This is a genomic window from Thalassospira mesophila, from assembly GCF_002115755.1.
Taxonomy (GTDB): domain Bacteria; phylum Pseudomonadota; class Alphaproteobacteria; order Rhodospirillales; family Thalassospiraceae; genus Thalassospira; species Thalassospira mesophila.
This window is the reverse complement of the sequence record NZ_JFKA01000007.1, coordinates 57,672-173,014: the sequence shown is the minus strand read 5'-3', so window position 1 is coordinate 173,014 and position 115,343 is coordinate 57,672. Positions and strand designations below refer to the sequence as shown.

Annotated in this window: 99 protein-coding genes and 2 tRNA genes (1 of these 101 only partly in view); 41 read left to right on the top strand and 60 right to left on the bottom strand. The window is 54.2% G+C overall.

The features are described from left to right. Positions 1-842, top strand: partial view of a putative metalloprotease CJM1_0395 family protein gene (locus tag TMES_RS15720; RefSeq protein ID WP_245835479.1) — the 3' portion only. Its footprint begins 43 nt before the window's first position; only the last 842 of its 885 coding nucleotides appear in the window; its start codon lies off the left edge, out of view; the stop codon is at positions 840-842. A gap of 199 nt (positions 843-1,041) precedes the next feature. On the opposite strand, the gene pyrC is transcribed toward TMES_RS15720, so the two are convergent. Then, complete coding sequence (pyrC, locus tag TMES_RS15715; RefSeq protein WP_085584225.1) at positions 1,042-2,088, bottom strand: dihydroorotase; 1,047 nt, start codon at positions 2,086-2,088, stop codon at positions 1,042-1,044. 183 nt (positions 2,089-2,271) lie between these two features. Continuing rightward, a tRNA-His gene (locus tag TMES_RS15710) sits at positions 2,272-2,348 on the bottom strand. Between the two features lie 289 nt (positions 2,349-2,637). Between TMES_RS15710 and TMES_RS15705 the strand changes: the two genes are divergently transcribed. Continuing rightward, positions 2,638-3,642, top strand: a complete 1,005-nt coding sequence (locus TMES_RS15705; RefSeq protein ID WP_085584223.1) for a Gfo/Idh/MocA family protein — start codon at positions 2,638-2,640, stop codon at positions 3,640-3,642. Between the two features lie 256 nt (positions 3,643-3,898). Here the strand turns inward: TMES_RS15705 and TMES_RS15700 are convergent, their stop codons facing one another. Continuing rightward, the gene (locus TMES_RS15700; RefSeq protein ID WP_085584298.1) at positions 3,899-5,065 is read right to left on the bottom strand and encodes an aminotransferase; all 1,167 of its coding nucleotides are present in this window, start codon (positions 5,063-5,065) and stop codon (positions 3,899-3,901) included. A 493-nt stretch (positions 5,066-5,558) separates the two neighbouring features. On the opposite strand from TMES_RS15700, the gene TMES_RS15690 reads away from it, so the two are divergent. Further along, on the top strand, positions 5,559-5,897 hold the full coding sequence (locus TMES_RS15690; RefSeq protein WP_007091888.1) for a P-II family nitrogen regulator: 339 nt from the start codon (positions 5,559-5,561) through the stop codon (positions 5,895-5,897). Between the two features lie 63 nt (positions 5,898-5,960). Continuing rightward, complete coding sequence (gene glnA, locus TMES_RS15685; protein WP_085584219.1) at positions 5,961-7,370, top strand: type I glutamate--ammonia ligase; 1,410 nt, start codon at positions 5,961-5,963, stop codon at positions 7,368-7,370. 206 nt (positions 7,371-7,576) lie between these two features. Here the strand turns inward: glnA and TMES_RS15680 are convergent, their stop codons facing one another. Both TMES_RS15680 and TMES_RS15675 read right to left on the bottom strand, forming a co-directional pair. After that, the gene (locus TMES_RS15680) at positions 7,577-9,310 is read right to left on the bottom strand and encodes a sensor domain-containing protein (RefSeq protein ID WP_085584217.1); all 1,734 of its coding nucleotides are present in this window, start codon (positions 9,308-9,310) and stop codon (positions 7,577-7,579) included. An 86-nt stretch (positions 9,311-9,396) separates the two neighbouring features. Beyond that, positions 9,397-9,750 carry a hypothetical protein gene (locus tag TMES_RS15675; RefSeq protein ID WP_085584215.1) on the bottom strand — a complete coding sequence of 118 codons (354 nt, stop codon included), beginning with the start codon at positions 9,748-9,750 and terminating at the stop codon, positions 9,397-9,399. Positions 9,751-10,006: 256 nt separating this feature from the next. Between TMES_RS15675 and TMES_RS15670 the strand changes: the two genes are divergently transcribed. The 3 genes from TMES_RS15670 to TMES_RS15660 all read left to right on the top strand — a co-directional run bounded on the left by TMES_RS15670 (position 10,007) and on the right by TMES_RS15660 (position 13,065). Beyond that, positions 10,007-10,411: an OsmC family protein gene (locus TMES_RS15670; protein ID WP_085584213.1), complete on the top strand. Its 405-nt coding sequence runs from the start codon at positions 10,007-10,009 to the stop codon at positions 10,409-10,411. Between the two features lie 221 nt (positions 10,412-10,632). Further along, positions 10,633-11,928, top strand: coding sequence for an alpha/beta hydrolase (locus TMES_RS15665; protein WP_085584211.1), 1,296 nt, complete (start codon positions 10,633-10,635; stop codon positions 11,926-11,928). Between the two features lie 129 nt (positions 11,929-12,057). Then, positions 12,058-13,065 (top strand): alpha/beta fold hydrolase, encoded by a 1,008-nt coding sequence (locus TMES_RS15660; protein WP_085584209.1) that lies wholly within the window; start codon positions 12,058-12,060, stop codon positions 13,063-13,065. A gap of 57 nt (positions 13,066-13,122) precedes the next feature. Here TMES_RS15660 and TMES_RS15655 read toward each other — a convergent pair whose 3' ends face one another. Next, entirely contained in the window at positions 13,123-14,100 is a 978-nt protein-coding gene (locus tag TMES_RS15655; RefSeq protein ID WP_085584207.1) for an AraC family transcriptional regulator, read from the bottom strand. A gap of 141 nt (positions 14,101-14,241) precedes the next feature. On the opposite strand from TMES_RS15655, the gene TMES_RS15650 reads away from it, so the two are divergent. Then, on the top strand, positions 14,242-15,261 hold the full coding sequence (locus tag TMES_RS15650) for a phytanoyl-CoA dioxygenase family protein (RefSeq protein ID WP_245835478.1): 1,020 nt from the start codon (positions 14,242-14,244) through the stop codon (positions 15,259-15,261). A 137-nt stretch (positions 15,262-15,398) separates the two neighbouring features. Here the strand turns inward: TMES_RS15650 and TMES_RS15645 are convergent, their stop codons facing one another. The 4 genes from TMES_RS15645 to TMES_RS15630 form a co-directional block, all read right to left on the bottom strand. Continuing rightward, a complete protein-coding gene (locus TMES_RS15645) occupies positions 15,399-16,373 on the bottom strand; it encodes an adenosine deaminase (RefSeq protein WP_085584294.1) in 975 nt (324 codons plus the stop codon). A gap of 157 nt (positions 16,374-16,530) precedes the next feature. After that, positions 16,531-18,312, bottom strand: a complete 1,782-nt coding sequence (locus TMES_RS15640; RefSeq protein WP_158091248.1) for a tetratricopeptide repeat-containing sulfotransferase family protein — start codon at positions 18,310-18,312, stop codon at positions 16,531-16,533. Positions 18,313-18,509: 197 nt separating this feature from the next. Next, positions 18,510-19,415, bottom strand: a complete 906-nt coding sequence (gene yddG / locus TMES_RS15635; RefSeq protein ID WP_085584203.1) for an aromatic amino acid exporter YddG — start codon at positions 19,413-19,415, stop codon at positions 18,510-18,512. 164 nt (positions 19,416-19,579) lie between these two features. Continuing rightward, a complete protein-coding gene (locus TMES_RS15630) occupies positions 19,580-20,467 on the bottom strand; it encodes an AraC family transcriptional regulator (RefSeq protein WP_085584200.1) in 888 nt (295 codons plus the stop codon). Positions 20,468-20,711: 244 nt separating this feature from the next. Here TMES_RS15630 and TMES_RS15625 point away from each other — a divergent pair, with 244 nt between their 5' ends. Then, a complete protein-coding gene (locus TMES_RS15625) occupies positions 20,712-22,271 on the top strand; it encodes an adenylate/guanylate cyclase domain-containing protein (protein ID WP_085584198.1) in 1,560 nt (519 codons plus the stop codon). Between the two features lie 40 nt (positions 22,272-22,311). On the opposite strand, the gene TMES_RS15620 is transcribed toward TMES_RS15625, so the two are convergent. Then, positions 22,312-23,265, bottom strand: coding sequence for an AraC family transcriptional regulator (locus TMES_RS15620; RefSeq protein ID WP_085584196.1), 954 nt, complete (start codon positions 23,263-23,265; stop codon positions 22,312-22,314). Between the two features lie 213 nt (positions 23,266-23,478). On the opposite strand from TMES_RS15620, the gene TMES_RS15610 reads away from it, so the two are divergent. The 5 genes from TMES_RS15610 (at position 23,479) to TMES_RS15590 (ending at position 27,713) form a co-directional block, all read left to right on the top strand. After that, positions 23,479-24,387, top strand: a complete 909-nt coding sequence (locus tag TMES_RS15610; protein ID WP_085584192.1) for a DMT family transporter — start codon at positions 23,479-23,481, stop codon at positions 24,385-24,387. A gap of 127 nt (positions 24,388-24,514) precedes the next feature. Continuing rightward, the gene (locus tag TMES_RS15605) at positions 24,515-24,802 is read left to right on the top strand and encodes a DUF1127 domain-containing protein (RefSeq protein ID WP_085584190.1); all 288 of its coding nucleotides are present in this window, start codon (positions 24,515-24,517) and stop codon (positions 24,800-24,802) included. A gap of 162 nt (positions 24,803-24,964) precedes the next feature. Further along, positions 24,965-26,008: an EamA family transporter gene (locus tag TMES_RS15600; RefSeq protein ID WP_085584188.1), complete on the top strand. Its 1,044-nt coding sequence runs from the start codon at positions 24,965-24,967 to the stop codon at positions 26,006-26,008. Positions 26,009-26,187: 179 nt separating this feature from the next. Next, positions 26,188-27,252, top strand: coding sequence for an EAL domain-containing protein (locus TMES_RS15595; protein WP_085584186.1), 1,065 nt, complete (start codon positions 26,188-26,190; stop codon positions 27,250-27,252). Between the two features lie 248 nt (positions 27,253-27,500). Beyond that, complete coding sequence (locus TMES_RS15590; protein WP_085584184.1) at positions 27,501-27,713, top strand: alkylphosphonate utilization protein; 213 nt, start codon at positions 27,501-27,503, stop codon at positions 27,711-27,713. Between the two features lie 105 nt (positions 27,714-27,818). Here the strand turns inward: TMES_RS15590 and TMES_RS15585 are convergent, their stop codons facing one another. Then, positions 27,819-28,091, bottom strand: coding sequence for a hypothetical protein (locus tag TMES_RS15585; protein WP_085584182.1), 273 nt, complete (start codon positions 28,089-28,091; stop codon positions 27,819-27,821). A gap of 100 nt (positions 28,092-28,191) precedes the next feature. On the opposite strand from TMES_RS15585, the gene TMES_RS15580 reads away from it, so the two are divergent. Beyond that, complete coding sequence (locus TMES_RS15580; RefSeq protein ID WP_085584180.1) at positions 28,192-29,145, top strand: LysR substrate-binding domain-containing protein; 954 nt, start codon at positions 28,192-28,194, stop codon at positions 29,143-29,145. 131 nt (positions 29,146-29,276) lie between these two features. On the opposite strand, the gene TMES_RS15575 is transcribed toward TMES_RS15580, so the two are convergent. Continuing rightward, complete coding sequence (locus tag TMES_RS15575) at positions 29,277-30,161, bottom strand: SDR family oxidoreductase (RefSeq protein ID WP_085584178.1); 885 nt, start codon at positions 30,159-30,161, stop codon at positions 29,277-29,279. A 141-nt stretch (positions 30,162-30,302) separates the two neighbouring features. Here TMES_RS15575 and TMES_RS15570 point away from each other — a divergent pair, with 141 nt between their 5' ends. Then, on the top strand, positions 30,303-31,226 hold the full coding sequence (locus tag TMES_RS15570; protein ID WP_085584177.1) for an AraC family transcriptional regulator: 924 nt from the start codon (positions 30,303-30,305) through the stop codon (positions 31,224-31,226). A 53-nt stretch (positions 31,227-31,279) separates the two neighbouring features. Here TMES_RS15570 and TMES_RS15565 read toward each other — a convergent pair whose 3' ends face one another. Next, positions 31,280-31,567, bottom strand: coding sequence for a hypothetical protein (locus tag TMES_RS15565; RefSeq protein ID WP_085584175.1), 288 nt, complete (start codon positions 31,565-31,567; stop codon positions 31,280-31,282). Between the two features lie 222 nt (positions 31,568-31,789). Between TMES_RS15565 and TMES_RS15560 the strand changes: the two genes are divergently transcribed. Next, a complete protein-coding gene (locus TMES_RS15560; protein WP_245835477.1) occupies positions 31,790-31,999 on the top strand; it encodes a hypothetical protein in 210 nt (69 codons plus the stop codon). A gap of 73 nt (positions 32,000-32,072) precedes the next feature. Next, the gene (locus TMES_RS15555) at positions 32,073-32,396 is read left to right on the top strand and encodes a HigA family addiction module antitoxin (protein WP_085584173.1); all 324 of its coding nucleotides are present in this window, start codon (positions 32,073-32,075) and stop codon (positions 32,394-32,396) included. 135 nt (positions 32,397-32,531) lie between these two features. Here the strand turns inward: TMES_RS15555 and TMES_RS15550 are convergent, their stop codons facing one another. Continuing rightward, complete coding sequence (locus TMES_RS15550) at positions 32,532-33,773, bottom strand: TRAFs-binding domain-containing protein (protein ID WP_245835476.1); 1,242 nt, start codon at positions 33,771-33,773, stop codon at positions 32,532-32,534. 90 nt (positions 33,774-33,863) lie between these two features. Between TMES_RS15550 and TMES_RS15545 the strand changes: the two genes are divergently transcribed. After that, positions 33,864-34,274, top strand: a complete 411-nt coding sequence (locus TMES_RS15545; protein ID WP_085584171.1) for a TIR domain-containing protein — start codon at positions 33,864-33,866, stop codon at positions 34,272-34,274. Between the two features lie 75 nt (positions 34,275-34,349). Here TMES_RS15545 and TMES_RS15540 read toward each other — a convergent pair. From TMES_RS15540 to cysE, 13 genes are all read right to left on the bottom strand, one after another. Beyond that, positions 34,350-34,426 (bottom strand) — tRNA-Met (locus tag TMES_RS15540). A gap of 243 nt (positions 34,427-34,669) precedes the next feature. Next, entirely contained in the window at positions 34,670-35,854 is a 1,185-nt protein-coding gene (mnmA, locus tag TMES_RS15535) for a tRNA 2-thiouridine(34) synthase MnmA (protein ID WP_085584169.1), read from the bottom strand. A gap of 132 nt (positions 35,855-35,986) precedes the next feature. Beyond that, the gene (gene tenA, locus TMES_RS15530; protein ID WP_085584168.1) at positions 35,987-36,691 is read right to left on the bottom strand and encodes a thiaminase II; all 705 of its coding nucleotides are present in this window, start codon (positions 36,689-36,691) and stop codon (positions 35,987-35,989) included. A 141-nt stretch (positions 36,692-36,832) separates the two neighbouring features. After that, positions 36,833-37,030 (bottom strand): Fe-S cluster assembly protein IscX, encoded by a 198-nt coding sequence (gene iscX / locus TMES_RS15525; RefSeq protein WP_085584167.1) that lies wholly within the window; start codon positions 37,028-37,030, stop codon positions 36,833-36,835. 47 nt (positions 37,031-37,077) lie between these two features. After that, positions 37,078-37,413, bottom strand: coding sequence for a ferredoxin family 2Fe-2S iron-sulfur cluster binding protein (locus TMES_RS15520; RefSeq protein WP_085584290.1), 336 nt, complete (start codon positions 37,411-37,413; stop codon positions 37,078-37,080). A 115-nt stretch (positions 37,414-37,528) separates the two neighbouring features. Further along, positions 37,529-39,442 carry a Fe-S protein assembly chaperone HscA gene (gene hscA, locus TMES_RS15515; protein WP_085584165.1) on the bottom strand — a complete coding sequence of 638 codons (1,914 nt, stop codon included), beginning with the start codon at positions 39,440-39,442 and terminating at the stop codon, positions 37,529-37,531. 23 nt (positions 39,443-39,465) lie between these two features. Beyond that, positions 39,466-40,107: a Fe-S protein assembly co-chaperone HscB gene (hscB, locus tag TMES_RS15510; RefSeq protein WP_085584163.1), complete on the bottom strand. Its 642-nt coding sequence runs from the start codon at positions 40,105-40,107 to the stop codon at positions 39,466-39,468. 202 nt (positions 40,108-40,309) lie between these two features. Next, positions 40,310-40,651 carry a HesB/IscA family protein gene (locus tag TMES_RS15505; protein WP_085584161.1) on the bottom strand — a complete coding sequence of 114 codons (342 nt, stop codon included), beginning with the start codon at positions 40,649-40,651 and terminating at the stop codon, positions 40,310-40,312. A 50-nt stretch (positions 40,652-40,701) separates the two neighbouring features. Beyond that, complete coding sequence (iscU, locus tag TMES_RS15500; protein ID WP_085584159.1) at positions 40,702-41,106, bottom strand: Fe-S cluster assembly scaffold IscU; 405 nt, start codon at positions 41,104-41,106, stop codon at positions 40,702-40,704. Between the two features lie 60 nt (positions 41,107-41,166). After that, positions 41,167-42,390: an IscS subfamily cysteine desulfurase gene (locus TMES_RS15495; RefSeq protein WP_085584157.1), complete on the bottom strand. Its 1,224-nt coding sequence runs from the start codon at positions 42,388-42,390 to the stop codon at positions 41,167-41,169. Positions 42,391-42,414: 24 nt separating this feature from the next. Next, positions 42,415-43,632: a cysteine desulfurase family protein gene (locus TMES_RS15490; protein WP_342746317.1), complete on the bottom strand. Its 1,218-nt coding sequence runs from the start codon at positions 43,630-43,632 to the stop codon at positions 42,415-42,417. Further along, positions 43,619-44,098: an Rrf2 family transcriptional regulator gene (locus TMES_RS15485; protein ID WP_085584153.1), complete on the bottom strand. Its 480-nt coding sequence runs from the start codon at positions 44,096-44,098 to the stop codon at positions 43,619-43,621. The genes TMES_RS15490 and TMES_RS15485 overlap by 14 nt, the downstream gene beginning before the upstream one ends. A gap of 103 nt (positions 44,099-44,201) precedes the next feature. Beyond that, positions 44,202-44,936, bottom strand: coding sequence for a serine O-acetyltransferase (cysE, locus tag TMES_RS15480; protein WP_085584151.1), 735 nt, complete (start codon positions 44,934-44,936; stop codon positions 44,202-44,204). Between the two features lie 243 nt (positions 44,937-45,179). On the opposite strand from cysE, the gene TMES_RS15475 reads away from it, so the two are divergent. Further along, a complete protein-coding gene (locus TMES_RS15475) occupies positions 45,180-45,818 on the top strand; it encodes an alpha/beta hydrolase (RefSeq protein WP_085584149.1) in 639 nt (212 codons plus the stop codon). 65 nt (positions 45,819-45,883) lie between these two features. On the opposite strand, the gene TMES_RS15470 is transcribed toward TMES_RS15475, so the two are convergent. Continuing rightward, a complete protein-coding gene (locus TMES_RS15470) occupies positions 45,884-46,999 on the bottom strand; it encodes an anhydro-N-acetylmuramic acid kinase (protein ID WP_085584147.1) in 1,116 nt (371 codons plus the stop codon). A 311-nt stretch (positions 47,000-47,310) separates the two neighbouring features. On the opposite strand from TMES_RS15470, the gene tyrS reads away from it, so the two are divergent. Next, positions 47,311-48,564 carry a tyrosine--tRNA ligase gene (gene tyrS / locus TMES_RS15465; protein ID WP_085584145.1) on the top strand — a complete coding sequence of 418 codons (1,254 nt, stop codon included), beginning with the start codon at positions 47,311-47,313 and terminating at the stop codon, positions 48,562-48,564. A 110-nt stretch (positions 48,565-48,674) separates the two neighbouring features. Here tyrS and TMES_RS15460 read toward each other — a convergent pair whose 3' ends face one another. Then, positions 48,675-52,442 carry a YhdP family protein gene (locus TMES_RS15460; protein WP_085584143.1) on the bottom strand — a complete coding sequence of 1,256 codons (3,768 nt, stop codon included), beginning with the start codon at positions 52,440-52,442 and terminating at the stop codon, positions 48,675-48,677. A 286-nt stretch (positions 52,443-52,728) separates the two neighbouring features. Between TMES_RS15460 and TMES_RS15455 the strand changes: the two genes are divergently transcribed. The 4 genes from TMES_RS15455 to TMES_RS15440 all read left to right on the top strand — a co-directional run bounded on the left by TMES_RS15455 (position 52,729) and on the right by TMES_RS15440 (position 58,250). Beyond that, positions 52,729-55,710: a bifunctional [glutamine synthetase] adenylyltransferase/[glutamine synthetase]-adenylyl-L-tyrosine phosphorylase gene (locus TMES_RS15455; RefSeq protein ID WP_085584141.1), complete on the top strand. Its 2,982-nt coding sequence runs from the start codon at positions 52,729-52,731 to the stop codon at positions 55,708-55,710. 67 nt (positions 55,711-55,777) lie between these two features. Beyond that, positions 55,778-56,242: a thioredoxin-dependent thiol peroxidase gene (gene bcp / locus TMES_RS15450; protein ID WP_085584139.1), complete on the top strand. Its 465-nt coding sequence runs from the start codon at positions 55,778-55,780 to the stop codon at positions 56,240-56,242. A 299-nt stretch (positions 56,243-56,541) separates the two neighbouring features. Next, on the top strand, positions 56,542-57,315 hold the full coding sequence (locus tag TMES_RS15445) for a response regulator (RefSeq protein ID WP_085584137.1): 774 nt from the start codon (positions 56,542-56,544) through the stop codon (positions 57,313-57,315). Positions 57,316-57,428: 113 nt separating this feature from the next. Further along, positions 57,429-58,250, top strand: a complete 822-nt coding sequence (locus TMES_RS15440) for a DUF455 family protein (protein WP_085584288.1) — start codon at positions 57,429-57,431, stop codon at positions 58,248-58,250. 73 nt (positions 58,251-58,323) lie between these two features. On the opposite strand, the gene TMES_RS15435 is transcribed toward TMES_RS15440, so the two are convergent. Continuing rightward, a complete protein-coding gene (locus TMES_RS15435) occupies positions 58,324-59,277 on the bottom strand; it encodes a DMT family transporter (RefSeq protein ID WP_085584135.1) in 954 nt (317 codons plus the stop codon). A gap of 300 nt (positions 59,278-59,577) precedes the next feature. On the opposite strand from TMES_RS15435, the gene TMES_RS15430 reads away from it, so the two are divergent. Both TMES_RS15430 and adhP read left to right on the top strand, forming a co-directional pair. Beyond that, positions 59,578-60,549 carry a LysR family transcriptional regulator gene (locus TMES_RS15430; RefSeq protein ID WP_085584133.1) on the top strand — a complete coding sequence of 324 codons (972 nt, stop codon included), beginning with the start codon at positions 59,578-59,580 and terminating at the stop codon, positions 60,547-60,549. A gap of 166 nt (positions 60,550-60,715) precedes the next feature. Next, positions 60,716-61,738, top strand: coding sequence for an alcohol dehydrogenase AdhP (gene adhP, locus TMES_RS15425; protein WP_085584131.1), 1,023 nt, complete (start codon positions 60,716-60,718; stop codon positions 61,736-61,738). 97 nt (positions 61,739-61,835) lie between these two features. On the opposite strand, the gene TMES_RS15420 is transcribed toward adhP, so the two are convergent. From TMES_RS15420 to TMES_RS15370, 10 genes are all read right to left on the bottom strand, one after another. Continuing rightward, the gene (locus TMES_RS15420; RefSeq protein ID WP_245835475.1) at positions 61,836-62,363 is read right to left on the bottom strand and encodes a methylated-DNA--[protein]-cysteine S-methyltransferase; all 528 of its coding nucleotides are present in this window, start codon (positions 62,361-62,363) and stop codon (positions 61,836-61,838) included. Beyond that, complete coding sequence (locus TMES_RS15415) at positions 62,338-63,876, bottom strand: DNA-3-methyladenine glycosylase 2 family protein (protein ID WP_085584128.1); 1,539 nt, start codon at positions 63,874-63,876, stop codon at positions 62,338-62,340. The genes TMES_RS15420 and TMES_RS15415 overlap by 26 nt, the downstream gene beginning before the upstream one ends. A gap of 166 nt (positions 63,877-64,042) precedes the next feature. Continuing rightward, complete coding sequence (locus tag TMES_RS15410) at positions 64,043-64,270, bottom strand: hypothetical protein (RefSeq protein WP_085584126.1); 228 nt, start codon at positions 64,268-64,270, stop codon at positions 64,043-64,045. Positions 64,271-64,867: 597 nt separating this feature from the next. Beyond that, entirely contained in the window at positions 64,868-66,424 is a 1,557-nt protein-coding gene (locus TMES_RS15405) for a DHA2 family efflux MFS transporter permease subunit (RefSeq protein ID WP_085584124.1), read from the bottom strand. Continuing rightward, positions 66,421-67,572, bottom strand: coding sequence for an HlyD family secretion protein (locus TMES_RS15400; RefSeq protein WP_085584122.1), 1,152 nt, complete (start codon positions 67,570-67,572; stop codon positions 66,421-66,423). Before TMES_RS15400 ends, TMES_RS15405 begins: the two co-directional genes overlap by 4 nt. Further along, positions 67,569-68,006 (bottom strand): MarR family winged helix-turn-helix transcriptional regulator, encoded by a 438-nt coding sequence (locus tag TMES_RS15395; protein WP_085584286.1) that lies wholly within the window; start codon positions 68,004-68,006, stop codon positions 67,569-67,571. The genes TMES_RS15400 and TMES_RS15395 overlap by 4 nt, the downstream gene beginning before the upstream one ends. A gap of 336 nt (positions 68,007-68,342) precedes the next feature. Then, complete coding sequence (locus TMES_RS15390) at positions 68,343-69,656, bottom strand: YjiH family protein (protein WP_085584120.1); 1,314 nt, start codon at positions 69,654-69,656, stop codon at positions 68,343-68,345. Positions 69,657-69,849: 193 nt separating this feature from the next. Next, a protein-coding gene (gene prfB / locus TMES_RS15385) for a peptide chain release factor 2 (protein ID WP_143589684.1) occupies positions 69,850-70,978 on the bottom strand; the annotation gives its coding sequence in 2 pieces (ribosomal slippage) (positions 69,850-70,908 and positions 70,910-70,978; 1,128 coding nt in all). Positions 70,979-71,169: 191 nt separating this feature from the next. Further along, on the bottom strand, positions 71,170-73,605 hold the full coding sequence (locus TMES_RS15380) for a penicillin-binding protein 1A (protein WP_085584284.1): 2,436 nt from the start codon (positions 73,603-73,605) through the stop codon (positions 71,170-71,172). Positions 73,606-73,955: 350 nt separating this feature from the next. Further along, on the bottom strand, positions 73,956-75,185 hold the full coding sequence (locus tag TMES_RS15370) for an N-acetylmuramoyl-L-alanine amidase (RefSeq protein ID WP_245835474.1): 1,230 nt from the start codon (positions 75,183-75,185) through the stop codon (positions 73,956-73,958). 922 nt (positions 75,186-76,107) lie between these two features. On the opposite strand from TMES_RS15370, the gene TMES_RS15365 reads away from it, so the two are divergent. Continuing rightward, on the top strand, positions 76,108-79,278 hold the full coding sequence (locus TMES_RS15365) for an Rne/Rng family ribonuclease (RefSeq protein WP_085584114.1): 3,171 nt from the start codon (positions 76,108-76,110) through the stop codon (positions 79,276-79,278). Between the two features lie 189 nt (positions 79,279-79,467). Here TMES_RS15365 and TMES_RS15360 read toward each other — a convergent pair whose 3' ends face one another. Both TMES_RS15360 and TMES_RS15355 read right to left on the bottom strand, forming a co-directional pair. Next, the gene (locus TMES_RS15360) at positions 79,468-80,619 is read right to left on the bottom strand and encodes a pyridoxal phosphate-dependent aminotransferase (protein ID WP_085584112.1); all 1,152 of its coding nucleotides are present in this window, start codon (positions 80,617-80,619) and stop codon (positions 79,468-79,470) included. Between the two features lie 179 nt (positions 80,620-80,798). Then, the gene (locus tag TMES_RS15355; RefSeq protein WP_245835473.1) at positions 80,799-82,073 is read right to left on the bottom strand and encodes a gamma-glutamyltransferase; all 1,275 of its coding nucleotides are present in this window, start codon (positions 82,071-82,073) and stop codon (positions 80,799-80,801) included. Between the two features lie 85 nt (positions 82,074-82,158). Between TMES_RS15355 and TMES_RS15350 the strand changes: the two genes are divergently transcribed. The 3 genes from TMES_RS15350 (at position 82,159) to TMES_RS15340 (ending at position 85,248) form a co-directional block, all read left to right on the top strand. Beyond that, on the top strand, positions 82,159-83,499 hold the full coding sequence (locus TMES_RS15350) for a M48 family metalloprotease (RefSeq protein WP_085584108.1): 1,341 nt from the start codon (positions 82,159-82,161) through the stop codon (positions 83,497-83,499). A gap of 197 nt (positions 83,500-83,696) precedes the next feature. Continuing rightward, complete coding sequence (locus TMES_RS15345; protein WP_085584106.1) at positions 83,697-84,401, top strand: hypothetical protein; 705 nt, start codon at positions 83,697-83,699, stop codon at positions 84,399-84,401. 76 nt (positions 84,402-84,477) lie between these two features. Then, entirely contained in the window at positions 84,478-85,248 is a 771-nt protein-coding gene (locus TMES_RS15340; RefSeq protein ID WP_085584105.1) for a DsbA family protein, read from the top strand. A 262-nt stretch (positions 85,249-85,510) separates the two neighbouring features. Here TMES_RS15340 and thiS read toward each other — a convergent pair whose 3' ends face one another. After that, on the bottom strand, positions 85,511-86,506 hold the full coding sequence (gene thiS, locus TMES_RS15335) for a sulfur carrier protein ThiS (RefSeq protein ID WP_085584103.1): 996 nt from the start codon (positions 86,504-86,506) through the stop codon (positions 85,511-85,513). Positions 86,507-86,741: 235 nt separating this feature from the next. On the opposite strand from thiS, the gene aroQ reads away from it, so the two are divergent. From aroQ to accC, 3 genes are read left to right on the top strand one after another with little or no spacing between them, the layout of a single operon-like run. After that, positions 86,742-87,188, top strand: coding sequence for a type II 3-dehydroquinate dehydratase (gene aroQ, locus TMES_RS15330; RefSeq protein WP_085584101.1), 447 nt, complete (start codon positions 86,742-86,744; stop codon positions 87,186-87,188). 12 nt (positions 87,189-87,200) lie between these two features. Next, a complete protein-coding gene (locus TMES_RS15325; protein ID WP_085584099.1) occupies positions 87,201-87,647 on the top strand; it encodes an acetyl-CoA carboxylase biotin carboxyl carrier protein in 447 nt (148 codons plus the stop codon). 18 nt (positions 87,648-87,665) lie between these two features. After that, the gene (accC, locus tag TMES_RS15320; protein ID WP_085584097.1) at positions 87,666-89,009 is read left to right on the top strand and encodes an acetyl-CoA carboxylase biotin carboxylase subunit; all 1,344 of its coding nucleotides are present in this window, start codon (positions 87,666-87,668) and stop codon (positions 89,007-89,009) included. Positions 89,010-89,091: 82 nt separating this feature from the next. Here the strand turns inward: accC and TMES_RS15315 are convergent, their stop codons facing one another. After that, positions 89,092-89,862 carry a hypothetical protein gene (locus tag TMES_RS15315; RefSeq protein ID WP_085584095.1) on the bottom strand — a complete coding sequence of 257 codons (771 nt, stop codon included), beginning with the start codon at positions 89,860-89,862 and terminating at the stop codon, positions 89,092-89,094. Between the two features lie 324 nt (positions 89,863-90,186). Here TMES_RS15315 and aat point away from each other — a divergent pair, with 324 nt between their 5' ends. Further along, positions 90,187-90,846 (top strand): leucyl/phenylalanyl-tRNA--protein transferase, encoded by a 660-nt coding sequence (gene aat, locus TMES_RS15310; protein ID WP_085584093.1) that lies wholly within the window; start codon positions 90,187-90,189, stop codon positions 90,844-90,846. Positions 90,847-91,031: 185 nt separating this feature from the next. Here the strand turns inward: aat and serA are convergent, their stop codons facing one another. Next, positions 91,032-92,273, bottom strand: coding sequence for a phosphoglycerate dehydrogenase (gene serA, locus TMES_RS15305; RefSeq protein WP_085584091.1), 1,242 nt, complete (start codon positions 92,271-92,273; stop codon positions 91,032-91,034). A gap of 194 nt (positions 92,274-92,467) precedes the next feature. On the opposite strand from serA, the gene TMES_RS15300 reads away from it, so the two are divergent. Further along, positions 92,468-93,619 (top strand): GNAT family N-acetyltransferase, encoded by a 1,152-nt coding sequence (locus TMES_RS15300; RefSeq protein ID WP_085584282.1) that lies wholly within the window; start codon positions 92,468-92,470, stop codon positions 93,617-93,619. Between the two features lie 83 nt (positions 93,620-93,702). On the opposite strand, the gene TMES_RS15295 is transcribed toward TMES_RS15300, so the two are convergent. From TMES_RS15295 to TMES_RS15265, 7 genes are all read right to left on the bottom strand, one after another. Beyond that, the gene (locus tag TMES_RS15295; protein WP_085584089.1) at positions 93,703-95,385 is read right to left on the bottom strand and encodes a methyl-accepting chemotaxis protein; all 1,683 of its coding nucleotides are present in this window, start codon (positions 95,383-95,385) and stop codon (positions 93,703-93,705) included. A 13-nt stretch (positions 95,386-95,398) separates the two neighbouring features. Continuing rightward, positions 95,399-96,019: a hypothetical protein gene (locus tag TMES_RS15290; RefSeq protein WP_085584087.1), complete on the bottom strand. Its 621-nt coding sequence runs from the start codon at positions 96,017-96,019 to the stop codon at positions 95,399-95,401. A gap of 655 nt (positions 96,020-96,674) precedes the next feature. Next, positions 96,675-97,226, bottom strand: a complete 552-nt coding sequence (locus tag TMES_RS15285; protein ID WP_085584084.1) for a hypothetical protein — start codon at positions 97,224-97,226, stop codon at positions 96,675-96,677. A gap of 134 nt (positions 97,227-97,360) precedes the next feature. Beyond that, positions 97,361-99,679: an ATP-dependent Clp protease ATP-binding subunit ClpA gene (gene clpA / locus TMES_RS15280; RefSeq protein WP_085584082.1), complete on the bottom strand. Its 2,319-nt coding sequence runs from the start codon at positions 99,677-99,679 to the stop codon at positions 97,361-97,363. A 6-nt stretch (positions 99,680-99,685) separates the two neighbouring features. Beyond that, positions 99,686-100,012: an ATP-dependent Clp protease adapter ClpS gene (gene clpS / locus TMES_RS15275; RefSeq protein ID WP_085584080.1), complete on the bottom strand. Its 327-nt coding sequence runs from the start codon at positions 100,010-100,012 to the stop codon at positions 99,686-99,688. 335 nt (positions 100,013-100,347) lie between these two features. Continuing rightward, positions 100,348-101,286 carry a phasin family protein gene (locus TMES_RS15270; protein ID WP_158091247.1) on the bottom strand — a complete coding sequence of 313 codons (939 nt, stop codon included), beginning with the start codon at positions 101,284-101,286 and terminating at the stop codon, positions 100,348-100,350. A gap of 385 nt (positions 101,287-101,671) precedes the next feature. Then, a complete protein-coding gene (locus TMES_RS15265) occupies positions 101,672-102,352 on the bottom strand; it encodes a hypothetical protein (RefSeq protein WP_245835472.1) in 681 nt (226 codons plus the stop codon). Between the two features lie 239 nt (positions 102,353-102,591). On the opposite strand from TMES_RS15265, the gene TMES_RS15260 reads away from it, so the two are divergent. Continuing rightward, the gene (locus tag TMES_RS15260; RefSeq protein ID WP_245835471.1) at positions 102,592-103,905 is read left to right on the top strand and encodes a D-alanyl-D-alanine carboxypeptidase; all 1,314 of its coding nucleotides are present in this window, start codon (positions 102,592-102,594) and stop codon (positions 103,903-103,905) included. A gap of 428 nt (positions 103,906-104,333) precedes the next feature. Here the strand turns inward: TMES_RS15260 and pgmG are convergent, their stop codons facing one another. From pgmG to TMES_RS15230, 6 genes are all read right to left on the bottom strand, one after another. Further along, positions 104,334-105,749, bottom strand: a complete 1,416-nt coding sequence (gene pgmG, locus TMES_RS15255) for a phosphoglucomutase/phosphomannomutase PgmG (RefSeq protein WP_085584076.1) — start codon at positions 105,747-105,749, stop codon at positions 104,334-104,336. Between the two features lie 3 nt (positions 105,750-105,752). After that, positions 105,753-107,072 (bottom strand): UDP-glucose dehydrogenase family protein, encoded by a 1,320-nt coding sequence (locus tag TMES_RS15250; protein ID WP_085584074.1) that lies wholly within the window; start codon positions 107,070-107,072, stop codon positions 105,753-105,755. A gap of 64 nt (positions 107,073-107,136) precedes the next feature. Continuing rightward, on the bottom strand, positions 107,137-108,024 hold the full coding sequence (gene galU, locus TMES_RS15245; RefSeq protein WP_085584072.1) for a UTP--glucose-1-phosphate uridylyltransferase GalU: 888 nt from the start codon (positions 108,022-108,024) through the stop codon (positions 107,137-107,139). A 121-nt stretch (positions 108,025-108,145) separates the two neighbouring features. Beyond that, entirely contained in the window at positions 108,146-108,790 is a 645-nt protein-coding gene (locus TMES_RS15240) for a J domain-containing protein (RefSeq protein WP_245835470.1), read from the bottom strand. 167 nt (positions 108,791-108,957) lie between these two features. Then, the gene (locus TMES_RS15235; protein WP_085584070.1) at positions 108,958-109,692 is read right to left on the bottom strand and encodes a hypothetical protein; all 735 of its coding nucleotides are present in this window, start codon (positions 109,690-109,692) and stop codon (positions 108,958-108,960) included. A 105-nt stretch (positions 109,693-109,797) separates the two neighbouring features. Continuing rightward, the gene (locus tag TMES_RS15230; protein WP_211275934.1) at positions 109,798-110,673 is read right to left on the bottom strand and encodes a division plane positioning ATPase MipZ; all 876 of its coding nucleotides are present in this window, start codon (positions 110,671-110,673) and stop codon (positions 109,798-109,800) included. A gap of 223 nt (positions 110,674-110,896) precedes the next feature. On the opposite strand from TMES_RS15230, the gene TMES_RS15225 reads away from it, so the two are divergent. From TMES_RS15225 to TMES_RS15210, 4 genes are all read left to right on the top strand, one after another. Beyond that, on the top strand, positions 110,897-112,030 hold the full coding sequence (locus tag TMES_RS15225; RefSeq protein ID WP_085584066.1) for a hypothetical protein: 1,134 nt from the start codon (positions 110,897-110,899) through the stop codon (positions 112,028-112,030). A gap of 6 nt (positions 112,031-112,036) precedes the next feature. Beyond that, entirely contained in the window at positions 112,037-113,173 is a 1,137-nt protein-coding gene (locus TMES_RS15220; RefSeq protein WP_085584064.1) for an NAD(P)/FAD-dependent oxidoreductase, read from the top strand. 62 nt (positions 113,174-113,235) lie between these two features. After that, positions 113,236-114,345, top strand: coding sequence for an endo alpha-1,4 polygalactosaminidase (locus TMES_RS15215; RefSeq protein ID WP_245835468.1), 1,110 nt, complete (start codon positions 113,236-113,238; stop codon positions 114,343-114,345). 66 nt (positions 114,346-114,411) lie between these two features. Continuing rightward, positions 114,412-115,011 carry a 2-hydroxychromene-2-carboxylate isomerase gene (locus tag TMES_RS15210; protein WP_085584060.1) on the top strand — a complete coding sequence of 200 codons (600 nt, stop codon included), beginning with the start codon at positions 114,412-114,414 and terminating at the stop codon, positions 115,009-115,011. Positions 115,012-115,163: 152 nt separating this feature from the next. Here TMES_RS15210 and TMES_RS23340 read toward each other — a convergent pair whose 3' ends face one another. Further along, entirely contained in the window at positions 115,164-115,301 is a 138-nt protein-coding gene (locus TMES_RS23340; RefSeq protein ID WP_245835466.1) for a hypothetical protein, read from the bottom strand. Positions 115,302-115,343 lie beyond the last annotated feature (42 nt).

Sequence of the window (115,343 nt, the reverse complement as noted above, 5' to 3'; positions counted from 1 at the left end):
GAAAGATTGGCGAAGTCATCGCCATGAACGGTCTTGCCCGCGCCGATAGCCAGGGGGCCTCCAGCGGAGGGGCCTCCCAGGGTGGTTTGTTGCCGCGCCGCATGGCGGCTGTTTCGCTTGTGCCCATCACCAGCCCCGCCAGCAAGCAATTGCCTGCGGCCAGTTCCGGCCCGTCGCAAAATGCCGGATCACGCGTTGGCGCAACCAACACGACCGATCAAACTGCTTCAGCGCCCGCACCATCGGCTTCACCCGCACCGGCGCGCCCTGCCCCGGCCATTTCAGCCGCGACGGTGACGGTGGTACAACAGGTTGACCCGCGCAGCCTGCCCGGGGGAGGCACCACCACAATCGATTTACCCGACAGCACCGTGGACACAGATACCAGCACGTCTGCCAGCACATCGCAAACAAATGCCCCGGATGGCGCGCCCGAAACATTGAGCGCGGGCGCACAAGACCAGGTGCGCCGCCTGCAAGACAGGGACGCCACCGTTCGCGCCGAAGAAAACAGCCACAAAGCCCTTGCCGGCGCCAATGCCGGCATGATCAGCTATCAATATGCGGTCGGCCCGGATGGAAGGCTGTATGCCGAGGGCGGACATGTGGCCATTCAGCCGCTTGGCGGTCTGACCGGCCTTCAGGCCATCGCCAATCAGGCCGCTATCGGCAGTGCCGCGTCCATCGGCACATCCGCCGCCGATTTTTCCGCCGCACAGGGGGCCTCTGGTGCGATTAGCCACATGATGGCGCTAGACTCCGCTATTGCCAGCAAGTCCTATCAAAAAACTGCCATCACCACCACCGCCCAGCGCGAAGCCAGCCTTAACATCACCTCGTAATATCCAGTCTTTTTCCACCGCAATAACGACTTGCTGTTTACCGGTATCGGATGCCGGGTTTGCCCTCATGCGCCCGTCGTCGCAACCCGCCCGGCAAACAAAACCCCGCCATCATGTTGATAGCGGGGTTTGATCATTATTCTATCGGCCTTAATGCGAAAACTGCGCTGTCGCCGTCACGGTAAATATCGCGACAAGATCAATCGGCGTAATGCCAATATACCCGATATCCGGGATCAAATACCGTTACCAGGCCTTCTGCCGTGTCAATCTTGTCGGCAAAACTGGCCGGATCTTCGCGCTTTTCAAGGGTGATGGTCGCTTCATTCACCGGCAAGCCATAAAAAGCCGGACCATTAAGCGAGGCAAAAGCTTCGAGCTTGTCGAGCGCGTTTTCTTCTTCAAACACATGGGCCAGCAACTGGACCGTATTGTTGGCGGTAAAAATACCGGCACAGCCACACGGGCTTTCCTTGCGCGCATCGGTATGCGGGGCCGAATCGGTGCCCAGGAAGAAACGCGCATCGCCCGATGTTGCCGCTGCCCGCAGGGCTAGGCGGTGTTTTTCGCGCTTGGCCACCGGCAGGCAGTAATAATGCGGGTGAATACCGCCCACCAAAATCGCATTGCGGTTAATGATCAAATGATGGGTTGTGATGGTCGCGGCAAAATTTGTGTCGTTCGACTTCACAAAATCAACACCGTCCTGGGTGGTGATATGCTCCATGATGATGCGCAATTCGGGCAGGCGCTTGCGCAGTGGAGCCAGAATACGATCAATAAACACAGCTTCGCGGTCGAAAATATCTATATCGGCGTCGGTGACTTCACCGTGCACACACAGCGGAATGCCCAGCTTTGCCATGCGTTCAAGTACTGGCATGGCTTTTTCAAAATCACGCACACCACTGGCCGAATTGGTGGTGGCCCCGGCGGGATACAGCTTTAGCGCGCTGATGGTACCATCGCGGTAAGCCGCCTCGACATCGTCGGGATCGGTTCCTTCGGTCAGATACAGCGTCATAAGCGGGGTAAAATTGTGGCTGGCGGGTACCGCCTCGACAATACGGTTGCGATACGCAATGGCATCGGCACGGGTCAAAACCGGCGGCACCAGATTTGGCATGATAATGGCGCGCCCGAAATGCGCACTGGTTTCAGGCAGAACGGCGCGCAGCATGTCGCCATCGCGCAAATGCAGGTGCCAGTCATCAGGACGTTGGATGGTAATGCGGCTAGGTGACATGGGGGACCTCCAAAAACAAGCAAACAAGCGCGCAAAGCGGCAACCAAGCCTGATGCGTGCAGGTGCTGAGTACCAGATCAGCCAATTATTGGGAATTGCAAACATCGGTTTGCATCGCATTTTAACGCCCGAAAGGGCCGCAAAACGAAAAAGGCCAGGCTGTTAAGCCTGACCTTTTCACAATGGGGCGAATGATGGGGATTGAACCCACGACCTCCAGAGCCACAATCTGGCGCTCTAACCGACTGAGCTACACCCGCCATCGTGTGGCGCGGTTTTTATCGCCGGGGACAGGGTACGTCAAGCGGAGATTTCGACTTTTTTTCATCTAGGCCCCGATAAAGCCTCACAAACCGCCATTCACCGCGATTTTCCGGGTGTGAAATGACATCCCGAGACCGTTGCTTTTCGGGGCCATGCGTTTTTCCCTCACATATTTCACTTGCGTCGGGGCACAATGAGAACAATTAAGTCAACGCAATATCATGAATCCGGTGTGTTTGGCATCAGACACATAATGCCGGACAAGATAAGGAAACGGAGAATCCGATGAAGTGGGGCGTGATCAGCACAGCCAATATTGGCACGGCAAAAGTTATTCCGGCCATGCAGCAAAGCGACAAGCTGGAAATTCTGGCCATTGCCGGCCGTGATTTGGAAAAAACCCGTGAAGTAGCCGAAAATCTGCGGATTCCGCGCGCCTATGGGTCCTATGAGGAATTGCTGGCCGATCCCTCGATCGAGGCCGTGTACAACCCCCTGCCCAACCATTTGCATGTTGAATGGACAATCAAGGCGCTGGAAGCGGGAAAACACGTATTGTGTGAAAAACCGATTGGCCTGGACACCGAAGATGCCCAGCGCCTGATCGAAGCACGCGACAAAAGCGGCAAGCAGGTGCTGGAAGCCTTTATGGTGCGCCACCACCCGCAATGGAAACACGCCCAAGAACTGGTCACCAGTGGCCAGATCGGCGAGTTAACCGCCGTTCAAAGCATATTCACCTATCACAACACCGACCCTGGCAATGTGCGCAACAAAAAGGATATTGGCGGCGGCGGGCTGCTTGATATCGGGTGCTATTGCATTATCGGCCCGCGCTATATTACCGGGCGCGAACCGGTGCGTGTGGTATCGCTTATGGACAAAGACCCCAAATTTGGCACCGACCGGCTGGTTTCCGGCATGCTCGATTTTGGCAGCGGCGTTCAGGCCAGCTTTGTCTGCGGTACGCAATCTGCTGCGGTCCAGCGCGTTCACATTCTGGGTACCGAAGGGCGCATTGAAATTGTCATGCCCTATAATCCGGTGCCCGAAAACCCGGCCGTTATCCGTGTTGGCACCCAAAAGCAGCCCGGCTTTGACGACGCCCGCGAAATCAGCTTTCCGGTGTGCAATCACTATACCTTGCAAGGCGAAACGGCGACCGCCATTTTCAATGGCGATATGGCGGTCGATTATCCGATCGAAGATGCCATCGCCAATATGAAAATTCTGGATGGTCTGGCGCGCTCCGCCCGTACCGGCAGCTGGGAAATGGTCGATCAGAAATAACCGCCGGACCATGCGTTGCCGCACATAATATAAAGAGGACATCGCCCGAAACGATGTCCTCTTTTTTACTGTCCTGATCACGACCTGAAACCAAACTGCACTGATCGAAACCGATCAATGCAGCCCTCAGTCGGCGGGCGGGCTTCGACGAAGCCCTTGCCTTTCGCGGCACAGGCCGCGCGGCGCAGTCGCGCCTAACCAGACCTCCATGAGTCACCCTCAGTGAGATCTGGTATGATATGTCAGCTCTGCCGTCTCAAGCGGCAAAAACCTTTTTCATTCGTTCAATCGCTTCTTCCATCATTTCTTCGCGCTTGCAAAAACAAAAACGGACAAAATGGCGGACATCGCCTTGTTGATAAAAGGCCGAAACCGGAATGGCCACCACCCCGACTTTTTCAATCAGGTACTGGCAAAATGCCTCGTCATCGCCTTCAAACCCTAGCGGGCGAAAATCGCAGGTAATGAAATATGTGCCTTGCGAGTCCAGCACATCAAACCCCACCTCGCGCAATCCCTTCATCAGGTAATCCCGCTTGGTTTCCATAACGGCGGTGAAACCGTTAAAATAGCTGTCATCCTGATTAAGGCCATAGGCCACACCATGTTGCAAATTGGGTGCTGTGGTAAAAACCAGATATTGATGCGCCTTTGAAATCGGCTCCAGCAATTTGGGGCACGCGGTAATGTAGCCCACTTTCCAGCCCGTCAGCGAGAACGTCTTGCCCGCCGAGCCTATACGCACACAACGGTCGCGCATGCCGGGAAAGGTCATCAGGGGGCGGTGCGTGCGCCCGTCAAACACCAGATGCTCGTAAACCTCGTCACACAGGGCATAGGCATCGTGCTTGATCACCAGTTCCGACAAAAACTGCAATTCATCGTCGCTAAATACCTTTGAACACGGGTTCATCGGCGAATTGATCAAGACCAGTTTGGTTTTATCAGAAAACGCAGCCGCCAATTCATCGCGGGGCAATTCCCAATGCGGCGGTGTCACGCGCACCAGCTTGGGAATACCGCCTGCCAGCTTCACAATCGGCAAATAACTGTCGTAAAGCGGTTCAATCAACACCACTTCGTCACCCGGTGCCACCAGCCCCAATATGGCATTTGCCAGCGCCTCAGTCGCCCCTGCTGTCACCATCACCTCGGTTTGGGCATCAACATCCAGGTCGTAAAAACGCTGGTTATGGCGGGCAACCGCTTCGCGCAGTTCGGGAATACCCATCATGGAGGGATACTGGTTTGACAAATTCATCGTGGCATCCGCCGCTGCCTGGCGAATATCGGCCGGGCCGTCGGTGTCGGGGGCACCCTGCCCCAGATTGATGGCGTTATGTTTGCGTGCAAGGCCGCTCATGACCTCAAAAATCGTAATACCGCCCGATGCAAACAGGGGATTGCCAATAAAATCCGACATCATGAACCGTCCTTTTGCTTGTCTTTATCCGTATGTTTCGTCGTGCCGCGGCACCCCGCGCAGGCGGGTGCGTGCCGACACGGCCATTGATTATGATATGTTTCTGCCATGCGGGCCGGGCAATGACCAGCACCGCGCACCATGTCGGGCAATAAAATGATGTTGCCGCGCGAAAACAGAATCGAAAAAGCCAAAACGGCCCCGAAAAATCGTCGTTGTTTGCGCTGCGGTGTAATTTCCCACTGCCATTTTTCACAATTTTTCCAAAACCATAACGCCACATCCGTCATTTGCATAAAATTTATACAAATTGCCTAAATTACGATCAGCAGCTTGGAAAATTTCCACAATAACGGGTGGGTTTTTCTAGGTTTTCATCATAAGACTCCCTAGAATATGGGCACTGGGCGGCGGGTGTTTAAAACTGGCACGCGCCGTGCTAACCACATTGACCGAGTTCATCGCAACTCTCGCACAAAGCAGAGGGCGCTTAATGAAGAAGATTGAAGCCATCATCAAGCCATTCAAGCTTGACGAGGTTAAAGAGGCCCTTCAAGAGATCGGCCTCAAAGGGATTACCGTCACCGAAGCCAAGGGCTTTGGCCGCCAGAAAGGTCACACGGAACTTTACCGTGGCGCTGAATATGTGGTCGACTTCCTGCCAAAGGTGAAGTTGGAAATTGTTGTCGAAGACACGCTGGTAGAGCGTGCAATCGAGGCAATCCAACAGGCTGCGCATACCGGCCGGATCGGCGATGGTAAAATTTTCGTTTCCTCGCTTGAGGACGCGATCCGTATCCGTACCGGCGAACGGGGCAATGACGCGATCTGATCGGTCATTTCATCCCTGCTTGCTGTACGGTCGCTATATTATTGAGTTTTAAAGGGTTGCATCATGTCTGACGCTGCTTCAGTACTTAATTTGATCAAAGAAAAAGGCATCCAGTTTGTGGATCTGCGTTTTACCGATTCCAAAGGTAAATGGCAGCACACTGCACAGGACATCTGCACGATCGACGAAGACGTTTTCGTTGACGGCATTATGTTTGATGGTTCGTCCATTGGTGGCTGGAAAGAAATCAACGAATCCGACATGGTTCTGATGCCCGACCCGTCGACCGCCGTTGTTGACCCGTTTACCGCACAGCCGACCCTGATCATCGTTTGCGACGTTATCGAACCGGCCACCGGCCAGGGTTACGAACGTTGCCCGCGTTCGACTGCGAAACGCGCACTGGCATACATGAAGTCTGCCGGCATTGGTGACACCGCCTATTTCGGTGCAGAACCTGAATTCTTCATGTTCGACGACGTTCGCTGGACCACCGCTGGCGAAGGCATGAGCTATCATCTTGACTCCGAAGAAGGTCCGTACAACACCGGTACCGAATTCGAAGGCGGCAACCGTGGCCATCGCCCGGGACCCAAGGGCGGTTATTTCCCGGTACAGCCGGTTGACTCAGCCAACGATATCCGCGCTGAAATGGTCAACTACATCAACGAAATGGGCGTGCGTTGCGAAAAGCACCACCATGAAGTTGCCCCGTCGCAGCACGAACTGGGTATCGGCTTTGGCACCCTGATCGAACATGCCGACGCAATCCAGATTTACAAATATTGCATCCACATGGTTGCACACCAGTATGGCAAAACCGCCACCTTCATGCCGAAACCGGTTTGGGGCGATAACGGTTCTGGCATGCACACCCACCAGTCGATCTGGAACGAAGGCAAGCCTTTGTTTGCAGGTAACGGCTACGCCGACCTGTCCGACATGGCGCTTTACTATATCGGCGGCATCATTAAGCATGCCAAAGCGCTGAACGCTTTCACCAACCCGACCACCAACAGCTACAAGCGTCTGGTTCCGGGTTTTGAAGCACCGGTTCTGCTGGCATATTCGGCCCGTAACCGTTCGGCTTCCTGCCGTATTCCCTACACCGCGTCGCCCAAGGGCAAACGCGTTGAAATTCGCTTCCCCGATGCGCTTGCCAACCCGTATCTGGCATTCTCTGCCATGCTGATGGCTGGCCTTGACGGCATCGAAAACAAGATCCATCCGGGCGAAGCCATGGACAAGAACCTCTATGATCTTCCGCCGGAAGAACTCAAAGAAGTTCCGACCGTTTGCGCATCCCTGCGTGAAGCCCTTGAAAGCCTTGATAAGGACCGCGAGTTCCTGAAAAAAGGCGACGTGATGACCGACGATTTGATCGAAGCGTACATTAAGTTGAAAATGGACGAAGTGATCCGTTTTGAACAGTCACCGCACCCGGTCGAATTTGATATGTATTACAGCGGCTGATTGATCTTTCAATCACCCTATAAATTGGAAACGCCCGGCATATTGCCGGGCGTTTCTTTTTATCTGCTGCGCCTAAAGCTGGATCGCAGCTCACCTGCTCCCCTTTTAAAACCGTAAGGGCATAAAAATACCCCGTCCGCCTGATGGCAAACGGGGTATCGTCAATTGTGCGGGACAATCAAATATCACGATGCCAAACGCGACCGTCAGTCGTCGTTAAGATCCACATCCATGGCGCCATCATAAACGATATATTGCCCCTTACCGGCCAGCTTCGCCTGATACATGGCCTTGTCGGCCCGGCGCAATTGCTCGCTCATATCGCAAAAGCCGCCATCAAAAACCGAAATCCCGATTGAGGCCCCAATCGGGCAGGTCTTCCCTTCCCAGACATAGGGTTCGGCCATGGCTTTTAAAATATCGCCCGCAATTTTGGTCATTTCGGCAGCACGGCCTTTATTGACAAAAACCATGGTAAATTCATCGCCGCCCAAACGGGCCACTTCATCGGCCCGGCGCCCCACCCGCACCAGACGACGCGCTGTTTCGACCAGCACCCAATCGCCCGCCGCATGGCCCAGCGTGTCGTTCACCTGCTTGAACCCATCCAGATCAAGCAAAAACACCGCCGCCGGGGTTTCGGTGCCGCGCAAAACAGACTCACAATGGTTCAGCTTTTGCATAAACCGCGCCCGGTTGGCCAGCCCGGTCAATTCGTCGTTATTGGCTTTGTTTTGCAATTCGCGCGAGGCCATTTTCTGTTTGGTAATATCAGCCACCCACCACAAAACTGCTTCGCGGCCCTCGAACGGCAACGGCTCTAACGATGTGCGTAACCAGCGGGCTTCCTTGGCCCCGGTCGGGCGAATACGCAGTTCCACATCGTGCAATTCACCCATCGCATCCATTTCAAACAAGCTTTTTTCCCGGTAGCGTTCGGATAACAAAATGCTGTCTGTCGCATCGGTCAGGGGCAGGCTGGCGTCGGTCGGGCTCGCAATGTCATCTGGCAGGTCAAGGGTGCTGCTGTTGACTTCTATGCCCAGCAATTCCACAAAAGTCTGATTGAAAAACAGAAAATTTCCTGTGGCACGATCCGAAATCCCCACGCCAATCGGGGCTTTTTGCAAAATATCGGTCAGGCGTGCCGCCGCCCCCGCCACTTCGGCCTCGGCCTTTTTAAGCGAGGTAATATCAATCAGCGAGCCGATCGTGCCGCCAATGGCCCCGCTGGGGGCTTTAAGGGTAGAGGCCGCGAAAATTGCCGCTCTTGGCGTACCGTCTTCCTGCTCAAAGGTGATTTCATCGCGAATATTGCTTTCGCTTAGCAGCAACGGCTTTTCCTTGCTGTTCATGATGGCATCCAGCATTGCCGGGGCCACATCAGCAGACTTGCGGCCCAAAACCGCCTCAAGCTTGCGGCCAAACAGGTCGGCAAAGGCCGTGTTGCAACGATTGATCACGCCTTCGATATTTTTGACATAAATCGGAATCGGCAGCACATCGATCAGGTGCTGAATAAAAAATTTGTGGTCCGATAAATTGCGCGCCAGGCCTTCGCTGCGTGTAACATCGTGCAACAATAACGCCGTCAGGCCAGAAGGCCCATCAGCCTTGTGCCAGTTAATCCGCACATCACCGACATTAAAAGACGGCAAATCATGCACACCGGGTTTGCCAATTTGCTGCAATGCCTTGCGAACAGCTTCAACACCATCGCTGTCGCTAAAACTGGCCTCGCGCGATAACAATGCCAGGAATTGTTTTAACGCGGTGCCTGCTTTAAGGCCGACCGCAACCTTTGACAGCAATTTTGTCGCCACGGCATTTGCATGCTGAACCGACAAATCGTCTGGTGACAGGAAAATAACACCATCGCGCCCCAGGGCCGCCGTCGCAACAATTTCGGAACTAATCGCCAATGCACATATACGCGCCATCAAGGCGCACTCCCTGTTCAAACGCTGCTGTCATTCACAATCATTTGGGGCGGCATGCATGCCGTGATCGCGTTGTGGGCCCCATATTACTCGCCGGGCTTTTTGCTCACCGGGTTATCTGCCAGATCGATATAACCACGATCAACACAATGTTCGAGTTCCGCACTGGCAACTTTCATTTCTTCATAGGCCTCGCGCAATTGCCGCAATTTCAGCACTTCAGCCTCGGTCGGGTGGTTTGTTTTGCCATCCCCGGCCAGTTTAAAGGCGTAGCGCAAATAGGCCGCGCGCGAATGCGCGACCGACACCATTAGTGGCAAAATCTTTTCAACGGTCAGGTCCGGTATGGCCGGGCTGATCACCTCGTGATTAATTTCCCGGATCACATGTTCCATCGCCATGCGGAAACGGCTTTTTGTACGGCCTGTATCTTCGGTCATGTGCTGTTCCCCCAATGGTTGACAATGCGACAAACCATATATGATTAGTGTTTATTTTACCTGATTCCCGCCGATGACAAAATGCCTAAAGCGGCAATTTTATATGATATTTTACCCCGTCCCGTCCTTTGCAAGGACCAGCGACCTTGCAAAGCGCAATTGCAGGCTTGATAGAGCCCGATTGTCCGGCTAGAGGTTAGGCAACATAAATTTATCCCCCGTAAACATACCGGGGATGCCAAAAGGAACAAAGACAATGGAAGCACGGGTCAAATGGCTTGAAAATCTGACCTTCACCGGCACCAGCGGGTCGGGTCATGGTGTGGTCATGGATGGCAACCGCGAAAGCGGCTTTGGCCCCAGCCCGATGGAGATGCTGTTGCTGGGGGTCGCTGGTTGTTCATCGATTGACGTGGTTCATATTTTGCAAAAAGGCCGCGAAAATATTCTTGATGTTGAAACCGATATCAAAGCCGAACGCGCGGAAACCGACCCCAAGGTTTTCACTAAAATTCACCTGCATTTCAAGGTGCGCGGCGAAAATCTGAACGAAGCAAAAATTGAACGTGCGGTTCATTTATCGGCTGAAAAATACTGCTCGGCATCGATCATGCTGGCAAAGGCCGCCGAACTGACCCACAGTTGGGAATTGCTTGATTAATATCGGCGTGTCGACCGGCACCACGCCAGCCCGTCGATAACACAACATTGATCGCCGATAATGCACGGCAACACGCTATAGTACACGGCATCCCTGTTTCGGATGCCGTTTCTTTTTTGTCCCGGCCACGTGTGATATGACATTATAATACCGTGCTAACATCGTCCTAACATCGCCCCACTGAGCATACGGTTTGCCCGGCCATCACAGGATCCCCTCCGATGCATGTTTTCCGTTCTTTTGTCCGCCCGCAATTTTGCCTTGCCGTCATCGGTTTATGCCTGATTGCCGCCTGCGACAAAGGGCCTGCACGCTTCGAGGCATCGGGCCATGCCATTACCACACCGCAACCCGGCACGCCTTTTTCACAATACATCACCGATAGCGAAACCAAAATTCGCACGGCCCTGCAAGACCTGCGCTATTCCCCCGAACCGCATCCGTTTGATGATTATAGCATCGACGATGCTGTTTCCATGCGTGCGCCCTTTGCAATCGAACCCGATATGCAGGCCTGCCGCCAAAGCGGCAAAACAATTGAAAACGGTGACGGGGTCGGCTTTTTACTGGTCCATGGCCTGTCAGACAGCCCCTATTTAATGAGCGACATTGCAATGTCGCTTCATACCGCCCTGCCCTGTGCAACGCTACATGCCTTATTGCTACCGGGGCACGGAACGGTGCCGGGCGATTTGCGCGATGTTGATGCCTCTGCGTGGCAAGCCACGGTCAAATACGGGCTGGAAAGTTTTGACGACAATATTCGCCATATCATCCCGGTTGGATATTCCATGGGCGCGGCCCTTGTGGTGCGGGCCGCCGAAAACCATCGTAACGATGCCGAATTATCGGCAATGGTTTTGCTATCACCCGGTTTTGGTGCCTATAGCGATCTGGCGTGGCTTACACCCTATATGCGCTATGTAAAACCGTGGGTCGACAAACGCCGCGATCACGATGTTGCGAAATATGAATCCCTGGCGATGAATGCCGCCGCCGAATTTCAGTTGTTAACCGTGCCCTTTGGCGAAAACACCCTGCCGCCCATAACACAGCCGGTTTTCATGGCTGTTAGCTCGGACGACCGCACGATACGCGCCGATCTTGCGGCCCATTTCTTTTGCGGCAAGGTGCAATCTGATGACCGCTATATGATCTGGTATCAGGGCGAAGAAAAAGCCTCGCAAGACCGCCCGCAACCGATTTGCGATGATATTGATGTTGTCACCTCGGCAAACCCCGATTTGCGCACCGTCAACCATGCCCACACCGCCCTGACCATGCGCCCGCAAAACCCGCATTATGGCCTGACGGGCGATTACCGCCGGTGCGACCATTACCGCGAACCTGCCGATTACAAAACCTGCGAAGAAGACAACAAGGACACCATTTACGGCGAAACCAACCTGCTGGAATCGGCAACGCCGGGCACCCTGCGCCGTGGCACCTTTAACCCCGATTTTGATGGCATGATGGGGAAAATGGTTGTTTTCATTCACAAAGCGCTGGAACCCTGAGCCGCCATTTTCGTTTATATATCGTACAGCGCGACCCACGAAATGACAGGTGGGCGTTTATCGCCTTCCCGTGCGCCAGAACCCCGCTCATCCGCCCGTTTTCGGGGCAAACCCGACGAGAAATATTGAATGCCGTTTGAAATTCAGCACTGCCTGTCCCCTGACGGAACAAAATTGCGCTATGGCATTTCCACACCGGAAAATGCCCGCGGGCATATCTTTATATTACAAGGACGCGCCGAGTTTATCGAGCGCTATAGCGAAACCGCACGTGACCTTGCCGCGCGGGGTCTGGGCTGTGTAACATTTGATTTTCGCGGTCAGGGCGGGTCAGCCCGTGAAACGCCGTTTCCTGAAATGGGCTATGTCGGGGACGTTGCCCATTATATTGAAGACGCCACAACCGTTGTTCGCCATGTTCGGCACAAGCACGATATTTCCTGCCCCATGTTAATGACCCATTCCACCGGTGGGCTGGTGGGTATCAATCTGTTATTGGCCAACCCGCAACAATTTTCCTCGGCCCTTATGATCGCGCCGTTTTTTGGCCTGGGTGGCCCCGACTGGATGATAACACTGGCCCGGCTTTTATCGGCCAGCCTGTGTAAATCGGGACTGGATAAAAAATTCCTGCCCGGTCAAAAACTGCTATCGCCCTTGCAACCGTTTAACAGCGATAATCTGCTGACGTCGGATCAAACCCGCTATGAACAAAGCTTCGCCCTGCTTCATAAACAACCCGAACTGATCGTGGGCGGGGTATCGGCAGGGTGGCTTCATGCCTGCTTTCGCGCGCAGGCAATGCTCGATGTGCAAATGGCCGACGCCAATGGCAAAGCCGAAAAAAACCACCAGCCATCATTGCCGCCAACAACCATGATCCTGTCAAGCAATGATCGTGTGGTAAATAATGCCACCACCCGGCGCCTTTTTTCCCGTCATCCACACGTTAACCTGCATGAGATCGCAGGGGCCAGGCACGAAATTTTACAAGAACGCGATGAATTGCGGTTGCAGTTCTGGGACATTTTTGAAAACCACGTCGCCACCCGCCATCCGGGCTGGCACATTGAAAAGCCCGCTGGCAACATTGCGTCCGCCGCCCCCGTTCCCGCAACAGAAACTGCCGATATTTAACTAACAGGCCGGGCTTAACCGCAACGCCAGAAAAATGCCAGAGAGGGAAGGCACTCTTTATTTCCCGGCGAAGCGCGATTTGCGAAAGGCTGTTGGCGTCATTGATTTATGGCGGACAAACTGACGGTTAAAATGCGACAGGTTTTCAAAGCCTGTTTCTTCGGCAACCCGGTAAACCGGCATATCGGACGACAATAACAACGCCGCCGCCCGGCCCAGCCGCAGCCCCATAACATAATCCTGAATGGTGCTTCCCATGTGGGATTTAAAAAAACGGCGCAACGTGCGTTCGCTCATGCCCATTTCCCCGGCCAATTGTGTTGCGGCCAGCGGGCGGGCGTAACTGGCATGCAAAAGATCCAGAACCCGGCCCAGCCTTGTGGCTTCCTTGCGCGGCGGTGCCCCGGCATCAAACCGCGCCGATGCCAGCGGCATCACGGTTTGCGCCCGCGTTAATATCCCCAGAACTTCGAGCAATAACACTAGCTGGCCCGTAGGGGGGCCGCTGTCAAACCGGGGCGTCAAAGTGGCGATCTGACGCGCTGTTTCGCTATCAAAAACAGCCCCGCGCCGCGCCATGTGCAAAACCGGCACCAGGGGCGCCAGTTCCGGCATCGTTGCGCATATTGTGTCGATCCAGTCCGATGAAAACCAGAACACAAAAGCCTGATGCGGGACCGTCCCAATGGCTTTGTTGTCGTTGTTGCTTTCGTTATCACTATCAAATGCCGGGGGTGCGACCTCAACGCCGCTGGCGGGATGACTGCCGTTCGGGAAGACCGCCATTTGAACCGGTGCATCGGCATTGGCGGAATGCCAGGTATGGGGCAAATTTGGCCCCAGCAAAACCAGATCCTCATGACGGTAATCGCCAATGTGATCCCCGACATAACGACGCCCGGCGCTGTTAATTGTCAGGGTCAGTTCATATTCGGGGTGATAATGCCATTCAAACGGAATGGCAGGCAGTTGCCGGTGCAGGCCCCGCCATGACCGATCCGGTGCGATTTGCACATGTTCAAACAGTAATTTCACTTTTCGGCACCTTTTAACCCCCGATTGTCCGAATAGTATCAGAAATCGTCCGCTATGTCAGTGGGCAGCCGCATCGGCTCCACTTTAGAATGGCTCTATGACAACAAGCCATAACTGGCATATCCAAGACCGGAGGACCCCATGACCATAACCGCCCCCCCTGCGCAACCCGACATATCTAGCCAAACATCGCGTCCTGTCGTTGCCCCTGCCGTTACCATGTCGCCCCACGCGGACCGGCCCGGCAATGCCTCTGTCGGGTCGATTAACGGGCCGCAATTGCGCGATATGGAAAAATCATTGCCATTGCGGGTCCTCACCCCCGGTGATTTTGCCCATTGGCAACGGTTTGGCTATGTGGTGGTGCGCAATGCAGTTTCGCGCACCCAAGCGACCGCAACGGCCGATTTCCTGTGGGAATTTCAGGAGATGGACCCGAAAAACCGCGAAACATGGGCGCGGCCGCAGCTGCGTGACCATGCAATGAAGGAATTGAATAATTCCGGCATGGTCGAGGCTTATCATCATCAGACAATGTGGGATAACCGCCAGTCCCCGCGTATTTATGATGCCTTTGTCGATATCTGGGATCGCACAGACTTATGGGTATCGATTGACCGCGCCAACCTTAACACCCCCAATATCGGCAGTCGGTCCTTTGACGGTTTTATTCACTGGGATGAAGATACCAGTGCCCGGCCATTACCGATCAATGTGCAAGGTGTGCTGTCGCTGGCCGATACCACCGACGAAACTGGCGGCTTTCAATGCATTCCCGAACTGTTCCAGCATTTTGCACGCTGGCTTGAAACCGCCCCGGCAGACCGCAACCCGTTTCGCCCGGATATGGATAACATGCGCTATCCGTGTCATCGCATCCCGATGCAGGCAGGCGATTTGTTAATTTTCAACAGCTTGCTGGCCCATGGCATTCGCGCAAACCGTTCCTCAACGGCGCGTATTGCTCAATATATATCAATGGCACCGGCATCTCCGGCCGATAGCGAACTGGCAGACTGGCGGGTTCAAAGCTGGGACCAGCGCCTGCCCGCCCGGGGCCACGCATTTCCCGGCGACCCGCGCAACTGGGAACAAACCCGCTATGAACGGGCCAAGCTAACCCCGCTCGGCGAAAAGATTTTGGGCAAAACGAGCTGGTAACAATGCGCAGAAATATATTCTGATGGCGCTATTATTCAACTTGTTCTAGCTCTTTAAATCGGGAATTATCACAATAAAGATGAGGTCGCCAGCAACAATCTGGCGACCTCGTTTTTTCTTACATCCGGTTTAACAGCTTATACCGCGCACCAAAGGGCAGCTTTGGTTTCGCCATCAACATAGGCGGCCTCGATAGCGGTTTTGGTGATGCCGCGCAATTCTTCGGCACTAAAGCCAAACACGTCCTGCGCGCGCTGATATTCCTCGGCCAGTGTGGTATGGAAAAAGGGCGGGTCATCTGACCCCAGGGTTAGCTTGACACCGGCATCATAAAGCTTGCGCAACGGATGGCTGGCGTAATCGGGGTAAACCGACAGGGCAATATTTGACCCCGGGCAGACTTCAAGAACGATGCCACGTTTGGCCAGTTCATCCACCAGTTTACTGTCTTCGATCGAGCGCACCCCATGGCCGATACGGTCCACCGGCAAATGATCAATCGCATCCCAAACGCTTTGCGGGCCCTGTACTTCACCAGCATGGGTGGTGCAGCCCAGCCCGGCATCGGCCGCAATTTTAAAGGCAGGGTAAAAATCCTTTTGGTGAAACATGCTTTCATTGCCGCCCATGCCAAATCCGACCACATGGGGGTGTCGGCATGCCACCGTTTCGCGCGCAACATCAACGGCCATTTCCGGGCCGAGATGACGCACACAGGTCATGACAATCCGGCCAATAATCCCGGTTTGGGTATAGGCTTGGTCGATACCCTCGGCCACGGACAGCAAATGGTCATCAAACGATAAACCCTGCAAGGCTGCGTGAGATGGCGAACAAAACAGCTCGACATATAAAGCACCAATTTTGGCTTGTTCCACCAGATAGTGGCAGGTCAGATCGGTATAGTCCTGCCGGGTTCGCAAAACATTGCTTGCGGCATCAAAACTGGCCAGAAATTGCGGAAAATCAGCCCAGATATAGCCGTCATCGGCATCAAAAAGCCCATCGGGCAGCGCAATCTGGTTCCGCGTGGCAAACCGCCGCACCAGTTCCGGGGTTAACGCCCCTTCCAGATGCAAATGCAGTTCGGCCTTGGGCAGGGTCAATGTCATAAAGGCTCCCGTTATCACGCTGTGAATGGCAATATATGTTGCATAACAGGTAATCATTTGCGCCCGTAATTTGAAGCAAATTCGCAAAGGCATGCAAAACAACCGGTTCGATGTCTCGAACCGGTTGTAAAGATGTCTGGATTTGCGTTATGTAAGATCAGGCTGCCTGAATGCGACGTTTTGACGATTTTCCACCATCATCATCACCACCGGCAAGGGCGGCTAGCGGGCCAATAAAGGGCTCAAACCGTTGCCATTTATCTATCGATTCAGCATTGATCGGTCGACGCACCTGCATCAAGCTGGCGGTTTTTGCAGCCTGACGGCTGCGATAAAACTCAAGACATTCCGCCTGCCAGTCCAGCCCGCAATGGGCCAACAAACGCGGCGCAATCGTGTCGGGGTCGGCCACCAGTTCTTCATAGGATAAATGAAAAATCTGGCCGGTGTCATCGGTCCGGGCGAAAGCTGCCATGATTTTTTCATAGCGCTGATAATAATCCGCCAGATCCTGCAAATCGTCGGCAAAACGGATCGGATTGGCAAACGGCGTGGTATAAATCGACAGGCAGGTTGCCAGCGGATGGCGCATGCAATGAATGATCGGCACATCGGGGAAGACCTTGCGAAGCTGACCGATCCGCAGGAAATTCGCCGGAGTTTTATTGGCCACCATCCGGGCTGCTGGCGCATAACCAGCCATCGCTGCCAGATATTTCTGGCGAATAGCACGGGCGGCTTTTGGGGTAATGCGTTCCATTTGCTCCGCAATTGTGCCAACGCCAACCACTTCGGCCACCGCACGGGCAAAATCGCCGACTTCACCAGCCGGATAAACGTCGCTATGCGCACCAACAATACGCTCGGTCAAGGTCGTGCCTGATCGCGGCAAACCGACAATAAACACCGGCTTTGGCGATAATGGATCATCTGCACCGGCAAGGTCGGCCAGGATCTCTTCGGGCGATCCGGCCTGGCGGCTGGCAAAATCGGCTTCGCTTAGCGCGATGATATGGTCAATTTCAGATGCTTCCTGTATGCCGTCATAGGCCTGCATTGCCCGATGGGCAGCGTGGCCTTTTTGATACCAGCCAAATGCCGTTTGAAAATCCTGTTGGACTTCCGCAGTCCGGGCCAGTGCAAAGGCGGCATTATAGCGATGCAGGCCATGTTGCGCCGTGTCGTCATGGATTTTTTCCAAAAACGGCAAGGCCGTTTCCGGCATCGCTTGCGGGCGCAAAAAGGCCACCACCAGATAAGGCTGGGTGTTGGTTTCGTTATGATTTTCGATCAGGTCAAGGCTGTTGCAAACAGCCGGGTCAACTTTGCCGGTCAGGGCCTGGGCCGCAATTTGATTATGGCGCAGCGTCATATCGTCAGGTGTCTTTGCCACCATCTTTTCATACAGGGCAAGGGCCTTGTCGACCATTTCGACGCGCACATAAAGCTGCGCCAAGACGTGCTGGCTTTGGGCATAGCGGCCAAAATTTGGCGGAATGGATTCCAGCAAATCAACCGCCCGCAACAAATCTGGCGAATAGGTCGGTGCTATCGACATCCACTTGTCATGCTCGATCATCACGTTGGCCAGATATTCGGCAAACAACGGCTGATTACGATTTTGACGATGCAGTTTTTCAGCCAGCGTCGTTAATGAATGGTAGTCACCTGTTGCACGTGCAAAAGCGATAAGATTTTGCAGAACCATACCGATATGATGATCACTTGCCGGCACGCTTTGCACCAGCTTTGACAACCGGGGAAAGGCCCGGCGCGGATGCGTGCCACGAAGTTCGGCAACGCTTGTCATTAATTGCAATTCAACGTTCTTTGGGTGGGTTCGGACAAGTTTGGCACCAATGGCCGCTGCCTTGTCAAATTCCCTTGCTGCCATCGCCTGCTTCATTGGCGACAGCGGATCTTTTTGCATTTGCTTCATATCAATATCCCGAAGCATTTCGGACCGTGGTGACATTCCCCCCAGAATTCCCCGGTACAATCATGACCATAAGTCATTTATATTGCAATGCACAGCCCAAAAAGCAGTCAGGTCGCTCATAAAGCCTATAAAAAAGACACGCCCGGCTGCAAATCAGCCGAGCATGTCATAAAAAAGACTTGCTATTTCAGGTTTATTTACAAAGGCGTCTGAAAACGGGCCCGTTTACGCGACATGATATTTTTTGATGCCAAAAGCGCCCCGCCAACAATTAACAGACATCCCCATATTACAACCGGGCTGGCAGGTGCACGCCCAAACAGGATCAAAATTACGGTTGAAAGCAAGGGTGCCGCATAGGCCGACACCCCCAATACCTGAATATCGCCATGCTTGGTACCGTAATCCCACACAAAAAACGCCGCCCCGACCGGCCCCAAACCCAAACCGGCAATCGCCAGCCATTGCACTGCATCGGGCATGACCCAGCTTTCAAGCAACAAATGGGTTATACCCCCCAAAATTGCAGCCCCACCGCAAAACCCGCACACAGCTTCAACCGGCACGGCCCGATACCGGCGGTTTAAAACTGAATAGCCAGACCACAAAATTGAACAGGCCAATGCCGCAGCATATCCTGCGCCATAGGCGGGATTAAACGTAAAGCCCTGCCCTTTGCTAACCAGCAGGGCAGCGCCGCCTAAGCCACACAGCGCCCCGCCAACATGGTACCAGCGCAGTTTTTCACCGGGCAAAAATGCCGAAAAAAGCACAATGAATAACGGCCATAAATACGCGATCAGGCTGGCATCGACAGCAGGCGCATTGGCAAGGGCCACAAAATAGAAAAAATGATAGCCAAATAACCCGCCGACAGACAAAACCCACGCCCCGACCGGTTGGCGCAACGCCCCAAAGGCACTGGGACCTTTGCGAGCAATCCACATCGCACTAAAAACCGTCGCCACGCCAAAACACAGACTGACCAGCTCAAAGGGCGGGATCGATTTTACCAATGTGGTGAACAATGCCAGCAATGCCCACAGTAAAACGGCGATGGTGCCAATCAGGGTTGCTTTGGTTTTAGAGTCTTGCGCAGTCATTATGAGATTCCAATATCGCCATATGTTGCGCAACATTAACCCGCAATCAAAACGCCGTCTTTGCCCAAACTCCTGTTCTGGAACCATCAAGAACGTAACGGCACATCGTCGCGGGGAAAACCGACGAAAAACCGGGCAGATCACGAAGGACAATCACATATCGCTCAGTGCTGGCGACATTGTTTACGAAACTGACCGGGGGCACAGGCAAAACGCCGCGAAAACGCCCGGGAAAAGGCGGCCTGGTCTTGAAACCCGACCTGGCGGGCAATATCGGCAATGCTTTCGCTGTTGTTTGCAGTCGCTAATAAATCCCGCCCGCAATCCAGCCGTGTTAATCCCAGCCACCGCATCGGCGCACACCCGACATAGCGCTCAAACGCCGCAAATAACGCACTTTCCGACAAGGCGGCAATTTGCGCCATTTGCGCCACGCTGACAGGTTCATTCAAACGGGCCGCCGCCCACTCCATCACGCGCAGCAACCGGGGAGGGATCGCCCCAACAGCATTTGCACCATATCGCCTTCCCCCATCACGCCCGGCATGGCGCAATAAATCGGCCAGAAAGGCCAGAACCGGCGGATGGGGCGGGCGATGGTTCAATGAAACAGCATTATATGACTTTGATGGCGACGGTCCCGGCGACAAGAACAAGGGCAATGTCGGCGTTGTTGGCACGTCCCGATCCGGCGGCAACACTGGCCTTGATCGTGGTCTTGCCCCCAACAGGGTTTCAAGTTCGCCAAGGCGCACATCATGGGTAATGGATAAATAGGCCCCGCCCCCCGCGCGCTGCCATAGTTGCTCGATCCCGGCCTGTGCTGCCAGATTGGCATCCAGATCAATTACCAAAAACCGGTTCATCCCCTGCGCACGATAAGCATGGCGCGCCCCGGCGGGCACAAAGGCAATCTGCCGTCCGCGCACTTCGCCCCCGGCCCCCTCAACATCGAGATCAAGCACGCCATGATGCGAAACAATGATCTGGTGAAAATCATCGTGGCTGTGTGACAGGGTTTCAGAGCGATAATTGCGAAAACTGAGCGACATTTATGTCCTGTTTGCAGGCAGGGTGTATGACAGCTTATTATGGCGCACCAAATGGCGCTGGCAACAGCCATTCCCCCATAAAACCGATAATCTGCGCCCCCATGCCCCCACACACTATTTTGTGATTAATCAACCCGCCTGTTTGAAACGTATCTGAAACAGGAACATATACAAACAGGTGCAAAACCGGTTGGGGCCCTTACCCTGCCCGGCTTATAACTCCAATGAAAAGAATTCGTACGTCATGCAGGCAACATCACGGAATCAAAACCATTGGCAACGCTATGTCATTGCCATGGCGGGCATGGCGACCATCGATTTTTGCTTTACCGGCGCCTATGTCGCAATTTCGGGCAATGCCGATGTGCTGGGACGCGCGATTGGCCTTAATATCGCGATCCTGATTATTTTAAACGGCGTGGGGGCGGCCTGCCTGTTTCGTCCCATTGCGGGCGCCATTACGTGCCTTGCCGCCGGCACCCCGGCACGCCTTGCCATTGCCACCCGAAGGCTGCGTCGCCTGCATTTATATTCAGCGATCTGGGCCTTTTGTGTCGGGCTGATTTATTGTGCCGCGGCCTTTGGCAGTGGCGTTTTTCTAATTACACCACAGCCGGAAATTCCCGGTGCGCCATTGGAAATACGCCTGTTCGCCGGTTTCTGGTTCAGTTTTGCCTATGCCACCCATTTTGCGGTTTATGCCTATTTCGCGGCACTGGACCGCAGCGAAACCGTTAAACGGCATATGTTTGAAAACTGGCAGGTGCGGTTTTACCCCGGCCGGGCCACCATTGGCCCGCGTCTGGCAATCGTATTTCTGGTGCTAACCCTGGTATCATCAGTCGCGATTTTGTTTGATTTAACGTTGTTTGTCGATATCCGGGCATCGCAGGGCCTTTCAACCCAGCAAGCCGTCATGCTTGATGTGATAGCAACCGAAACCGCCGCCATCCTGTGCCTGTTTTTCATCAGCCGCACGCTGACGCGCCCGATACGGTTTTTGCGCGACGCCATGCGCAAAATCAGCCAAGGCGATTTTACGGCGCGCAGCCCGATTGCCAGCGACGATGAAATCGGCCAGCTGGCTTATGAATTTAACCATATGGCCGCAGGCCTTGCCGAACGCGAACAAATGCGCCGCGCATTTGAGCGTTATGTCAGCCGCGATGTGGTTGAACTGGCAATGGACCGCGAAAACAGGGGCGACCCGCGTGCCGCTGGCGAATTGCGTTTTGCCACCGTGATGTTTTGCGACATCAGCGATTTTACCTCGCTGTCGGAAAATCTGGCCCCGCAACAGGTCATCAGCCTGCTTAATGATTATTTTGACAAGGTAAATGCCCCGATCCGCGATCAGGGTGGCATTGTTTTAAATTATGTTGGTGATGCCTTACACGCGGCGTTTAACATTCTGCATGATGACCCAAACCATGCCCTGCATGCCGTGCGCGCCGCCCTTGCCATTCGCCATGTTACCCGCCACACCCGGTTTGGCGGCAGCCACCTTATGAAAACCCGGATCGGCATTCATTCCGGGCCGGTGGTGGCGGGGCCGGTCGGGTCAGGGGATCGTATTGATTTCACCATTCAGGGCGATACCGCCAATCTGGCATCAAGGCTGGAAAACCTGAACAAGGAAACCAATACCGAAATCCTGATCAGCAAAACCACCCGCGATTTAATTACAAGCGCAGATAGCCAATCCCACACCATATCGTTCATTGATCTGGGCACCCATGCCATTCGCGGGCGAAAGTCGGAAATTGATCTGTTCACACTGGGGGATGCCGCCGACCCGGCATAGGCGCGAAACCGGCCCGCCCCCTAGTTGGGCATTTTACCGATCAGGTGCCGGTTTTTGCAAAATGGCGCATCCGGCTTTCTATCGCGTCCGGCCCGCAAAACGTGTCGTCGGTTATAATCTGGCGATAGCGCGCCGGGGACACGCCCACAATATTGCCAAAGCGCGTGGTTAAATGCGCCTGACTGGAAAAACCGCACGCATGGGCAATATCGGCAAGGGCGCGGCCCCCGTCGCCCAGCATGGCACGCGCCTGCAAAATCCGCTGGCGCAATACAAACTGATGCGGGGCCTCGCCCAGAGTGGCCCGAAACATGCGCGAAAAATGAAAAACCGATAACCCGGCAATGCTTGCCAGCTCATCAAGCGTAATCGCCTGTTCCAGATTGGCGGCAATATAGTCAACAACCCGGCGGCGCACCACACCCGAAAGCCCACCGCGCACCCCTGTCACATTCGGGCGCTGCACGGTATATTGTGCTAACAAATGCCCCAACAGCCAATGCCCGGCCGACGACATTACCAACCGGTCCGCCGGGGCATTCCAGTCCAGCGGCAAAATCACATCTCGCACCATTTGCTCGACCGCCGGGTCCAGACAAAAGATTTTTTCGGCCAGTTCTATCCCGGCGGGGTCAACATCCAGGGTTTCAATAACCGCGCGGTTCCATGCGGCGACCGGAATGTATAAATGAAACAGCTCCACCTGGCCGCGCACCATCCAGTCTGACGATATATGGGCAGGCATGATACAAACCCGCCCCGGCCCGCCACCAGATAACGGTACGCGGCCCTGCTGGCGCGAAATACCGGTGCCGCCGGCTAAATACAGGCTTAGCGTATGGTGATCGGGGTTTTCATAGCGGCTGTGCACATGCACATTGCGCCGCCAGTGTGCGGCCGAAATGGCATCGCCAAAATCGCCCACCGACACCAGATCGGCATCACGTTTCAATTCGTTATAAACGGTATAATGCTGGTAACGCTGTATCGTCATTTAATGCAAAATGCCTTGGCAAAAGCGGGGATATCTATCCAGATTATCATATTTGCATTGCCATGCCCTGTTTGACCAGCCTTCCCTCTGCCCCGGTGCGTTGCCAATGCGTTTTTGCGCAAGATTGTGAAAAACACCGCAATATCGTGAAAGCCGCGCCCGCCAATCACGGCTATAACACCGGCCCCCAATGATTTTGCGAAAGTTGCCGCCATGACCGCCGCCCTGTTTGCCATTGTGACCCTGTGCTGGGGATTTACCTGGTATGCGATCAAATTACAGATCGGTTCCATACCGATTGAAATTTCAATTTTCTACCGTTTTGGTCTGGCTGCCCTGGTGCTGGCGGCGGGCATGGCGATTACCGGGCGGATCAGGCCGGTGCCGTGGCGCGCCCATCCGTGGATATTTCTGCTGGGTTGTGGCTTGTTTGGCATCAATTTTATCTTGATGTACACGGCGTCCTCCTACATCGCCAGTGGCATCATCGCGGTTTTATTCACCACATCCACCATCTTTAACGCATTGGGTAACTGGGTATTTTACGGCCAGCGTCCCGGCTGGCGCTTTGTTGGCGGGGCGGTTTTGGGGCTGGGCGGTATTGTCTGTTTGTTTGCCAACCAACTGGCCACATTATCGCACAATGCCGCCGCCATCACCGGCATGGCCTGCGCCCTTGGTGGAACCGCAGTTTTTGCATCAGGCAATATGGTATCGGTCAAACTGCATAAAATGGGCGTTCCCACCCGCGATGCCGTGGTGCGCGGCATGGCCTATGGCGCGGCATTGTTGCTGGTGTTTTCCTTTATTCGCGGCGAAACGCTCGTGCTGCCGACCGACCCTTATTATATCGGCGGGCTGCTTTATCTGGCCATTCCCGGCTCTATCGTTGCGTTTCTGGCCTATCTGGCACTGGTTAACCGGGTGGGGGCGGGCAAGGCCGCCTATGTCACGGTGTTGTTTCCCGTTGTCGCCTTAACGGTTTCAACCTTTCTCGAAGGGTATGTCTGGACGGCCACCGGGGCGGCGGGCCTGGCCCTGATTTTGCTGGGAAACATCACCATTTTCGCCCGCTTTCCGACCCGCAACCGCAAAGAAGCTGCCCCGCGCATTGCCCAATAACGGCTCCCACAGCGACCTAACCGTGACGTCCGAAGATGGCGAGCAGTGCGAATTTTAAAACCATATCCTTCCGGCATAACCGCAAGCCCGCCGATCTGGCGCTTGCATATGCCGGAAGGAACCCAAAATGGCCCCCGTCGCTGTTGCTGAAAAATCCAGTATTTGCCAAACATCCCTGCCGCCAGAACCGGCTTTCCAAACCCGAGCAAATGCCGACAGCCGGCAAAAGCACATGGGCGGATTCCTGCACGCTCTAAACCGCTTTTTCGACCGCTTGACACGCCGCCTTAGCGTGAAAAAACGCCCCCTCGCCATCAAAGACATGACCGATCATCAGCTTGCCGATATCGGTTTGCGCCCACGGGGAGATTATTATGCCCGCGCGCGCCATTCGCATCCGCACTGGATGATCTAACCCGTTTTGCCAAGCGATGTTTTATCGTTGCTATGGCGCGAACGCGGCGCGGCACGGACCGCAATGACAATAAAATGACAGAGTCCGAATATGGCGAGCCAGTAAGGGACAAACCACCTATGCTCCGCGCCAACAAATGCTTCCCAACATGCCGGAGCCCCCATGACCAAACCGATAATACCTGCCCCCACACATAACGCCACCGCACCCGGCCCGGCACCATTACCGGCACAACATGCAACAGCCGCCGCCGGGCCAAAGATGGATGGCGTCAGCTGGGCTATTTTGCTGGTGTTATCGCTGTTATGGGGCGGATCATTTTTCTTTACCGAAATTGCCCTGCGCGATTTGCCACCTTTTACGCTGGTGCTGGCCCGGGTGGCGCTGGCATCGGTTATTTTATGGCTGGTGATTGCCGCGCGCCGCATTCAATTGCCGCGATCACGCGCAATCTGGATCAGTTTTTTGATCATGGGGCTGTTAAACAACCTGGTGCCCTTTTCCCTGATCGTCTGGAGCCAAACCTATATCGCCAGCGGCCTTGCCGCCATTTTAAACGCGACAACACCGCTTTTTACCCTGCTGATTGCCCATATCGCCACCGATAACGAAAAACTGTCGGCCCGCAAGATCACCGGTGTGGTTACCGGTTTTATCGGTGTTTTAATTGTTACCGGCATTCCGGCATTGGGCGCGATAAACCCGGCAGCAAATATTCCCGGCGATGAAGGATTATCGCTTGCCGCGATTGCGCCATTTGCGGTGTTAATTGCGGCACTTTCCTATGGCTGTGCCGGTGTTTTTGGCCGCCGGTTTAAAAACACCCCGCCGATTGTAACCGCCGCGGGCCAAACCACCGCAAGCAGCCTGATGCTGGTTCCCCTTGTGTGTCTGGTTGATGCGCCGTGGACATTGCCCTTTCCCACCCTGCCAACATGGCTGGCCGTCGTGGGAATTGCCAGCGTTAGCACCGCGCTGGCCTATATCCTGTATTTCAAGTTGCTGCGCCGTGCAGGGGCCAGCAACCTGGCACTGGTGACGTTCCTTATTCCGGTCAGCGCAATTTTGCTGGGGTTTTTCTTTCTTGGCGAGGCGCTTGCGGCCAACGACATTGCCGGGATGCTGATCATTGGCGTGGGCCTTGCCATCATTGATGGTCGGCCCTTGGCCGGGCTGCGCCACCTTGGCAAATCGCTAACGCGATAGCCCGCTGCACAATGCCTCGCGGCACTTTTGCAACCACGCCCTGTTGCATTCGCACGGCCCCAATGGTTGACAGGCCCTGCCACGCGCATGATATTTCTCCATCATATCCTCATGACCGATTCAGCCACCTCGCATAACCGGCCTGGTCTGGATCCGTACAATCCGGCACGGAGAATTTTGTGACTGAATGCGAAAAATGCGACGTCTTGCCCCTGCCTTTGCCCCGCGAAGGACGGCTTTATTTATGGCCGCCGGTAAAACATTCGGCGGGCAAGGTCATTGCGCAAATTCGCAAGATCGGGCATCAGGTCACCGCCAGCGACAGCCTGTCGACCCTCCATACCGATTTTCCGCAAGACGGGCTGGCCGATCTGGTGCAATCCGTGCTTGATGTTTTACAACCCGAAGAAGCCGCCAATACCAAAGCCCTGATCATGGACAGCCCGACCGCACCGGGAATTGACGATTTCAGCCGGGCCACCTCGCTTGATGCCCTTCATGCCCGCATCGGTGCCAGCTGGTTAACCGGCGTTTTACGCAAAAACCGCTTACGCTCGGTTTTTCAGCCTATTTTTGCCATCGACAACCTTTCGGTTCCCCATGCCCATGAATGCCTGATCCGCGCGGTGGATGATGAAGGCGGCATGATATCGCCCGACCGATTGTTTGGCGCGGCGAAATCGGCCGATTTGCTGTTTCAGCTGGATCGTGCAGCGCGTGCGGCCAATGTGCGCAATGCCTTTGCCGCCGGAATTGACAATGTCTTTATCAATTTCACACCGTCCTCGATTTACGACCCAAATTCCTGCTTGCGATCCACCATTCAGGTGGTGAATGAATGCGGGTTTGATCGTAGCAAGGTGGTGTTCGAGGTCATCGAAACCGACAAGGTCAGCAGTGTCAGTCATTTGCGCGGGATTTTAGAATCCTACCGCGCGTCAGGTTTTCGCGTCGCCCTTGATGATGTCGGATCGGGCTATTCGACATTGAATATGCTGTCACAATTACGCCCCGACATTATCAAAATCGACCGCGAGCTTATTGATGGCGTTGATCAGGACATTTACAAACAGGCCATCGTCAGCAAGCTGATCGACCTTGCCAAACAGATTGGCATCGAAGTGGTTGCCGAAGGCATTGAACGCCAGCAGGAACTTGATTTCCTGATCGACCGAGGCGTCGACTTTGTTCAGGGATTTTTGTTAGGTCGTCCGGCAGCAAAGCGGTTTGAGGCAGCAGCATAAATATCGGGCAATCTGCCATTGTGCACGCCATCAAAACGTAAGGGGCTTTTCCAATTGAAAGGCCCTTTTGTTTTAGAACAAATCAATTGCCTGTGCTTTTCGCTATAGACGCATCATCGGGTAATTTGCGCACAAGGGGCAGTTTTATTCCCCAAAACAACCCGCACCCGTTATAAACCGCGCAACCCGAAGCATTATTTGCCTTTCAACCGGCCCGCAAAACACCGGCCGCACCGCACGAGGACCCGATGAGCGACGTACAAGACAGCAATGGCACGGAATTAAACGACGGCGATTCCGTTACCCTGATCAAAGATCTGAAAGTTAAGGGCACCTCGACCACCCTGAAACGTGGCACCGTGATGAAAAACGTCCGGCTGACCAACAAGGACAGCGAAGTGGAATGCCGCAACGGCAAAACCACTATCGTCTTGAAGACCGAATTTCTGAAAAAAGCCTGACCTGCCTTCAGGTTTTCAGCCAGAACAGGACGACCCGCGCAGCCGTTAAACCTGCGCACGGTCGTCCTTTTTGTTTCCGGCACTTTTTTGCTGTTGAAATAACACTCATCCGCCCCGCATTTTGCGGGCAATTTCGCGGCGCGCCATCGCAGCGGGCAGGCGCAAGGCGATGTCGAGTTGTTCTCGCGTCAGGCCGGTCACATCCCCCCGGACCATGTCATCAAGCCGTTCAATCTGGCGGATCTTTATCCGGTCCAGACGGTTGGCTTGACAGGCATTATAAAACCGCCCCAGCCACACGAAGATGCGGCCAAAACGGGTGTTGTTATCGCGGGTGCTACGGGCCGTATTTTGCGCACTTAACGTCGAACTGGTCATTAAAACCTCCTGTGTTTCAACCACCATGCCGCACCGCTATTGATTAAACAAACGAGAAGATCTAACCTTATCTATGAGGAAAACTCAAAAGGATAAGGTGATGTCTGCTCTGCCCCAACCCCGGACCCCGTCTCAGACCCCGTCCCCGTCTCACTCCCCGGCGCAGCTTCCAACCCTGCCCAGTCTGGATCTTGATCTGGCGCGCACCTTTGTTGCCATTTGTGAAACCGGCAATTTCTCGCGCGCAGCCCAACAGGTCCATCGCAGTGCATCGGCGATCAGCCTTCAGGTTAAAAAACTTGAAGAAATGGTCGGACGCGAGCTTTTTTACCGCGAAACCCGCAAAGTCCGCATGACCAGCGATGGCGAAATGCTGCTGGGGTATGCGCGCCGGTTGCTGCGGCTCAATGACGAAGCCTTTTCAAAATTTCTGAACCCGCAATTTCAAGGGCGGGTTCGGCTGGGCGCGCCCAACGATAACGGCATCGTCGCCATGCCCGAAATTTTGCATCGCTTTGCCGCCACTCATCCCCATGTCGAGGTCGATGTTCACCTTGGCCCCACGCTTAGCCTGCGCAAGCGCATTGCCGCGGGCGAGCTTGATATTGCGATTTTCAGTTTCAATGCCGAGCTTGACAGCCAAAGCCCCATTCATGTTGAACCGCTGGTCTGGCTGGGCGCGCGCAATGGTACTGCGCGCGACAAACGCCCGCTGCCCGTGGCACTGGCCGAACCGGGCTGTTACTGGCGGGCGATGGCGCTTAAATCGCTTGACGATGCAGGGCTGAATTACCGCATTGCCTATACCAGCGAATTTTGCCAGGCCCAGATCGCCGCCGTGCGGGCCGACCTTGCGATTGCACCGCTGCCGATCAGCGTTATTTCCGATGATCTGGTTCATTTAAGCCATGCCCATGGCCTGCCCGATCTCGGCGAATACCGCATGACCCTTGCCAAACGCGAAGGGTCCGGCCCGGTGGAAGATGCCCTTGCCGAACATGTGGTGGCCGGGTTTAAAACCATTGCCGAACGCGGCATGCGCCTGTTTGCCTGATTTTTGCGCCAAAACCCAAGGCCCGGCAGGCTGGTCTGGCACATCACGGCGGAGCCGCGACGTGCCATCACCCACCCACCGGCTTCTCAGGCACCTCCGGCCCACCGACCCTTGATTGTCATTTACGATTATCAGGCAAAATAATCGCTGTTCCGCATATCATCTCGCAAACCGGGGCCTGTTGGCTGCCAACCCAGATTTTGGCAGGTCTTTGCATTTGATGCGCGAAGGTTGATCGCGGCAAAATGGCTGAACCATGTGAAATATTCGCCAATTTCGTCACCCGAAACACTTTTCACCGGCAGGTTCAGGCCTGCGCCAATTGCCGTTGCAATGTCCTTGAACGGAATGTTGCTTTCGCCCACGGGATGATAGACCGGCAAACCATCGCCGGTTTCAATCGCCAGGCGATAGGCCTTTGCTGCATCAAAACGATGCACCGCAGACCAGGAATTTTGCCCGTCGCCGATATAGGCCGCCATGCCCTTTTCGCGCGCCATACCAATCAGGATCGGCACAAAACCATGATCCCCCTTGCCATGAACCGACGGCGGCAACCGCATCAGTGATGCCTTAACTCCTTTATCCATCAAGGCCCGCGTCGCATGTTCCGAGCCCGCACGCGGCGATGCATCGTTAACCTTGGTATCCTCGTCTACCACCCCGTTAGATGCCAGCAAGCCAATGCCCGATGTCACAATCATTGGCCGGGTGGAGCCCGCCAGCACCTCGCCCATTGCCGTAATGGCATGGCGGTCATTTTCGCAGTTTTCAGCAAATTTGGAAAAATCATGATTAAAGGCAGTGTGAATAACGGCGTCACACCCCTCAACCCCGGCCCGCAAACTATCAAGGTCCGTCACATCGCCACGATGCACCACCGCATCGGTTTTTGCCAATAGCTGCGCCGATGCATCGGACCGCACCATGCCCAGCACATCATGCCCGGCGCTCAGCAATTCCTGCACCACGGCAGACCCCACAAAGCCCGTCGCTCCTGTTACAAATACCCGCATTATATTCTCCTGCCTCGCACTCAACATTGTTCATTGTCCGGGCAATTGCTTGCCCTGCTTTATGCATAATAGGCGATGGCGCGCGGACGAACTATGCGCTAAACTCTGCATTATATTCGCCGTCGTCCAAAAGAGGATATTATGGACCCGTTATCCGACGTTCTCGCGCTGTTAAAACCCAAAAGCTACATGTCCGCCGGGATCGATATAGCCGGGCCATGGGCCATTCAGTTCCCCGGTATGGGCAAGGGTATAAAAACCGGCGCTGTGGTTTCGGGTGATTGCTGGCTGGCGATTGACGGGGTAGCAGACCCCGTGCATTTGCAAACCGGCGACTGTTTTTTGCTGCCGCATGGCCGTGCATTTTTGATGGGCAGTGATCTGAATGTCGAACCAGTCAACGCCTTCGATTTTTTTGCCGCCAACCGCAGCTTTGGCCATATTCGCACGCAAAATGGCGGCGGCGACTGCCTGGTTCTCAGCAGCCGATTCACCCTTGATGGTCATCAGGCCGACCTGTTATTGGCGATGCTGCCGCCCATTGTCCATATTCGCGACCACGGCGAAACTTTTGCCCTGCGCCATTCGGTTGAACGGATGATGGAAGAAATGCGCAAAAACGAACCGGGCAGCACGCTGGTTTTGCAAAATCTGGCGCATATGATGCTGGTTCAGGCCCTGCGCCAGCACCTTGATACATCATCAGGTGGCACCGGTTGGTTTTTCGCCCTTGCCGACAAACAAATCGGCACGGCCATTGGTGCCATTCATAACGCCCCGGCCCATCCCTGGACGGTGGAGGCACTGGCAAGCCATGCTGGCATGTCGCGCTCTGCCTTTGCCGCCAAATTCAAGGACCGCGTTGGTAAAAGCCCGATGGCCTATTTAACCCAATGGCGCATGCTTCTGGCGGGCGAGCGGCTGGGTACGTCGCGCGATCCGGTTTCGGTTATTGCCTTGGCTTTGGGATACGAGTCAGAAAGTGCGTTTAGCACCGCGTTCAAACGCGAAATGGGCTGTTCCCCGCGCCAATATAGCCAGTTGCGCGTGAATGCCGCGGCCTAAAGCGCAAAGCGCATGCGTTGATCTGGCAAAACAGCCACGCATGCTGTGCCCAATCAGACCGACTTTTCCTTCGAATATGGCCCGTAAACACTTTCAATCACGGCATCGGTCCAGCCAATCCGCCGCATGCAATCCAGCACATCCTGCGAGATCGCAACCTTTTTCTCTTTGCCTTTTGCCGCTTCATATTGCGCCATGAATTTGGCTGGTATCTGCACACTGCTGCCCTTGGCAACAATATCTTCCAGCTCCTTGCGTTCGGCAGTGTTCAGGCTTTCCCACAACACACAGCGCGCAGGTGTCCATGCCATCGGGCCAAAGGTCGGATTGTCATCGCTCATGCCAGAACCTCATGTCATATCGTGGTGACGTAGTGATAGGCAGCACCCGGCGTAAAGTCCAGATGAATAACCGCAACTTTTGCAAACTGCCAACGACGCACCCTCCCCTACAGACACCGCCTCCAAACAACTATAAATTAACGACATACCAAACTGTTAGCTATAAAGTTGCGCCCGAATGGACATATGTTTACCGTTTTGGTAATGCCCAAAGGATTCGGCATGGCGTTGATTGCGATAAAAGACAAAGGACTGCGCGCGCTTTTCGAAAATGGCGCGACGAAACACATTGGCAGGCAGCTCCACGAAAATGCGATCCTGATCCTCGATCATCTTGATAGCATTACCGATATCAAAGATTGCATGGGCGTAAAGGATTTTCATGCCCTTAAATTAAAGGCACCCGCAAAGATCAATATGCCATGCATGTGACCGGAAACTGGTGCATCACTTTCAAATGGGACGGAACAGACGTTACTGTCCTTGCTTTCGAGGATTATCATTGATGCAAAACGACACACCGCTGCGCCGTAATCGTCGCCCCACCCATCCGGGTAAGATATTGCGCGAACATTATCTGGTGCCACGCGGCATCACCCAGACGGTCCTTGCATCCGACCTTGGCATCAGCACCAAACATCTCAGCCAGATCGTAAATGGTCATGCCCGGATCGACAGCACCCTTGCGGCAAAAATCGCCAAGGTGCTGGAAACGACGACACAATTCTGGGTGAACTTACAGGCCAAAATTGATGCGTGGGACGCCGAGCAGGAAACAGCAAACTGGCAACCTGCCAATGTGTATCCGGCGACGCTGGCTATGGTGTAGTTGCCAAAAACAAAAATCTGGGAAAACAAAATTCAGCTTTAAGTATCTTAAGGATAGCAAACTCGGCTTTTCCTTGGCTCCCCCTGTTGATCGCAAAAGACTTTTACCCACACAACTTTTTTAGTGGGCAAGCATCTAAACCATCGCACGAATCCTTTTTACCGTCTTGCAGAAAGTTTTCTTTTCCCAATCAAATGGATTGCACTCAAAAAAGCGACTCGCAAATTCTTTAAATTTCTCCTGATCACCAAGAGCCAAATGAGAATTAGAGAGTGTAGCATATATCCACCTCTTGTCTGATCTGTCCTCAAAATCCTTACTTATGACGATTTCATTCAGTCTACTCACTATTTCTTTCCTGATTTTCATTGCAGACATTCGGTCAAACATTCTTTCGTCATCAACTTCCTGAATACAACTCCGAAATTGATAGCAATTTGCAGCATTTTCGCCATTATAATAGTCTCGTCGAACATCAAAACCCCGCTCATAGAATTTTATTGCTCGATCAAGGTATCCACGCTCATTGTGTGCAAGCCATAAATTCTTATATATTGCCCCTGTAATACCCAAAGTTTCCGGATCGTTAGAATTATCTGGATTCAAAACCATGATAAGGCTCAAAGCGTCAGTAAGCGCCAAAACCTTGTTCGGTTTTTCTGATTTATATGTATGCAAAGCAAGTTGTTGGATCAAATAGTGGTCATCTGGCTTCATTTCCAACAAATTTTTAAGAGTTGTTACTGCACTGTCATGATTCGACAAACGAGAAAAATCCTCGAAAGAGTTTAATAGCGTTGAAAATTTATCCCCTACGTTCTCTACTGCATCTACTAGATCCTCGAACTCTTCTTTAGTAAGAGTAGGCTGTGTTAAATGAGGAAAACATGTATAAACAGGACTATCTGTTTCAGATTCTTGCATTACACCTGCAATCAACGCCCGCAAGTCAGATGATGCACGCTTCTGCTCTCTAGAACCTATGTCGTCTCCCATATGATCATATGGGAAAATGTTTATATGGTTCAGATCAAAATGAATCTGCCCTACCCTCTCTTTCATTACTATCGTAGAATAAGGGCGAAGTGCGTGTCTGACGCCGAGTTCGTAAACGGCATTTACATTTCCCGTTGAAATATCGGCGATAACAAGATCAGCACGCAAGAGCATTTCATACATTCTTTGATCTATTATGCCAGAATGCAAAATTTCGTTTGCACGAACACAACGCATATTATTATCTTCTACTGCAGGCTGGATAATTGCTTCATACGTCGCGTCAAGATCCAAAGTACGGCCAAGTTCATAGTCCGTTTTTCTTCCAAAACCCATTATCACAAAGCATATTTTTTGTTCGCTCGACAAATTATCCCCCATTGGACATAAAACCTCTTCAATAAAACACTTTAATACGATAGCATGATATAGAAGAAAGACACCAATCAAAAACTTTTCAGAGGAAAAAACATGCCCGCGCTAACGAAATATCAGCTATTTATCAGCCATTCTTGGAAATACAGCGAACGCTATACGAGCATGATAAGCCTGCTGGATACAGCCTCTAATTTTAATTATACTAATTACTCTGTGCCGGAAGATAAAGCTTTTGACAAAATGGCTAAGGCTGAACTAAAAAAAGAATTGACTCAACAAATATCACCAGCTCAAGCAATTATTATAATTGGTGGAATGTACATCAATCACAGTGAGTGGTTACAATATGAGATAAATGAGGCAATACGGATGGGTAAACCAATATTAGGAGTTCGCCCGCGAGGCGCAAAAACAATGCCACTTGCTGTTCAGTCGGCCGCTACTGAGGTTGTAAATTGGTCAACAGCATCAATAGTAGCTGGAATTCGAAAAATAGCGTTATGAGTCATAAATGAACACAAAGGCTCTGTCATATCTGCCAAAACAAAAGCCCGATCCAATCGGACCGGGCTTTTAAATTGGTAGCGGAGGAGGGACTCGAACCCCCGACACGCGGATTATGATTCCGCTGCTCTAACCGACTGAGCTACTCCGCCATATGGCTTGGTTTTTCGATGTTCCGTAGCGTGCGGAACGGGGCGGTTTTTACGTCAGGGAACCGCCCCCGTCAAGCGCCTTTTTGACGTTTTTGTCAAAAAAGCGTCCGCCAAAATCACAAGTGGCACAAAGCCTTGAGAATACGGCCTGTGGTGACGATGTTCCCGCCTTGCCTGGCACTGCCCCAAAGGCAGAAAGACCAGGCAAAGACGGAAACGGTCACAGATCGTTTTAAACGGGGGTCAGGCCGCACTAATGGCTTCACGGGCCGTTGTCGCCTGCGCATCGCCAGAAACGACCTGATGCTCCTGCGAGCTGATCCAGCCGCCCCCCAAAACACGATCGCCCTGATAGATCACGCCGGCCTGCCCCGGTGCGATGCCAAATTGCGGCGCATGCAGGTCAATCCGTGCGTGCCCCGGTGCATCGGCCACCGGATAAAGCGTTGCCGTGGCCGGTGCCATGGCGGAGCGCAGTTTGACTTCAACCTCCATCCCGGCCGGGTCAATCCCGGCCGCTCCCAGCCAGTTAAGGTCTTTGACATAGACGCTGTGTTTTGCCAGCGCTGATTTGGGGCCAACAATGACCTGACGGGTTTCAGGCACCAGTTTCACCACATAAAGCGGTTCTGCCGTGCCACCAATGTTAAGCCCCCGGCGCTGGCCGACGGTGTAATGGATCAGCCCGCGATGATCGCCCATCACATTGCCGTCCATATCCACGATCTGGCCGGGTTCGCCGGCTTCGGGGCGCAGTTTTTCCACCAAACGAGCATATTTGCCATCGGGCACAAAACAAATGTCCTGGCTGTCGGGTTTATCGGCAACCTCAAGGCCAAACCGGGCAGCAAGGGCGCGGGTTTCGGCCTTTGATGTCAGATGGCCCAGCGGGAAACGCAGAAAATCAAGCTGTTCCTGTTTGGTGGTAAACAGAAAGTAGCTTTGATCGCGGTTGGCATCGGCCGCGCGGTGCAGTTCGGCCTGACCATTGGCGGCCAGTTTACGCTGCACATAATGGCCGGTTGCCATGCAATCCGCGCCCAGATCATGGGCGGTTTCCAGCAAATCGCGGAATTTGACGGTCTGATTGCACTTTACACAGGGAATCGGCGTTTCACCGCGCAAATAGCTATCGGCAAAATCGTCGATCACTTCTTCCCGAAAACGGCTTTCATAATCCAGCACATAATAGGGAATGTCGATATCCTCGGCCACTTTGCGGGCGTCATAAATATCGCGTCCCGCACAGCACGATTTCGCGCGTGACGGCGCATTGGCCCCCATATCATAAAGCTGCAACGTGATCCCGACCACATCGTAACCTTCTGATTTCAAAAGGGCGGCCGCAGCCGAGCTATCCACCCCGCCCGACATGGCAACAACCACGCGGGTATCTTCGGGGGCCTTGTCTATTCCTAGACTGTTCATCGTCAAATTCCCTTGGCCCACCATCGGTCAAGGCGATGGCGACCAGATTGTGTCGATCTCTGATCAGGTATTTTAATGGCGCGTTGACCACGCCATCGCTGTATATCTGCGCCCTATATGGGGCATGGTCGCCTATTTTGCCAGATCAAGGCCCATTTGCCAAAAATCGGCTTCAAGGCGGCTGGCCATGGTAAAGGTCCGGGTTAAATCATCCATGCGGCCATCGGCCCCGCGTTGGCTCGCCAACATATCAAGCAAGGTGATTTCGGCCTTGGCTACATTCTGGAAATCGTCCGAGGCATACATTTCAATCCACGCCCGATACGGATTACCCTCCAGCCTTGTATCAGAACGTGCCATCAACCGGTTTGCGATTTCGGCATATCCCACCATACAAGGCATCACAGCCACATGCAGGTCGATAATATCGCCCTGATGGCCCTTTTCCAGCACATAGCGGGTATAGCCCACCGTGGCGCGCGATTCCGGCTGGCTGACGATATCGTTTTCAGTCAAATCCCAGCTGTTGCAGAAATCCAGATGCAGGCTCATTTCCATGTCCAAAATCGCCGAAACGGTTTTGGAATATTGGCGCATCGCAGTCAGATCACCGGCTTTATACACCGCCAGCGCATAAGCCCGGGCAAACTGGATGAGAAACAGGTAATCCTGAACGAGATAATGACGAAAACATTCTTCGGGCAGGGTGCCATCGCCCAGCTTGCGGACAAATTCATGATCGACATAACTGTTCCAGACATCGGGCGCATTGGCGCGCAACCGCCCAAACAGGCTGTCGGCAGGAATAATGTCGGTAAAATCAGGGCTGCGGGTCATGCCAATGGCTCCACTGCTTACGGCAAGGCTAAAAACAGATCAGACCAGCCCGCGTTGGCGGGGCTGGTCCTTGATCTGGCGATAGATGGCGTTGTCCATCCCCTGCCCCGCCACAGGGCGCGGCAAAGGATAGCCCCGCAATCAGTCTTCGCGTTCGTCGATCCAGGCCATTTGAATGGCCTCAAGGATCTTTTCATTCGATGCTTCGGGATCATCGTCGAAACCCGGCAGCGCGCAAACCCATTTATGCAAATCGGTAAAGCGCAGATGCACGTTATCGGCATCCGGATGGGTTTCTTCAAGTTCGATCGCGATATCGATTGTATCTGTCCAGCGCATCGTCGTCCCCTTTTTCGGGTGAAAAGGCCCGGCGGTTACAGGCCAGATTATTTATCAACCATCATGTTGCGCGTTGCTGACGGCAGCTTGACACGCAAACCATCAAGCTCTTCGCTCATGATAATCTGGCAACCCAGACGCGAGGTCTCGGTCAGGCCGAAGGCCAGATCAAGCATGTCTTCTTCGTCTTCGCTGGGTTCTTCGAGCTTGTCGAACCAGTCGCCTTCAACAACAACATGGCAGGTCGAGCATGCCAGCGAGCCTTCGCATGCACCTTCCAGATCGATGCCGTTTTTATGCGCCGCTTCAAGAACGGACAACCCGTCGGCGACCTCGAATTCTTTTTCCGTACCGTCAGGTTCTACAAAAACGATCTTGGGCATCTGCGCCATTCTCCTCGCATTAAATTCTGTTTCGATCTCTGTTAATTAACCCGCTTAAGCGATGTGTCGGGACAATCGCCGCAGCGGACTGATTTGTCAATTCATCAGCACCCTGTCAGGTGCGAACACTGTTCACATTTTGGCCCGCAAGGGCGCGACGAATGCCACGGTCCATGCGTTTTTCGGCAAACGGGCGCGATGCTGTCTCAAGGGCCTCGGCCAGATCATTGATAATCTGGCGGTCATCGCCCTGCATGGCGGCTTCCAGCTCGGCAATCGCGGCGGCAATGGTGTTTTTATCACCCTCGTCGAGCAATTCGGCATCAGCCTTCATCGCGGCCTGTACCGCCAGAATATTACGCCGTGCTTCCACGCGCGCCTCGGTCAACAGGCGCAATTCCATGTCGCCACGGGCGTTGACCATGCTGTCGCGCAGCATGTTGGCCATATCGATTTCGTTAATGCCATAGGTGGGCTTAACTGCTACTTCCTGCTCAATCCCGGTGGTTTCTTCGCGGGCTGAAACGGTTAACAAACCATCCGCATCCACCTGAAATTCCACACGAATGCGCGCTGCCCCCGCCGCCATTGGCGGAATACCCGAAAGCACAAACCGCGCAAGCGAGCGGCATTGATCAACCATTTCGCGCTCGCCCTGCACCACATGGATCATCATGGCATTCTGGCCATCCTGATAGGTGGTAAATTCCTGGCCCTTGGCAACCGGAATGGGCGTGTTGCGATCAACAACTTTTTCAACAATCCCGCCCATGGTCTCAAGACCCAGCGACAGCGGAATAACGTCCAGCAACAGGTTATCCGATCCACCGGTCAGGGCTTCGGCCTGAAGGGCAGCACCCACGGCAACCACTTCGTCGGGGTCGATATTGGAAAGCGGTTCTTGCCCGAACAAGGACGCAACAGCCGCGCGCACCGCAGGCACACGGGTGGACCCGCCCACCAGCACAACACCCTTTATGTCTTCGGGCAGCACATCGGCATCATCAAGCACCTGTTCGGTGATCGACACCGTGCGCTCAACCATCTTCACGATCATAGCATCAAACCCGGCGCGGGTGATGCTGTGCGTGGTTTCGCTGTCGTTGATATCAACCGCAACATCGACCTGATCGCGCGCGGTCAGCGCTTCCTTGATCGCCCGGGCGACCTTTAACAGGCGCTTGGCCGCCGAGGCATCAATGGTGTCGTCAATGCCATCCGCTTTACGTGCCGCCAGAATATTCTCGACAATGGCGTGGTCAAAATCATCGCCGCCAAGGGCCGCATCGCCGCCGGTTGATTTAACCTGGAAAACACCCTTTTGCATTTTCAAAAGCGAGATATCAAACGTACCCCCGCCCAGATCATAAACCGCATATAGCCCTTCGGCCCCGTTATCAAGGCCATAGGCCAAAGCCGCTGCAGTTGGTTCATTGACCAGACGCAAAACCTCGATCCCGGCCAGTTTGGCGGCATCCTTGGTTGCCGTGCGCGCCGCATCATCGAAATAGGCCGGAACCGTAATAACAGCGTGGTCCACATCCTGTTCAAGGGCGGCTTCGGCACGGGCCTTAAGGGCGCGCAAAATATCGGCAGAGACTTCAACCGGGGTTAATACCCGGTTGCCAACGTTAAGGCGCACCATTTGCGGCCCGGCGCTGGCGGCGTCATCGCCCGTTGGGGCATCGGGAATTTCAACATGGTAAGGCAACGTGCCCGCAACCGATTTCACATCCTCAAGGCCACGGCCCATCAGCCGTTTGACCGAGGACACCACCTGGCTTGCCTGGCTGTCGATCAAATCGCGGGCGGCTTCGCCCACGGTAACGGTGCCATCGCTGGCATAATGCACAACAGAAGGCACAATCGCCGACCCGCCATCGGGGTTGCGCAAAACTTCGGATTTTTCGTCGCGCGACATCGCCACGACCGAATTGGTTGTGCCCAGATCGATCCCGACCGCCAGTTTACGTTCTTCCTCGTGGGGAAGCGGGGTTTGTCCGGGTTCGTGGATGGTCAGCAAAGCCATAAAATTCAATCCGTTTTAATATATCAGGCCGCAGCCAAGCGTGCCTTTTTGGCCCGCGCTTCCTGCGCCATTTTTAACAGATAACGCAACCGCGTGGTTAACTTGCGGGCCGCATCATAGGCCCCGCCATTAATCGCGGTCGCAACTTCATTTTCACAATCGCGCGCTGTTTTGCGCACATCGCGAATAATCGCGTCAATTTGCGCACGGTCCCCGGCATCGTCCAGCGCCTCGCGCATTTCCATTGCTTCCATCAGCAATGCCGGGTCATTTACCGTTTGTCCTTCGCCGCCTTCGGGTTCCACCCCGGCCATGCGCAACATATATACGGCGCGCGATACCGGGTTTTTCAGGGTTTCAAAGGCGTCGTTCAGGCTGGCTGCCTGTTGTTGCGACAGGGCTTTTTCACGGGCCGATTTCGTTGCGAAACGGTCCGGGTGCAAAGCCTGCTGCTGCTTTAAATATTGCGTTTCAATGGCATCGATATCGACATTAAAATCACGCGCAATACCAAACCGGGCAAAATGATCAAGCTGGCCCGGCGCCTGAATGGCCCCGCAAGTATCGCAAAACAGCGCAACAGCATCGACCGGCCCCTTGCAGGACCAGCAGGTTTTGTTGCCGTTGCCAGTGGCATCGGTGTTTTTTGACGCAGCATTCATCATCTTTTCAGGCCTGTATTATTCAACACATTCATCAGACGGGGCAAAATCGCCCGGGTTATTTCCGCCCTGTCCCACCTGCCATCCTGGGGCAATTGCCCCCAGTCGACATTTCAGATGGCCGGTTAAACATGTGCCATCAAGGGATGGCCCCGGTGACAAGCACCGGGGCCATCGACAAGATCAGGGCCGGAAACCGGCGGCATCAAACGTGGAAGGATTCCCCGCACCCGCAACGACCCTTTTCATTGGGATTGCGAAACACGAAACCTTCTTCCATTGTGTCGACCGAATAATCCATCTCGGTACCCAGCACAAACATGATTGCCTTGGGGTCGATCATCAGCTTCACGCCGTCATCAAGCTGGACGATTTCGTCAAACCCGCTTTCATCATCGGCGTATTCCAGCGTGTATGACAAACCCGAACAACCCTTGCTGCGCACGCCAAGACGAATCCCGGCAGACGGTTTGCCGCGGCTATCAAGCAATGCCTTGATATGATCAAGGGCACTGGGTGTTACATTAATTGGCGACGGTAATGCCATCCTGGTCTCCTTGTCTTCGGATAATCATGCGATTATCAGGGCAAAGCAGCTTATTCAGCCGCTTCAGCCGCGGCTTTGCCGTTTTTGGTGTTGTAATCGCTGATCGCTGCCTTGATGGCATCTTCTGCCAAAATAGAGCAATGGATCTTGACCGGCGGCAACGCCAGTTCCTCGGCGATCTGCGAGTTTTTAATCGCGCCCGCTTCGGCAATGGTCTTGCCTTTGACCCATTCCGTAATCAACGAGCTTGACGCAATTGCCGAACCGCAACCAAAGGTTTTGAATTTTGCATCTTCAATTATTCCTTCGGCGGAAACACGAATTTGCAGTTTCATAACATCGCCACATGCCGGTGCGCCAACAAGGCCGGTCCCGACAGTGCTTTCGTTTTTATCAAACGAACCGACATTGCGCGGGTTTTCGTAATGATCAAGAAGCTTTTCGCTATAGGCCATGGTTTGAACCCTCCTAAGAAGTCCTGTGTCTCTCTGATTATTATATAGTATGGCGGGCGATTAATGCTCGGCCCACTCGATGGATTTAATGTCGATGCCTTCCTGCGCCATTTCCCAAAGCGGGCTCATTTCGCGCAGACGTTCAACTTCATTGCAGATCGCATCGATAGCCTGGTCCAGTTCCTCGCGGGTGGTGAAACGGCCAATACCGATACGCAACGACGTATGGGCCAGTTCTTCGTCCACGCCCAGGGCGCGCAGCACATAAGATGGCTCCAGCGACGCCGAGGTACAGGCCGAACCAGACGAAACCGCAATGTTCTTGATGCCCATCAAAAGGCTTTCACCCTCGACATAGGCAAACGAGATATTGAGGTTACCCGCAACACGGTTTTCTTCGTCACCGTTCAGGTAAATGTCTTCCAGACGATCACGGAAACGCTTCAGCGTATAGTTACGCAGTTCCATGATGCGGGCGTTTTCTTCGGCCATTTCGTTAAGCGCAATGTCACACGCCTTGCCAAAACCAACGATCAGCGGGGTCGGCAAGGTGCCGGAGCGCATGCCGCGTTCCTGACCACCACCGGTGATCTGTGCCACAACACGTACCCGCGGACGACGACGCACAAACAATGCACCAACGCCTTTCGGGCCATACAGCTTGTGCCCGGAAATCGACATCAGGTCGATTTTCATGTCATTGACATCAAGCGGAATTTTGCCAACAGCCTGGGCCGCATCGCAATGGAAGAAAACACCGCGTTCGCGGCAAATCTCGCCAATTTCCTTAAGCGGCTGAATAACACCGATTTCGTTGTGAACCGCCATGATCGAAACCAGTGCGGTTTCATCGGTGATGGCGGCTTTCAACGTTTCAAGGTCAACCATACCGTTCTTCTGAACCGGCAGGTACGTAACCTTGTAGCCTTCCTGTTCCAGGTGGCGCGCACTGTCGAGAACACATTTATGTTCGGTCACAGTGGTGATCATGTGCGGTTTTTTCTTGCCGTAAAACTTCATCACGCCTTTAAGCGCAAGGTTGTTTGACTCGGTCGCACCCGAGGTAAAGATAACCTCCTTGGGTGATGCACCAATAATGGTGGCAACCTGTCCACGGGCAAGTTCAATGGCGTCTTCTGCTTCCCAGCCGAACGAATGGTTCCGCGAGTGGGCATTACCGAATTTCTCATAAAAATAAGGCAGCATTGCATCAACGACACGCGGGTCGGTCGGCGTTGTCGCCTGATAGTCCAGATAGATCGGCTTTGCTTTAAGCTCGTTCATTTTTAGGTATCCTCACTCATTTTCTCAGGCAGCATTGCGCGCGAGTTTTTTGCGCTCCGCATTGCCCCGCATCCGGCTCCAAACACGGATAAACATATCGATCTCGTCGTTGGTTGTTTCAGGCCCCAGACTGACCCGAATGGCCGATCCCGGTTCTGCAACACCCATTTCCTTCAAGACGTGGCTTTCGCGAACCTTGCCCGATGAACAGGCCGATCCCGAACTGATTGCCACCCCGGCCAGGTCCATTGTCATCACCTGCGTTTCGCCGGGCATGCCGGGCAGGATCAGGCAACTGGTATTGCCAAGGCGCGCGGTATCGCGGCTTGCGATCACCACTTCTGGCGCGAACGCCAGAATTTCGTTTTCCAAACGGTCCCGTTTGGCGGTTATCTCGTCTGCATTGGTCAATTTTGCATCAACCAGCGCGGCAGCGGCCCCGAAACCGGCAATCCCGGCAACATTTTCGGTCCCGCCACGGCGATATTTTTCCTGCCCACCGCCGCGAATTTGCGGCACCAGCATCACACCAGGTGCAATGATCAGGGCACCAATTCCCTTGGGTCCGCCAATTTTGTGGGCGGAGACCGAAACCATATCGACCAAAAGGCGGCCCATATCGACCGGCACACGCCCCACAGCCTGCACCGCATCACAATGGATTTTGGCACCATATTCGCGGGCCAGCAAAGCGGCCTGCGCCACAGGCTGGATCACACCGGTTTCGTTATTTGCCAGCATGACCGATACCAGTACTTTTTCACCGGCATCGCGGCATACCCTTAACATGTCTTCAAGTGCGCCAAGGTCAATGACCCCGTTTGCATCCACCGAAATGCGCCGCGCATCACTGCGCGCTTCAATCACCGATGGATGTTCAATCGCACTGGTCAGCACCACCACATTTTCCAACCCGTTCAGGGCCAGATTATTGGCTTCGGTGCCGCCGCTGGTGAAAATAACCCGCTCGGCATCCCCGGCCACCATGTCGGCCACCTGGCGGCGGGCACGGTCAACAATCTTGCGCGCCTCGCGCCCGGCCCCATGCACCGACGACGGATTTCCGGCAACGTCAAGTGCCGCCACCACCGCATCACGGGCGGCGGCGTTTATCGGCGCACTGGCATTATAATCTAGGTAAACCGGCTGTTTCATCACGTCTTTAACTGGTTTCTCGGGGCTTTGGGTTAATCGGTTCCGGTTAAACCGGCACGGCTTTGATGTGGCGTTATTGCGCGGCAACTTGCGGCTCGTGAACCTGGGTTGTCCGGCGGTCAAACATCCGGCCCACGCCCGATATGCGACGGTCAACCACATCGGCCAAGCTGACCGACGACAGGTAAAGATAAATCTGGTTGCCCAGTTCTTCCCACAATTCATGGGTCAGGCAACGGCCCTTGTCGGCCTTGCAGCCCTTGGGCGAGCCTGACTTGCAGCGCGTTGCGCGAATGGGTTCGTCCACCGCCAGAATAACATCGGCAATGCGGGTTTCCTGCGCGGTCCGCGCCAGCATATACCCCCCGCCCGGGCCGCGCACCGAGCGAACAAGTCCGCCCTTGCGCAGTTTGCCAAACAGTTGTTCCAGATAGGACAGCGAAATTTCCTGACGCTCGGCAATGTCGGCAAGGGCAACCGGGCGATCCCGGCCGCTATCAGCCAGGTCCACCATCGCCATCACCGCATAGCGGCCTTTCGTACTTAACTTCACAGTGTGTCCTCCTGTCTGCGTATCGCCTTGTCAGGCAATATTCAGACTTTCGATTTCAGTGTGCCGTAAAACGGCGTTCGAACAGACCCGACTATTGCAATGTTTATTCGGACGTTGCCACAATGCGCGGCTTTTCCGGCACGCTCGCGGGTACCTGCCCGCTGCCGTGCTGTTGTTCACCTTCAAGCTCAACCACCCGCTGGCGCAATCCCTGTACTTCGCGCGACAGATCTTCAAGCGCGCGGGCAATCGGGTCGGGCAAATCGCCAACCGGGGTGCCATAGGCACAAAAGCGGTCGTCTTTTTCACGACGCACGATTTTTGCGGGAATGCCCACAACCGTTGCCCCTTCCGGGACTTCGGCCAGCACAACGGCATTGCCGCCAATGCGCGCATTACGGCGCACCGTGAACGGGCCTAGAATTTGTGCGCCCGAACCAACAATCACACCGTCTTCCAGTGTCGGGTGGCGTTTCAGTCCGCGCTGGCCGTCGCTATCGACACTTGGCGCAGTCCCGCCCAGCGTGACACCTTGGTACAAGGTAACGTCATCGCCGATTTCGGCGGTTTCACCAATAACAACGCCCATGCCGTGATCAATAAAAAAACGTTTGCCAATCGTGGCGCCGGGGTGAATTTCGATCCCGGTCAGCCAGCGGAAAATTTGCGAAATGAACCGCGCCGTAACCCGAAAACCACGCTTCCACAGCCAATTGGTCACACGGTAACCCATGATCGCATGAAACGACGGATAGGTCAGAACGACCTCCAAACGGGACCGTGCGGCGGGATCGCGGGCGATCATCGCGTCTATTTCATGGCGAATTATCTTGAACATGGGGCAGTCCCCTGTGTAATAAGTAGCTTCGATTTCCGGCAACCGCCCGTATCGGCACATCGTCGCGCTAGGCGCAACAAGCGTCGCTATGGCTGTCCGGTTGACCGAAATATAGGATAACCGAGTAACGTGGTCAAGTATTTGCCCCAAGCAATTTATGCCAGCAGAACGAAAAACACACAAAAACACTCGGGTATATTCTTCCTACTGCACACACATTCGCGGACAGGAGCTGTCTGATCCATGCCTGAGGTCATTTTTAACGGCCCCGAAGGGCGCCTTGAAGGGCGCTATCATCATAACGGCGCCGACAATTCGCCTATCGCGCTGATTCTACATCCGCACCCGCAACAAGGCGGGACCATGAATAACAAGTTGTGCTTTAACCTGTTTAACATGTTCAAAGACCGCGGTTATTCTGTCATGCGGTTCAATTTCCGCGGCGTTGGTCGTTCGCAAGGCGTGTACGATCACGGCATCGGCGAACTGTCCGATGCGGCGTCCGCCCTTGACTGGATGCAAACCTATAATACCAATTCGCGCTCAACCTGGGTGGCGGGGTATTCGTTTGGCGCCTGGATCGGGATGCAGCTTTTGATGCGCCGTCCGGAAATTGACGGTTTTATCTCAATTGCCGCCCCCGCCAGCGATTATGACTTTACCTTTTTGGCACCCTGCCCGTCTTCCGGCATTATTATTCACGGGACTCGTGATGAAAATGTACCGCTAAGTTCGGTGACCAAGCTTGGCGACAAGCTGAATTCGCAAAAAGGCATCGAAGTCAGCATGTGCCTGGTTGAAGGTGCCGACCACTATTTTGCCAAACAGCAAGAAGAAGTGGTTCGCCAGACATCATCCTATCTCGACAAGCGCGGCGCTTAAACCGCGCTAAAACGATTTTCTGTGTTCCAGGAAAATTGCTCGAACAAAATGGCTGCCTGAATTTTTCAGGCGGCTTTTTTTGTGTGATACAAACGCCCGCCAAAACAGGGGGCCTTAACACCGGTGGTTCCTGGAAAGCTTAGCGGCAACTGGCACAAATGACGCACGGCCAAAAAGGCAAAACATTCCGCCTCCACCGCGTCGCCGTCCCATGACAACATATCGACCGATGTCACCGGAACATTCAGCCGCGCTTGTAACTGCGCCATAACGTGGCCGTTATGCCGCCCGCCGCCGCAAACGAACCACTGTTTTGGGGCTATCGGCAAATGGTTCACCGCCGCCACAATACTGGCAACAGTGCAGCCCGCCAGCGTTGCCGCACCATTGGCGACATTAAGCCCGGCATCCATGATCAAATCGTCAATCGAGCGAGCCATGTCTTCACGATCCAGCGATTTTGGCGGCACCCGGTCAAAATAAGGATTTTTCAGAAATTCCACCTCGACCATCGCGTCGCTTTGGCCGGAGGCCGCAAGCGCGCCATTATGGTCAAAATCACGCCCGGTATGGCGCAAAACCCAGTCATCCAGCCGCGCATTGCCCGGCCCGCAATCAAATGCCAGCAATTCCCGGTCGTCGCCCACCCATGTCACATTCGACACGCCGCCAATGTTAAGAATGGCAACCGGAAATTCAACCTGTGCGCCGCGCAGTAACGCCCCATGATAAACCGGGGCCAAAGGCGCACCTTCGCCGCCGCGTGCAACATCCTCAAGGCGAAAATCGGCCACCACCGGAACCGATAAAGCCTGTGCTAACCGGGCAGGATTACCGATTTGGCGGGTAATCTGGCGCGCGGGGTCATGAAAAACGGTTTGCCCGTGAAAACCGATCACCTCGATATCGCGCGCCTGATACCCGCTTTGGGCCAGCAGCAGGTTAACAGCATCCACATGCACATCGGTGATATCGTCGGCAACGTCATTTTCGGCGTCATCGGCCACAAGGTTGCCAAAACAGCCCCGAATACGCTGGCGCAAGGCCGGATCATAGGGAACGGTCACAAAATGGCCGGTCCGGCGCACATTTTCACCATCGGTTTCCAGAATGGCGGCATCGACCCCGTCCAGCGAGGTGCCACTCATCAATCCAATTGCCTTAACCTGGTTACCCTGCATGATCAGCCTCCGACACGCTCGACAGAACTTGTTTTAATTGCACCCGCTCTGGCACCAAAATTTTAACCCGGTTTTTTTCGTACCGGGCAGCATTGTTCGCGCAAACTGTTTAACATCCCATAACCGGTCCGCCAACGCCGGGTATCAGGGCGTAAAATCATCCGGGGCGGCACATTGGCGAATTTAACCGGCATGTCGGCGCGCGATGATTGCTGTTTTCAACGCTTTTGTGTTAAATCATCGCCCGCGGCCCGGCCTTACCGCCAGACTGCTTCGTATTTGACAATCACACCATAACATAGCGAAAAACAATGACTGACCTGAAGTCTGATTTTCTCCGCGTCATGAACGAACGCGGTTACATCCACCAATGCACTGATAACGAAGGCCTTGATGCCTATGCGTCAGAAAAAAAGGTGGTGTGCTATGTGGGTTATGATTGCACCGCAGACAGCCTGCATGTTGGATCGCTCGTCTCGATTATGATGCTGCGCTGGCTGCAAAAATGCGGGCATAAGCCGATTGTCCTGATGGGCGGCGGCACCACCCGCGTTGGCGACCCCACCGGCCGCGACGATGCCCGCCCGGTTCTGACCGACGACATCATCGCCGGAAATATGGCTGGCATTCGCAAGATTTTTGAAAAATTCCTGACCTTTGGCGACGGCCCGACCGACGCCATCATGGTCAACAATGCCGACTGGCTTGATACCATCAATTACATCAGCTTCCTGCGCGATTTTGGCCGTCACTTTTCGGTCAACCGCATGCTGAGCTTTGAGTCCGTCAAAATCCGTCTGGAACGTGAACAGTCGCTCAGTTTTCTTGAATTCAACTACATGATTTTGCAGGCCTACGACTTTGTCGAACTGGCGCGCAAATATGGCTGCGTTTTGCAAATGGGCGGGTCGGACCAGTGGGGCAATATCGTGAACGGTGTTGAACTGGGCCGCCGGGTTGATAACGCCGCCCTGTATGGCCTGACCACACCGCTGATCACCACCGCATCGGGTGGCAAAATGGGCAAAACCGCATCAGGTGCGATCTGGCTGAATGAAGAACGCCTGTCGGCCTATGATTATTACCAGTTCTGGCGCAACACCGAAGATGCCGACGTGATCAAATTCATGAAGCTGTTCACCGAACTGCCGATGGAACAGATTGCGGACTACGCCAAATTTGAGGGTGCCGCGATTAATGACGCCAAAAAAATTCTGGCATTTGAAGCGGTGAAACTGTGCCGGGGCGAAGACGCCGCCCATGCCGCAGCAGAAACCGCGCGCAAAACGTTTGAAGAAGGCGTTTTGGCCGACAGCCTGCCAACCATCGAAATTGCCAAGGCTGATCTTGATGAAGGCATCCCGGCGTTTGATCTGTTTCGCCGGGCCGAACTGGCCAAAACCGGTGGCGAAGCCCGTCGCCTGGTTAAAGGCGGCGGTGCCAAAATCAACGACGAAAAGGTCGATGACGAAAATCTGGTCATTACCGCGTCGGCAATTGATGACACCGGCGTGATCAAACTATCGGCCGGTAAAAAACGCCATGTTCTGATCCGCGCGATCTGATCGGGCCACGGCGACCAAATCAAAACAAAAAAACGCTCCGGTATGTCATGCCGGAGCGTTTTTGTTTGCAGTAACCAGGTATAAATGACGGCTGGCAATTACGGCCTTCGTTACCCCGGTTTGGCCCCGGTAATCAGGTTACGGAACACGCCGGGCACAATGGTGGACAGCGGATTAACCGAAATATCGGGATTTTCAAGCGCCCCTTCGACCGTGTAAGTCGGGGCGAACACCCCGCCGCCTTCCTCGCCCACCAGCAAATCACCGATTAGCGGAATTTTACCCAATACCGAATTAAGCGCGTAAAACGGCACGATCGACCCGGCCAGCCGGATTTCATCGGTGGCCATATCAATGCTGCCATTTGCCGTCACCCCGATCGCAGCCCCGTTTGCCGCGACCTTGGAAACCGTTAGCACATCGTTGGCATAGGTAAATTCACCATCCATGGCATCAAAAATAATCCCCTTGCCCTGAAGCGAGTCGACCAGTCCCAGCAAGGATGCAGCATTTAATACCCGCGCACCTAACGGGGCATTCACAATGCGGAAATTTTCGATATGTGCAGTTCCGGTAAAGGGCTGTGAATATTTTTGGTCATCGACCATGCCCTGCACAGTCATTTTGCCGTCACGCAAATCGCCATACAGGTCAATCGCAGCCAAAAACCGCCCGGCATCGTCGGTTGTTAGCTGCACCTTGCGCTTGCCCCCGGCAACCGGCTCAACCTGGGCAAAAACATCGGCCGTGCCGTTTAACTTGCCATTTAAAACAATAGACCGCCATTCGTCGCCTTCAACATGGATTGAACCCTTTAGCCCCTTAACGATCTGGTCACGCGCCGCCTGTAATTCGCCAAAATCCAGAAAGATTTCCTTCTTGCCGCCCCGGCGTGATGTTTCTTCGCCAATGCCCCCGCTTTCGGGGCCGTTGGCGGCTGTTTCTGCCGAGCTGGGGGGATTTTGCGTGCCATTATCGCCCGACGACGAACTGATCCACGGCCGGGCATCAAACCGGTCGGCGACCACGTCAATTTCGGAATCGTCCTTACGGCGACTATAGGTGATCTTGCCGTTTTCAATGACCGGTTTATCCCCCTTGGCATAAAACCGGTTGGCTTGCAGATTGATATCAATCGTCGAAAATTCGGTTTTACCCTTGGTCGTCGTGGCCGTCGCCGCATTGCCCGAGGGTACTTGCGGTGCGGCGGACGCGCCGGGGTCTTTTGCCGTTCCGTTTTCGCTTAGAAACGGGCGCAGGTCGATCTGTTCGCCGCTCAGATCCACCTGCAAGGCATCATTGTCCTTAACAATCAATGTACCGGACAGGCCACTGTTTTCGCGAAAATGGCCGTTGGCCAGCTCAAAATGGGCCTTGTCGTCCAGTTTGTTATCGCCGCGCCAGCGCCCACTGGCCAAAATCGCCACGTCGGGGGCCGTCACATCGAGTTTACGCACCACCCCGCCGCCATCGGCCTTAAACACAACATCAAAACCCAGTTTGCCCGGTTTTTGCGCATCCTTGTGGTAATCGGCCTCGGCAATATCAATGACACTGTTGGTAATGTCGGTTTTTCCCACCACTTCAACATCGCCAGCGCGGATAACCTTTATTTCAACATTGCCATAGGCACTGCCGTGCAAAAACGATGAAACATCAACGCCAATGTCATTTAACGCCGCCAGGTCAAATGTGCCGCCCAGTTGATAATGGCTGGTCAGGGGTGTTTTGGAATCAAAGCTTTCGACCCAGTTGATGGTGTTTTGACCATTCCCCAACTGCGCATCGCCGTTCAATTCCAGCCCTTCGGTATTGACCTGCAATTCAAAATTGCCCTTTGCCAAATCCAGATTGCGGAAAACCTTTGTTACCTTGGCATTTTCAATGCGCGATGCTGCCGAAACTTTTACATCGTCAAACGTCAAATTATTCAGTAACGGAAACGACAATTTCACCCGCGTCGCCTGGCTGCCCGAAAGCTGTTTGGGATCAATCCCCAGTCTGGATGCAAAACCAAGCGGCTTGTGATCGATCAGGTTCATGGCATCGCGCACGCCGCCATGAACCACAAATTCGATATCGGCCCATTCGCCGTCGGTATCAAGTTTGGAAAACACCAGTTTGGCATTGTCCACTTCAATGCCGTCAGCGGCACCGCTATTTACAAAAATGCTGAAACTGCTGGCGTCAAATTCCGCCCGGCCCGAGGCCGAGATAACTTTTGGCATGCCGGGCAAATATTGCACATCAACACCGGCGATGGTCATATCGCCCTTGATATGGTCAATGGCGGCATCGCCGTTTGGTCCGCGATGCATCGCAAGGTCAATTTCAGCCCGGTCAACCCCGCCACCCGACAGATTTTCCAACACCCATCCACGCGGGTTATCGCCAAGTGTTTCCGGCCACAAATTGCGGAGATCGTCGGTGGCAACATTTGTTGCCGCGGCCTTCAACGCGACCGCCCAGTCGCCCAGCGGATGTTCAATATCGGCATTCATATCAAGCCCGGTTTTACCGGTTTGCACACTCACATCGCGAAAGGCCAGCTTTCCCGGCACATAGCTCAGGGTCGCCTTGCCGCCATCAATATCGTAAATGGAATTTAGCGGTGTGGGCAATTGCACCCGTCCCGCGCCAACATCAAGCTTGGCAACAACATTTAAAACGCTGCCATCGGCCCCCAGATTAACGTCAAAATCCCCCGACACCGGCAAATCGAACCGGTCCAGACCAATAAATTCCGATGATATGGTCGAAAGCGACGCCGGAATGACCTTGCTGACATGTGCTTTTAAGGCAATGCGTTCGTCTTGGGTGGAATAGCTCGCCGTTGCGGTAACATCCGTGGTCAGGTCCCCGGCGGCAACCGACATTTTCATATCGGCATCAATGCCCGTCGGGCTGCGCGCGAGGCGAATATCGGCATCCGGCGCCGACCACACCACACCGAGCACCCGGTCTTCGACCTTTAAATCGGCATTATAAATGCCAAAACTTTCAAAATAGGCCGCAGCAGGAGAATCAACAGCCTCGCCCGATAAAATCGCCACCACGCGGCGCATAATGGTGCTGCCCGAAATAAGGTCGCGTTCGGCCAAATCACCGGGTTTGGCCCCGGTATCGGCTGTCCCGGCGTTTTGATCAACGACGGTACCTGCAGGGGTATTTGCCCCGGCATTGGCATCGGCTGGCACATCGGTTACTGCCGGATCAGTGGCATTCGCGCCAGTTCCCGGTGCAACCTCCGTTACGGCATTCGCCGGGTTTGTGTCTCTTGCCGGGCCGGTATTGCTCTGTGCGGGTGGCGCGGAAGAACCATTGGGTGTCACGGCATCGGGTAGCGGTGTTGACATTACCGCCGTGTCTTTCGGGGTAGTCGGGGCTTGCATATCAGCATCGGGAACGCGGGCGGTTGTGCCATCGGCACCTTGGTTATCGCCCGTGTCAGCCGCATCGTCTCCGGGCAAAACGTCGGCCAGATCGCCCGACAAACCAATATCAAAACTGCCGTCGCTATGGCGCACCAGCCGCATGCGCGGTGCAATCAGATCAACCTCGCGCAGGGCCAGAATACCGCTAAAAAGGGCGCGGCTGGAAAACACAACGTCGGCGGCTGGCATGCGCAACATTTCACGCCCGTTGGTCTGTCGCACCGAAACCTGACGCATGCGGACGTCAAACTTTTCTTCCCATCCACGCCAGACCAGCACCATGTCTTCGACATCGAATTTCAGATCGCCGGAGCTTTTATTAAGTTCTTCAAGAATATAGGGCGCAATCACATTTAGCGAGATCGGACCTTGTGATATCCGCCATATCAGCACACCAGAGAATACACCCACAAACAGTACGCAAAATGCGAACAGTGATGCCATAAACCCCGAAACTTTTTTAACGTGCTTCAATGGCCTGTTTACCCCAAACCCGCTTGCATCCAGTTTTACTGATCAAAGCATTAACGCGCTACAAGGCAAAGGGTTTCCGTGATTTTGCCTTAAATTAAAGCTGTTGTGATCTTGCTTGTGTTTACAGGGCCTTTTTGTCATCTCCAAGAGAGGTTATGACTAAAGTGTGATTTAACATCAAAAAGATGCTGCCAGAATGTCGTTCGCCCGGTCATAAGCAGGGCGCACCGGCACCAAAACCAAAGGAAGGCCCAACGTGACCCTTGCCTGGACCCAACAAACACTGCCTGCCCCCTTTGATGCCGAACGCTGCAAAACCGGCTTTGAACGCTGGTTTGATCTTGCACGTAAACCGGTCTGGGAAAACATGGCCGAGCGCTTTGCCCAAATGGCACAAGACCCGGCACAACATGCGGTTCTGGCATCCCTGTTTGGCAACAGCCCGTATTTGACCAGCCTGGCCCTGCGCGACCCCGATATGATTGCTGTTGCCTTTGATCACGGCCTGGATCACGCGTTTGACCTGGCACTGGATGATGTTAAAACTGCCGCCAGCGCCGCAGGCACCGACCAGCCCACCGCCATGATGCGCGTGCGCCGGGCCAAACGGCGCGCCGCCCTGGTGATTGCCCTGGCCGATATCAGCAAAAGCTGGGATCTGGTGCAAATCACCGCTGCGATCAGCAAAACGGCCGAAATTACGTTGAATTACACACTGGCCCATTGCCTGTCGGCCACCGCCCGGCAACGCAACCTTGGCATTCCCCACCCCGATGATCCGCTGCGCGACTGCGGCATTTATGCCATTGGCATGGGCAAACTGGGTGCAAACGAACTTAACTATTCCTCCGACATCGACCTGATTTTTCTCTATGACGGCGAAAAAATCGGCTGGGTCGACCCGGACCGAATGCAGCAAATTCTGGTGCGCATGGTGCGCGATGTGACCCGCATTATGGAAGAACGTACCGGCGACGGGTATGTTTTTCGCACCGATTTGCGCCTGCGCCCCGACCCGGCATCGACCCCGCCCATTCTTTCGGCATTGGCAGCGGAAACCTATTATGAAACCGTAGGGCAAAACTGGGAACGGGCCGCGATGATCAAGGCCCGCATTGTGGCGGGCGATTATGCTGCCGGACAGGAATTTTTAAAAATCCTGCGGCCCTTTGTCTGGCGCAAACATCTTGATTTTCTGGCCATTCAGGACATTCATTCGATCAAGCGGCAAATCAATGCGTTGCGTGGCGGCAGCAAAGTCAATGTGCCCGGCCATAACATTAAACTGGGCCGCGGCGGCATTCGCGAGATTGAATTTTTCGCCCAGACCCAGCAATTGATCTGGGGCGGACGCGAGGTTTCGTTGCGCTGCAAAAGCACCTGCGATGCCCTGCGTGAATTATGCGCGTTTAAACAGATATCCGAAGTGGTCCGCGACGAGTTGCTCGAAGCGTATGAATTTTTGCGCAATGTTGAACATCGCCTGCAAATGACCCATGACCAGCAAACCCAAACCCTGCCCGAAACCGAAGAAGGGCTGGCAGCCCTTGCATGTTTTTTGGGGTATGACGCCAGCGAGCCCTTTAAATCCGACTTGATGGGATATTTACGCCGGGTTGAATCGCATTATGCCGAATTGTTTGAAGAAGATTCCCCGCTGGGCGGTACAGATGGCAGTCTGGTTTTTACCGGCACCGAAGATGACCCCGAAACCATCAAACAATTGCACCAGATGGGCTTTGAAAATGCCAGCATGATTTCCAGCACCGTGCGCGGCTGGCACCATGGGCGGTATCGTGCCACACGGTCGCGCCGCGCGCGCGAGATTTTAACCGAACTGATGCCCACCCTGTTAAAATCGCTATCGGAAACCACCAATCCCGACATGGCCTTTCGCGCCTTTGATGAATTTTTAAAAGGACTGCCCGCCGGGGTGCAATTGTTTTCCCTGCTCACCGCCAACCCGGAACTGTTGCGCCTGCTGGCCCAAATTGCCGGCACCGCCCCGCGCATGGCCAAATATCTGGGCCGCAATGCCAGCGTGCTGGATTATGTTTTAATGTCGGGCTTTAACGATGACTTGCCCGACGCCCAAACCATGCTGGTGCAGTTAAACGAACAATTGTCCCAACCCGGTGCCGAAATGGTGGAACAGTGGCTTGATATTGCGCGGCAATGGGCCAACGACCAGAAATTCCGCATTGATGTGCAAACCATCCATAACCGTCACACCCCGCATCAGGCCGGGCGCGCACTGGCCGATGTTGCCGATGTATCCATTCGCGGCTTGTTTCCGCGTATTGCCAATGATTTCGCCCAGAAACATGGCGGGTTTGACGAAGGCGGGCTGGCGGTATTTGCCCTTGGCAAACATGGTGGGCAGGAGCTTTCCCCGGGCTCCGACCTTGACATGGTTTTTGTCTATGACGTGCCCGAGGGATGCGATGAATCTGATGGTGAAAAGCCGTTATCACCGGGGCATTATTTCATTCGGCTCAGCCAGCGATATATCAACGCGCTATCGGCCCCAACAGCCGAAGGCGTGCTGTTTGAAACCGATTTGCGCCTGCGCCCCAGCGGCAGCAAAGGGCCCCTGGCCTGCCATTTTAACAGTTTTGATGCCTATCAGAACAACGAAGCCTGGACATGGGAGCATATGGCGCTAACCCGCCTGCGCCCGGTTTATGGCCCGGAAAAACTGCAACAAAAGGTCATGGCCTGCACCCGCACGGTTTTATGCAAACAGCGCGACCCGCACAAATTGCTGCGCGATGTTTATGACATGCGTAACCGCATGGCCGCCAGCAAAGGCACCAATCAGGCGTGGGATGTTAAATTGCGGCGGGGCGGGCTGGTGGATCTGGAATTTATTGCGCAATATTTGCAGTTAAATCATGCCCATGACCACCCGGAAATTTTATCGTCAACCACACGCAAGGTTTTTAAACGTTTGGGTAAAGCCGGCATTTTGCCTGACGACGATGCCACATGGCTGGCCAATGCCGCGTCCTTCTGGCTGGCCTTGCAGGCCATGCTTCGCCTGACCACCGAAGGCCGGTTTAACCCCGAAAATGCCAGCACCGATTTGCGGCGTATGCTGGCCGGTGCGGGGCAGTGCGAGGATTTTGGCGAACTTGAACAAAAACTGAGCGACACCGCAGACCGGGTAAAACAGATTTACGACCGCCTGATCACGGAACCGGCCGAAAAACTGGGCCCGGTACCCCAGCCAGACTGAACCGATCACCGTTTGCCCCCTTATCATCAGCATTGATTAAACTGCCCAAAACAAAGGACCACCAGATATGAGCATTGCGATTGGAGATAGCGCCCCGGATTTTGACCTGCCGACCGATGGCGGCGGCCACGTAAAATTGTCCGATTTGCGCGGAAAGCCGGTGGTGATCTATTTTTACCCCAAGGATATGACGCCGGGCTGCACCACCGAATCGTGTGATTTTCGCGACCAACACCCCAATTTTGCCGCCGTGAATGCCGAAATTATTGGCATTTCCAAAGACAGTGCCGCCCGCCACGACAAGTTTAAAGCCAAGTATGATTTGAACTTTACGCTGGCAGCAGACGAAGACGGCGACGCCTGCGAAAAATATGGCGTGTGGAAAGAAAAAAGCATGTATGGCAAAAAATACATGGGCATCGAACGCACCACTGTTGTGATTGATGCCGAGGGTGTCATTCGCAACATCTGGGAGAAAGTGAAGGTCAAAGGCCATGTTGACGAGGTTCTCGCCGCCGTCAAAGCCCTTTAACCTCGCATATCCCGGTCATGGTTTCAGGCTGGCCGCAAGCATATGCTTTGCGGCCAGTTGCATTTTGCCGCACATGATCGCATCCTTCCTTTTGCAACTGTTTTTCCCCTAATCGCGCATCTCAACTATTATTGTTTGATTTCAACTCATTGAACAAATTCATAAATTTTGTTCTCAGGCCCCTATGCATCTTGCAAGTGCCCGTCAATAATATGATATTCATCAATCGGGAGTTTGTGCGTCCGCCGAGGGGGCGGCCGGGACAGAAAATTTGACCGTATGAATGGCGGGGCCAGTTAATGAACAAGAATGTCGTTGATCTTGACGATCAAATGTTAGCCGATTTCAAGGATGAAGCCCGCGATATCATCAGCAGCCTTGATGTGCATTTGCAAAATGCCCATTCTCAAACCAACCGCGATGTTCTGCTAACCGCGATCCAGCGCGAAGTTTTCAACTTGCGATACAAGGGCAAATCGGTAAATGCCCCGCTGATCAACCTGACCAGCCACCGTCTGGCCGATTATGTCACCAGTTGCCGCGATTTGAACGACGATTCAATCGCCGACATTCAGTCTTTTGTCGATAAGATCGAAGGCATTCTTGATGGTGACATTTCCGGCACCAGCACCGATTCCGCCGAATTTGTTCGTGAGCTGCCCTCCAAGCGCGCGCCCGACATCGACCCGGCATGGTTTAGCAAAACCAACGTCGAAGCCTTGCTGGTGATTCCGCAACGTTCGATGGCGGCCATTGTTGAACGCGAACTCGCCGCCTGTGGCTATCGCAGTTCAGCCACCCAGTCCTCGTTCGAGGCCCTTGAGCTTGCCGTGCGCACCCGGCCCGATTTTATCATCGTTGCCAAAACAATCGATGACCTTGACGGGGTTGATCTGGTCAGTGCGTTGCAGGCCATGCCCAAAACCCGCGATATTCCAACGGCCGTTTTAACATCCGACGCGCCCAATCACCCGTCCTTGCGCGATTTGCCGTTTCGCACTGCCATCATCCGCAAAGGCGGCTCGTTTGGCGACGATCTGGCCGAGGCACTGGCGCGTTTTAACATCACCTGAGATCGGCCAAACCACGTTTGGCCTGAAACACCCTTTAATTGACGCAAAAACGGACCACGTCCCCCGGAACCGGTCCGTTTTTCATTCCGCCACCGCCAACCGTTATGGAAATTATGCCCCAAACCCTTGCTGATGCTGCCAAACAGGCCCTTTTAACCGTTGATCCCACGCAAAAGGCCCACTTTAGCATTGATCTGGCGCGGCAATGGCGGGAAGGGATCATTACCGATGTTGGCCGCGCCGACCTGCCCGACTGGCCCGCCCGCCCCGCCAAACCCGAAACCCTGCCGCCCAACAAAATGCCCAAACGCGGCAAAGGCGGGCTTAAGGGGCGCATTGGTTTGTTGCACGCCCTGGCCCATATCGAACTTAATGCCATTGATCTGGCGTGGGACATCGCCGTGCGATTCCCCGACGAAAACATGCCGCGCGATTTTCACGATGCCTGGGTGCAAGTTGCCGCCGACGAAGCCAAACATTTTTTAATGCTGACCAAACGGCTCGGCGAACTTGGCGCCACCTATGGCGATTTACCCGCCCATGACGGCCTGTGGCAAAGCAGCATGGAAACCGCCTATGACCTGCTGGCCCGCCTTGCCGTTGTGCCAATGGTGTTTGAAGCGCGCGGGCTTGATGCGACCCCGCCGACGGTTGAGCGCCTGATTGCCAATGGCGACCCGGAAAGTGCCGAAATTTTAAAACAGATCGCCGCCGAGGAAGTCGCCCATGTCAGTGCGGGGCGCAAATATTATGAAATGATGTGCGATAAACGCGGCCTGCCCTATTACACTACCTGGCATGCCCTGTTGCGCAAACACCTGCGCGGGCCGCTTAAACCACCCTTTAATGACGAAGCCCGCTATGACGCCGGTATGCCGCCCGATTATTATCAGGATTACGTTCTGGAGCTCCCCGGCGACGGCGACAACGCCTGAAACCCGGCATTCCCCTTGTAAATCCCCCTGCCGGGCAGGATGAACCGGCAGGGCATGCAATATGGCTGACACATCAGGATGAGGCCTTGCACGAACCAGACATTTTGCGGCAAACCGGATGGCGGGTAGCAGGCGCGCGAAACACCGCAATATAAAGCCCGAAACCAATCAAAACCGCCCCGCCAATCTGGATCGCGGCAATGTCGCCTCCTAAAATAACGGCAGACAATATCAGCCCCGATAGCGGATTGATCAAATGCGCGGCGGCGGCCTTGCTGGCCCCGAACCGTTTAATCAGATACAGCCACATAAACATCGCCCCCAATGTAATCACAACCGCCAGATACAAAATCGCCATCAGGGTTTGCAGATGTAAGGCCGCCTGCCATAATACCAGTTCGGGGGCGCGAAACAGGGCGACCGGCACCAAAACCAGCCCGCCGACCAGCGATTGCCAAAAATTAACGTCCACCGGTGATGCCCCAACCGAGTGCGCCCGCAAATAAACCGTGCCAAAGGCAAAGGCGACTGTACCGCCAACTGCCATGGCATAGCCCGCCAACACATCCATGCCAGCTATGCCCGCATGTGCCATGTTGCTGCCCGCCCCGGGCTGCCACACCGCCACACAAACCACACCAACAATACAAATGGCAAAACCGGCCAACCTTTGCGCGTTTAGCGGTTCCTGCCCGGTTAAAGCGGCAAACGCACTGGTTAATAGCGGCGCACAACTAATGATAACGACCAATATCGGGGCCGGAACCGTTTGCAGGGCCATAAAACTAAGCCCCAGATACAGGGCATTATTCAAAACACCCGCAATTGCACCAAAACGCATCACCGGCATTTGCAAAAACCGCCGCCCCCGGCGCACGACAAACGGCAACAAACAGACGGCCCCAACCAAAAAACGAATGGCGAGCAACACAATAGGATCAAGGTCGGCAATCGCCACCTTGCCCACGATAAAGGCCGAAGACCACACCAGACTAAAGCCTGCAAACAACACGATGATGCGTCCCATCGGGCAATTCCTTTTATTATACCATGTCTCGATGAGGTCTTCTCATGGAGACATGGTTAGGCGCGACGGCGCCGCGCGGCCAGTGCCGCGAAAGGCAAAGGCACAATAAGCCCGCCCGCCGATTGAGGGCCTCGTTGATCGGTTTCGATCAATGAGTTTGGGATTAGTCAAAAAACATTGCCCAAACTGTGCCCGAACCGGATTTAATTGGAAAATTAATTAAAATGGCGATCAAATCAGTTATAGTGATTTGAAGAATTCGTGTTTTGCCCGTCAAACACCAGCGCACGGTACCCCGCAATGACAGCAACTACTTCCAGCTTTTCGAAGCCCTCCCCGGCACGCCACCTTGATGACCGGCGCATCACGCTGGAACAATTGCGCACCTTTGTTACCATTGCCGCCGTGCTGGATTTTCAGCTTGCCAGCGCCACGTTGATGCGCAGCCAGTCTGCCATTACCCAAAGCCTGCAAAAGCTGGAAGAAATCCTGTGTTGCCGCCTGATCGACAGGCGACGCGGGCAGGTTGCCGATTTGACCGAGGATGGCAAGCGGCTGTTGCCCATGGCCGAGGAAATTTTATCGCGCCTGTCTGCCGCGATAGACAGCTTTCGCCAACCCGAATTACAAGGCCGGGTTCGGCTGGGGGTGCCCGATGATTTTCCGCTGGGCAATATCGCCACGGCGGTGCGGCGCTGCATGGAAATCAACCCGGCCTTACGGGTCGAGGTCACATCCGCCCTGTCATCGCAAGTCTGCGAACACTACCGCCAGGGCGAGATCGATATTATTATTTATAAAAAAGTCGCCCCGGCCATCGGCACCAACACCAGCGCCGCAACACATGTGCGCCCGGCACCCAACACATCCAACGATACTGTTTTGCATCGCCAGCCGCTTGGCTGGATCGCATCACAAACCATCGCACCCAACCTGAATGGCGATATTCCGCTGATCACGTTTCCCGATGGCTGCGCCTATCGCGCGGCGGCAATTGCCGCGATTGAACAATCCGGCCACGGCTATTTTAACGCCTATCGCAGTGCGTCCTATCACAATATCCGGTTGGCAATATCGGCGGGGCTGGGTGTGGGCATTTTGCCCCATAACGCTATTGGCAGCGACCATATCATTTTGAACGATAACGATATGCTCCCGCCCCTGCCCGACATCGAACTGGTTCTGACATATGACCGCAGCCACACCCTGTTTCACCAGCTTGTCAGCCAGCTTGTCCGCAACGGCGATTTTGCCATCACCCATGCGGCCTGACCCGGCAGCCCGATGGCCCGGATAGCCCGGCTTGTTGGCTCATAATCGCACCGATAAATTAGCACTATTTGATGTAACGCAAGGCTGCATACTTGCAAGTCGCTATCATTCCGTCCTGTGATGACCCCGGTTATCGCCACACATAACCACATCAGGAGGGACGAGCATGCCTGCCACAATGAAAGCAGCCGTAGCGCGCGAATTTGGCAAACCCCTGTCAATCGAAGACGTCACTGTTCCCAAGGTTACGCCCGGTACAATTCTGGTAAAAATCGAGGCATCTGGCGTTTGCCACACCGATTTGCACGCCGTTGAAGGCGACTGGCCGGTAAAGCCGAACCCGCCCTTTATTCCCGGTCACGAAGGTGTTGGTTTTGTCACCGAAATTGGCGCCGGTGTTAAATCGGTCAAGGTTGGTGATCGTGTGGGCGTGCCGTGGCTCTATTCCGCCTGCGGGCATTGCCATCACTGCATTACCGGCTGGGAAACCCTGTGCGGCGAACAAATCAATACCGGCTATTCCATAAATGGCGGTTTTGCCGAATATGTGCTGGCCGATCCCAACTATGTTGGCCATTTGCCCGATACACTTGAATTTGGCAATGCCGCCCCGGTGTTATGTGCAGGCGTTACGGTTTACAAGGGCCTGAAAGAAACCGAATGCAAACCCGGTGAAACGGTGGTTATTTCCGGTATTGGCGGCTTGGGCCATATGGCTGTGCAATATGCCAAGGCGATGGGCATGAAAGTTATCGCTGTTGACATTACCAGCGAAAAACTGCAGCTCGCCAAAGACCTGGGTGCCGACTGGACGCTGAACGCCGCCGAAACCGATGTGGTTGCCGAGGTGCAAAAACAGATGGGCGGTGCCAATGGTGTGCTGATAACGGCGGTATCGAACAGCGCCTTTAAACAGGGCGTTGGCATGCTGGGCCGTCACGGCACCATGGCGCTTTGCGGCCTGCCGCCGGGAACGTTCGAGCTGGATATTTTTGATACCGTCCTGTCACGCAAAACCATTCGCGGCTCTATCGTCGGCACCCGTGCCGATTTGCAAGAAGCATTGGAATTTGCGGGCGACGGCAAAGTACATTCGCATTTCACCACCGAACCGATTGAAAACATCAATTCCATTTTCGACCGCATGCGCGGCGGCAAAATTGATGGCCGCATCGTGATGTCGATCTGATCTGTCGCCACCCCGAACCCCACATAAAATGCCGTGCCGGATTTACTTCCGGCATGGCATTACATTTATTTTTACCGTGTTTAACCGTTCAACTGCATCAAGCGGCCCGCGACAACGCGGCCTCATGTTCCAGCAGCCATTTTTTGCGCGCCAATCCACCCGCATAGCCGGTTAAAGTGCCATCCGCACCAATCACCCGATGACACGGCACGATGATGGAGACCGGGTTAAGGGCGTTGGCCCGCGCCACTGCGCGCACGGCCTTGGCGTTGTTCAGGATTACTGCCAGGTTGCCATAAGAAACGCTGGTTCCCGATGGAATTTCGATCAGTGCCTGCCAGACAGATTTTTGAAAATCCGTGCCGCGCATATCAATATCGGCCATTGGCAAATCCATCACCCGTCCGGCGAAATAGGCATCCAGCCACGAAAGAACCGATGAAGGGGCAAAACCGCTTTCACACCAGTCGATATTTTTAAACCGGCGCGAGGAGATCAGATGCAGACGATCATCATTATCTTCAAAATCAAGATGCACCAGCCGCCCTTCCACCGAAGCCAGGCTTAGCTGGCCAATCGGACTGTCATAGCGGGCGACGTCAATTTGCGTGATTGTGGTCATCATCAGTTTCCTTGTTCGTGCTATCCGCATCGGGGATCAGGGCCGACCATAAATATTGCGCGGCATAGGCCCGCCACGGGCGCCATTGCAGCGATTGTTTTTCCAGTTCTTTGGCCGTTTCTGGCCCGCCACCCTGTGCAGATCCTTTGAGAATACCCAGATCGGCGGCCGGGAAGGCATCCGGGTCGCCCAACCCGCGCAGGGCAAAATAATTAAGCGTCCACGGCCCAATGCCCTTAATCGCGGCCAAATCGGCCAGAATAGCGTCGCCGGTGCGTTCCGCCATATTGGGTTGGGCAAACAGGTCAATCACATCGCCCAGTGTTTGCGCGCGGCGTTTTGTCAGGCCAATGGCGATTAAATCGTGCCCTTGCAAGACGGCGGGTTGGGGAAATAAATGCGTAATCCCGGTGCCTGCCACCAAATGATCCGGCAGGGCCTGGCCATATTGCACAACAATACGCCCAGCCAGGGTGCGTGCCGCCGCCACTGAAACCTGCTGGCCCAGCACGGCGCGAACGGCAAGTTCAAACCGGTCCCAGCAGCCGGGCACGCGCAGGCCGGGACGGCGTTGCACCAGCGGGGCCAATAACGGGTCATCGGCAAAAACGGCGCAAATCGCGGTCATATCGGCATCAAGGTCAAACAGGCGGCGCACCCGTGCGCCAAGGTCTAACAGGCTGCTGCGGTCTTCACCACGCAGGCAAATTTCAATGCTGCCATTGCGTAAAAACCGGCAAATCATCAAGCCCGGCGCACCGCCTAGCAAATAGCCCCGGCAATAATAATCATCCCCCACCGCTTCCAGCCCCGGTATCGACCGGGCGCGGAAAAAACCCAGCAAAAAATCGTTATCAAAGGGCTGACGGGGTTTAAGGCGCAAAACCATGTCGTCTTTTTGTATCTGCATCGGGTTATTTGTCCCTGACGTGACTTTGGAGTCGGAAACATCCGTGAGGCCGCGCCGAAAGGCGGTTGGCGCGTGGCCATAGGCACCTTTCATGGCATCGTTAAAACGCCGCAAACTGCCAAACCCCGCAATGTCGGCAATTTCTGTCATCGAAAGGTTGCTATCGACAATCAGTTGCCGGGCACGCAGCAAGCGGCGCGCCTTGGCGTGGTCCTGCGGGCTAACGCCGGTGTGATCTTTGAAAATACGCCGCAAATGCCGGGCACCAAGGCCGAGACGATCGGCAAGGTCTTCGACCGAGCCAGTGGTCAGCGCGCCTTCCTCGATCAGGCGCACAGCGCGACGAACAGTCGCATGCACGCCCGCTGCGGCTGCACTGCCCGGGGCGGCTTCGGGGCGGCAGCGCAAACAGGGGCGAAACCCGTGTGCAATGGCGGCTTCGGCTGTGGGGAAAAACTCAACATTTTGCCGCTTGGGCGTTACCGCCGGGCAAATGGGCCGACAAAAAATGCCGGTGGTTTTAACAGCAGTATAAAACCGCCCGTCAAACCGGTTATCACGCGCCAGCAAGGCGGCATAACAAATGTCGTCATTGATTTGTTCCATGCCTGCAGTTTAGCAGAACGGCACATAAATACTCGCCAGTTTCGGACTCTGACATTTTCCCGAACATCTTTGCCCGGCAAAACAAAAGCCGCGCCAAACATAATTGGCGCGGCCTGTGCATCCGGGCAAACCAGAACGGGGGTTTCCCACCCGTTATTGGTTGCGATCAGTGTTTAGGCGGCTCGTCCGTGTAAACCCGTTGATAAAAATTGGGATTTAACAAGGTGGACACAGCAATAAGGGACGGCGACCTTCTTTCGTTGGTCTTGACGATCAACGCATGTGGTGCCGGTGAGATGTCGCGGATTTCAAGAACCTCGAAAACCGAACTATGGGCATTGGTAACCCTGAACTGGTCGCCAATGGCGACATTCTGGTCCGCTTTCCGCGCCATTCTTTTGAACCTCCGTAATATATCGAAACAAAGACCTGACATTCATCGCCGACGATGAATGCGGCTTTGATAACACCGGGTATTCTGCGCGAAAGTCACGGCGAAACTATGACAGTGATATGATGGAAGATGGCAAGGTTCGCACATCAACTTTACGGCAGAAAAAACTAGTCACCGGTAAATGTTCAGCTTCTCGCCACAAGCGATGAAAAACTTACATGAAACGCGGTTTCTCGCTGGAATTCCAAAGCAGGATATTCACAAGCATCTGGTAGCCTTGGGCTGCTATTGCATGAATTATTTCTTCTTTTAAGAGCAAGCCGCACGGCAGGACCAATTATCAGCTTGCCATGTCATATAGCAACCAATAACGGACCCGATCTGACGCTATTTTTTACATTAGCGCATTCTGGTTAATATTTGATTGGGAGAAAATGCGGGGCAGCAATACCAAATTGACCGGTCCGCCCGCAAACCACCCCAAAACAAATAAGCGGCGCGAATAAATTCGCGCCGCTTTTTGCTCCGCTGTCCATGCGGGGAAGTTGGGGGGGAAGAACATGGACAACGAAAACCGTGGAGAAAATACCCGATGGACTAATCCATCACCTCCATATGCTGTTCCTTGTCAGATCGTTTTTTCTTTGGTCCCTGCATCACCAGCAACAGGGGCGCAACCGCCAGCACAATCCACATCATCGCCTGAAAATCATCAAGATAGGCAATGGTCCTGGCCTGGGTCGTAATCATGTTATTAAGGCCCACCGCCCCCGCCGTTGTTTGCCAGTTCCAGGCATCAGGCAACCACGGCGCCTGCATGGCATGGCGAAACGGGGTTAACAGGGCGGCAAAGCTTGAATGCACAACCTGCGTGTTCTGGGTCAGCATGGTTGTCATCACCGAAATGCCGATACTCGACCCGATATTGCGCATCAGGCTGAACATGGCGGTACCTTCGTTGCGGTATTTCGGGTTCAATGTCGCAAAGGTAATGGTACTTAACGGCACAAAAATAAACCCGAGTCCGACACCCTGGATGATCCCGGTCATGGTAAGTGTGGTCGCGCTGACCTCGGTTGTGAAACACGACATCTGATATAGCGACAGTGCTGTCATCCCCAACCCGAACAGGATCAGAAAACGAACATCAAACCGACCCACCAGTCGCCCGACCAGCATCATCGCCATCATCGAGCCAATGCCGCGCGGGGCCAGCAATATACCCGCCGTCACCACCGGATACCCCATCAGATTTTGCAGGAATGGGGGCAAAAGGGCCAGTGTGGCCAGCAACACCACGCCAACAATAAAGATAAAGATCAACCCGATAGCAAAATTTCGATCCTTGAACAGGCCCGGTTCAAGAAACGGGTTTTTGGCGGTAAACATATGCACCAGAAACATATAGATGCACAAAATGCTGAGCACCATTTCGATCAGGATTTCATAGGACGAAAACCAGTTCTGGGATTCGCCCCGGTCCAGCATCATCTGAAGCGCGCCAATCGACAGGCTTAAAAGGGCAAAGCCAAACCAGTCAAACGGCAGGCCCGCCTTTTTGGAGGTTTCAGGCACAAACGCCATGATCCCGCCCAACGCCATCAGCCCCACCGGCAGATTGATGTAAAAAACCCAACGCCAGTTATAATATTCGGTCAGATACCCGCCCAATGTCGGCCCCAGAATAGGCCCCAGCATAACGCCCATGCCCCACATCGCCATGGCCGAACCATGCTGTTCCTTGGGGTAGGTATCGAGCAAAACGGCCTGCGACAATGGCACCAGCCCCGCCCCGAATGCCCCTTGCAACAGGCGAAACATGACAATTTCAGGCAGGGACGTTGCCGCACCACACAGCATCGATGCAATGGTAAAGCCCGCCACCGAACAAATGAACAGCTTGCGCCGACCAAACCGGGCGGCAAGAAACCCGGTTGGCGGCGTCATGATGGCAGCCGCAACGATATAGGATGTCAGCACCCAGGAAATCTGGTCCTGGGTGGCCGACATCGTACCTTGCATATGCGGCAAGGCCACGTTTGCAATCGTTGTATCAAGCGCCTGCATGATGGTTGCCAGCATGATGGAAACCGTGGTCAGGCCACGCTCCATTGGCGTGGTTTCCATGCCTGCTGTTGCGGCGGCAGAACTCATTGCACGCGATCCCTGGTGCCGGCTTCGGCCTGATTGACACCAACCCACGACAATGCCGTCTGGGCAAAGGCGGGCATTTCGCGTTTGTGATGGGTGTCAACTTCAACCGTCGTGCTCATACCGGCCCGCAGGACCGGCTGACTATTGGTCATTTCAAGTTCAATACGAACCGGAATCCGCTGCACAACCTTCACCCAGTTACCCGTCGCATTCTGGGCGGGCAACACCGAAAACTCGGCCCCGGTTGCTGGTGAAACGCTTTGCACAACACCTTTCCATTCTTGTTCAGGATAGGCATCAACCGTGATCGAAACTTCCTGCCCGGTTTCAAGATAGGTCAAATCGACTTCCTTGAAATTGGCATCAATCCACATCGATTTGGTTGAAATCAGGCTGGCAACCGCTTTGCCCGGTGTAATATAGGCACCAGGTTCGGGTTTGTTGGTCACAACACCATCAAAGGGTGCAGTAATAACCGTATGGGCCAAATCAAGTTCCGCCTGATCAAGCGCGGCTTTGGCCTGCTGAAATTGCGGCAATTGCTCGACCGGGGTGTCCACCGACCCGCCCAGCTTGGCAAGGGTTGTCTGCATGGCTTGGCGATCCAGTGCAATTTGCTGCTTGGCGCTGGCAACTGCGTTCTGGGAATCATCAAAGGTCGCCTGTGACACCACGTTTTTTTTGCTGAGCTGCGATTGCCGGGCATAGGTCCGCTGGGCATATTCCAGCTTGATCTTGGCCAGCTCAAGGCTGCCCTGCTGTTCGGCGTAACCCTGTTTCAGCGCATTCATGTCCTGGCGGACAGATGCCAGATTTGCCTGTGCCTGTTCCACCGCAATGGTAAAGGGATTACGGTCGAGCCGCAGTAAAACATCGCCCTTTTTAACCTGCTGGTTTTCATGCACCAGTACATCGGCAACCTGCCCGCTGACCCGCGGGCTGATGGCGACCATATCGGCATGGACATAGGCATTTTCGGTTTCAATATAACGCCCGCCCGAATAGTACCAGTAGGTGCCACCAATAATGACAGCCACTGGCCCCAAAATCAGCAAGACCGGCCGCAACCAACGCCGTTTGCGTTTCGGCGTGCCAGCAGTGCCATTGCCACCCTCGATGTCGGTGGCATTATCCACTCTTTCGTTCATTCTTCTTTGCCTTTTAAAACAGATTTTCCTGCGGGCGGGTTTTTGTCAGCCGAGTCCTGCTCGCACGAAATCAGGTTCATGCGCATACGTTGCAACGTATCGATCATGACTTCCTGTTCGTCGTCCGACAGGCCACTCAGCGCATCGCGCCGGGTTTCCGCTGCGAATTCCCACATTTTATCAATAAGCGGAGATGCATTTTTGCCGATGTAAAGATTAACCGCCCGCCGGTCATCCGGGTCACGCCTGCGTTCCACCAAACCGGATTCCTCAAGCCGGTCAATCAAACGCGCCAGCGTAATCGGCTGGATATCCATCATTTCGGCCAGCGCAGCCTGATTAATCCCCTCGCGCGGGACCAGAAAAGCAAGGGCCTGCAACTGCGACTGGGTTAGTCCCAAATCGCGCGCACGGCGGTTGAAACGACGCATCATCAAACGCGAAACGTCTTTCAGCAAAAAGCCGATGCTTCTTTGGGGATCACGCGAGGATTGCAAAAACCAGCTCCAACTTATAATACGCAATACATATTGTAAGCAATGTATATGAAATTGCGGCGCAGAATGGCAAGTGTGAAATGCATCACAGAACAAGACTGCTGCCAAAGTCGACATAAGACCTTGTTTCTAAATCGTTTTTTATGTCGCATTGCACCCATGCCAAAATTTCACAGCTGAAAATTCCTGCGGCAACGCGGCCTTCATAAACACAAAAACGGCCCCGGAACATACATCCGGGGCCGCTTTAATCACATCAGAACCGGTTTTAGCCTAGCTCGCGATCAGCATTCCTGCAGGTATCGCCAATAACAGGCTTAGCGCGACGCGCAAAAACCACACAATCACCAGCCGTCCGACACCAATGGGAATTTCGGTAGACAGAATGCATGGAATCGACGCCGAGAAGAACAAAACACCCGATACACTGACCACCCCGGCAGCAAAACGCACCACCATATCAGCATCGCCCAGCAACAAGGCAGGCAAGAACATTTCAGCCAGGCCCGTTGCCGATGCCTTGGCCAGTTCCATCGCCCCATCAAGGCCAAAAATAGCCGTGAACGGATAAAAGATATAGCCGAGCCAATCAAACACCGGGGTGTATTTCGCCAAAAGCAAACCGATCAGGCCAACCGACATGATGGAAGGCAAAATCGACAAGGTCATCAGCAAACCTTCCCGGAAATTCAGCTTCACATTTTCAAGCAATCCCGGTGCGTTGTGGGCAACATCAAGGCCGCTTTGCCACGCCGTGCGCATACGCTGGCCCGACGGAACTTCCTGTTCGGGGTCGCTGGCGTGGTCATCCATCCCCGACAGCGGCGGAATACGCACAGTAATAGCCGTCACCACAAAGGTGATTGCCAGTGTCAGCCAAAAATACTGATTCCAGATTTCCATCAGGTTCAGGGTTTTGGCGACAATGATCATGAAGGTTGCCGACACCGTCGAAAAACCGGTCGCAATAACAGCAGCTTCACGGGCGGAATATTGCCCGGCCTTATAGACCCGATTGGTAATCAACAACCCGATTGAGTAACTGCCCACAAAAGAGGCCACAGCATCAATCGCCGAACGCCCCGGTGTTTTCCAGATCGGGCGCATGACCGGCTGTAAAAACACCCCGATAAATTCCAGCAACCCGTAACTGACCAGCAAGGCCAGAAACACGGCACCAATCGGCACAATCAAGCCAACCGAAATCACCAGTTTGTTAAACAAGAACGGCAACATATCACCGGTTTGCAGGGCTTGGGGCCCCCAGCCGGTCAGGGCCAGAACAGCGGTAAGTGCGCCAATCACTTTAAGCAGCGAGAAAACCTTTTCGGTGGTGCCGGTTTTCCACTTGCCGGTCACAAACGGATAAGCCGCCCCTGCCCATATCATGGCGAGCGCATAATACCCGGCCACTGCCCCCAATACGCCCCGTAAATACCCCACCATATGATCGAGCGGGATCGATGTTTTACCTTCCAGCGTGATCGGCACAAAAAAGATGAAAATGCCAATCGCACTTAATCCCAGCAACCGCCAGATATTGGCGGCATTGGCCTGCCCGGGCACAGGTTCGTTCCTTAACGACATAACAGCTTCCCTGAATTTCGCGTTTATAGGCATCTATTTTGTATAGACATGTTATTATGTCTATACAATTCAACGCAATCTGCAACAGGAAATTTCAAAAGCCCTCGCCACTACATCCAGATTTTCGATCCGGGCAAAGAAAAACCCCCGTTGCAAAAAACAACGAGGGTTTCAAAACCGGACTGTAAACCGGTTAATCGATATCTTCGATCTCGCCCGCCGACCCGGTCACACGCGCGGCCAGGGCTGCGGCCATGAACTGGTCCAGATCACCGTTCAAAACACCCTGGGTGTCGGATGTTGAAACACCGGTGCGCAGGTCCTTGATCATTTGATAGGGCTGCAACACATACGAGCGAATTTGATGCCCCCAGCCAATATCGGACTTGGTGTCTTCAACGGCCTGGGCTTCGGCTTCGCGGCGCTGCAATTCGGCTTCATACAACCGGGCTTTCAGCATTTTCATCGCGGTTTCGCGGTTCTTATGCTGGGATCTGTCATTCTGGCACTGGGCCACAATGCCGGTTGGAATATGGGTCATACGCACAGCGGAATCGGTCCGGTTAACGTGCTGCCCACCGGCACCTGATGCCCGATAGGTATCAATCCGCAAATCCTTATCCAGAATTTCGATATTGATATCATCATCGACCACCGGATAAACCCAGCAAGACGAAAAACTGGTATGGCGACGCGACGCGCTGTCATAAGGCGAAATACGCACCAGACGATGCACACCAACTTCGTTTTTCAGCCAGCCATAGGCATTATGCCCGGAAATCTTGTAGGTCACAGATTTAATACCGGCTTCTTCACCGTTACTTTCTTCAAGCATTTCCAGCTTGTAACCCTTGGATTCCGACCAGCGCACATACATGCGTGCCAGCATATTGGCCCAGTCTTGTGCTTCGGTCCCACCGGCACCGGCATGCACTTCCAAATAGGCATCGTTGGAATCAGCTTCGCCAGACAACAGGCTTTCAAGTTCACGCTTGGCCGCAATATCGCGGATGGAACGCAAACCGTCTTCGGCTTCCGTGACCGTATCGTCATCGCCCTCGGCTTCGCCAAGTTCGATCAGTTCGATATTGTCCGCAAGGTCCTGTGCCAGTGATTTGTAACCATTAATCGAATCTTCCAGATGGGTCCGTTCGCGCATGACTTTTTGCGCGTTATCGGGGCTATCCCACAAGGTCGGGTCTTCGGCAAGGGCGTTTAATTCGTCGAGGCGTCTAAGGGCATTATCCCAGTCAAAGATGCCTCCTCAGCAGTGCCATCGACTGCTTGATCTCATCTACCAATGCCTGTGCTTCAGCGCGCATTGATGTCTCCGTTATACAAAAATCTGGTTTGGACGATGCCTGCCGAAAGTCGCAAACATCGCGTCATCGGCGGCGCTTATAACAGTTTTTGCCCCGCTTGAAACCCCTGCGGCGCAGACAAAAGGGCCGGAAATACAATTCCCCGGCCCTTTTAATATATTTCTTTGCCAAATCGGCGCTGCTTAGGGGCCTTAATAAATACCACTGGGGCTGGAAACGCCGCTGTCACTGCCGCCGCTGCTTCCTGATGACCCCGAACCGGGCGAGCCGCCGCCAATAACATTGTCATTTCGTTCCGGGATCGTGCCGGGTTTAAAGGCTTCCCAAATCACATTGCTATCGCCGCTTTGGGCGGGCAAACCGCTTCTGGCATTAACCCGGACCATGCGAATACCGGGCGGGGTCCGGAACGGAACGGCTTTAACACCGTCCATGGCGTGGGTCATAAATTCCTGAAAAATCGGCGCTGCTGCCGAGGCACCCTGTTCGCGCGCGCCCAATGAACGGTTATCGTCAAAACCGACATAGACGCCCACGGCAAGGTCGGGGGTGAAACCCACAAACCATGCATCGCGCGAATCATTGGTGGTGCCGGTTTTACCCGCCAGCGGGAACTGCAAATTACGCATCCGGCGACCTGTGCCACGTTGAACCACCCCTTCCAGAATGGACACAATCTGATAGGCGCTGGCCGGGTCGGTCAGTTGTTCACGATTATCGGGCAATTCGGGCGGCAACTGGCCATTATAAGCCACATCCTGACATTCCGCGCACTGGCGATCATCGCGACGGTAGATCACTTTGCCACGGCGATCCTGAATACGGTCAATCAGGGTAGGAGATACTTTTTTACCGCCATTAACCAGCTCGGAATAGCCGTTGGTCAGCTTTAACACCGTGGTTTCAGCAGCCCCAAGCGCCATGGAAAGAACGGCGGGCATGTTATCAACAACACCGAATTTTTCGGCATAATTAACCACTTTTTCCATGCCAATGGTTTGTGCCAGGCGCACCGTCATCAGGTTTCGCGAAAGCTCGATCCCAAGGCGCAAGGTCGAGGGGCCATAAAACTTGCCGCTATAGTTGCCCGGCTTCCATTTGCCCTGCCCCGGCCCCTGATCGATCACGAAAGGCGCATCAAGCACCAGTGATGACGGGGTGAAACCGGAATCAAGGGCAGCGAGATAGACAAACGGCTTGAAGGCCGAACCGGGCTGACGCCGGGCCTGGGTGGCACGGTTAAATTTGGACAAATCATGGGAAAAACCACCCGACATGGCCAAAACCCGGCCAGTATGCGGATCCATTGCCACCAAACCACCATTCACAGCGGGGATTTGCTGCAAGGAATAGGTGTTTTCCGGGGCATTGCCATCGTCATCGGCCGCCACGGCCTCGACCATCACAACATCGCCAGGATTAACCACATCCGATGCCTTGCCAACAGCCCCGCCCACGGTCTGGCCTTTTTGCCACGGGCGCGCCCATTTCATTTGCGCGAACGGAATGACGCCCTGTTTACCGTTTTCAATGCCGATAACAGCGTCATTCCCGTCAAGCTTCAAAACAACGGCTTTAAGCCACGGCACATCGGTCGGTGTTTTGACCGGTTCAAGTGCGGCTTTCCAGTCGCCGGATATATCGATTTTGTCAACCGGCCCGCGCCAGCCATGGCGGCGGTCATATTCAACCAAGCCGTCATACATTACCTTGTTGGCGATGGTTTGTAATTTTGGTTCAACCGACGTCCTAACCGACAAGCCGCCATTATAAAGGGCGTTTTCACCGTAACGGGCCACCAGTTCGCGGCGGACTTCCTCGGCGAAATAATCGGCATGGGCATAATAATCGACCGATTCACGGTCCTGCCCGATCAAGGGTGCCGCGATGGCATCCTTGGCCTCGGCATCGGTGATATAACCTTCATCCAGCATCCGGCCAATGACCCAGTTCCGACGGCCTTTTGCTGCGTCATGATCGCGCACAGGGTCGTAATTGGACGGGGCCTTTGGCAAAGCGCCCAGATAGGCGGCCTCGGCCACGGTCAGTTCATCAAGCGATTTATCAAAATAGCGCAGGGCTGCGGCGGCAACACCATAGCTGCCCCGGCCCAGATAAATCTCGTTGAGATAAAGTTCAAGAATATGCTGTTTGGAAAACGCCTGTTCGATCCGAAACGACAGGATCGCTTCCTTGATCTTGCGATCATAGGAAACTTCGTTGGTCAGCAAGAAGTTTTTGGCCACCTGCTGGGTAATGGTCGAGGCCCCAACAGGCCGTCGCCCGGAACCGATATTGATGATATTGGTTGCGGCGGCACGAAACACGCTGGGAAAATCAATGCCGGGATGGGTCCAGAAATTCTGGTCCTCGGCGGCGACAAAGGCATTCATAACCTTGCGCGGAATTTGTTCAATCGGAACAAAAACCCGCTTTTCCTTGGCATATTCGGCGATCAACGCGCCATCGCCCGCATGAACACGGGTCATGACCTCCGGCTCGTAATCGGCAAGCTGGGTATAGTCGGGCAGATCCTGGCCAAAATGCCAGAAAACACCAAGAACACATGCCCCCCCCGCCACAGCAAGCAGGAAAAACACACCGATAATTGTCAGAAAAATACGCATCAAACGGATCTTTATCGTTTCGTTGTTGTTGCCGTCTTCACGGGTGCCTGAAGGCAGAAGTAACACAAAGCCTTACTATCGCGGCAAAAAAGTGACCATGTTGAGATAGAACGACCAGCCCGACATTTTGTTTCCCGCATATTCGCCAGCATTTGAATAAATTTTAAAATACATGCCCCATATCGAAGCGCAGTGCTTAGCGTAGCGATAAAACCCGGCAAAACAACGGCACAAATCAGCAAAGGCAAAAATACACGAAAAATTCAACGAAACTGCCACAACACTGGGCAAACCCGCCCGCGCATCGCGGTCAGATCAGAACCCACTGGCGGTATTTCCCGCCAGATTGGCTAGAATTTGTGGGTTTTGAAATAATCGTCCAGCGCCCGCAAAATCGCCTGTGCCATTTTATGGCGATGCGCCGAAGATTGCAGCAATTTCGCATCTGTCGGATTGGACAAATACCCCATTTCAAACAGGGCCGACGGAATATCGGGGGCTTTTAGCACGGCAAAACCGGCAAACCGGTGGGTGCGTTGCTGCAATTTCACGTCATCGGTCAATTCGCGGACCATGTCGGTGGCGAAATTAGACGACAAATTCATGGTTTCGCGCTGGGCCAGATCGATCAGGATACTTTGCACCAGCGAGTTTTCTTCAGACAAATCAACACCTGCGATCACGTCGGCCTTGTTTTCCTTGCTGGCCAAGGCCGATGCTTCCTTGTCCGATGCGTTTTCAGACAAGGTATATACAGAGGCCCCGCGATGGCGGGAATCGGATATGGAATCGGCATGCAGCGACAAAAACAGGTCGGCATGGTTTTTTCGGGCAATTTCGGTGCGCTGGCGCAGTTTTAAAAACACATCCTTGTCGCGGGTTAAAAGGGCTCGATACCGACCGGAATCGGTCAACACCTTTGCCAGTTCACGGGCTGCGGCCAGCGTGACATTTTTTTCATAAACCCCGCCAACCCCGATGGTTCCGGGGTCAACACCACCATGCCCGGCATCAATGGCGATCAACGGTTTATCAACACCGGTCTTGCCGGTTTCCACGGCGACATCTGCGCTTTTTTCGGTGGCAGATGTGTCATTGCGTTGCCTTGCGGAATAGGCCGCCATGCTTTCGCGCGATGCCGCCATAAAGGTTTCACGAGACGTCGGCGTAACATCAATCACCAAGCGGTTCGGCTTGCCGCCACTGGCTGGCAGGGTGAAAATTTTGGAAATCAAAGCTGGCGTGCTGACATCAAGAACAACCCGGAAGGTCCCGGGTTTAAACAGGCCATAGCGCAAACCGGAAATGATACCACCGCCAGATGTTACCTTGCCCGGCGGGGCGCTCCAGTCGATTTCGGGCATATCAATGATAATGCGAAACGGGTCTGGCAGCAGGAAATAGGTAAAATCAACATCACTATCAAGATCGATGACAAAGCGGGTTTTATCAGGGTAAACCCCCAGCCGCGCACCCAAAACCTTTGCCGTTTTTGCCTGGGCACCCTGTGTTGCAAACATGACAAAAAGACAGCATAGCAATGCCGCAGCCAGCCCCAAAAGGCCGACTTTGCCAAACATCCCACCCTGCGTAATTTTTTGCCTGCTTTGCAAAAGCACCGGCGACCCCATCCTTACCTACAATTTTACCGCATGATACGGCACATGATGTACCGTTTGTGCTTATAGCAACCAGAAAGTTAACGGGTAATTGACCAATCTGGCTGTTATCCATGTTGTGCAGGCATTATCTGTTCTCAAGCCGGTTTATTATCGCAAAACAGCGTTTTGCCCTATACAACATGCCCCTCTAACGCCCGATTCTTACTTGTCTGGCGGCGACAAAAGGCGCTTTCGCCTGGTCTGAGCCCCTGCCCCGGCCTGACGTTTTAATTTCGCGATACGCCCCGAAAACTGAAACTTGCCTTGCCTGTTTTCACCTGCGCTACAAAACGGCGTCGCCGCAGAACAATTTGCAAATCACGCCAATAATTGAAAAATCATTATGATCACAATTATTTGCATGGAATTTTCTTTTCCGCCTGCGAAAGGTCGCGAATGCGCGGTTTTTGAACCGCAAGGCCAAGAAACCTTGTACGCGACGCAACAAAATTGTTTGTCGGCTGTGAATAAAAGAGATATGTTGTCGCCGAGATTCCTATGCTTTACGGGTTAATAATACTCTCCGTCAGGCTGAGGACGCGACGTGGCAGTTCCTCGGGTCGGTGTCTCGGTGACGCGGCAATCCCCGCTCCCGATAGAGCCCTCCCATATCAGGCTGTCGTGGCGCGCTCGAACAGACAACAGACATAAGCCAATTCTTTTTTTTAACACCAAAACCAGGTCCATACCGAAAGAGCAGCCGAAACGCGATGAACCAATTATATCACGGACATATCGCGACCTTTGTGGGCGGCGCCTTCGGTAACGCCGGTTTGTTTGCATATCAGCACACTTTAGCGAGACGCATTAAACTGGCGGGACCTTCAGGAACAGGTTCCGAATGGTCAAACGTATGCTCATCGACGCAACGCACGCGGAAGAAAGCCGTGTCGTTGTCATAAATGGAAATCGACTAGAAGAATACGACGTAGAAACGTCGACTAAAAAACAGATTAAAGGTAACATTTATCTTGCGAAAGTGACGCGGGTTGAACCCTCGTTGCAGGCCGCTTTTGTTGACTATGGCGGAAATCGTCATGGTTTCCTTGCTTTTAGCGAAATCCATTCCGATTATTATCAAATCCCTGTTGCAGACCGCGAAGCAATTGCCCGGTCTCATTCCCATGCCCCGGCCATGCGGGATGCCGACATTGTCGAAGACAATATTGGTAGCGACAATGATGAAGCCCCGAAAAAAGATAAAAAACCGGTTCGCTCGCGTTCGCGCCGCAAACCGCGCAAAGACGAATCTGCCGCCACGACAGCGGCTGAGAACAGCGACGTTGTAACCTCGTCACATAATGATGACGACGGCGAAGCGCGCGAAAACACCGCAGCAAGTGCAAACAGTGAAACCGGCGAAGACGACACCAAACCGCGTCGCCGCCGGATGCGCAACCGTCGCAAAAAACCCGAAGACGGCGAAAACACCGCCGATAACGCTGCACGCAGCGACGATACCAACGGCAATGACAACGACAATGGCAATAATGGTAACGAAGGTGGATCAAACACCGTTGCGACCATGTCGGCCGAAATCGCCGAAATTTCGGTTGATATTGACGATGCCGAAACCCTTAATGACGACGAACATATCGAAGATTTCGGCGGGGACGACACCGACGAATTTACCGAATCTGTACGCCCGCAAATGCAAAAGCGTTACAAGATTCAGGAAGTTATCAAACGTCGCCAGATTTTGCTGGTTCAGGTCGTCAAGGAAGAACGCGGCAACAAGGGCGCTGCCCTGTCGACCTTCCTGTCGCTGGCCGGTCGTTATTGCGTATTAATGCCCAACACCCCGCGTGGTGGCGGTATTTCGCGCAAAATCACCAATGCCCAGGACCGCAAACGCCTTAAATCAATTTTGGCCGAGCTGGAAATTCCCGGCGGCATGGCAGTTATTGTGCGTACTGCCGGTGCCGAACGGACCAAAGCCGAGATTAAACGCGACTTTGATTACCTGATGCGCCTGTGGGACCGTATTCGCGAAACCACATTGCAAAGCCAGGCCCCGTGCCTGATTTATGAAGAAGCCGACCTGATCAAGCGTTCCATCCGTGACCTTTATGCACGCGATGTTGATGAAGTTCTGGTTGAAGGTGACGAAGGTTACCGCATCGCCAAAGACTTCATGAAAATGCTGATGCCGTCACATGCCAAGCGTGTGCAGCCCTACAAGGACCAGGGCGTTCCCCTGTTCCACCGTTTTCAGGTCGAAAGCCAGCTTGATGCAATGCTGAACCCGGTTGTTCAGCTTAAATCAGGCGGTTACATTGTGATCAACCCGACCGAAGCACTGGTCGCGATCGATGTGAACTCTGGTCGGTCAACCCGCGAACGCAACATCGAAGAAACGGCCTATAAAACCAACCTTGAAGCCGCCGAAGAACTGGCCCGCCAGTTGCGCCTGCGCGATTTGGCCGGCTTGATCGTTGTCGACTTTATCGACATGGAAGACCATCGCAATCAGGGTGCTGTTGAACGCAAGCTTAAAGAAGCAATGCGCAATGACCGTGCCCGGTTACAGATTGGCCGCATCAGCCCGTTTGGTCTGCTTGAAATGTCGCGTCAACGCCTGCGCCCGTCGCTGGTGGAAAGCGCATTTGAGGTTTGCACCCATTGCCGCGGGGTTGGTTTGGTCCGTTCCATCGAAAGTTCGGCCCTGCATCTTTTGCGGGTGATTGAAGAAGAAGGCATGCGCCGCCGTGCGGGTGCCCTGACGGTTCATGTCGCCAGCGAAGTTGCCCTTTACATTTTGAACCGCAAACGCGATTCACTGGCCGAAATCGAAAGCCGTTATGGCTTTACTGTCATGATTTTTGGTGATGACAGCCTGATTTCGCCAGATCATCGCATTGAACGGTCCCGTGCGCCCAAAGCCGGTGAAGAGGAAAATTCTGCGGTTCTCAACACCGACAGCGTGTCGTTGACAGCCATCGAAGCCCCGATTGAACTGGTCGAGGAAGAGCTTGTTGAAAATACAAGCCGCGACGATGAAGAAACCGACACCGACGCCGAAACAGAAACCGGCACCGACAGTGACGACCAGAACAAACGTCGCCGCCGTCGCCGTCGTCGCCGTGGCCGCCCGGACGAGCGTGAAGAAAACACGACCGGCGATAACGACGATACATCGGCAGATGACGACGAAGACGATGATAACGCCCTGTCTGCGGACCAGGGCGGGGATGATGATGGCGAGGATGATGCATCACGCAAGCGTCGTCGTCGTGGCAAACGGGGCGGACGTCGTCGTTCGCGCCGTCAGGAATTTGAAGCCGCACCGCGTGTTGTTTCGCCAACCGATGATCCTGAAGCGACCGAAAAACGCCGTGACCGCGACCATAGCGCGCCAGACGAGACCGATGTTGATGCCATAATCGAAGGCGACAGCGAAGGTCAGGAAGCCGATGAATTTGTTGCAACCGGCGAGGGTGACGAAATTCGCCCGGCCCGCGAACGCAGCACCACGGCACCGGCACCGGCCCGTCAACGTCGCGATCGTAACAGTCGCAACAAGGACAACCGCCGCAACAACCAGAACCGGGATCGTAACGAAGTTCGTAACATCCCCATTCAAAGTGGCCCGGCCCCGGAATCCAGCGGTTCGGAAGTAACTGACGCGGTTGCTCAAACACCTGCACCTGCTGCCTTCGATGCTTCCGCTCCGGCGGCGACATCACCGGCGGCTCCTGCACCTGAAGCCGCCGCAGCGACCGTCACGGCACCCGATACGCACACACCTGTTGCCGAAAACAAACCGGCAGCAAGCGAACCGGTAAAAACCGAGGCCGCCGCACCGGCAGCCGAAATTACCGAAAAACCTGCTCCGGTGGCGTCTGCTGCCCCGGCCCCTGCCCCAATGGCAGAGCTGACAGCCACACCGGCACAGCCAGAACAGGGCGTCACCACCACCGCCAACACTGCGGATGCGGCCCCGGCCGAGGTGACTGCACCAGAGGCACCGGCCAAGCCGAAGCCAAAACGTAAAGGCTGGTGGAGCAACTAACCACACGGTTGCCAGCCAAACGACAAAGGGATGCCAAAAACTGGCATCCCTTTTTTATTGCACTGTCCCGTCCTGAAATACGTTGTCACCCCAAGATTATGTCAGAGGCAAGCGCACCGCGGCGTCTAAGCCGTCCTCGACGAGTTCAGGCATGGAGAACGGGCAGAAACCGGCCAACATACCACGAATTTATCGTTTCCAGTCGCGCAGGGCGTTTACAGCCCCCAGCATGGTTTGTTCGCTATGGGCAAAGGAAAACCGCACATAGGATTTGCCCCGAAACGGGTCAAAATCGGTACCTGGCGTAATCGCAACTCCGGTTTCATCGAGCATTTTTTCACAAAACGCTTCGCTATCGTCGGTATGCTTTGAAACATCGGCATAAAGATAAAACGCGCCGTCGGCCGGGGCAAACTGGTCAAACCCGGCTTTGGGCAACTCGTTGAGCAGAATTTCGCGATTGCGGGCATAGGCCGCGATATTGGCCTGTAATTCGTCTTCGCAATCAAAGGCGGCAACAGCGGCCAACTGCGACAGGGTCGGTGCCGAAATAAACAGGTTTTGTTGCAAACATTCCACCTGACGCACCAGATCAGGCGGCACCACCGCCCAGCCCAAACGCCAGCCGGTCATGGAAAAATATTTCGAGAAGCTGTTCACAATGAAGGCCTCGTCGCCAAATTCAACCGCAGTAGAATCGGGCACGTCGCCAAACGAAATTCCCTGATAAATCTCGTCGGAAATCAGGCGAATACCGTTTTGCTGGCAATAACGCACCAGTTCGGCGAATTTTTCCCGACTAATCATGCTGCCCGCCGGGTTTGACGGGCTTGCCAAAATCAACCCGTCCACCGGTTTGTCCAATGCCTTTAGCATTTCAACGGTTGGCTGATAGTGGCTTTCGGGGCCCGCCATCAGGGTCACGGTTTCAATGCCCAGCGCACCCAGAATATTGCGGTAAGCCGGATATCCCGGTGCGGCCATCGCCACCCGGTCGCCGGCATCAAAAGCAGCCAGAAACGCCAGCACAAAAATGGATGATGATCCGCTGGCGACGCATATGCGCGACGGGTCCAGCGACACGCCAAATTTGGTTTTGTAATGCCCGGCAATGGCGCTGCGCAAAGGTTCCACACCCAAGGCATCGGTATAGCCGATCAAATCACCCTCAAGCGCACGGGCGGCGGCCTCGCGGACTTTTTTCGGGGCTGGTGTGCCCGGTTGGCCAACTTCAAGGTGGTAAACGGCCTTGCCACTTTCCTGGCGCAAATTGGCGGCGCGCAAAACATCCATTACGATGAAAGGCGAAATCGCACCCCGTGCTGATTTTTTCAGCGTCATTTTCTTTCCAGTCCATCAAAAATGAAACCTGCCTGCATGAACCCACACAGGCAGGAAAGTTCTGTATTCGCAAGCGTTACGCCATCATCCGGCGTGGCTGGTTTGGCGGGTATGGCGCGTTAAAAACCGGAATTTCCATGCCCAGCCCCGCCGCGCTAACCCGCGTTACCAATTCGCCATTAACGGCCAACGGCCATACCGCCCCCGGCCGGATCGGCAACAAAACGGCAGCTTTCAGGATGCGGCGGCACACTTCCCGGACAGGAAATAAAGTTAACCGACGAAACGCCCTTGGCATTTTGGCCCACATTGGCGGCACTGCCGGTCCCCACCAGGTCTTCGGCTATTTTTGCGATCTCGGCGGTTGCGCCGGCCGGGGTGTCGGTACCCGCAATGCCATAGTAAAATTCCGATACATTAGGATTAATTTTCAAAACCGGGCCGACCAGCGGTTCGGCAACATCGCCACTGGCAAGGTCAAGACCAAACGCGGTTACACCAACACCGACGCCAAAGGGTTCGTTCATGGTGGTTTCGCAGGCAACAGCATTGGCGGCAAGGTCAACCACCACAAACCCGCTGCGCCCACCGACGGCACTGTTGGCCGGGGCATTGTCAATATCGGCAAGATAACGGTTTAAGACGTCAACAACCGCGCCCTCGCCCGTAATGGCACCGGTACCGGTGGCCGATTTGGGGGCATGGGTGAAATACAGGCTTTCGTTGCCCGATTTCACGGCGGTTGCCTCGCGCCAGACCGGTTTGTAATTGTTAAGGTCTGCCAGCGTCAGGGTGCCACCGGCATTTTGAACCGCGTTTACAATTTGCAAGGCCAGGCCGCCATTATAAAAATCACCGGGGCCTTTAACCCGAAGCGATGTTAACAACGCCCCCAGGCCAAGCTGTTCTACCCGGTCGCCCACTTCAAGCAATTTGCCGTTGCGGCTATAGGTTTGGGCCAGCGACGGGGTCGACAATACCTTGTCACGAGCGGAATCCAGATCCATTTTTAGCGACCGCGACAAGGGCGTGCCAAAACGGGCATCCTGTTCGGCACTGGCAATAAGCTGCCCCCACTGCAAGCGACCATAGCGCGCACTTAAGGCATAAAGGCCGCGCGGAACCCCGGGAACGGCGGTGTGGGTTTGTCCATCGGCGGTTTTGGTGCCCGGGCGCGGCCAGAAATCCAGCACTTCAATTTTTTTGGCCATGCGGTCATGCACCACACAAACCCCGCCGCCGCCAATACCGGCCGATGATGGCTTGGTCACCGTCATGGTCGCATACAGGGCAACGGCGGCATCCGCTGCCGTGCCCCCTGACGACAAAACATCGCGTGCGGTTTGAACAGCCAGCGGTTCATCGCCGGTCACACCACCCAATACACCCTTCACTGCCCCGATCTGGCCAACATTTTGTGGTGTGGTGCTGCAGGCACAAAGCACAGCAGTCATTGCGAAAGCCGCGGCGATCCGCCATGATGGCTGGCCTGCCGACTTTTCGACTGGCCCGGATGAACGAACATACGGAACGCACATTTTGCTTAGACGCATTTTAACACTCACTGCCATTTTCCTTGTTGCCTTGCCCAGCGCAGTATTCGCTCAAGGCCGTTCATTTATCCGTGACACAGAAATCGAAGAAACCCTTCGTCTCTATGCCACGCCCCTGTTCAAGGCCGCCGGTCTCGATCCACAGGCAGTATCGGTTTACATCGTTTCCGATAACAGTCTCAATGCGTTCGTTGCAGGCGGACAGAAACTTTTTATCAATACCGGGCTTTTGTTGAAAGCAGATACTCCTGAACAGGTGATGGGCGTCATCGCCCACGAAACCGGCCACATCGCCGGGGGCCACCTTTCGCGCGTACAAGACCAATTGCGCAATGCCTCGGCAATCTCAATTTTATCAACGGTTTTGGGTGTTGCCGCCGGTGTTGCAACCGGGCGCGCCGACGTTGGCACCGCCGCCGTTATTGGCGGGCAAAACCTGGCGCAACGCAATTTTCTGGCATATTCCCGTACCCAGGAAAGCAGTGCCGACCAGGCAGGGGTTAAATTTCTGACCGAAGCCGGTATTTCGGCCCGTGGCCTGAAAAACTTCATGGAAAAGCTTGAAGGGCAGGAATTGTTAAGTACCGCCAATCAGGACCCGTATCTGCGCAGTCACCCGCTGACACAGGAACGTGTCGATTTTTTAGAAAATTTCGTCGCCCATTCGGCGCTAAAGGATGCCAAGGTTTCACCCGCCCTTTATGAACGCCACGCCCGCATGCGGGCCAAACTGTATGCCTTTACCAGCAGCTTGCAACTTACCCTGCGCCGCTATCCCGATACCGACACCAGCATTGCCGGGCGCTATGCCCGTGCCATCGCCTATTACCGCGACTCGCAACTGGAACCGGCACTGGAACGCATTAACGCCCTGATCGTCGAGGAACCGGAAAACCCCTATTTTGCCGAACTGAAAGGCCAGGTCTTGCTGGAATTTGGCAAGGCGGCCGATGCCATCGCACCTTTGCACAAGGCCGTTGATCAGTCGGGTGGTAATGCACCATTGATCCGTATTTTACTGGCCCATGCGGAACTTGAAACCAACGACCCTGCCATGCTGGACGACGCCAAGCAGAACCTGCTCGCCGCCCTGTCCAAGGAACGCGACAATGCATCGGCCTGGCGTTTTCGCGCCATTACCGAATCGCGGTTAAATAATAACGGCGAGGCATCACTGGCACAGTCTGAATACAGCCTTCTAACCGGGGATCGCAGTGCGGCGCGCTATCATGCTGTGCAGGCGGACCGTCTGCTCACCAGCGGCACCGCCCCGTGGCAACGCGCCCAGGATATTTTGCGTGCCACCGAGCCTGATGACAAAAAATAACCCCACGCAGCATCCCTGAACATCGCGTTATTCAGGGACGCAATGATATTGCCCGTAAACAAAGCTGTGCTATTTCAGCTTGTTGCCTTAACAAACCTGAAAATATGCATAGCACCATGGCAAAACCGTTATCCAAACTTCAACTGTGTCTCCGTCTCTTCCGGTTTAGGCCATGGGTTGGCGTAACGGCATTGGTCATGCTCGCCGCCTGCAGCCTGCCCGGGGCGGGGGTAAATGCCGATGGCGGGTTAAAGCTGCTGTATGCGCCCTTTGCCCTGGAAAATAACAAACTGCCGGAATACTGGCTGTATGTAACGCCACAAGGCGACACAGTCCCGGCAAACCTGCCACAAAATCAAGAATCTGCGCAAGATCGTGCTCCCTCGTCATCTGCTCGACCGGCCCTGTTCTGGGAGGATGTTGATGGGAAAGTTGCGCTGGGTATTGCCGCCTATGGCACACAAAATGATGCCGTCGAGCTGGGCCGCCGCACCAATATAGCTATTTTAAGCACGCCGTTTTTATCGTTTGACTGGCAATTGCAAAACGGGGCTTTGCCCGGTGACGCCACGCTGATTTTAGGTTTCCGCAACCAGAATGCCGATAGCTGGATCGAAACAGATTTTGGCGTTGGCCTGCCCGGTGTCGATTATGTTTTGCAAATTCCGGTCGGTGGCACGCCCGATGCCTTGCCAACGGCGACGCAACCCAATACGCCTGCCCCGGCCCCGACGTTTTGGCAAACCGACTATCTGGACCTTGCAACATTGCATCGGCGCTATTGGCCCAAAGCCGATCCGGCGGGGGTAAAGCTGGTGTGGATCGGCGTCGCATCCCGCCCGCAGCACACGCGTGCCCCTGGCGCTGTGACCTACCTCTCGCATATTTTACTTTCCCGCTAGGGCATGTGTCCCGTATCAAGGTTACAACCAAATATACGCTGGCCATTTTGCCAGATCGCAGACAAAAGGAATTTTGATGGCTTTGTACATTTTGAAAAAAGCTGCGGGTTGTGTGGCAATCGCGCTGCCGCTGGCGATGATGACCCTGTCCCCGGCCCATGCTGCCAGCGATAGCCTGTCTTCGGCACAGCAAAAGCAGGTCGAAAGCATGATCGAAGGATATCTGATGGATCATCCTGATGTCCTGATGCAGGCCCTTCAAAATGTTCAAACCTGGCAAATGAGCGAGCAAACCCGCCGCCAGGACGAAGCCATCGCCCCGGTCTGGAAAGCCCTTGCCGGTAAAGACTCGATCGCACCGTCAGTCGGATCGGCCGATGCACCGGTTACGGTGGTCGAGTTTTTTGATTATCAGTGCGGTTATTGCAAACGCGCATTCGATGATGTGATGGCCATGGCCGATGACGACACCCGGAAAATTCGCACCATTTTTCTTGAACTGCCCATCCTGACACCGGAATCGGTTGTTGCCGCCCGTGCCGCCCTTGCTGCGCAAAAACAGGGGAAATATCTGGAACTGCACCGCGCAATGATGGGCAGCCGTGGCAAACTTAGCAATGACCGGATTGACGAACTGGCCGCCGGAGCCGGCATTGACGTTGCGCAGATGCACAAGGATATGGACAGCGACGATGTCAAAAAGGAACTGTCGCGCAACAGCGGCATGGCCAAAGCCATTGGCGTAAACGGCACGCCCGCCTTCCTGATCAACGGCACCTTGGTGCCCGGTGCGGATATGGAGCGGGTAAAGTCGCTGGTCGATGCCGGGCTGGAAAAAGATTCCTGATCGTCACACCCAAAACCAAACCTCATTGATCGAAACCGATCAATGAGGTCCTCAGTCAGCGCGAGCTTCGCGAAAGCCCTTGCCTTTGCCGGCACAAGCCGCGCGGCGCCGTTGCGCCAAGCAGTTCTCCATGAAAAGACCTCATAGAGAACTGACATTAAACCGCATATGCAGTTTAATGGTTCCGACTTCGAAATAAAAACAACAAGGCCCCGTTTCGGATGCGAAACGAGGCCTTGTTTTTAATCATATCTGGCAAATATCAGATAATACCTGCCAATGGCGATGACGGGTCGGCATAGCTTTTGCGCGGCATCCGCCCGGCCAGGAACGCTTCGCGCCCGGCAATAACCGCATGTTTCATCGCGCGCGCCATGCGAATCGGGTCTTTGGCACCGGCAATGGCTGTGTTCATCAACACACCGTCACAACCCAGTTCCATGGCAAAGGCGGCTTCCGATGCCGTACCAACACCGGCATCGACCAAAACCGGCACAGTGGCATTTTCCTTGATCAGGGCGATGTTGACCGGGTTGATAATCCCCATGCCAGAGCCAATCAGCGAGCCTAACGGCATGATGGCAACACAGCCCATATCTTCCAGAATTTTCGCCTGAATGGGGTCATCACTGCAATAAACCATCACCTCGAACCCTTCTTTAATCAGGGTTTGCGCCGCTTTCAGGGTCTCGGGCATATTGGGATACAGGGTTTTCTGATCACCCAGCACTTCCAGTTTGACCAGGTTCCAGCCCCCGGCCTCGCGCGCCAGACGCAATGTCCGCATCGCATCATCAGCGGTAAAACACCCGGCGGTATTGGGCAAATAAGTGTATTTTTTGGGGTCAACATAATCGACCAGCATCGGCTGGCTGGGGTCGGTCACATTCACCCGGCGCACCGCCACCGTTACAATTTCGGCCCCGGATTCCTCTAGCGCGAGGCGGGTTTCGTCAAAATCCTTGTATTTGCCGGTTCCGACCAGCAAGCGGGATTTAAACGTGCGCCCGGCGACAACAAAACTGTCATCCTGTGCGGCAGCAAGATCGGCGCCAACCGAACCACCGCCAATAAAATGAACAATTTCCAGTTTATCACCCTCGCCAAGCGCGGTTGCGCCGTAGGCCGTTTTGGGAACGATTTCAAGGTTGCGTTCAACAGCCACTTTGCCCGAGGCAATTTGCAATTGCGCAAGCAGGTCCGCTACCGTGGCAGCGTTTTCGATTGTACGGTCTTCACCATTGATCGTAAGGCGCATCTTTTTGCTAAAGTCCCTAATCCTTGGATATTTGGCCGCAGTATGGTCAGCACCCGCTGTGAACGCAAGCCGAGATCGGCTGTTTTAAGGGTGCGGAACCCTCAAATCGGACATCGAACAATAAATTTGCGACAATGCCGGTATATTCCATCGTTGCGATATACCGAATGCAGCGTTGCGTCATACTATCGTCGTGTTATAAACGCTGCACAAACTGTTGGGTATGTGAGACCGGATGACAAAACCCGTCTACATTTTAAATGGGCCAAATCTTAATCTTCTGGGACAGCGTCAGCCCGAAATCTATGGTGCGACCACCCTGGACGATATAAAGGCCCTATGTGAACAGCATGCAGCGTCGATTGGCCTTCAAACCGCCTTTCATCAAAGCAATCACGAAGGCGTTCTGGTTGACCAGATACAGGAAGCCCGTGTAAAGGGGTGCGGCATCATTCTTAATGCTGCGGCCTACACGCATACGTCGGTCGCTATTCTCGATGCCTTGCTGGCATCGGACCTGCCGATCGTCGAGGTACATCTGTCCAATATCCATCAGCGTGACACGTTCAGGCATCATTCCTTCGTCTCGAAGGCCGCAAAAGGCATGATCTGCGGTTTTGGTGCACAGGGTTATGTTCTGGCCCTTGACGCTCTGAAGCCCCTTATTGCCCCCTCATCATAAAAGATAGTCGAAATGAGCAAGTTCAACATCGATAATGACGCCATTCGCCAGCTTGCAGAATTGCTGGACGAAACCAATCTTACGGAAATTGAAGTTGCCGATGGCGACAACAAAATTCGCGTTGCCCGTCAGGGTGTAACCTATGCCGCACCGGCACCGATGGCAGCACCAGCAGGTGCTGCACCTGTGGCCGCAGGCCCGGCGGCGGGTGATTTGTCCGCACATCCGGGGTGCGTTAAATCGCCGATGGTCGGTGTGGTTTATTTTGCACCTGAACCAGGTGCCGCCCCCTTTATCAGCACAGGTGCCACGGTTGCCGAAGGCCAGACCCTGATGCTGATTGAAGCGATGAAAACCTTCAATCCGATCCGCGCACCCAAAGCGGGCAAAATCAGCCAGATCGTCGCAACCGACGGCAACCCCGTCGAATATGACGAACCGCTGGTCATTATTGAATAAGCCGGGGTCATAACCGCAATGTTCGAAAAAATCCTGATTGCCAACCGAGGCGAGATCGCGCTGCGAATTCAGCGGGCCTGCCGCGAAATGGGCATCAAAACCGTCGCGGTGCATTCCACCGCCGACGCCGACGCCATGCATGTGCGTTTGGCTGACGAAGCGGTTTGCATCGGCCCGGCATCTTCGCGCGAAAGCTATCTGAATATCCCGGCCATCCTTTCAGCCGCCGAAATTACCGGCGCCGAAGCGATCCACCCGGGATACGGATTTTTGTCCGAGAATGCCGACTTCGCCGCCATGGTTGAAGAACACGGCTTTGCCTTTATTGGCCCCAGCCCGGAACATATCCGGATGATGGGTGACAAGATTACCGCCAAACAGACCGTTGAAAAACTGGGCATTCCTGTCGTGCCGGGATCTGACGGTGAAATCACCACCGTTGAAGAAGCAAAAAAATGTGCCGCTGATATTGGCTATCCGATCCTGATCAAGGCATCGGGCGGCGGTGGCGGCCGCGGGATGAAGGTTGTCGAGCGCGACGAAGACCTGGCCGAGGCCTTCTCGATGACCCGCAAGGAAGCCATGCAAAACTTCGGCAATGCCGCTGTTTACATGGAAAAATACCTTGGCAAACCGCGCCACATTGAATTGCAGGTCATCGGCGATACCCACGGCAATGCCGTGCATCTTTTTGAACGCGACTGTTCCTTGCAGCGGCGCCACCAGAAAGTCATGGAAGAAGCTCCCTCACCGACCCTGACCGTTGAAGAACGTGACCGGATCGGTACCACGGTGGCCAATGCCATGCGTGACATGGGATATCGCAATGCCGGCACCATCGAGTTCCTCTATGAAAATGGCGAGTTCTATTTCATCGAAATGAACACCCGTTTGCAGGTGGAACATCCGGTAACCGAAGCCATTTCCGGCGTTGATCTGGTGCGCGAACAAATCCGCGTGGCAGCCGGCCTCGAATTGTCGTTTACCCAGGACGATATCGAAATCAACGGCCATGCCATTGAATGTCGGATCAATGCCGAAGACCCGGAAACATTTGTTCCCTCACCGGGGAAAATTACGGAATACCACGCCCCTGGCGGCCTTGGTGTTCGGGTTGATAGCGGCATTTATACCGGCTATTCGATTCCGCCATATTACGACAGCATGATTGCAAAGCTGATTGTACATGGCCGCGACCGGCAGGAATGCATGATGCGTTTGCGCCGCGCCTTAGCCGAATACGCCATTGGCGGCATTAAAACCACGATTCCGTTGCATCAAAAATTGCTGGAAAACCCCGATATTCAGGCAGGGAATTACGACATTCACTGGCTTGAAAAATTCATGGGCATGAAAAAATAACAAAAACCGGGGTCCGATTGGTCCCCGGTTTTTTTGCCTCCTCAAAAGCATTCGCTGATTTTCCAAACCGTAAAATCTGTGTTCAGGTCGGCGAGGCGTTATTCTGTGATTCAGAGTCGGGCTCGACAACAACCGGGATATCTGTACTGTCAGACGGCGGTGTCGCCTGCCCCTGACCCACACCATTTTGCTGAGTTTGTTGTTGCTGCTGTTGTTGCGTATTAACATTTGCCAATGTTGACGAAATCGCCAAAAGCTGGGGGTTGCTGGTCATTTGCTGGACCGACTGACGGATCGCAACAGCCTGGGTTGAATTTGTCGACGACAACGCATTTGCTACCGCAATCGAAGATTGCGCAATCGCCGCCCCCAACGTTGGTGAGGTTGCAAAAACCGCCGGGTTGGAAGCAACACGTACCAGTGCCGTCGTTACCGCCGCAACCGCTGACGGGTTGGCCTGCTGAACAGCGGGACTGGCAACAACACGCGCAGACGCACTTGCAATCATCATTGCCTGTTGCGGTGCTGCGGCCTGAACATCGGCGCGAGAGGCAACCGTCAGGGCGGCCTGTGTAATCGCAATTGCAGCCTGAGGGTTGGTTGCAATCATGCTCTCGCCAAAACTGGCTGTTTGCGCGGCCAGACTTGCCGCCAAAGCAGGGTTCCCCGCGCTTAACGTATTTATGGCAGCAATAATGGCAGCACTATTACCTGAAAGCACCGCAGCACGCAGTGCTGGTGGCAATTGATTGACCACCTGTGTCGATTGCCCCTGTGCCGGGGTTATTCCATACGCACCCAGGAACGCCGAAGAAAGCAGAAAAGCAACGCCAAACGACCCTAGAAGTTTCATGATGCCTCCTAAAAGACAACGTGTTAAGAAAAAGCGCGCCTTACGATGCGCTTGGGCCTCAGTTTTCTCAATCGGTATTTCAGTCCCTATACTTCTTGGCTTGCGATAATAGAGCGAACCGGAACACGCCCTTTTCAGCGATTTGGCACAAACAAGCCGGCAAAAGATCAATACTGTGAACCCCGGCGAAAAATTCATTTCGCCACCGCACTATAGAATAGATCAATGTTCATCTTGTTGCGGCAGGTTAGATACACATATGAAAAGGGAACTGACAGGATATGCCTGTCGACATAATCGGGATGTGCGATCATTACGGCCATCATGTCTAATCATCTGACACCAGAACTTCTAATCCGTGCCTATTCGGTCGGGTTGTTTCCCATGGCTGAAAGTCACGACGACCCGACCCTGTACTGGATTGATCCGGAATGGCGCGGCATTTTGCCGCTTGACGGTTTTCATGTGCCCCGCAGCCTGCGCCGGGTGGTGCGGCGTGGTGACTTTACCATTCGCGTTGATAGTGATTTTTCCGGCACCATTGCCGCCTGTGCAGCCACGACGGACAATCGCGAGGAAACATGGATTAATGCCAGCATCCGCGAAGCCTATTGCCGCCTCCATCAAATGGGCTGTGCGCATTCCATTGAAGCATGGCAAGACGGCGAACTGGTTGGCGGTCTTTACGGGGTTAGTCTGGGCCAGGCGTTTTTTGGTGAAAGCATGTTTTCACGCGCGACCAATGCCTCCAAGGTCGCGCTGGTGCATCTGGTTGCCTTGATGCGACAAGGGGGTTATCAACTGCTTGATACCCAGTTCGTTAATGATCACCTCAAGCAATTTGGTGTCGTCGAAATATCGCGGGAAAAATACCGTGCAAAGCTGGCCAATGCCCTGACCGGGCGCGCCAGCCTGGCATTCGAGGCCGATCAGGCATCGATTGATGCCGTCTTGTACAAAGCCGCCTATCCGGCAAAGCCCTGATACCGGCCACGCGCAGCAAATCGCGATACACCGCCCGACCAGCACATAACCTGCCCCCCCCGGCTACCCTTACACAGGCATCAGGGTACTTATTTTCTGCTGCCAACAGGCCCACGTCGCCCGTTGCAACAAGGGCGGAACCCGTTTGGCCCCGCCCTTTTGTGCATCGTTTTTATACTGGAATCCTAGAACAGGAAACGAACACGCAAGGTGCCGTTAATCGCTTCAAGTTCCTTGCGAATGCCAAGGCCCGGTTTGATTTCGTCGTCGACTTCGACCACGACATAACCAACCCCGCCTTCAGAACGCAAATACTGGCCGGAAATATTCATGCCACGGGTGGCAAACACATCGTTGATTTTGGAAATAACACCGGGAACGTTGCGGTGAATATGCATGAAACGGGTATGCTTGCGGTTTTTAACCGGCAACGCCACTTCGGGGAAGTTCACCGCCCCCAGGGTAGATCCGTTATCGGAATAGGTAATCAGCTTGTCGGCAACTTCGACGCCGATATTTTCCTGTGCTTCCTGGGTGGACCCGCCAATATGGGGGGTCAGGATCACGTTTGTCATACCGCGAAGCGGGCTTTCAAACTGTTCGCCTTTGCCTGCCGGTTCAACCGGGAACACGTCAATGGCCGCACCGGCCAGATGGCCGCTTTCAAGGGCGGCCGCCAGATCTTCGATCACGACAACATTGCCCCGTGCCGCATTGATGAAATGCGCACCGGGCTTCATTTTGCCCAGTTCAACCGAGGTGATCATGTTTTTGGTCTGCTCGGTCGCGGGAACATGCAACGATACCACATCGGCACGGGCCAAAAGATCGTCCATGCTGACGCACGAGGTTGCATTGCCCATCGCCAGCTTGTTGATCACGTCATAATAAATAACGTTCATGCCTAGCGATTCGGCCAAAACCGACAATTGCGACCCGATATGACCATACCCGATGATGCCCAGCGTTTTACTGCGTGCCTCAAACGAGCCTTTGGCGTTTTTCAGCCAGCCACCAGCATGTGCCGATGCATTGCGCTGCGGAATACCGCGCATCAGCATAATGATCTGGCCCAGCACCAGTTCGGCGACCGAACGGGTATTGGAATAAGGCGCATTAAACACCGGAATACCGCGCATGGCGGCTGCCGTCAGATCAACCTGGTTGGTACCGATACAAAAACAGCCAATCGATGTTAATTTCGGCGCGGCATCAATAATTTCTTCGGTCAGCTTGGTGCGGGATCGTATACCCAGAAAATGCGCCTCGGAGACGACAGATTTCAGTTCGTCAGCGTCAAGAGCAGCGGGATACAGGTCGACATTGGAATAACCGGCCTCCCGAAACATTTTAACAGCATTTTCATGGATACCTTCGAGCAGAACAATTTTAATCTTGTCCTTCTCCAACGAAAGCTTGCTGATCACGGCGTACCATCCTTTTCTTCGAAGAATATGCTGGGGTTTTTCCCAAGCCGTTCATGAAATAGGACCAACTTGGCGCGACGTCAAAGGCTTTCCCTTGCACATATACGCATTGCGCCTATCTTTTGAACGCATATACCGGGTTCTGCGTAGGCTTTCTCACCGGCCTGCCTGCCGCCTGCCAATGGGGAAAAAATTTGCCAATCGAATTAAAAACCGCCACCGATATCCACCAAATCGGGGCCGACGCATGGGATGCCTGCGCCGGTTCGGCCAACCCGTTTGTCAGTTTTGCCTTTCTTTCAGCGATGGAAGACAGCCGGTCTGCTCATGCTGATACCGGCTGGCAACCGTTTCATATTATCTGCACCGATGATGATGGCACCATTGCCGGGGTTGCCCCGCTTTATGTCAAAGGGCATTCATACGGCGAATATGTTTTTGACTGGGCCTGGGCCGATGCCTTTCAGCGTGCCGGGGGGAAATATTACCCCAAACTGCAATCGGCCGTGCCGTTTTCACCCGTTCCCGGCCCGCGTTTGCTGGTGCGGGCCGACCACCCCGCCCCCAATGATATTCGCAAGGCCCTGGCCCAGGGATTAGCCGCCCTGCCCGAGCAACTGGGCCTTTCGGGGGTGCATGTAACATTTTGCAGCGCGGAAGAAAGCCAGATCATGGCCGATAGCGGGTTTTTGCCCCGTGTCGGCATTCAGTATCACTGGAAAAACCGGGGCTATGGCAGCTTTGACGATTTTTTAGGGGCGCTTAATTCGCGCAAGCGCAAAAACATTCGCAAGGAACGCCGCCAGGTGATCGAAGCGGGCTACAGCTTTGCCGCACTGTCGGGCGATGATTTAAAAGCCCGGCACTGGGACCGGTTTTTTGATTTTTACCGCGACACAACAGATCGCAAATGGGGTGAAGCCTATTTGACCCGCGATTTTTTCGCGCTGTTACATGACCGGCTGCGCGACAATGTTGTTTTGGTCACTGCCACGCATGATGGCGAGATTGTCGCCGGGGCGCTGAACATGATTGGCGACAAAACCCTGTACGGGCGCAATTGGGGCAGCATTGACCGCACCCCGATGCTGCATTTTGAAACCTGTTATTATCAGGCGATTGACCTTGCCATCGAACGTAAACTTGAAACCGTGGAAGCCGGGGCACAGGGCGAACACAAAATTCAACGCGGGTATGAACCGGTCTTAACCCATTCGGCCCATTATTTGCGGCATGAAGGTCTGCGGGCGGCCATTGCACAGTTTCTGGAACAGGAACGCGCCGGTATTGAACAAGACAGCCTGTTTATCAAGGAAGAACACAGCCCGTATCGACAGGGCGATTAAACCATCTTGATGGTTCATCATGCCAAAGGCCGGAACATATATGGTTCCGGCCTTTGGTAATTTTTGCGGTTGTGTGTTCGCCGTTAAACGTTCCGGACCTCGTCCAGAAAGCCATGAACATGGACCCGCAACTGGTCATTTGCCGCAGATAACCGGCCAACACATCCCAACTGGCCGCTTGAAAGCGTGCCGCTTTCAGTTACGGCACGCGCAACACTGCTGACCGCACTGCTGATCTGCTGGTTGCCATTGGCAACGCCGTCCACACTGCGCGATATTTCGTGGGTGGCGGCCCCCTGTTCCTCGACAGCGCTGGCAACAACCGCCATCAGGCCTTCGATATTACGGATCGTTTCGGCAAAGTTCCGCACAGCCGCCGCTGCCGCCCCGGTTTCGGACTGCATTTCGGTAATTTTAGCCGTAATCTGTTCGGTTGCACGGGCCGTTTGCGCCGCCAGATTTTTAACCTCGCCCGCAACCACGGCAAACCCTTTACCAGCTTCGCCAGCACGTGCCGACTCGATGGTGGCATTTAGGGCTAAAAGATTGGTCTGGTTGGCAATATCGCTAATCAGATTAACAACTTCGCCAACGCTTTGCGCTGCTTCGTTTAACTGCAAAACCCGCTGGTTGGTTTGCTCGGTATCGCGAACGGCCTGCTGGGCAATGGTGGTTACCTGGGAAATCTGGTGTGAAATTTCCGTGATCGACGACGACAATTGCGACGTGGCCGTGGCGACGGTTTCGATATTTGCCGTTGATTCCTCGGCCTGCTGGGCCACATTCTGGGCATCGTCATTGGCGCGCGCCGAATGAGTGGAAAGCTGCTCGGATGCCCCACGGACTTCGCCCAGGGCTGTGTTCACAATTTGCAAAACGTCATTGATCTGGCGGTCAAACTGGTCGGACAAATTCCCCACCTGACGGCTTCTTTCAAGCTGACGTTCGACCTCGATGCGCTCCTGTTCCGACAAACGCAGGCGTTCGGCGGCATTTTCGCGAAAAACCCGCAAAGCCCGCGACATATCGCCAACTTCATCGGTTCGTTTCATTTCGGCAATCTGCACATTCACATCGCCCGCAGCAAGCTGGCTCATGGCTGTGGTCATTTTACGAATGGGCATGGCAATCATGCGCGACAGTACCATCGCAAACAAAACCGCAATTCCAACCAGAAACACCACACCGACCGACAATGTCACTTTAAAAAACGTCATTGCATCGTTGCGGGTTATTTCAAGACTGGCACGGGCCTGATCGATATATGCCTCCAGCTCACGGGCGGCATCGCTGGCTTGCAAGGCCACCGCGCGGGGCTCGCCCGACGCCTCGATGGCACGGGCATGATTAACTGTCAGATATTGCCGCATCAATCGGGTCTGGGTATTGGCGATGGTTTCCCAATCCGCAATCGCGGTTTTCATTTCGGTTGCCAGACGGCGAATTTCCCCATCACCGATCGAGGATTTCATCAACTGGTCAATACCGGCATCGGTTTGTTCAATGGCCGCCTGATAGGCGGTTAATCCTTCGCGATCCCCGGTCATTAGAAAATATGTCATTTCCTGGCGGGCACTGCGATAGGCACGGTCAATCTCGTTGAAGTTTTCTTCAAGGCCGGTCAAACGCGTACTGCGTTCACTCGCGCCTTGAACCAGCCACATCGCATAAAGCCCGGTCGCCCCGACTGCCAGAATTACCGCCACAATAACGGCAAAGCAGGCCGCAAGTTTGGTCGGAATAAGCATGTTTTTTATCAACATCATGATACTTGCTCCCTTAAAGGCCCTTGCGGCGTGCGAGTTCGGTGAGATTAACTTCGATGGTGACAGCCCCGATCGGTTTACGGGCAGCATCAATCAGTGTCATGCTCAACTGGGAACGCCAGTTATCCGCGCTTTCATTATATTCAGCTTCATCGATAAAAACGGCATCGGCCCCGACCAGATAGGTCTTCTGAAACTTCGCTTCATCGCCCTGCCAGAAATCCGATGTGATCGCGCTTTGGCCAACATTAAGGCCATGGGCATCCATGACGAAAATTTCGCTGAAAAGCCCGCCAGACTGCGCCTGGATTTGCGTCAGGTAATTCGAGAGCGGATTGGTCAGAACGGCGGCGACCCTGGGCTGGTCATCCGAATCGCGTTCGGTGCGCCATTCCTTGTCGGCGGCGTCAATATCGGCCTGCGACAGGTTTGCATTGCGCCGGTTTTGCCCCAGCACCGAAATTTCGACCACCGGGTTGGCAAGCCAGTCATGGACTGAAGCAATTACCGCCTTATCAATCAGGCTGTTTGCCGCGGCGGGCGCTGCCTGTTTTGCCACGCCCCCACCGGTCATCCCCACCAAGGCAAGCCCCGCCATGGTTACGACTTGCATCAGTTTTTGAAATTGCTTCATCAATTGTCCTTTGCCATCCGCTGCACCGCCCATCGTTAAAGGTTGGGGGCGTGCGCCATAATTACCAGACAATCGTCAGTTTTTCTGTCTGGGTGTATGTTAAACATATACCAACAGACAGGGTGTCCTTATCCCAATTTGGGGAGTATCTTTTGCTCTGACCTGCGCCATATTTCAGGCAAGAAAAAAGCGGCGATACGAAATCGCCGCTAAGTTTTGGTTGGGACACGAGCAAACTGCAGAAGATTACGTTGTTCCAGGCGCACCGTAGCGCGCCCCTGCACAGAACAACTGTCCACTCCCTACTATGCAGATAGCGTGCCAGTTTTTAAAAAAGGCTATTTCGCAGGACTGCGCGGTATAGAGAGGTAATACTTTTGAAGTATAGTTCGCATTTTTGCAAAATGAGAATAATTTTTTGCAATTTGCAAAAATCACTTTAGCTTTTTGCAAATCCGGCAAATGTCTTCACCCCAAAGCAAGGCCTGCCGCAATTCAGAGCGCACAAAAACAGCATCCGCGATTGGTTTTTGCAATAAAAATGGCAATGACGACTTAAAATTACGCGGCGCCATTTGGGATAGGATAAGCCGTTTGGATAGGTAAAATCCGTGATTCCCCGAAAGAAGAATAGGCCAGCACGCGTAAGATACGACTAGCGATACTTTTTCTTTTTGCCCACACCGGGTTTTTTGCCGAAATTTAAAAGTGCGGGCGCGTTCTGGATAATCTCCTGGAGAATATCCTTGGCCATTTCCAGGTCGTCCCGTGCGCTTTCGTCAAGGTCACTTTGATAACGCGGATCGGACAACATTTTTTCCGCTTCAAACAATGTTCGAAGCTCGCTTTGGAATAACTCGCGCGAGCCCAGCGGCAAAAATGCCTTTGCACTCATCACAAAAAAGAACTTGAGGCTGGTTTTAATCACCAGCCGCAACATCAGCACCTGCAATTTATGAAATTGCGTTTCCAGATCATCTTTGCGAGGATGCGCATCAAGGGCGGCCAGGCGCTCGGCCAGGATCAGCGACAGAGCCTTGAAATTATCGACCTGCTCGCGAAACGGTCGATAGCGGGTAACGTCGGTGGCATCGGCCATGGCTTCAAGCTCGGCGGCGATAGATACCAGAATACGCCCACGCTTTTCCAACTGCGACAGAAAATGCTCGACCTCAATGATTTTTTGTTTTTGTGTCGATGAATTCATAAAATGTCGAAATAGCCCCAACTAAAAATGCATCCGGTCCCAAGAACCGGATGCATTACAAGATACTATGCTACGTGTCGATAGCAAGCCTGAACAACAAACCTCGAAAAATCGATCACAACAATTGACCAGATCTACTCGGCCATTTCCGGATCACGCTTTTCACTGCTGTCTTCACTATGACCGGGGAAATGAAAAACAACACCATCTCCCTCGATATCGATCAGGACCGCGCCGCCTTTTTCAAGCTTGCCAAACAAAAGCTCTTCTGCCAGCGGTTTTTTGACATGCTCCTGAATGACACGCCCCAGCGGACGCGCCCCAAATGCCGGATCATATCCGCGCTCGGCCAGCCATGCCCGGGCGGCTTCGGTCAGCTCAATCGACACATTGCGATCCGCCAGCTGGGCTTCAAGCTGCAGGATAAATTTGTCGACCACCATCTTGACCACATCGGGCTGCAGATGGGTGAACGGAATAACCGCATCCAGCCGGTTGCGGAATTCAGGACTAAAGGTGCGTTTTATGGCTTCCTCGTCCTCGCCAATGCGTTGCTCGCGCATAAAGCCGATGGCCGGCTTGGCCATATCGGACGCACCCGCGTTGGTCGTCATCACCAGCACGATATTGCGGAAATCAACCGTCTTGCCGTTATTATCGGTCAGCTTGCCATGATCCATAACCTGCAACAGAATATTGAACAGGTCCGGATGGGCCTTTTCAATTTCATCAAGCAGAACCACCGCATGGGGATGCTGATCAACGGCATCGGTCAAAAGACCGCCCTGATCAAACCCGACATAGCCAGGAGGCGCACCAATCAGGCGTGAAACGCTGTGGCGCTCCATATATTCTGACATGTCAAAGCGAACAAACTCAATGCCCATGACAGTGGCCAGTTGTTTGGTGACTTCAGTTTTACCAACCCCGGTCGGCCCCGAGAACAAATAAGACCCGATCGGTTTTTCAGGCTCACGCAAACCGGCACGGGCCAGCTTGATGGCACTTGAAAGCGCCTCGATCGCCTTATCCTGACCAAACACCACCGTTTTCAGGTCACGTTCAATATTTTGCAATGCCTTACGGTCATCGCTGGATATCGATTTGGCCGGAATACGGGCAATTTTGGCGACAATTTCTTCAACGTCGCGCTTACTGATCGTGCGTTTGCGCTTGCTGGGCGCAACCAGCATCCGCGATGCCCCAACTTCGTCAATCACATCAATGGCACTGTCGGGCCGCTTGCGATCATTGATATAGCGCGACGCCAGCTCGACCGCCGAACGAATGGCCTCGTTGGTATAACGCACGTGGTGATGCTCCTCGTAATAGGGCTTTAACCCCTTGAGGATCTTGATGGTGTCTTCGAGTGACGGCTCATCGACATCGATTTTCTGGAAACGACGCACAAGCGCGCGGTCTTTTTCAAAATGCCCGCGAAATTCCTTGTAGGTCGTCGACCCGATGCACCGCAGCGAGCCACTTGCCAAGGCCGGTTTAAGAAGGTTAGAGGCATCCATCGCACCACCCGATGTGGCACCTGCGCCGATCACGGTGTGGATTTCATCAATGAACAGCACGGCATTGTCGTGCTCTTCAAGTTCTTTGACTACGGCCTTCAAACGTTCTTCGAAATCACCGCGATACCGGGTTCCCGCCAGAAGCGATCCCATATCAAGGGCAAAAATCGTTGCCCCGATTAGAACTTCAGGCACATCACCATCGACAATGCGCTTGGCCAGCCCCTCGGCGATAGCCGTTTTACCGACACCCGGATCCCCCACATAAAGCGGGTTGTTTTTGGTGCGGCGGCATAGCACCTGAATGGTGCGGTCAATTTCGCTTTGACGGCCAATCAGCGGGTCAATTTTACCTTTTTGCGCCTTGGCGTTCAAATTAACGCAATACGCCTTTAACGCCTCGCCTTCCTTGGCCGCACCGGCTTCCTCGGCATCGGCCGGGCCGGGCGCAATCGGGTCTTCCTCGGCGCCACGCGGCACGCGGCGTTCATTTAATTCGGGTGTTTTTGCAATGCCATGTGAAATGTAATTCACGGCATCAAGACGCGTCATATCTTGCAATTGCAGATAATAAACCGCGTGGGATTCGCGTTCGGAAAACAGGGCAACAAGCACATTGGCCCCGGTTACTTCCTCACGACCAGAGGATTGCACATGGATCGCGGCGCGCTGGATAACACGCTGAAAACCTGCTGTCGGCTTGGGATCCACCAGCCGGGCACTAATCAGCCCGGACAATTCGCTATCGGCGAAATCGCGCAATTCGTTGCGCAAGCGGTCAACATCAACCCGGCAGGCCTTGAACACTGCAACCGCGTCCTGATCTTCGGTCAAAGACAGCAATAAATGCTCTAAAGTTGCATATTCGTGGCGCCGCTCGGATGCATATGCAAGCGCTCGGTGCAGGCTTTCTTCCAGATTACGTGAGAGCATGTATGACTACTCCTTCTCTATCGTGCACTGCAGCGGATGCTGATTCTGGCGTGCAAGGTCCATCACCTGATTGACCTTGGTTTCAGCGATTTCGTAGGTAAACACACCACAAATACCAACGCCCTTGCGATGAACCTGCAACATGATTGCCGTCGCTTCCTCGCGCCCCTTGCCAAAAAACTGTTCCAGGACGAGAACGACAAATTCCATCGGTGTGTAGTCATCGTTAAGCAACAACACCTTGTACATCGCCGGTTTTTTGGTTTTCGGCCGCGTCTTTGTTACAACTCCCGTGTTCGGGAGACCGTCACCTTGATTGCCCTGATCACTCATAACCTGCTAACCGGAATCCTTTTTGTTGCGCCTTGTAAAACATGATAGGTCAACACGCCCCTGTTTCAAAGCCCCGTAACGTTCACCCGCCAATTCAGCAGGCATTTACATGTCATGTAAGCTGCGATTACGGCGGCGCAAGATGCCACGCCAAAACTAGCCCTCCCGCCAAAACACCCCTTTGTGATCGTCAATCGCCCCTTGTCGAACGAAAAAGTCGAACGAAAAAACGGGCGCGATCCAAGACCACACCCGTTCCCTGTCCGATTTTACCCCTGGGGCATAATCGGCACCCGCTATCCCCGGATCGGCTCGAAAAATCGAACCTGCGTCTTTCAGGATGTCCGGTTGCTATCCATGCTTTTTCCAATCAGGGAAAAACCGTCATTCCACATCCCCAACCAGATATCCTGAAGACGTGATTGTTCTTCCATGCCGCCATCAACCAGGCGCTTGACGATGCGGGAATTAATTTCCTGAACATCCTCAATACTTTCAACCTTGGCCAGCGCCTCGACATCAGACTGCGCAGCATCCATTTCACGCTGCATCCAGGTCATCCATTCCTTGCCCAGAAGGCCGCTTTTTTCTGCCATCCTGGACGACGCCTGAAACATGCCATCCCAGTTCGACAATTGCGCCTGCATCAGGTCTTCACACTGGGTGGCGAAATGCGACCCGGCATCAGAGAACATATCGGTATGTTCCGACATCGCGTCCACCATACCGGCAAGGGCTTCGTTCGCCGCTTCTTGCGCCGATGCCACCATGTCGGCAACGTCGTCAGACTGCCAAACCTCAAAAAGCTGGGCGACCGGTACCATTGCAGCGGGCATCACGGCTTCAACCGTCTGTTCGGCTTTCACTGTGTCATTGGCCGCATTGCTATCAACGCTGACTTTTGCCTTGGCGACAGGTGTTACGATTTCAGCCGTCACCGGCGCAACAGTTTCCGGGGCCTTTGGCGCGCTATCCGCGGCCTTTTGAACGGCGGCTGTCGCGTTCTCAGTTTCCTTTTTAACGGGGGTCTTTGCGGTCTCGGCCTGCCGGGTAGCAGCATCCTTCGCCGCCGAAGCCGCTTTTGCAGGCTGTTCCGCAGATTTTGCGGTCGCCGCTGCCGTCGCGGGTGTTTTGCTCGCCGTTGCAGGGGATGATTTTTCGGCAGGCTTGCTGGCATCCGCCGCTGCAGCACGCTGCGAAGGGGCTGCCTTCACAGGCGATTTGGCCCGTGCCGATTTCGCCGCCGAAGATTTGGAAACTGTAGATTTGGCCAAAGACACCTTATCCCCACTACCAGAGGGCGTTTTCGCCGCCACGGGCGCGGATGCTTTTCCGGCAGTCTTCGCAGATGCAGCACCGGACGTCGCCGTTTTCTCAGACGAGGAAGAAGCCCCTGCCAAAGCAGTGCCCTTTGCGTTGGATGCTGTCGCCGTTTCAGATTTTGCAGGCACCTTGTTCGGGGTCGTCACCATCGCGCCGTCCTCCATTTCCGAGTTTCAGGGTCGCCATATCAATGTTGCATTGCAGCAAAACTCTAGATGGAAACAGCGAAAACGTCAAGGATACTTTCGTGACATTGAATACACACTTCGGACGAGCTATCGGTGGGCAAGAAACAGAAAACGGGCCGGAAAAATCCGGCCCGCTAATTTCGTGTTGTTATTGCAGGCTATTACCGCGAATGGTGCGATAAAAATTACGATCCTGTTCGTCCCTGCCATGCCCGATGGTCGGGTCCGGGTTTTGAACGGCATCCGGATCCGGTGCCGGTGGCAACGGATCGGTCTGGCCGGAAACCTTTTCCAAAACGATGGGGAAATGCAAATCCCGCAAGTCATCCTTTGCCGATGTCCATGCCGCCAGCGTCATTTGCTGGTGCGAACATCCCATTGCCGTCCAATAATAATTTTCCGAATTCAGGCGTAACCCATCGCGGCTTTGGGTCCCGAAACCGTCTTCCTGCATGGCGTCGGTCAGAGTCAGGTATTGCTGGCGGGTTAACCCCCGGCGCACAGGTTCGCCGCTTAGCGCGCCAAGCGGAGACCGCACCGATACATTCATTTCGCTGACATCAAGCGGCCCGAAAATGTGCGACACCATGGAAAAATCATCGCTGGCAGTTTGCGGCGTGATATCAAAGGTGCGAACTTCTTTATAATAGTCCGCATTATAAACAATGCGAATCCGGCCCTCGGCCTCGCCTGCCGAACAGGCTGTTCTGAGGTCGTCCGCATTCAAATATGAAAACCAGCTTGCCTTGCGAACCACCGGATTCGCAACATCGCTGGTCGCGGTATAGCTACAACCGCCCAAAATGGCCAGCGCCGAGACGGCACTCACAAAGCCAAGGATTCCAGTGCGCTTTGATGCTAACTTCTTGTGCGGTCCATGTATTTTCACGGGCATTCCTACCTCTATTTTGACAGACTCGTTCACAGAACATAAACTTGCGTGCAATTGGGGCATCGGCAAGGCACATTGGCCTGTCAGTATTATTCATTCCGTTAAGCTTTTTTTTAGTCGGAACTGACATGCTGAGCTCAACCGTCTTGGGGATACTCGTTAACCGGACATTGTTTATGATTTCTATGTTCCGCGTCGGTCGTGCCGTGCCGACCAGACAATCAAACTCCGCTGACCTTTTAACATCTCGCGTGTCGGGCCGTCGCCTGCTATGCGCGATGGCTGTTATTGTGTTTGCCTTGCTGGCTGCGCCGTTCATAAGCACACCCGCCATGGCCCGAACTTATACGGCGTTGATTATCGACGCCGAAAGTGGCCAGGTTTTGCATGAATATCGGGCAGATCAGAAGGTTTATCCGGCGTCACTTACGAAAATTATGACGCTGTATATGCTTTTTGACGCCTTGGACAAAGGCAAGGTCACACTGGCAAGCCGCATGCCGGTTTCCAAACGGGCATGGGGCCAGGCCCCGTCCAAACTTGGCGTTCAGCCCGGCGATACCATTGCCGTCAAGGATGCGATTTTGGCCCTTGTTACCAAATCGGCAAATGATGTTGCCGTGGTGATCGGGGAATATCTGGGGGGCACAGAAGTTAAATTTGCCCAGATGATGACGGCGACCGCGCGCAAAATTGGCATGAAAAGCACCACCTTCCGTAACGCATCGGGCCTGCCCAACCGCGGGCAGATGACCACAGCACGCGATATGGTGCGTCTGGCTTTGCGACTGCGCAACGATTTTGGCGACTATTACCACTTCTTTTCGACGCAGAAATTCACCTATGGCAACCGCACCTATGGCAACCATAACAATCTTCTGGCGTCCTATTACGGTACCGATGGCATTAAAACCGGTTTTATCAATGCCTCGGGCTTTAATCTGGTGGCATCGGTCAAACGCGATGGAAAACGCCTGATCGGGGCCGTTTTTGGCGGTCGCACCGCGCGCTCGCGCGACGACCAGATGAAAAAACTGCTTGATAAAGCCTATGTCGAATTGAAAAAAGACGGCGAAATCATTCCGCCACGGCCCCGGGTCAGCCCGGAAGAAAAAATCCTGCCTGCCGATACCCAGTTGCTGATTGCCAAACGCAACAATGCCAATGAGGGCCAAATTCCCGGCCATATTGATACAGATACCATTGTTGCCCGCATCAAACCGACGCAAGGGGGATGGGGCATTCAGGTCGGCGCGTTTAGTGACCAGCGCCGCGCCCAGGAAGCGGTGCTGACAGCCGCGCGCTCTGCACCGGAAATTTTACGCCTGACCCGTGCTGCCGTCGAACAGCAAGAATCCGATAGTGGCGTGGTTTATCGTGCGCGGCTGGTCGGGTTTGGCGCCGAAGAAGACGCACGCAGCGCCTGTGCTGCCCTGCAACGCCAGAACATGGCCTGTATTCCCGTGGTAACACCTGATGACGCTGGCTGATTAATCAACACAGCATACACCACCTGACCAGGGCCACCATCGCGGTGGCCCTTTTATTTTGGCTGCAAGCCAGGCTGCACAGGCAAAACATACCCCGCCACCTACCAGGCAACCCATAGTCCCCGGTGCTTTTGTACTTTTGTCGCCCCATGTGCTTTTTTTGAAAAGATGATGCGGGGCGATTTACCGGAGTCCCCAATGCCCGGCACAGGAGGCAGGACATTTAACCGCCTTCCTTGCCAAAGAACGCAACAACGTGCTGTCCCGCCCTGCTTTATACGAGACAATCGCGGGACTCGGCCCTGTCCTTTGGCGCGCGCCATCGCGGATTGCACCGACGATCACAACGGATCATAAAAAAACCCGAAGGTACAAAATACCTTCGGGTTCCTCACAACGCCAATCAAAGACAGATCAGCAAATCAAAATCAGTGTCCGCCACCGGGGGCGAAAAAATCGTCGCTTTCAAGGCCGCTTTTCTGCAGTTGGGCCGTAACTTGCGCTTTTAGCCGATCCAGCCCGGCATCGTCAGCCGCTTCACAGCGGGCAACAATAGCTGGCTGGGTATTTGAAGCACGCAACAGCCACCAACCATCTTCGGTCCGCACCCGCACCCCGTCGATACCGTTTACCTCGGCATCGGTTTTTGCAAGGCGCGCGCGCACTTCCTCGATCAGGGCAAACTTGCGATCATCGGGGCATTCAATGCGGGTTTCCGGAGTATTCACCGCAACCGGCATGGCATCGCGCCACAGATCCAGACTTTTGCCGCTTTGCACCAAAATGCGATACAGGCGGACGGCGGCATAGGTCGCGTCGTCATAGCCGTAATAGCGTTCGGAAAAGAAGATATGCCCGCTCATCTCGCCAGCGATCGGGGCTTTTTCCTCGATCATTTTGGTTTTGATCAGGGAATGGCCCGTTTTCCACATAATGGCATTGCCACCCAGCCGGGTGACCTCGTCAAACAATGTCTGGCTGGCTTTGACATCGGCAATAATCGCCCCGCCCGGCACACGTTCCAGAACATCAGCCGCATAAATTTGCAAAAGCTGATCGCCCCACAACACGCGGCCCTGCCCGTCAACCACACCAATCCGGTCGCCATCGCCGTCAAAGGCAACGCCCCAATCGGCATTGTATTGGGCAACGGCAGCTTTCAAATCCACCAGATTGGCTTCTACCGTCGGGTCGGGATGATGATTGGGGAAAGTTCCATCAATATCATCAAACAGCAAGTGATGGGTTCCGGGCAGTTTCGCTGTCAGCTTGCGCACCACATCGCCCGAGGCACCGTTGCCGCAATCCCAAACGATGGTCATCGGCTTGGCAACATCAATATCGAGTTCATCGACAAGACGGTCGACATAACGATCCTCGATATCAACATCGTCAAGGCCGCCTGCACCAACCTCGAAATCACCTTCATCGGCGATCCGGCCCAGTTCCAAAATGGCTTCGCCAAATACCGATTTCCCAGCATTCAACATTTTAAAACCATTATAATCGGGCGGATTATGCGAACCGGTCACCATGATGCCCGCATCGGTTTTTTGGTTATAAACCGTAAAATACAGCATCGGCGTTGGCCCGCGGCCAATGCGCAACACATCACAGCCCGTGGCCCGAACACCCTTGATCAGGGCATCAGCCAAATCGGGCGAGCTTAACCGGCCATCACGGCCAACGGCAACGCGACTGCCGCCACTGCGCCGCACCATCGTGCCAAAGGCACGGCCCAGAGCATGGGCATCTTCTGCATGAAGGGTTTTGCCAACAACACCGCGCACGTCATATTCGCGCAGCATCGAGGGATCAAATTTATGGCCATCCGAAGCGGTCATAGGTTAATTGCCTCCGATTGTGCCGCGACCGATACAGCTATATTCAAAGCCATGATCTTTCATTTCGCGCGGCTCGTACACATTTCGCAAATCCACCACCACAGGTGATTTCAAAGCAGCTTTCACGCGTTTAAGGTTCAACCCCCGGAACTCGTTCCATTCCGTCATCACAACCATTGCATCGGCACCGTCGATGGTCTCAAAGGCCGTTTTGCAATAGGTAACCCCGTCAAGCAATTTGGCAGCTTCATCCATTGCCTCGGGGTCATAGGCCCGAACAGTGGCACCTGCCGCAATCAGGGCTGGCACAACATCCAGGCTGGGCGAATCGCGCATATCATCCGTATTGGGTTTAAACGCCAGGCCCAGAATACCAATGGTTTTGCCGGTAACATTTCCGCCGCAGGCCTTGATAATCCGCTCGGCCATTGCTTTTTTGCGGTCGTTATTAACGGCCACCACCGTTTCAATAATGCGCAGCGGCGAATTATGTTCCTGTGCCGTACGCACAAGCGCCAAAGTATCTTTGGGGAAACACGACCCGCCATAGCCCGGCCCGGGATGCAAAAACTTTTTGCCAATCCGGCCATCAAGGCCAATGCCACGGGCAACATCATGCACGTCGGCACCAACTTTTTCGCATAAATCGGCGATTTCGTTGATAAAGGTAATTTTGGCCGCCAAAAACGTATTGGCAGCATATTTGATCATTTCCGACGTTTCACGAGTGGTAAACACAATCGGCGTTTCGATCAGATAAAGCGGGCGATACAGGTCAGACATAACGGCACGGGCACGTTCGTTACTGGTCCCAATCACCACCCGGTCCGGGCGCATAAAGTCGCCAATCGCCGACCCTTCGCGCAAAAACTCGGGGTTGGACACAACCGCAAACTCGGCATCGGGGCGTTTGGCACGAATAATCCGTTCGACCTCACGACCTGTGCCCACCGGCACCGTCGATTTGGTAACAATAACGGTAAAACCGTCCATGGCCTCGGCGATTTCTTCGGCGGCGGCATAAACATAGCTCAGGTCCGCATGGCCATCACCGCGCCGTGTCGGGGTTCCGACGGCAATAAAAACAACGTCGGCATCTTTGACACCTTTTTTAAGGTCGGTCGTAAAATGCAAACGGCCTGCCTTGACATTATTTTCAACCAGCACGTCAAGGCCCGGCTCATAAATTGGCATAATGCCCTGCTCAAGCCGGTCGATCTTGCTGACGTCCTTATCAACACAGATAACGTCTGTCCCGAACTCCGAAAAGCAGGCCCCGGAAACCAAACCGACATAACCGGTGCCAATCATTGCAACATGCATGGATGTTTTACCCCATTAAAACATTGACCGGGGGTCAGTGCCCCCGGACATTCAATAAAATCTGTTATTTCGCAGCTTCAAGTTCAGCGAATTCCTTGATCAGGGCGCGCATGTCATCGCGCAGATCCGGGCGTTCAAGCGCAAAGGCCAATGTCGCTTTCAAAAAGCCAACCTTGTTGCCGCAATCAAACCGTTGCCCTTCAAAGCGGTAACCATAGAACGGCACCTTGCCAATCATCGCAGCAAGCGCATCGGTCAATTGAATTTCATTGCCAGCCCCACGCGGAATGGATTCCAGCACATCAAAAATACCCGGATCAAGAATATAGCGGCCAATCGCCGAAAGGGTCGAGGGCGCATCTTTCGGATCGGGCTTTTCAACCATACCAATCGCACTGACAAGGCGACCATTCGTGCCTTCAACTTCAAGCACGCCATAGCGTTTGGTTTCTTCGCGCGGCACATCCATAACGGCAACCATGTTGCCACCGGTGCGGCCATAACTTTCGACCATCTGCTTCATGCATGGCACTTTTGACTGGATAAGGTCATCGGCCAGCAAAACCACAAACGGTTCATCCCCGACCAGTGATTTGGCACATAACACAGCATGGCCCAAACCCAGCGGATTGCCCTGGCGGGTATAGGTTACCCGGCCATTTTCCGGGATCATCGCCAGCGCAGTTTCAAGCGCATCATGTTTGCCGCGCTCAAGAAGAATGGCTTCAAGTTCGGCTGAACGGTCAAAATGGTCTTCAATCGCGGTTTTGCCACGCCCGGTCACAAAGATAAATTCTTCAATACCCGCTGCAATGGCTTCTTCAACCGCATATTGAATGAGCGGCTTGTCGACAACGGGCAGCATTTCCTTGGGCATTGCCTTGGTTGCAGGCAAAAACCGTGTCCCCATGCCCGCTACCGGGAAAACCGCCTTTTTGATACGTTTGGTCATGCTTTATTTCCTTTGTTTTTGGCGGCAACGGATGCGCTAAATCGCTCAATTTGCAGCAAGCATGTATCGCTTTTGCCACAATTTCAGATCATTGATCAAGCTGCCCTTCCGGGTGGTTACATCAATCGCCACAATTTTGTAATAACACACGTCGTGCTGCATTGACCCGGGATGCCAGATAGTCCGAACCGCCATGATCGGGGTGTACCGCCTTAATTAACGTTTGATAGGCATGATTGATCTCGGCACGGCTCGGTTTTTCTCCCAGACCCAGAATTTTACGGGCTTCCGTGGCATCCATCCCGTCAGAACGAAATCCGCTATTGCCTCCATTTTGTTCCTGCCTCGACGAACTGCCATCAGCCCGTCCTACACAGTCCCAGTTCCGCCAGCCCCGACAATCACTGCGACGATCAAGATATGTTTCAAGCACCGTCCGGCTTTGATCTTGTGCGCTGCAACATTCAACATACAAAAGTTGCAGTTCGTCAAGTCTCAGCCCGTCAAGATCATGGCCCGCATATTTACCGGAAATAATCTGTCCACCAAGCCGACCTGAACCATGCTCAAGCTGCATCACCAGAAACTGTGTTCTTATTTCAGAAAAGCGATCCTTGCCCGGGGTGCCATCATTGGCTCCGTGCGGGTTCGCCCCCTTGCCCCAATTGTGGGCACCACCGAACATCTTCTTGAAAAATGGCCATAATAAGCCAACTTTGAGGACACGAAAAAGAAATGGTATGGCGGCAACAAGGGCGGCAACCATGGCCGCAAGTTTGCCGGTTAACAGCAACCACAACCCGACCAGCACCAAAACAATGGCGATCAAGCCGAAACCCAATTGTCGAATATCGGCCGGTTTCGCCCTGGACAACCACTGAATGATAAAGCCGGTGGCGATAAATAGACCAACGCCAAGCAAAAACCACTGCATCAGTTTTCCCGTCGCAATTGGTCGGTCAGCAACCCGATATCAGACGAGGATTTTGTTTTGTTATAATCGGTTAATGCCTCGAACCCGCCGATAATGAACGATGCCACCGCGCCTAGCAAATCCCCCAGAACCGATGCTGCAGTGCCGTCAAAACGCGCGAAGGCACCATTGCCCAAACGTGCCATGCCCCGAAACACCTTTTCTGCACTGCGATCATGACCGTCCTGAAACACAAAAACGCGGGTACCTGAAATGCCCAGTTGCCCCGCCAGATGGCCCAGATCATCGGCGGCCTCTTCCACGCAATCACCAACATACACCAGCGCGTTTACCGGCTGGTCGGGCTGTGTGCGGTTCTGGTTGGCGACATGGTTCAATACCCGTCCGATCTGGGTGTGTCCGGCCCGGCATTGTACCGCGGTCATTTTAGCGCGCAATTGCCCGGCATCACGGCACCAGCCGCTGGCTTTGCATTCACCAAAGCCACGAAAAAACACCAGTTGAATATCCAGCGTGCCCATTCTGGCAACGGCCTCGAACATCTCGGACTGAATATGTGCCGCCATATCCCAGCGGGGTTGGCGGCTGGCTGTTGCATCCATCGCAAACACAATCCGCCCCTGTGCCGGGCCCGATTTTGGCGCAGAAGTTGCCACCGTCTGTGCCTGTTTGACAAAACGTGCAATATCCTGATCGCTTGACGAGGTCGAAACAGCCTTGTCTTTACCAGTCATTATGACACCGATCAGTGGTTTCAGACCCTGCGGTCAGGATCCTGTCGCATCGCCTATAAAAAGCGGTTGGCCCAGCCCGGTTGGCAGATCGCGCGGCAAACCCGGTCAGATCGGCAATTCTTCGCCATCACCCGGGGTAAATCCGATCACCTCAAGCAACTGGCGCACTTCCTGGCGGGCCGCCATATGCGACATGCTTAAGGTAATACCGATGCCTTTCTCGCGCAAATCAAGAAGCGTCAATCCTTTGAGGAACAATTCGCGATAGATCACACGTTCGCCAAAACCCGGTGCGACACGGAAATGAACACGGCTTGCCAGTTTATCGAGAATCTCGGCGATATCGCGTTTATTGCGCGCATCAAGATGCGACAAACGGTTTCGCATCACAATCCAGTCAATGGTGCCGCCATCTACCGCTGCCCGGCGCTTGCGCGCATCCCAAACCATTTCAGCATACAGGCTGGGGCCTTTAACATCGAGGGTTTCAGGTTCGATCCGGGCCAGCATATCAAGGTCGATATAACTGTCATTGATGGGTGTAATCAATGTATCGGCACAGGCATGCGCCAAACGCGAAAGATAATTGTCACTTCCCGGGCAATCCATCACGACAAAATCATGCGAGACTACCAGTTCGCCCAGGGCGCGGGTAAAACGTTCGCGTTCATCATGTTTGGCCGCCATCGCATCGCTGTCGTCGCTGCGATAAATCGGATAATGCACCGGCATTTTTAACGAAAGGCTCCGCGCTGTGTTAAATGCCACGCGGTTTTCAACATAACGGGTCAGAGTTCCCTGCCTGGCATCGATATCAAGCGAGCCCACCGAAAATTCCATTTTCAGCAGAGCCACAATCAAATGCATGGCGGTTGTCGATTTACCCGACCCGCCTTTTTCATTGCCAATCACAATCACATGCGCGCGTTTGCTGCGGCCGCCTGCGGCATTGGCGTCGCCCTGGCCCTTGATTTCGGTCATGGTGGCGGTTGCGTCCCCCGTCATTACGCGCTCTCCGTCATATCGTTCTGAAAACCAAAAGTCCCCAACGCCCGTGAATGAACGCCTTTACCACTAAAAATCAAGTATAAAGACGCATATGTCACGGGGCAAATCGGCTCTACCCTAGCCAATTTAGCGTCTTGGCGCTAAACATAGAAGAACAGAGACGGCAAAGACAGCGGGCTCAACGGGGGAAAAGTTTGTGACCTATCAGGGAATTTTAACAGCAGGGCTGATCGCCCTTGGCTTTATTGGCATTACCAGCGAGGCCAGCGCCCAAAGTGATAGCGGATTTTTAAAAATTTCGGCCAACGACAGCCCGGTTCAATATCATCCGCCCTTTAATGCCGAGGCCGTCTATTTGCGCCAGACCCGCCCCAACAGCACGGTGTATGTGGCGCGCTGGCTGGACCAAAGTGACCCGGCGCATTCTTCCAACCAGATTTATATCGAATCGGTTTTTTCCCAGACCAGCCCCGGCTTTGCCTTTCGGACAGATACCCCCCCGGCCAAACTGCTGGGCATGTTCGAGGAATTGCAAAATAAAACCCGGCAAAATGGCGATAATTTTGCCTATCAAACGCCCATCGGCCCTGCCATGGTGTTGCCCTTTGCGCGCGCGAACGCCCAATGCATCAGTTTTTCCAGCCGCTGGGACCCCGTCCGCGCCGATCAACGCGGTAGCCAGTTGCTGGGGTATTTCTGTGAACCGATCGCGGTCCAGACGGCACCAGGCCATAACGCCCCGGCCCAGCAAATGACCATGGCAGCAGCGCATGATTTTGCCGCAGACTTTTTCCTGCGCTTTGACGTCAACCTGCCCGATAATACCGGCGCGCCCGCAGCAGCGGGACCAACCCCTGCCATTACGGCCGCCGGGGCCATGGCGCTGCCCGGTTCGGGCACTTTGCCAGTAGAACAATCGCAACTGCCCGGCGAAAACAGCCAAACCGGAGCCGCCAGAACTGCACCTGACGCATCAGCCATCGCACCGGCCCCCGGAACACCCCCGGCACCGATCATTCCGGCGGATCAAGGCATTGGCATTGTCACCAACTGGAACAATGCTGATGGCAACGGGGCTTTGAAATTTGACAAACCGGCCGGCGAAGGCACAATGATAATTGATGATGCCAACCGCCATTGCGAAGGATACTGGCGCCACGAAGGCGGCAGTTATCAAACGCCCACGGTTCCGTTTGGCACATGGGCTGTTTTTTGCACCGATGGCACCTCGGCACGCGGTTCATATGGCAGTGCAGACCCGTCACATGTCAAAGGTGACGGGAAAGACAATAACGGACAGCCGGTTTTTTTCCGTCAGGCAGGTCAATAAACATTCATGACGCATGATATCGAAACAATCGTTGTCGGGGCCGGTGTTGTCGGCCTTGCCTGTGCCCGCGCCCTGGCCCAAAGCGGGCGCGAAGTCATGATCATTGAACGCCATGATGCCATCGGCACAGAAACCAGTTCACGCAACAGCGAAGTTATCCATGCGGGGTTATATTATCCCAGGGGCAGCCTGAAGGCGCAGTTATGCGTGGCTGGCAAACAGGCGCTTTACGCCTATTGTGCCGATCGCGGTGTTAACCACCGCCAGACCGGCAAGCTGATTGTTGCGACCGATGACAGCCAGATCGCCGCATTACACCAGATACAACAACACGCCAGTCGCAATGGTGTAACCGATCTGGTTTGGCGCACGGCAGCCGAAATCCGCGCGTGCGAACCCGCCCTTAAATGTGTTGCCGCCCTGCAAAGCCCTTCAACCGGCATTATTGATTCGCACGCACTGATGTTGTCCTTTCTCGGCGATGCGGAAATTGCCGGGGCGACACTGGCGTTAAACACCCATATTGTCTCTGGTTGCCACCGCGACGGGCTTTATATCCTTGATACCGTCGATACCAGCGGCGAAGAAATGCAAATCTCGTGCAAGGAACTGGTCATCGCAGGTGGCCTGCATAGCCAGACACTGGCCCATGCCATTTCGGGCATAAAAACCGAAACAATCCCGCCGCAAAATTACGCGCGAGGCATTTATTTCACGCTTGGCGGCAAAAACCCGTTTTCCACCCTGATTTACCCGGCCCCCGAACAGGCCGGGCTGGGTATTCATCTAACGTTGGATCTGGGGGGCCAAGCGCGATTTGGCCCCGATGTTACCTGGATCGAAAAACCTGATTATTCGGTTGATGAAAACCGCCGGACCGATTTTGCCCAAGCCATTCGCCGATATTACCCCGATCTTGACGAAACGGCCTTGCAACCGGGCTATGCCGGTATTCGCCCCAAAATACAGGCAAAGGGCGAAGCCGCCTGCGATTTCATGATATCCGGCCCGCGCTCCCACGGGCTAAAGGGTCTGGTCGCCCTTTATGGCATTGAATCGCCGGGCCTTACCGCCTCTATGGCGATTGGCGACCATGTGTGTCATCAATTGTCCCCGTCACTGGCAGAAAAAGAAGCGCATTAATCATGGTTCATGCCCCCCGCCCGCCCCTGTTTTACCCGCGGCACAACATATGGTGCAATTCTGTGTCGCTTCGCGGCGCGCTGTTTGGCATTGCCGGGGCCGTCATGATTGTTGCAACAACCATCATCTTGTTACCCGCAACCGCGCAGGCCCAGGGACTGGAACCTTTTATTCCGCCCGCCAACAGCTTGGCCAACGGCCCGGAACTGGCCGATGATGGCAAAGACGACACCAAGCCCAAACGCGATTTCGCCGAAGAAATGCGTAAAATGGTGATCTCGCTCAGCCGCTGGACCAAGGCCCAACGCACGGATTTCTCGATCATTGCCATGGACGGGCTGGACCTGACGACGTTTATCGAACCGGGCCTGTTTGTGACAAAATCCGATGCCAAACCGGCGCGTAATTATATACGCGCCCTGGATGGCATTCTGGTTGAAGCCCCTAATTATGGCCGTGATGGCTATAACAAGGAAACCGGCGAGGGCGAGGTTAAATACGACCGGCAATATCTGGAGCGGCTTTCCAACACCGGCATGCAGTTTTTCATGCTTGATTATACCGACAAGCCTGAAAATATCCGCAAGGCGCGGGACAAGATGAAAGACCTGACCCCGCTTTATTACGCGGCCCCGCCGCCCGACATGCAACTGGCTGCACTGGCAAAGGTTCCAGCCACGCCATATCACGAAAACCCGTTCGTGGTTGATGACATTCACAAGGCGCGCAATTTTGCCATGGTCGTGGACAGTGCGCCATTTGGCAACAAGGATGCCTATGTTAATGCGCTGGCAAGCACCAATTACGACATTTTAATCCTGGATGCCTTTCACCGGGGCATGACGCCGCTTTCCTTCGATGACATACGCAAGCTGCGCTATAAGAAAATTGGTACGCCGCGCCTTTTGCTGGCCTATATCGACATCGGAACAGCGCAGACCTATCGCTATTACTGGCGCAGTGACTGGCGCGCCGGATCGCCCGATTTCATCAGCAGTGCCAGCAACACAGGCCGCTGGGGCCAGGAAAACCACGTCTATTACTGGGACCCGCAATGGCAGAACATTATTTTTGGCAATGCCAACAGTTATGTCGCCGGTCTGATGCAAATGGGCTTTGATGGTATCGTGGTCGACGGCATCGACGATTATCGCTGGTGGATTGACCAATAAGACAAAATCTGACGCTATATCGACATAAAAAACGGCACAACGCCGCCCACTTGACAGGAGAGGACTTTGTCCAGGATTATTACCCACTATTTTTTCGTCCAGTCACCCTGGGCGTTTTTTGGCATTCGCCGGGCCATCGAAATTGCTGCCCGCCACAATGCCAAAATTGACCACCGCCCGGTGAAATCCAGCGAGATTTTCAAACATGGCGGCGGGGTGCCCCTTAAACAGCGCCCCGTGCCGCGCCAGGCCTATCGCATGGTCGAATTAAAACGCTGGCGCAGCTATCTTGATATACCGCTAAATGAAACGCCGGAATTTTTCCCGATCAACGAATCGCTGGCTGCTGGCACCATCATCGCGGCCAAACTTGACGGTCAGGATGTGTCAAACCTGATTGAAACCATCATGCGTGACATTTGGGTCAATCAGCGTGATGCGGCCTCGCCCGACGTCATTGCGGCTGCCCTGCATCACAACGGCCTGTCGTCAGACTATCTTGAACTGGCCGGGGACGGTGCCGTCCTTGATACCTATGACGCCTATACCGAGGATGCCAAAACCGCCAATATTTTTGGCGTGCCGACCTATTTTCTCGGAGATGAAATGTTCTGGGGGCAGGACCGACTGGAATTTGTCGAACGTGCACTGGCCACGCAAGACTAGCTTTTCCATCCGCCGCGTGCGGACAAATGCCTGCCAAATTTACGTGAAACACAAAGGGCGGGGGTGGTTCCCGCCCTTTGTTTTATAAACCATATGCGACAGAACTGCGAGCTGCGCGCCACCCGTTTATGGCGCACTGACGCAGCCAAATATCAATCGTGGCGTTTGACGTGATCGACCACAAACCCGTCACAGGACGGATAATTTTTTTCGATCAGGGCAAGTGCCTTTGTTTTGGTCTGTGCGGCAACTTCGTGGGTCTGAACATCAGCCCAACGATCATCATACATGGCGTGAGAACGGTTTTCCTTTACGCATTCACGCACGATTTG

Coding starts and splice junctions, on each gene's coding strand:
- pyrC (WP_085584225.1), bottom strand. CDS start 2,088: ATGTCACCTAGCCGCATTACCATCCAACGTCCTGATGACTGGCACCTG.
- TMES_RS15705 (WP_085584223.1), top strand. CDS start 2,638: ATGAAGTGGGGCGTGATCAGCACAGCCAATATTGGCACGGCAAAAGTT.
- TMES_RS15700 (WP_085584298.1), bottom strand. CDS start 5,065: ATGTCGGATTTTATTGGCAATCCCCTGTTTGCATCGGGCGGTATTACG.
- TMES_RS15690 (WP_007091888.1), top strand. CDS start 5,559: ATGAAGAAGATTGAAGCCATCATCAAGCCATTCAAGCTTGACGAGGTT.
- glnA (WP_085584219.1), top strand. CDS start 5,961: ATGTCTGACGCTGCTTCAGTACTTAATTTGATCAAAGAAAAAGGCATC.
- TMES_RS15680 (WP_085584217.1), bottom strand. CDS start 9,310: ATGGCGCGTATATGTGCATTGGCGATTAGTTCCGAAATTGTTGCGACG.
- TMES_RS15675 (WP_085584215.1), bottom strand. CDS start 9,750: ATGACCGAAGATACAGGCCGTACAAAAAGCCGTTTCCGCATGGCGATG.
- TMES_RS15670 (WP_085584213.1), top strand. CDS start 10,007: ATGGAAGCACGGGTCAAATGGCTTGAAAATCTGACCTTCACCGGCACC.
- TMES_RS15665 (WP_085584211.1), top strand. CDS start 10,633: ATGCATGTTTTCCGTTCTTTTGTCCGCCCGCAATTTTGCCTTGCCGTC.
- TMES_RS15660 (WP_085584209.1), top strand. CDS start 12,058: ATGCCGTTTGAAATTCAGCACTGCCTGTCCCCTGACGGAACAAAATTG.
- TMES_RS15650 (WP_245835478.1), top strand. CDS start 14,242: ATGACCATAACCGCCCCCCCTGCGCAACCCGACATATCTAGCCAAACA.
- TMES_RS15645 (WP_085584294.1), bottom strand. CDS start 16,373: ATGACATTGACCCTGCCCAAGGCCGAACTGCATTTGCATCTGGAAGGG.
- TMES_RS15640 (WP_158091248.1), bottom strand. CDS start 18,312: ATGAAGCAAATGCAAAAAGATCCGCTGTCGCCAATGAAGCAGGCGATG.
- yddG (WP_085584203.1), bottom strand. CDS start 19,415: ATGACTGCGCAAGACTCTAAAACCAAAGCAACCCTGATTGGCACCATC.
- TMES_RS15630 (WP_085584200.1), bottom strand. CDS start 20,467: ATGTCGCTCAGTTTTCGCAATTATCGCTCTGAAACCCTGTCACACAGC.
- TMES_RS15625 (WP_085584198.1), top strand. CDS start 20,712: ATGCAGGCAACATCACGGAATCAAAACCATTGGCAACGCTATGTCATT.
- TMES_RS15620 (WP_085584196.1), bottom strand. CDS start 23,265: ATGACGATACAGCGTTACCAGCATTATACCGTTTATAACGAATTGAAA.
- TMES_RS15610 (WP_085584192.1), top strand. CDS start 23,479: ATGACCGCCGCCCTGTTTGCCATTGTGACCCTGTGCTGGGGATTTACC.
- TMES_RS15605 (WP_085584190.1), top strand. CDS start 24,515: ATGGCCCCCGTCGCTGTTGCTGAAAAATCCAGTATTTGCCAAACATCC.
- TMES_RS15600 (WP_085584188.1), top strand. CDS start 24,965: ATGACCAAACCGATAATACCTGCCCCCACACATAACGCCACCGCACCC.
- TMES_RS15590 (WP_085584184.1), top strand. CDS start 27,501: ATGAGCGACGTACAAGACAGCAATGGCACGGAATTAAACGACGGCGAT.
- TMES_RS15585 (WP_085584182.1), bottom strand. CDS start 28,091: ATGACCAGTTCGACGTTAAGTGCGCAAAATACGGCCCGTAGCACCCGC.
- TMES_RS15580 (WP_085584180.1), top strand. CDS start 28,192: ATGTCTGCTCTGCCCCAACCCCGGACCCCGTCTCAGACCCCGTCCCCG.
- TMES_RS15575 (WP_085584178.1), bottom strand. CDS start 30,161: ATGCGGGTATTTGTAACAGGAGCGACGGGCTTTGTGGGGTCTGCCGTG.
- TMES_RS15570 (WP_085584177.1), top strand. CDS start 30,303: ATGGACCCGTTATCCGACGTTCTCGCGCTGTTAAAACCCAAAAGCTAC.
- TMES_RS15565 (WP_085584175.1), bottom strand. CDS start 31,567: ATGAGCGATGACAATCCGACCTTTGGCCCGATGGCATGGACACCTGCG.
- TMES_RS15560 (WP_245835477.1), top strand. CDS start 31,790: ATGGCGTTGATTGCGATAAAAGACAAAGGACTGCGCGCGCTTTTCGAA.
- TMES_RS15555 (WP_085584173.1), top strand. CDS start 32,073: ATGCAAAACGACACACCGCTGCGCCGTAATCGTCGCCCCACCCATCCG.
- TMES_RS15550 (WP_245835476.1), bottom strand. CDS start 33,773: ATGGGGGATAATTTGTCGAGCGAACAAAAAATATGCTTTGTGATAATG.
- TMES_RS15545 (WP_085584171.1), top strand. CDS start 33,864: ATGCCCGCGCTAACGAAATATCAGCTATTTATCAGCCATTCTTGGAAA.
- mnmA (WP_085584169.1), bottom strand. CDS start 35,854: ATGAACAGTCTAGGAATAGACAAGGCCCCCGAAGATACCCGCGTGGTT.
- tenA (WP_085584168.1), bottom strand. CDS start 36,691: ATGACCCGCAGCCCTGATTTTACCGACATTATTCCTGCCGACAGCCTG.
- iscX (WP_085584167.1), bottom strand. CDS start 37,030: ATGCGCTGGACAGATACAATCGATATCGCGATCGAACTTGAAGAAACC.
- TMES_RS15520 (WP_085584290.1), bottom strand. CDS start 37,413: ATGCCCAAGATCGTTTTTGTAGAACCTGACGGTACGGAAAAAGAATTC.
- hscA (WP_085584165.1), bottom strand. CDS start 39,442: ATGGCTTTGCTGACCATCCACGAACCCGGACAAACCCCGCTTCCCCAC.
- hscB (WP_085584163.1), bottom strand. CDS start 40,107: ATGATGAATGCTGCGTCAAAAAACACCGATGCCACTGGCAACGGCAAC.
- TMES_RS15505 (WP_085584161.1), bottom strand. CDS start 40,651: ATGGCATTACCGTCGCCAATTAATGTAACACCCAGTGCCCTTGATCAT.
- iscU (WP_085584159.1), bottom strand. CDS start 41,106: ATGGCCTATAGCGAAAAGCTTCTTGATCATTACGAAAACCCGCGCAAT.
- TMES_RS15495 (WP_085584157.1), bottom strand. CDS start 42,390: ATGAACGAGCTTAAAGCAAAGCCGATCTATCTGGACTATCAGGCGACA.
- cysE (WP_085584151.1), bottom strand. CDS start 44,936: ATGTTCAAGATAATTCGCCATGAAATAGACGCGATGATCGCCCGCGAT.
- TMES_RS15475 (WP_085584149.1), top strand. CDS start 45,180: ATGCCTGAGGTCATTTTTAACGGCCCCGAAGGGCGCCTTGAAGGGCGC.
- TMES_RS15470 (WP_085584147.1), bottom strand. CDS start 46,999: ATGCAGGGTAACCAGGTTAAGGCAATTGGATTGATGAGTGGCACCTCG.
- tyrS (WP_085584145.1), top strand. CDS start 47,311: ATGACTGACCTGAAGTCTGATTTTCTCCGCGTCATGAACGAACGCGGT.
- TMES_RS15460 (WP_085584143.1), bottom strand. CDS start 52,442: ATGGCATCACTGTTCGCATTTTGCGTACTGTTTGTGGGTGTATTCTCT.
- bcp (WP_085584139.1), top strand. CDS start 55,778: ATGAGCATTGCGATTGGAGATAGCGCCCCGGATTTTGACCTGCCGACC.
- TMES_RS15445 (WP_085584137.1), top strand. CDS start 56,542: ATGAACAAGAATGTCGTTGATCTTGACGATCAAATGTTAGCCGATTTC.
- TMES_RS15440 (WP_085584288.1), top strand. CDS start 57,429: ATGCCCCAAACCCTTGCTGATGCTGCCAAACAGGCCCTTTTAACCGTT.
- TMES_RS15435 (WP_085584135.1), bottom strand. CDS start 59,277: ATGGGACGCATCATCGTGTTGTTTGCAGGCTTTAGTCTGGTGTGGTCT.
- TMES_RS15430 (WP_085584133.1), top strand. CDS start 59,578: ATGACAGCAACTACTTCCAGCTTTTCGAAGCCCTCCCCGGCACGCCAC.
- adhP (WP_085584131.1), top strand. CDS start 60,716: ATGCCTGCCACAATGAAAGCAGCCGTAGCGCGCGAATTTGGCAAACCC.
- TMES_RS15420 (WP_245835475.1), bottom strand. CDS start 62,363: ATGATGACCACAATCACGCAAATTGACGTCGCCCGCTATGACAGTCCG.
- TMES_RS15415 (WP_085584128.1), bottom strand. CDS start 63,876: ATGGAACAAATCAATGACGACATTTGTTATGCCGCCTTGCTGGCGCGT.
- TMES_RS15410 (WP_085584126.1), bottom strand. CDS start 64,270: ATGGCGCGGAAAGCGGACCAGAATGTCGCCATTGGCGACCAGTTCAGG.
- TMES_RS15405 (WP_085584124.1), bottom strand. CDS start 66,424: ATGAGTTCTGCCGCCGCAACAGCAGGCATGGAAACCACGCCAATGGAG.
- TMES_RS15400 (WP_085584122.1), bottom strand. CDS start 67,572: ATGAACGAAAGAGTGGATAATGCCACCGACATCGAGGGTGGCAATGGC.
- TMES_RS15395 (WP_085584286.1), bottom strand. CDS start 68,006: ATGATGCGTCGTTTCAACCGCCGTGCGCGCGATTTGGGACTAACCCAG.
- TMES_RS15390 (WP_085584120.1), bottom strand. CDS start 69,656: ATGTCGTTAAGGAACGAACCTGTGCCCGGGCAGGCCAATGCCGCCAAT.
- TMES_RS15380 (WP_085584284.1), bottom strand. CDS start 73,605: ATGCGTATTTTTCTGACAATTATCGGTGTGTTTTTCCTGCTTGCTGTG.
- TMES_RS15370 (WP_245835474.1), bottom strand. CDS start 75,185: ATGTTTGGCAAAGTCGGCCTTTTGGGGCTGGCTGCGGCATTGCTATGC.
- TMES_RS15365 (WP_085584114.1), top strand. CDS start 76,108: ATGGTCAAACGTATGCTCATCGACGCAACGCACGCGGAAGAAAGCCGT.
- TMES_RS15360 (WP_085584112.1), bottom strand. CDS start 80,619: ATGACGCTGAAAAAATCAGCACGGGGTGCGATTTCGCCTTTCATCGTA.
- TMES_RS15355 (WP_245835473.1), bottom strand. CDS start 82,073: ATGACTGCTGTGCTTTGTGCCTGCAGCACCACACCACAAAATGTTGGC.
- TMES_RS15345 (WP_085584106.1), top strand. CDS start 83,697: ATGCTCGCCGCCTGCAGCCTGCCCGGGGCGGGGGTAAATGCCGATGGC.
- TMES_RS15340 (WP_085584105.1), top strand. CDS start 84,478: ATGGCTTTGTACATTTTGAAAAAAGCTGCGGGTTGTGTGGCAATCGCG.
- thiS (WP_085584103.1), bottom strand. CDS start 86,506: ATGCGCCTTACGATCAATGGTGAAGACCGTACAATCGAAAACGCTGCC.
- aroQ (WP_085584101.1), top strand. CDS start 86,742: ATGACAAAACCCGTCTACATTTTAAATGGGCCAAATCTTAATCTTCTG.
- TMES_RS15325 (WP_085584099.1), top strand. CDS start 87,201: ATGAGCAAGTTCAACATCGATAATGACGCCATTCGCCAGCTTGCAGAA.
- accC (WP_085584097.1), top strand. CDS start 87,666: ATGTTCGAAAAAATCCTGATTGCCAACCGAGGCGAGATCGCGCTGCGA.
- TMES_RS15315 (WP_085584095.1), bottom strand. CDS start 89,862: ATGAAACTTCTAGGGTCGTTTGGCGTTGCTTTTCTGCTTTCTTCGGCG.
- aat (WP_085584093.1), top strand. CDS start 90,187: ATGTCTAATCATCTGACACCAGAACTTCTAATCCGTGCCTATTCGGTC.
- TMES_RS15295 (WP_085584089.1), bottom strand. CDS start 95,385: ATGATGTTGATAAAAAACATGCTTATTCCGACCAAACTTGCGGCCTGC.
- TMES_RS15290 (WP_085584087.1), bottom strand. CDS start 96,019: ATGAAGCAATTTCAAAAACTGATGCAAGTCGTAACCATGGCGGGGCTT.
- TMES_RS15285 (WP_085584084.1), bottom strand. CDS start 97,226: ATGAATTCATCGACACAAAAACAAAAAATCATTGAGGTCGAGCATTTT.
- clpA (WP_085584082.1), bottom strand. CDS start 99,679: ATGCTCTCACGTAATCTGGAAGAAAGCCTGCACCGAGCGCTTGCATAT.
- clpS (WP_085584080.1), bottom strand. CDS start 100,012: ATGAGTGATCAGGGCAATCAAGGTGACGGTCTCCCGAACACGGGAGTT.
- TMES_RS15260 (WP_245835471.1), top strand. CDS start 102,592: ATGATTTCTATGTTCCGCGTCGGTCGTGCCGTGCCGACCAGACAATCA.
- pgmG (WP_085584076.1), bottom strand. CDS start 105,749: ATGACCGCTTCGGATGGCCATAAATTTGATCCCTCGATGCTGCGCGAA.
- TMES_RS15250 (WP_085584074.1), bottom strand. CDS start 107,072: ATGCATGTTGCAATGATTGGCACCGGTTATGTCGGTTTGGTTTCCGGG.
- galU (WP_085584072.1), bottom strand. CDS start 108,024: ATGACCAAACGTATCAAAAAGGCGGTTTTCCCGGTAGCGGGCATGGGG.
- TMES_RS15240 (WP_245835470.1), bottom strand. CDS start 108,790: ATGGTTGCCGCCCTTGTTGCCGCCATACCATTTCTTTTTCGTGTCCTC.
- TMES_RS15235 (WP_085584070.1), bottom strand. CDS start 109,692: ATGACTGGTAAAGACAAGGCTGTTTCGACCTCGTCAAGCGATCAGGAT.
- TMES_RS15230 (WP_211275934.1), bottom strand. CDS start 110,673: ATGACCGAAATCAAGGGCCAGGGCGACGCCAATGCCGCAGGCGGCCGC.
- TMES_RS15220 (WP_085584064.1), top strand. CDS start 112,037: ATGACGCATGATATCGAAACAATCGTTGTCGGGGCCGGTGTTGTCGGC.
- TMES_RS23340 (WP_245835466.1), bottom strand. CDS start 115,301: ATGTATGATGATCGTTGGGCTGATGTTCAGACCCACGAAGTTGCCGCA.